Source organism: Salinimicrobium profundisediminis (genome assembly GCF_026241755.1).
Classification (GTDB): Bacteria; Bacteroidota; Bacteroidia; order Flavobacteriales; family Flavobacteriaceae; genus Salinimicrobium; species Salinimicrobium profundisediminis.
Genome location: NZ_JAPJDA010000004.1, coordinates 1 through 115,343 on the forward strand (window position 1 = coordinate 1; position 115,343 = coordinate 115,343).

Sequence of the window (115,343 nt, forward strand, 5' to 3'; positions counted from 1 at the left end):
CCAGGAACTCCATAAAATCTTCTCCTATTTCTTTGCTGTGAGCTTCGGCTGCTTCCTCTTTGGTCACATAAGTGGTAGACTTTGTGTATTCGGCCAGGGCAATGGTCTTGTTAAGCTGGGTGATCTCCACTTCCTTCGCGGTGTCTTTAAGGTAAATGGTCAAAGCGATCTGCTCCTTGAAATGATCGGCTATTTTTTTGGTGTTGAGTACTAAAAGCCCCAGTAACCCAAGTAAAAACAGGACCAGCGCGATACTGATCACGACCGAAAAATAAGAGGAAATAAGACGTCTTTTTTGATATTTTTCAAAAGATGAACTCATAGGGCGGCTGCGTAAATTTGTGTAAAAATAAGAAAGTAAATCAATCCCTTTCTTTAAAACGCCCAAACTTTTCACTTTCGTACATTAACCGTATTTTTGCCCTTCCCTGAAGGTTTCCGGGAATGTAATAACGTGACGCTGAATCTGTAAAATGAGGTACAACTTCAACCAAATTGAAAAAAAATGGCAGGAGTACTGGGCAAAGAACCAGACTTTCAAGGCTGAGAATAATTCTGAAAAACCTAAATATTACGTGCTCGATATGTTTCCGTATCCTTCGGGAGCAGGGCTGCACGTTGGGCACCCGCTGGGTTATATTGCCAGTGATATCTATGCCCGCTATAAGAGGCATAAGGGATTTAATGTGCTGCACCCACAGGGATACGACAGTTTTGGTTTGCCTGCAGAGCAGTATGCCATACAAACAGGACAACACCCTGCCCTTACTACAGAGGCTAATATAAATCGCTATCGCGAACAGCTTGACCAGATAGGTTTCTCCTTTGACTGGAGCCGGGAGGTACGCACCAGCGAGCCAGATTATTACAAATGGACACAGTGGATCTTTATCCAGTTATTTGATTCCTGGTATGATTTTGAATCTGAAAAAGCCCGCCCTATAAGTGAACTGGAAGAGATCTTTGCTGCGGAAGGGAATAGCGGAGTGAATGCGGCTTGTGATGATGATGTAGAGCAGTTTACTGTAACACAATGGAATAATTTCTCTTCGGAAGAAAAACAAAAGCAATTGCTGAAGTACAGGCTGACGTATCTTGCTGAAACCGAAGTGAACTGGTGCCCGCAATTGGGAACTGTGCTCGCAAATGACGAGATCGTGAATGGTGTTTCCGAAAGGGGAGGCTACCCGGTAATCAGGAAAAAAATGACCCAGTGGAGCATGCGTATTTCAGCTTTTGCCGAGCGACTGCTGCAGGGGCTAAACGAGCTAGACTGGACAGAAAGTTTAAAGGAGAGTCAGCGGAATTGGATTGGGAAGTCGGTAGGGGCTCTTGTGGAATTCAAAGTTCAAGGTTCAGAGTTCAAGGTTCCGGTATTTACCACAAGACCCGATACAATATTTGGAGTCACATTCATGACCCTTGCTCCCGAGCACGAACTGGTGGAGAAGATCACTACTCCCGAGCATAAATCCGAAGTTGAAGCTTATGTACAGGCAACGGCTAAGCGCAGTGAGCGGGAAAGAATGGCCGATGTAAAGACCATTAGCGGTGTTTTTACAGGGGCCTATGCCGAGCATCCTTTTACAAAGGAGCCGGTGCCAATCTGGATTGGAGATTATGTGTTGGCCGGTTATGGAACAGGAGCCGTTATGGCGGTGCCATGTGGCGATCAACGAGATTACGAGTTTGCCAAACATTTTGATCTGCCAATCAGGAATATTTTTGAGAATGTGGATATTTCTGAAGAAGCTTATTCCGGGAAGGAAGGCACTGTGATCGCAAATTCAGATTTCCTTGACGGGCTCGAATACAAAGCAGCCCTTCAAAAAGCCATTTTAGAGCTGGAAAAGATTGGGCAGGGAAAAGGAAAAACTAATTACCGACTCAGAGATGCGGTGTTTAGCCGACAAAGATACTGGGGTGAGCCATTTCCGGTTTATTATGTGGAAGGGCTTCCGCAAATGATCGAAAAAGAGCATTTGCCGCTGCGTCTTCCCGAAGTAGAGAAATATCTACCGACGGAAACCGGGGAGCCGCCTTTAGGAAACGCTACAGACTGGGCGTGGGACACAGAAAAGAATGAAGTGGTAGAGAATTCAAAGATCGATCACAAAACTGTTTTTCCTCTTGAATTGAACACCATGCCCGGCTGGGCAGGTAGTTCCTGGTATTTATTCAGGTATATGGATCCTCAAAATGAAGAGCGCTTTGCTTCAGAAGAAGCTCTAGAATACTGGGAAAATGTCGACCTGTACATTGGAGGAAGTGAACACGCCACAGGGCACTTGTTATACTCGAGGTTCTGGACAAAATTTTTGAAAGACAGAGGCTTTTTGCCGGTAGAAGAACCTTTTAAGAAATTGATCAACCAGGGGATGATCCTTGGAACCAGTGCTTTTGTTTACAGGTTGGAAGGAGAGAATAAGTTTGTCTCTAAAAAGCTTTCTGAAGCACATAATGTACAGCCAATTCATGCCGATGTTTCGCTGGTCAATGCTTCAGATGAACTCGATATTGAAGGTTTTAAAAAGTGGCGACCGGAATTCGCAGATGCCGAATTCGTCACTGAAGACGGGAAATATATTGTAGGCCGCGAAGTCGAAAAAATGTCGAAATCCAAGTACAATGTGGTCAATCCAGATGATATTTGTGAGAATTACGGCGCCGATACTTTGAGGATGTACGAGATGTTCCTTGGTCCGTTGGAACAGGCAAAACCGTGGAATACCGCGGGCATTACAGGGGTGCACAACTTTTTGAAGAAGCTTTGGAAGCTTTATCACGATGAAGACAATAAGATTATTGTAAGTGACGGGAAAGCTTCAGCCGATTCTCTAAAGACGCTTCATAAGACGATCAAAAAGGTGACAGAAGATATTGAGAGCTTCAGCTTTAATACTTCGGTGAGTACATTTATGATATGCGTCAATGAACTGTCGGCTCAAAAATGCCATTTTAGAGAGGTAGTGGAGCCGCTGGCTATTCTTATTGCGCCTTATGCGCCGCATATTTCCGAAGAACTATGGGAAAAACTGGGGCATGACACATCGGTCACTACGGCAGCTTATCCTGTTTACGAAGAGAAATTCCTGGTAGAAAGCACAAAAGAATATCCAATTTCTTTCAACGGGAAGATGCGCTTCACCCTTGAACTGCCCCTCGATATGAGTAAAGACGAAATTGAGAAGACGGTGCTGGCTCACGAAAAAACACAACAACAGCTGGATGGCAGGGTGCCAAAAAAGGTAATTGTAGTGCCCGGTAAAATTGTGAATATAGTAGGTTAGATTCTTTTTTAAGCCGCAGCAGCAGCGGGATGCGACAAAAGTTCACATTTTGCTTCCAAAAATAAATTGGCCGGCTTTTTGTTATAAAGCTTCAACAAAATAACCTTTAAAACTATGATGGGATATTATATCATCGCCGGACTCATCTTTGTAGTGAGTCTTTATGTGAGTAACAAGTTAAAAAGCAAATTTAAGCATTACTCCAAGGTACATCTTCAAAACGGCATGAGTGGCCGGGAGATTGCCGAAAAAATGCTTCGCGATAATGGAATAACCGATGTAAGAGTAATTTCTACACCGGGACAATTGACAGATCATTACAATCCGTCAAAAAAGACAGTTAACCTTAGTGAAGCGGTTTATACGCAGCGTAACGCAGCGGCGGCTGCAGTAGCGGCACATGAGTGCGGCCATGCAATACAGCACGCAAAATCTTATAGCTGGCTGCAAATGAGAAGTAAACTTGTACCTGTGGTACAGGTTGCCTCACAGTTCTCGCAGTGGGCCATCTTTGGTGGATTGATCTTAATGACCATGGTATCTGTCGGGATAGGCCAAACGGTGCTATTGGTGGGGATTATTCTCTATGCAATGGGAACGCTGTTCAGTTTTATCACGCTGCCGGTAGAATATGATGCAAGTAAGAGAGCGTTAGTGTGGCTGGAAACAGGAAACATGCTGAATTCACAGGAGCACAAAGCTGCTGAAGATTCTCTTAAATGGGCCGCACGTACTTATGTAGTAGCAGCAATTGGTTCTTTGGCAACCTTGCTGTACTTTGTGAGCATTTATTTGGGAAGAGATTAATCAGGAGAAATAATAAAACAAAAAAAAGGACGCCGCGGGCGTCCTTTTTTTTGTTTTGAGTAATGCTGGTATTACTTAATCGTGCTTAATTCGTTCATCGATAAACTTAAGTGCAATACCATCTGTGCCCATAAGATCGAACATTTCTAAAATTCTGCGGAACTGGTTTTCTTCTTCCATTTGTTCCTGAACAAACCATTGCAGGAAGTTCTCTGATCCATAATCCTGAACCTTACGGCATTTGCTGACTATGTTGTGTATAGATTTTGAAATTTCGATTTCCTGATCCAGTGCGGTTTCAAAGATTTCCTGGAGAGAGCTATATTCGTGATTGATGTTGCTTACTTCAGGAGAATAAGCCGTTCCACCGTTATCATTGATGAATTTGAAGATTTTGAGCATGTGCTCCCGTTCTTCGGCCGATTGTTTGTAAAAGAATTCGGCACTATTCGTTAGTCCGTTGTGATCACACCAGGAGGCCATGGCAAGATAAATTGCCGCTGAATGTGCCTCTTTGGAAATCTGCTCATTCAGCAGGTCCATCACATCTACATTAATTCCTATTTTTTGCCTTACTATATCTTTCATATCTATTCTTTTTTTTAAAAATACGAAAAGAAAAGGGCTTTTTGAGACAGAAGCCGAATTTATACTTGATCTAAATTCAAAGACAGCCTAGTGGCTCACCAGGGAATTTAATTCCAGGATGCCAAAAGTAGATCTTAGAAGCTCTTTTAGATCAATGACCTGTAAGGTGTCAAACACAAACAAATGTTCGCGGTTACACAGGGTAATAACTTCAATCCCGTTGTAGTTAAGATCCTTATCGAAGTGAGAAGAAATATCGATGCGCTGTACCTTTTGCCTCATCGCCAGGAGTTGGCAAAAACTAAACTTTACCTGTTTGTGGCCGAAGTCGATGTAAAAGCAACGACTGCGATCGCATTGGTAAGAGGTAAAGTAATATGATTTGTACAGCAGGTTCATTCGGTAGCAAATGTATATCTTATTCAGAATTGTTCCAAATAAACAAAGCTAAAACTCCAAAAACCTGATAAAGATCAATTACAAAGTATTTATCTTCAATTTCCTACCTCTCCGAAAGGGTTATATCCCAGGTATGAATGTTCTTCTTCCCTAAAGGTAATTCCGTTTTCGGCCAGTTCCTTTAGAATTGGGTCATACACTTCTTTAGTGATGGGTAGTTGCACGCCTGGAGTTGATATTGTTCCGTTGAGGATTTTTAAAGCGGCAATGGCTACAGGTAAACCAACGGTTCGTGCCATGGCAGTTCGGGTTTGATCTTGCCCAATATTTACCATGGTGGCATCAATTTGCCTTTGTTCACCATTAATCTCGTACCCAAATTTGTGGTACATAACGATCATGTCTTTATCCTCTGGTGAAAGAGACCATTTTTCGGTTAATATCTTCTGAAGGATCTCTGCCGGGGTAGCGTTTTTTAAACCAACTTTTTTGTCAGGGTTGAAGATATCGAGTTCCAGAAGCTTGTCCCACATAATGTCGTCCTGATCGATCTTCAGGTTATGCCTGAATTTTAATTCGACAGAATCTGTTGGTGAGTAGGGGAGAAAAGAATTCACAAAATCGCGGTAGCTCATTGCTTCGGAATTCTCCATAGTGTAACTGTCGTCTGTCATGCCCAGTTGTACAAACATATTCCAGGCCCGGCTGAAACCAACGCGACGAATGGTTCCGCGGTAAAGCGTAAGGATTTCATCCAGTCCATAGATGCTTTTGTATTTTAAGGAATTGCGGTTGGCATAGACTTCAAATTTTCCGTAGTCTTTTACCTCGAGAAATTCGGTTCTTCTAAAAAGGCGGTTATAAGGGATGTACTTGAACTTTCCCTCCTGCAGGAACTTTGCCACTCCGCCCTGTCCTGCCACTACAACATTGCGCGGATTCCAGGTGAACTTGTAGTTCCAAAGGTTCGTATCACTTTCGGGTGCTACGAGTCCGCCGGTAAAAGATTCAAAAAGCAGCATTTTCCCTCCCTGTTCTCTTATGCGATCTATAACCTGCATAGCACTCATATGGTCAATACCGGGGTCTACGCCAATTTCATTCATAAAGACGAGCCCCTTGTCTTTAACAGCATCATCCAGCTGCTGCATCTCTTCACTTATGTAAGAAGCCGTAACCATGTTCTTGCCATAAGCAAGGCAATCTTTAGCCACTTCAATATGAAAACGGGCCGGGAGCATGGAGATCACGATATCGGCATTTTGGACAGCTTTCTCTCTTTCCTCTCTCTTGAAAATGTCGAGTTGGGTGGCTTTTGCCCTGGGATGGTCTCCGGCTAACTTTTGAGCATTTTCAACTTCGAGGTCTCCTATGATAATTTGAAGATCTTCGGGTTCCGATTTTTTTAGTAAATATTCAATGAGGACAGAGGTAGATTTTCCTGCACCTATGATAAGAATCTTGCGCATAAGGCTAAACTTTGAGTATGTTTGTTAATTGTTTGGATAACGAATGTAATTAATTGAGAGCGTCTTTTAAAATTATACTATGAACAGGAGATTATTGATCACAGGAGCATTGTTTGGAGTTATAGCTATTATACTTGGGGCTTTTGCCGCTCATGGGTTAAAATCACTTCTTTCTCTGGAGAGTATTCAGACCTTTGAAGCCGGAGTTAAATATCAGATGTACAGCGCTTTATTTCTTCTTATCCTGGGAGGGTTACCAATAGCGCCAGAAAAAGTTAAAAGAATTTGCTTCTACTTAACACTTTTTGGGGTTTGCTTTTTTTCAGGTTCTATTTATCTTTTGGCTACTAACAGCCTCACTTCTTTTGATTTCAGGACTATTGCCCTCATAACTCCCATTGGTGGTTCTTTGATGATCATTGCATGGATTGTGTTGCTAATCAGCTTCTTTAAGTTAAAAAAGAAATAAAAGAATTTAGCCTCAGCTGATTCTTTACAAGTTTTTCTACTTTTGTTGACCTAAACAAACCACTCAACTAAACTTTTTATGTTGGCTAAAAAACGACTTACGAAAACGATTGCGCTAGAACAGTATGGTATTAATGATGCAGAAGTTCACTATCAACTTTCTCCAAAAGACCTACATGACATTACTATTGAAAAAGGTCAGGGGGTAGAAGCTTCGTCTGGAGCTTTGGCAGTAAACACTGGGGAATTTACAGGAAGATCGCCCAAAGACAGGTTTATTGTTGAAGATGACATTACCAAAGACAGGGTTTGGTGGGGAAATATAAATATTCCCTTTGATCCCGATAAATTTGATGCCCTTTACAATAAGGTAGCCGATTATCTTTCTGGAAAAGAAGTCTTTGCGAGAGACTCATACGCCTGTGCTGATGAAGATTACAGGCTGAATATTAGAGTAGTAAATGAATATCCGTGGTCAAACCTCTTTGCCTATAACATGTTCTTACGTCCTGAAGAAAGTGAACTGGATGATTTCAAGGAAGACTGGCTGGTATTAAATGCCCCCGGTTTTATGGCCGATCCTGAAGTGGATGGAACCCGGCAGCACAATTTTGCCATTTTGAACTTTACAAAAAAGATTGCCCTCATTGGAGGAACAGGGTATACGGGTGAAATTAAAAAGGGTATTTTTTCGGCCCTCAATTTCATACTGCCAATTGATAAAAACACTTTACCCATGCACTGTTCTGCGAATGTGGGAGAAGAAGGAGATACGGCAATTTTCTTCGGCCTTTCGGGAACCGGAAAAACCACGCTTTCTGCCGATCCTGAAAGAAGGCTTATTGGAGATGACGAGCATGGCTGGACCAAAGAGAACCGGGTCTTTAATTTTGAAGGCGGCTGCTATGCAAAAGTCATCAACCTCACCGAAGAGAATGAACCGGACATATTCAGGGCTATTAAAAAAGGAGCTATTCTCGAAAATGTCATTTTGGATGAAAATGGAGAGGTAGACTTTGAAAATACCGAAATTACCCAGAACACCAGGGTGAGTTACCCAATTGATCATATTGACAATATTCAGGAGCCTTCTATTGGTGAAAATCCAAAAAATATCTTCTTTCTCACAGCCGATGCTTTTGGGGTCTTGCCTCCAATAAGCAAGCTTACGCCGGGGCAGGCAGCCTATCACTTTATAAGTGGGTACACTGCAAAGGTAGCAGGTACCGAAGCAGGTGTAGATGAGCCTATTCCAAGCTTCTCTGCTTGTTTTGGCGCACCTTTTATGCCGTTACACCCCACGCGCTATGCCGAAATGCTGAGTGCAAAGATGAAAGAGAACAATACAAATGTGTGGCTGGTAAACACCGGCTGGACTGGCGGGCCTTATGGAGTGGGATCCAGGATGAAGTTGCGCTATACCAGGGAGATGATCTCTTCGTCACTTGAAGGAAAGCTTGAGAACGTAGATTATATTGAGCATCCGGTATTTGGGCTGCAGATGCCGGTGGAATGTGAGAACGTACCTTCTGAAGTACTCAATCCCCGAAATACCTGGAAAGATAAAGAAGCTTATGACCGAAAGGCCAATCAACTTGCCGAATCTTTTCAAAAGAATTTTGAGAAATTCCAGGCGCAGGCTAATGAAGAAATACTTTCAGGTGCTCCCAAAGTATCTTAAGAATTACATAGATAGACATAAAAAAACCGGCAACTGCCGGTTTTTTTTATGTCCAATTTTTCAGGATCTAATGAGCCTTTTTATTTTGTTCCTTGATGTATTTTTCAAGAGCCATGGTCATGGAAGGTGTTTCAGGCGTTGGCGCCTGAATATTCACAACCAGTCCGTGGTCTTTTGCAGCCTTTACCGTAGTGTTTCCAAAAACAGCAATTTTGGTGTCATTTTGTTTAAAATCGGGAAAATTCTCAAATAGGGATTTGATTCCGCTGGGGCTAAAGAACACCAGGATATCATAAAATACTTCCCTAAGGTGAGAAAGATCACTCACAACGGTTTTGTAGAAAACAGCTTTTTTCCAATCCACCCCAAGCTTATTCAGGGTTTTTGGCACATCTGGCTTCAGCATATCTGAAGATGGCAGGAGGAATTTTTCGTTTTTGTACTTCTTAATAAGGGGAGAAAGTTCAGCAAAAGTCCTTTTTCCGACGTAAATTTTCCGCTTGCGGTAAACTACGTACTTCTGCAGGTAATAAGCAACGGCCTCGCTCTGGCAAAAGTATTTTAAAGTATCGGGAACTTTAAATCGCATCTCTTCAGCAATTCTAAAGAAATGGTCAACAGAATTACGACTGGTAAGGATAATTGCTGTATAATTTGAAAGGTCTACCTTTTGCTGTCTTACATCCTTGGAAGAAACGCCCTCAACGTGGATAAACGGGATAAAATCTATTTTTACTTTTTGTTTTTCTTCAAGATCAAAATAAGGAGAATTTTCAACCTTCGGCTCTGGTTGAGATACCAGAATTGTTTTCACTTTCATATACATATTTTTTATTCACCCTGGAACTTGGTAACCAGCTTATATAAAATATAATAGGGTCCAATTTCAAGAGCGCAAAGATACAAAATAAAATAAAACCAATGGGTCGCAATGTACTGTCGGTTTTTGATAAAAATGCTGAGCAGGGTAATCAAATTCATAAGTAAAATAAGTCCCAGCAAAATGTAGAGCACCAGCCTTGTTGGTTCCCATGTATATATAAAAAATATAGAAACAGGGAGTAATATCAAGGCCATGAAATTGCGGTAACTAAGTTTGTAGAACAGGTAGTAGTTCATTTTATCATTGACTGAAACTACATCTGCCAGAATCTTTTCCAGGGAAAACTTGAGCAGCACAAAAGTCGTATATGCAGTAATTATCCTTAAGAAGGTTACCATTGGCCTCTCAGGGTAAGCATCGGTAAAAGTGAGGTAGTAAATAAAGATAAACAGGCCTGCCGAGACCACATTCACAACAAAAAGAAGTACGTTAAATGGATGAAAAAGATTGGGGTCTTTTCCCTTTAAAAGAAGGTACTTATCTGTAGCGAAAAGCATGCTAAAGTGGGCAAACCTTTGAGTGAACGCATACCTGGCCACCACCAGCAGTACCAATACCAGTAAGAGTAGGAGGGTGATCCAGTCTTGAGAAACCGCATGTCTTTCTATTACTTCCAAGCAGGAGAATTTTCTACAAAGGTAGGATTAATACGATTAAAAGAAGTTTTAAAAAACCATCCTAAACTTTAAAAATAGTTACATTTGTCCAAAAGAATTTTATGCCAGATGGGATTGTTATAATACCCACCTACAACGAAAAAGAAAATATTGAAAAGATCATTAAAAATGTCTTTTCTCTTCAGCGCGATTTTCACGTTTTGGTGGTGGATGATAATTCTCCCGATCAAACCTCCAGAATAGTCAGGTCTCTGCAATCGGTCTATGAGAATAGGTTATTCCTGATTGAAAGGGAAGGGAAATCTGGTTTGGGTACGGCGTATATCAAAGGTTTTGAATGGGTTTTGGAACGGGATTATAAGTACATCTTTCAAATGGATGCCGATTTTTCCCACAATCCCAACGATTTGATACGCCTCTATAATGCCTGTAAGCGGGGTGGAGCCCAGGTAGCGATTGGCTCCCGGTATAAAACCGGGGTTAATGTGGTAAACTGGCCCATGAGCAGGGTGCTTTTATCCTGGCTGGCCTCAAAATATGTACGCTTCATAACAGCAATGCCTGTAGAAGATACCACGGCAGGTTTTGTTTGCTATGATAGAGAAGTGCTTGAGAGGATTCACCTTGATAAAATTAAATTTGTTGGTTATGCTTTTCAAATTGAAATGAAATTCAAAGCTTACCTGGCAAAGTTCAACATCGTGGAAGTGCCGGTAGTTTTTACCGACAGAACCCGCGGAACATCAAAAATGAGTGGTTCAATTATATGGGAAGCTGTTTTTGGAGTGATAAAAATGAAAATAAACAGTCTGTTTAATAAGATGACAATATAATGAAGAAGGTATTAATTAAGAATGCAAAAATTGTCAATGAAGGTGCTATCGTTGAAGGAGATGTTTTTATTGAAGATGGAATTATTAAAGAGATCGCTTCAAGTATAAGTGCCAAATCTCCTAACCTTACTATCGTCGATGCCGAAGGCAATTACCTTATACCTGGGGTTATTGATGATCAGGTGCATTTCAGGGAGCCGGGGCTTACCCACAAAGAAACAATTGAAACAGGTTCAAAAGCAGCTGTGGCAGGTGGTATTACTTCTTTCATAGAAATGCCCAATACCCAGCCGCAAACCACCACTATAGAACTTCTTGAAGAAAAATATAAACTGGCAGAGGCTACCTCTTACGCCAATTATGCCTTTATGTTTGGAGGTACTAATGATAATCTTGAGGAGATCAAGAAAATAGACCCCAAAACAGTGCCGGCCCTCAAACTTTTTCTGGGCTCCTCTACGGGGAATATGTTGGTAGACGATGAAAAAGTGCTGGAGAAAATCTTCAAAGAATCTCCTGTGCTCATTGCAGCGCATTGTGAAGATGAAAAAACCATTCAGGAGAATCTACAGAAATATACAGCGGAGTATGGAGATGATATTCCGGTAGAGCTGCATCCTAAAATTCGCAGTGAAGAAGCCTGTTATATTTCTTCATCAAAAGCTGTTGCATTAGCTAAAAAAACCGGGGCGAGATTACACGTTTTCCATCTTTCTACGGCAAAAGAACTCAAGTTGTTCGACAGTAAAAAGCCGCTTAAAGATAAAATGATCACTGCCGAAGTTTGTGTGCACCACCTTTGGTTCAATGATGAAGATTACGGGAAAAAGGGAACTTTCATAAAATGGAACCCTGCTGTAAAGACACAAAAAGATCAGGAAGCTCTCTTAAAAGGGCTAATTGAAGACAAGATAGATGTTATCGCGACAGACCATGCGCCGCATACCCGTGAGGAAAAGAAAAACGTGTACACCAAGGCTCCAAGCGGCGGCCCGTTAGTGCAACACGCTCTCCCTGCAATGCTGCAGATGTATCACCAGGGCAAAATTTCACTGGAGAAAATTGTAGAGAAAATGTGCCATAACCCCGCTATTCTTTTTGATATTGAAAAAAGAGGGTTTATAAGAGAGGGCTACAAGGCCGATCTTGTACTTGTTGATCTCAATGCTCCATGGGCTGTACAGCCTGGAAATACGCTGTATAAATGTGGCTGGTCTCCCTTTGAAGGCACTACTTTCAAATCGCGGGTAACTCACACCTTTGTAAATGGAAATTTAGTTTACAAGAATTTCAATTTCACTCCTTTTGTACAAGCCGAAAGATTAAAATTTGACAGGTAGCATGAGAAAGGTCTTCACCATTTTAGGGGTCTTTTTAATGCTGGTTTCCTGCCAGGAAATCAACCGTACTCCAAAACCAGATAATCTAATTGCTGAAGATAAGATGGTTGAGGTGCTCACAGAACTTTCCCTGCTTCATGGTGCCAGGAGCTACAACAAAACTCTTATGGAAGAAAAAGGGGTGAATGCATACCCTTATCTTACCAAAAAATACGGCATAGACAGTACCCAGCTGGCGCAAAGCAATGAGTACTACGCGCAGAACTACAAGCAGTACGAAAAAATATATGAGAGGGTAAAGGAGAGGCTGGAGGCACTGATGGCCGAGTATGATTCCATTAGGGAAGTGGAGGAAAAAAGAAAAGATTCTCTTAGAGAAAATTCCGGAAATGGTACCCGGGATACTTTGATACGGCGCGAGTTTAGAAGGGATACTTCAGGATTGCTTGAGCCCGATCCCAGGCTTCCCATGCCTGTTTCAAAAAGCCGGGTTCAACGTTAAATTATTTCTGAAGGTCTTTTTTGTAGTAAGAAGCTGTTTTTTCTATTACTTCTGAAATAGGTTCAAATTCAAAATCTATTTGTTGCTTCAGTTTAGCTGAAGAATAAAACGTGTGTTCAAAAAGGCTTTTTTGAGACCTCTTTTCCAGTTGCTTTTCCCGGTTTGAAAATAAACCTCTTAGTTCCTGCCACAACCATCCGGTAAGTACCATCCATCTTTTTAGTGCTTTTGATGGTGCTGGTCTTCCAAGGGAACTAGCCGTCATAGAAAAAACTGTCTTGAACGAAAGGTTTTCAGAAACCACTATGAATTCGTCATTTTTGACAGGGGAAACCATCAGTTCCCGGGCAATTCTTACCACATCCCAAACGCCGACAAAGCCGGTGGTTTTTGGAACAAAGTAATCGAGGCCGCTGTGTATCTTTTCGAAGATTTTACCGCTGCCACTGCTCCAAAATCCGGGGCCAATAATGATCCCGGGCTTCACAATAACCACAGGAACACCTTCCTGGCTTGCACGCCACACTTCCATCTCTGCGCCATATTTGGTAATGGCATACATGCTGTGGCTAAGTTCTTTGTTCCAGAAAGAAACTTCAGTGATCTCCTTTTCGCCGGGTTTCTGGTCTAAAGTGGCAATAGAACTTACATAACAAAGTTTCTCCACTTCATTTGCGATACAAAGGTTTACAACATTAGCTGTGCCTTCAATGTTCACCTTCCGCAGTAAAGCATCTTTAGAAGTGTCAAAAGAGACCAGTGCCGCACAATGATAAACCTGATGAATATCTTTAAAGGCGTTATTTAAAGAGGGGATGTCTGTGATATCGGCTTGAACCCATTCAATCGAAGAAAAGAGGGTGTTTGCTTCAGGTTGGGAATTCGTGTAGGAAAAAACTTTTTTTACGGCTTCTAAGCTTGCTTCTGTACGATAGATCGCACGAACAGATTTTCCTGCTTTAACAAGATCAAGCAGCAAATGTGAACCTACCAAGCCTGTGCCTCCGGTGACTAGAATCATGAGGTAAATATAGCTAAAACCGCTTAGGAAAAATGAAGCTTTATGGTATCTTTACGGCTGTTTTTACTTCAAAATAATGATCATGAGCAAGAATTTTGTAGAAGAATTGACCTGGAGAGGGATGATTCACGATGTGATGCCCGGCACCGAAGAGCATCTTTTGGAAGGCCTTAGGTCTGCCTATGTTGGGATTGACCCCACAGCCGATTCTTTACATATAGGTCACCTGGTGGGTGTTATGATGCTGAAGCACTTCCAGGAAGCAGGACATCGTCCTGTGGCACTGGTAGGAGGAGCTACAGGAATGATAGGTGACCCTTCAGGAAAATCAAACGAGCGCAATCTTCTTACTGAAGCTACTTTGCTTCAGAATCAAAATGCCCTTAAAAACCAACTGTCTAAATTTCTCGACTTTGAAAGTGAAGCAGAGAATGCGGCAGTAATGGTGAATAACTATGACTGGATGAAAGACTTCAGTTTTTTGAGCTTTATAAGAGATGTAGGAAAACACATTACTGTGAACTACATGATGTCTAAAGACAGCGTGAAAAAGCGGTTGTCTTCAGATTCTTCCGAAGGAATGTCTTTTACCGAATTCACTTACCAGCTTGTGCAGGGATATGATTTTCTGCATTTGTACAGGGAGCTGGATTGTACGCTGCAAATGGGTGGTAGTGACCAGTGGGGGAATATCACAACCGGAACCGAACTCATTAGAAGAATTGGTGAGGGGAAAGGTTATGCCCTTACCTGCCCGTTAATTACCAAGGCCGACGGTACTAAATTCGGAAAAACCGAGTCGGGGAACATCTGGCTTGATCCGGCACGTACATCTCCTTACAGATTCTATCAATACTGGCTCAACACCAGCGATGAAGATGCCGAAAAATTTATAAAAATATTTACCTTCCTTTCAAAAGAAGAGATAGAAGGTCTTATAGCTCAGCATAAAGAGGCGCCTCATTTGAGAGAATTGCAGCGAAAACTGGCAGAAGAAATTACTGTAATGGTACACTCGGCAGAGGAGTATGAGAATGCTGTAAAGGCTTCGGAAGTACTTTTTGGAAAGAGTACCGCAGAGGATCTAAAAAAGCTGAATGAAGCTACTTTTTTAGATGTTTTTGAAGGGGTGCCACAGGCAAAAATTGACCGTGCCGATGTAGAGGCAGGTTTGGATATGATTGCAGCTCTTTCTGCCAAAACCGACTTTTTAAACTCTAACGGAGAAGCCAGGAGAGCTTTAAAAGAAAATTCTATTTCGGTAAATAAAGAAAAAGTCACCGAAGATTATACCATCACCACAAATGACCTTTTAAATGATAAATACGTCATTATCAATAAAGGAAAAAGGAACACCTATATTTTAAGGGTTGAGTAAATAAGATAGCCCCCTTGCCTTAGAGGGCGAAGGGGGCTTCTACTAACCAACCAATTATGAAAACATAATCTAACCGTACAGTAAGTCGGTAAAAACTACAATCCTTACAGTACAGGTAATTATTTTTTGTTAAAAAACCATCAGGTTACACCCTCTTATATCACTGTGGTCAAAACGGCCCAGTATTTCAGTCTTTCCCCCGCCTAAATTTTTTCCGAGGTCCTGCGTGGCAATGAAAGAGCAGGAATTAATATTGGCGAGGTCTATCACGTTGATTCCGCCAGACTTCCCTTCGGGGAGTAAGCTTAAGGCGTCTTCGGGTTCTCTTATAAGGATCTTCATCCAGGGTGGGCATTCAAAAATGCCATTTTTGAGGGCGTATGCCTGTGACAGTAGCTCGGTCATTCCATATTCGCTATGAATTTCCTGTACCCCCAATCCTTTTTTTAGCACTTCGTGAAGTTCGGTGCGTATCATTTCCTTGCGGCGGCCTTTCATTCCGCCGGTTTCCATCACAATAGTATGCTTCAGGTTTAAACGGTATTGCTCTGCCAGATCCAGTAATGCAAAAGAAACACCTATAAGCAGTGTCTTTTGCCCTTTCTCTTCCAGCTCTTGTAGTTTTTGAACGAGCGCATCGAGGTCGTGAAGATAAAAACCGCTTGCCGGATTATTACTTTTCTCAATAAGATCCTGCACCATGTAGATCAATGAAGATCCTTTTCTTTCAAGATATGAGGGAAGAAGTGCGAGCACTGCATAATCTTCTACATTATTGTAGAAATGTGTGAAACCCCTGCGGAAACTTTCCTCATAAACCTTCAGGTCTGTAACGTAATGTTTGCTGGTTTGAGTACCTGTGGTGCCGCTGCTGCTAAAAATAACTTCAGCAGAAGCTTCCGAAGAAAGTATTTTATGAGATTTAAAGAGGGAGATTGGCAAAAAAGGGATTTCTTCAACACAGGTTACCTGTGCCGGACTGCGGTGCAACAGCTGGGCAAATTTTTGGTATACAGGGTTGTTTTTGTATTGATAATCAAATACCTGCAGCGCTTTTTTATTGAACTCCTCGAGAGTGGAAATGGAAAATATGTCCTTCAAATTGTCATAAAAAATTGAGGGCACAAAGGTACTGAATAAAATAAAGGATATGGGCTATCTTACCACAAGCTTTCGGGTAGCAGAACTTCGACCTTCCTGGATCCTCATAATATATACCCCTGGTTCAAGATTGGAGATATTGAGCTCATTCCCTGTTAATTGTGCAGAAAGGATGCTCTTGCCCAAAACATTATAGATCTCTACTCTTTTAGCTTTTCCCGCTTTAGTGTTAATGTACACTTTTTGACCTGAAGCAGGATTGGGGAAAATAGAAAGCCCTTCAATAGGAACTTCTTTTACAGGAGGTTCCGGGGCTGATACCTGTGCAAAAGCCGGGCTCGATAAGAGCAAAAGGCCAATGATCATAAGAGGGTACAAGTAGAGTTGTTTCATTTTCAATACGGTATCAATTCAAAATTACAATAAAAAATTCAAAAACCGCACCAAATTTTAGTTGCAGAAAAGTTAAAGCTTAATTTCTACACAATAATTTTCAAAAAAAGGGGTTGCGACATCGCAACCCCTTAAAAACAAATCTATTAATAAACGGCTAATTCATTAAAATTTTTGAGCCGCAGCCAGGTTGCTCCAGCTTTCAAAGACGCTTAGATCTGCACCTGTTGCATTCTCATCAAGCTCTAGTAAGTTGCCCGCTACCTCGGTGTCGTTAACGTTGTTCACCACAAGATCTTTACTGTACTCAAAATGAGCATTGGTAAATTGTAGTTGGTCATTTTCTACTTCCTGTAGCTGGTCATTGAGAAATATGATGGTTTCGTAATTACTCCCCACAATATTTTCGAAAGTTCCGGCGGTTCCCTGTTTTAAATCGTATGCAGCTTTGCCGCTGCGGTTATGGCCCCAAATACTCACATTTTTAACTGTACCCATTGAACGTGGTTCTGCATTGTTCTCACCTTTTCTGTTAGCCAGTTCAAAAGCGAAATCTCCCACGCCGTCGTATTGAACAATAGCAACATTATTAAGAGTTCCGCGGTAACCTTCATCCCAGTCTATTGAATCATCTTCCATTCCTATAGCTACAAGGTTCCTGGCGTTTACAGTACCTCCATAGAATTCAAACCCGTCATCAGCGCCTTCAAAAGCCTCGAGGTTTTCAAGAGTGGTGCCGCTGCCTACCGCGAAGAAGGAGAAAGCATTGAATTCAAATTGGCCATCTGAAGATGCCTGCCCTGCATATTCGACTCTTACATACTTCAGGCTCCCCGAACTATCCTGATCATTGGTGCCTCCATACGGTAACTGCCCTGCTTCAGAGATTGAGGTTCCGCCGGGGGCGTTCATTTTGGCGCGGCCATGTATACCGATACCGCCCCAGTCACCGTCTCCACCTTCCGAATTTTTATTTTCAGAAGTAAAGACTATAGGTTTTGCTGCAGTACCCTCGGCTATTAATTTGCCGCCCTGTTCTACAAATAACAGGTTTACTCCTGCCGCCTGGTCTGCGGCGCTTATCGTGAAAGTTGTTCCTGGTTCTATGGTTAGTGTGGCTCCATCTTTTACTGAAACTGCGCCTTTCAGGTTATAATTACCTTCTTTCACAAGGAGGTCTTCTGTAATATCCCCTTCAAGAACAGTGCCCTCAAGTATTCCTGAGTCGCCTCCTGTGCCGGGATCGGGGTTTGGAACATCATCATCACTGCTGCATGAAAACAAGCTGAGTGAGAGCGCGATTGTAAATGCGGTTTTTAAGAATTGGTTTTTCATTTTTTCTAATTTTTAGTTGAATATTTATGTTTAAAATTTAAAGGTGATGGAGGCTCCATAGGTGGTGCCGGTATCAAATGATTCTATAGTGTTGCTAAACTTATCAGGGAACCTTATTTCGCGGGTGGGATCCTGGAAGAACATGGTCTTTTCGTTGAGAAGATTTCTCGCGGTTAATTTGAGTCCCCAGCTTTTGTTGAATTGGGTGGTCCACACCAGGTCAAGTTGATCAACAGGCTTTTCGTAGATTTCATCGGCTCCTTCTACACCTACGGCATATATTCTTTTTCCAAAAGTGTTGTAAATGAGGTTTAGGGAAGACTCTGTATTGCCGCGCTTAAAAATTTGGTAAAGTAGATCGGCATTGATCCCCCAGTTTGATGCTCCCTGCAACTTTCGGTCTTTATTGGTTACTGCCGCGAAACGGGGGTTGTTTTCTTCGGCAGTTGCACGAGAATCCATCAGAATTCCGTTAAAGCCTACAGATAACCTGTCAAAAATGGCATTTTTGAAGAGGCTTCCGGCATTGAACCTGGCTTCGGCTTCTATTCCGTAGAGAACAGCTTCCTCAAAATTATCGAAATAAGTTCTGTAGCCTACAGAGGTGGCGCGGGCCAAACGCTCTATGGGGTCCTGGAGATATTTAGCAAAGGCGGTTACCGCCAGTAATTCGCTGTTAGTTGGAAAGAACTCATATTTCAGGTCTAAATTGTAGTTGCGAGAATTTAAAAGATCGGGGTTCCCTATTACCTGGTTGCCATCCCCATCCTGGTAAATTGTAGGCAAGATCTCTCTCATCCTGGGGCGGGTAGTGGTGATAGATGTCGCCAGCCTCAGGTTAGAGGTTTCGGTAAGTTGGTACCTGATGTTGAGGGCAGGGCTAATATCGAAGGGTTCATAGGTGATCTTACTGAACTTAGTATCGAGAGCTTTTTTATAAGTGATTTCTCTAGGTGCATATTCAGCGCGTACGCCCACATCAAGTAGTATATTGTCCCATTCCTTTAAAAAGATGAAATACCCGGCGTGTATGTATTGCTCCACCTGAATGTCGGGTGGTGTAGGGGCAAAATTGCCTGCATATTCCAGAAATCCTTCAGATAAACCTTGTTGGAAGAAAGCTTCAGGATCATTGGTATTCAGGTTTGGCAAGTTAGCCGAACTGACCTGTGCTGTGATTGTGCGGGTGAAGAAATCGTAATTTATTCCGTCGAAATTATGCCCTATCTTAATTTTTGTGGAGAAGGTGTTGTCTTCTTTTTTCTGAATTCCCAACTCGTACTCAAGGCGGGAACTAAAGCTAACGTTCTCCAGCTCCTGATAGAACCTGAAGGGATTAATGCCATTTGTGGTAATGTATTCTGCATCTTCCCCTGTGCCGGCAGCGCGCAGCACCCTGCGATCGGGCACATTATTGTTGCCTATTCCTGTAGAGCCACCAAAATGCAGTTGATGTTTTTTGTTGTTCCATTCCAGGTCACCCAACAGCTGAAAGGTGAGCATGTCATTTTCTGTATACCGAATGTCACGGATAAAGAAATCTCTGTTGTTAAGCTGGGTAAATCCGTCATTCCTCCCATATGCTTCCCTTATAAAATTGGATGTATTCTGAAGGTAAATGGTATTGAAGTTCAGCTTCAGCATATCAAACCTGTCGTAATCAAGTGCCAGTAAAGCTGATTTTCGTGTGGAGAAATCATAGTTTGTGGTAGAGAAATCCTGCCCTGGGGTGCCTTCAGAATTTAATGTGCGTTCTACCCCGTTTTTCTTCTCGTAAGAATTGCGATAGTTCATACCAAAATATATACCCAGAGATTGTTTGTCTCCGTTTACCAGGCGTTGCCCGTGAGTTATTCCAAGAGTAGTAGCCAGTGGGGCAGTAATTTTTTCAGGAGTCCAGGAAGTGGAAAATGGGCTGGTAGATTGTGCGGGTGCGGCAGGCAGTTCCCGGCTGTTTCCGGTATATCCCAGATATTCCAAATCACTGCTGTTATCGATCTTGTAATCTTCAAAAGTGGAATTTGTGTTGTAATTAACCCCAACTGTTACCGTGGTAGCGGGCTTTGAAGGTGCGGTGATAGTGTTGACATTAAAAGTTGCGCCCGCAAAATCCTGATACAGCGAAGGACTAAAGGTTTTATAAACATCTACGTAGCTCACAATATTGGTGGCGATGTAACTAAGCGGAATAATTTTAAAATCGGGGTCTGAAGATGCTACGGGAAGTCCATTCATCGTTAGAAAATTATAACGGTCATCCAATCCCCTTACAAAAATACCCCTGTCTCCCACCATGCTAATGCCAGAGACCTTGGAGAGGCCCTGCTCTACGTTATTGATCCCTTTTCTTGACAGTTCTTCAGCGCCAATAGCCTGTTTTATTGTAATGGCATTTTTCTGCTCTAATAGCAGTGCCACTTCAGAATCGGCCCTTGATACCGTAGAAATAACAACTTCATCCAGGGAAGAAGCAGTGGTTCCAAGTTGAGTGTTTATTTCTGTTACTTTACCCGGTTCTACCCGCACATTGGGGATTTCGAGCTGTTCGTATCCTACAAAGCTAAAGGCAACAGTGTAGCTTCCGGGTTCAAGATTTTCTATTTCAAAAAGTCCGTTTACGTTAGTAGTTCCACCTGTACCTGTGCCTTTCACGAGTACATTTGCAAAGGGGAGGGGTTCGCCCTGCATTTCCTTGTCAGTTAATTTCCCGGCAATGCTACCGGTGTGTTGTGTCTCCTGTGCCAACAGGTTTGAAAAGGAAAGGAGTACTGCGGCACCAATCAAAAGAAGTCTCATTTTTGTCAATTTTCTATGCCGCAAAGAAAACTGTGCAATGTAACTATGGCGTTAGCTGAAAATTACCAATAGATCAACTAAAGGTTATGACTAATTAAATTTAAGGTTAACAGAAGGTTATCAATGAATGGGAGTGGGAGGCGGCATAATTATTATCTTTACTTTTACAGGGTAAATTAACCACACCCATGAAAACAAATGACATTTGCATCCTTTTGGTCGATGATGAGCCCGATATCATTGAGATTATAAGGTATAATTTAGCTGCTGAAGGTTACCGGGTAGTAACTGCAGAAAATGGTAAACAGGCTTTAAAAGTTGCCAAAGAAAACCATCCTCATCTTATTATTTTAGATGTAATGATGCCTGAAATGGATGGTATAGAAACCTGCATTCAAATGCGAAAAGAACCGGAGCTTACCAACAGCATGATTACTTTTCTTACCGCCAGGGGAGAAGATTACTCTCAAATGGCCGGATTTGACGCTGGTGCCGATGATTATATCACTAAACCCATAAAACCGAAAGTGCTTATAAGTAAAGTGAAGGCCTTGCTGCGCCGGTTTAACGGAGGGGAAGCCGGAGGGAAAGCAGAAATTATTACTGCCGGTAACCTCGAGATTAACAGGGAAGAATACAAAGTTGTAAAAGGCGGGGAAGAGGTGATGTTGCCCCGGAAGGAATTTGAGCTATTATTCTTATTGGCATCACAACCCGGACGGGTTTTTCAGAGAGATGAGATCCTTGAACGGGTTTGGGGCAATGAGGTGGTTGTAGGCGGTCGTACTATTGATGTGCATATTAGAAAACTCAGGGAAAAACTTGGAGGTGAGAGCATCCAGACCATTAAAGGTGTGGGGTATAAGTTTGTAGAGTAATGGCTAAAGGTTTTAGGCGCTCATATAGGTTTGCAATAAAGACATCAATTTATGTGTCACTCTTCCTTACTGGGATTTCGGCTGTTTTTCTCATTATTCACGATGCATATTCAGAGTGGGCACTTCTGCTCTATGGTTTTTCGTGTTTTATTTTTTCATTTCTCATCATTCAGTACCGGGTTGAGGCCTTTATTTATAAAAAGATAAAGAAGATATACGAGAATGTGAGTATGCTTAGTGCTACCCCACTTAACCCTGAGCAGGTGACTACAGATATGACCAGCCTATCGCAGGAAGTGCAGAAATTTGCTGAAGGGAAAAAACTCGAAATCGAAGCTTTAAAAGTGCGTGATTCCTACCGGAAAGAATTTATGGGCAATATCTCTCACGAACTCAAAACCCCTTTATTCACAGTTCAGGGATATATTGAGACCTTGCTTGATGGAGCTATGAAAGATAAAAATGTGCGAAAGCAGTATCTTTCAAGAGCAGCCAAAGGGGTGGAGCGACTGGTTTACATTGTTCAGGATCTGGATATGATCACTAAACTGGAAACCGGAGAGCTCAGTCTTAAACCTGAAGTATTTAACATTGTTGAGGTAGTTCAGAATGTCTTTGACCTCCTGGAGATGAAAGCCGCAAAGAAGAATATCACCCTCACATTTGAAACTCCTTATGCTCCTGTGTGGGTTAAAGCCGATAAAGAAAGAATTCAGCAGGTGATGACCAACCTCATCGTGAATTCTATCAAATACGGTAAGAACGACGGGACTACAGAAGTATCTATTGAAGATCACTCCAAGAAGAAGATCATAATAAGAGTAAGCGACAATGGAGAGGGGATCCAAAAAGAGCATATTCCGAGGTTATTTGAGCGTTTTTACCGGGTAGACAAAAGTGGATCGCGTAAAGAAGGAGGCTCGGGGCTTGGCCTGGCCATTGTAAAGCACCTGCTCGAAGCGCACAAAGAGAGAATTTTTGTAGAAAGCACCTACGGCATGGGAAGTGAATTTTCATTCACCCTTAAAAAGGCCAAAAAGCTTTGAGAAATCACAAACAAAGCCAGGATCCTTTAACCCCGAATAATCTTTTACTGTAACCAGCATTTCCAGATTAAATTCTTCCTGTTTACAGGTTGGGGCAAAGCCCAGTTTTTGCATCCTTCCGGCTAAATATTCCTGTTCAAACTGGCCGGGTGTAGGTATGAAAAAAGCCTTTTTTTCGAGCCGGGCAAGATCCATAAGGGTGGTATATCCCGATCTTGCTATTACCACTTCGCTACTGTTAAGTGCCTGTTCCAGTTCCCTGCCAAAGAGATAGTTTCTTACAGTGAGATTTGGTGTATTGAAATCAGCAGTGCTTTCATCTACAACCCCTCTTATAAAGAGGATACTTCCGGAAGATTTGCTGAACTCCTTTAGAAGAATTTCTTCGAGAATGCTTCTCTGGGGTTCGGGGCCTGACAATAATACCATGTAATCATACTTCCGAGGTAATTTTTCTTTTTTAAACCTGCTCATCACCCCTAAATAATTTACTTCTGAAAATGCCCTTTTTGGATGCCCAAGAATTCCGCTTAGGTTTGGCCTGCCGGGAGTATCGGGAATCCAGCATTGATCATATTGTTTTATATACTTCTGGTGAAGCCAACTGCTGAAGAAAGTGGTTGCCCCCGAGAGTACATTCAATTGATGGGTGATAAAAACGCCTGACACATGCGGGTGCCGCACCCCAAACCGGCTGTCCGAAATTATTCCGTGGAGTTTTAATTTTTGCACCAGGATCTTAGTGGCCTGTTTTTCCTTTTTGATGTTTTTCACGATATGTGGGCTGTCTAAAAGCAGCTTCCATTTTAAAAGGCTTCCCTTTCTGGTGTAGGTGATATTGTAAGAAGGTAATTCAAATGCCTGCAAATGCGGAAACTCTTTTTTAAGAAGGTTAAGTGCTGCTCCATCTGAAGCTATGATGGGAGTAAATCCCTGTTCTTCAAGTTTTTCAATGATTGGGATGCAACGTGTGGCATGACCTAACCCCCAGTTAATTGGCGCAACCAAAATTCGTCTACTTCGCATAAATCAGATATAATTGAAAGGCCTGTGGGGGATTTTCTTTAATTTTACCAAAATATTAAATTTTCAGGTGGGAAGTAAGAATAAATTAAAGCGGTTTAGAGAAAACGAATCCTTTTCTAATGTGGTACAGCCCACACGGGAAGAGGTGGTAGATGGAGAATTTATCCTGAAAGGGAAGTGGAGCAGCGACTTCTTTAAAAACGATAAGCCTATAGTGCTTGAACTGGGCTGCGGAAAAGGGGAATATAGCGTGGCTCTTGCTGAAGCCTATCCGGAGAAGAACTTTATTGGGATTGATATTAAAGGAGCCCGTTTTTGGCGGGGTGCGAAAACAGCCCTGGAAGAAGGACTTCAAAATGTGGCCTTTTTGAGAAGCCAGATAGAGCTGGTTGATTTGCTGTTTGCGGAAAATGAAGTAGATGAAATCTGGATTACTTTCCCCGATCCACAAATAAAATACAAGCGTACCAAGCATAGAATGACCAATTCCGAATTTCTTCAGAGATATAAGAAGATCCTGAAACCACAAGGCCTGGTCAACCTTAAAACAGATAGTGAATTTATGCACGGCTATACACTTGGTCTACTCCATGGCGAAGGTCATGAGGTGGTACAGGCCAACCACAACGTGTATAAAAACGAGTATTCTCCAAAAGAAGTTACCGGGATACAGACTTTTTATGAAAAACAGTATCTTGAGCAGGGAAAACCCATAACTTACGTACAGTTTAGGATAAAATAACCAGCATTGGAGGAAACTAAAATTTTCCTTATTACCTATTTTGCAGCGCTGCTGGGGGTAGTTCCCCCGGGACTTGTGAATATGAGTGTTGCCAAAACCTGTGTCAAAAGAGGTAAAAAGAACGGCATCTACATGGCTATTGGTGCATCTGTGATCGTTATGCTACAGGCGTTGATCGCGGTCATGCTGGCGCGCTATATCTTTGACAATGCCTATATTAACAATGTGCTCTTGCGGGCCGGGCTCGTGATCTTTTTGATCATGATGTTCTATTTTCTCGTAATGGCACAACGAAAAAAGAAAGAGGTAGAGGTTCATCCAACCTCCGGGCTAAGAAGTGTGCTAAAGGGAATGATGATAGGCGTACTAAATATTTTTCCCATTCCATTTTTTGTGGCACTTGCTGCTGCACTTAATGTAAATGGCGCTGTAGAATATCACCCGCTTAACAATACCGCATTTGTACTGGGAGCTTCTCTGGGTACGTTTACAACCCTTTACTTTTATGCGTTGTTTTTCACCAAGATAGAAGCTGAGGGGACTTTTTTTGTAAAATATTCCAACTACTTCATGGCAGCTCTTATGCTGGTCTTGCTGATCATTACCTTCATTAGGATCTATTTGCAGTAATGACAGAAACTTCCTTTTTTGAACGGGTGTATGAGGTGGTAAAACTTATTCCTGAAGGGCGGGTAACCAGCTATGGCGCTATCGCCGCTTTTTTAGGAGCAAAAGGCAGTGCGAGAATGGTGGGCTGGGCTATGAATAATGCTTCTAAAATGGAAGATATTCCGGCACATCGGGTGGTGAACAGAAATGGCCTGCTTACAGGGAAACATCATTTTCCCGGAACCCGGGTAATGCAGCAAATGCTCGAGGCTGAAGGAGTGCAGGTTATAAACGATAAAATCGTAAGATTTCAGGATTATTTCTGGGATCCTTCGGTAGAACTTCAGTAAAAATTTGAGCTATTTTTGTATTGATTTTATTGATCCTTAAAAATGGGTAATAACTTCGTTATCTTAGCTTTTCAGCTTATATTTGCATTTAGAATGAATCTACATAAGGTTCAGAAATTACAAGAAATACAGCATGAAACTTAATCGTAAGGATATATTAAATGCTCTTGAAACTATTTCTGTTTCAGGGGAAGGTAAAAATATGGTAGAGAGTGGTGCGGTTCAGAACATTATGACCTTTGGAGATGAGGTGGTGGTAGACCTGCTGCTTACTACTCCGGCGCTTCATATCAAAAAACGCGCAGAGGTTGATGTAATGAAAGCCATTCATGAACACGTTCATCAAAAAGCCAAGGTGAAGGTGAATATTAAGGTTCAGGCGCCCGAGAAGACAGAGATTAAAGGGAAGTCTATTCCCGGTATCAAAAATATTGTTGCGGTAGCTTCAGGGAAAGGTGGAGTAGGGAAGTCTACTGTCACTGCAAACCTTGCGGTGAGCCTGGCAAAAATGGGCTTTAAAGTAGGTCTTTTAGATGCCGATATTTATGGGCCGTCTATGCCTATGATGTTTGATGTGCAGACAGAAAAACCCCTTTCTGTGAATGTAGATGGGAAGTCAAAAATGAAACCTATTGAAAACCACGGGGTGAAAATGCTGTCTATTGGGTTCTTTACACAGCCAAATCAGGCGGTAATATGGAGAGGCCCTATGGCAGCGAAGGCGTTGAACCAGATGATCTTTGATGCAGCCTGGGGCGAACTCGACTTCCTGTTGGTAGACCTGCCTCCGGGCACAGGGGATATTCATCTTTCTATTATGCAATCACTTCCTTTAACCGGTGCCGTTGTTGTGAGTACGCCTCAAAACGTAGCACTTGCCGATGCAAGGAAAGGAGTGGCGATGTTTCAGCAGGAGACTATTAATGTTCCGGTTTTGGGGATCATTGAGAATATGGCCTATTTTACTCCTGAAGAATTACCCGATAATAAATATTACATTTTTGGAAAGGAAGGTGCCAAACTTTTAGCCGAAGATTTGCAAGTGCCATTTTTGGGGCAGTTGCCTTTAGTGCAAAGCATCAGGGAAGCAGGAGATATTGGGCATCCGGCAGCATTGCAGGAGAATACACCTTTATCTAAAGCTCTAGAGCTCCTTACACAAAACGTAGTGCAGGAAACGGTGAACCGCAATAGCAGTTTACCTCCTACCGAAGCAATAAAAATCACCACTATGGCGGGCTGTAGTGCAGTTAAAAAATAGTCATGACAAGCGAAGAAGTTAGATTGAACGTAGAGAGAGCCCTTGAAGAAATAAGGCCTTTCCTTAGAAATGACGGCGGAGATATCTCCCTTATCAGTATAGAAGATGACGACCGGCTGGTAAAGGTTCAGTTGCAGGGAGCCTGCGTGGGCTGTAGCGTAAACACGATGACTTTGAAATCGGGTGTTGAAATGACCATTAAGCGGTATGTACCTCAAATTGAAAAGGTGCTGAATATTGAAAAATAACATTTCCCCAATTCACAAAATAAGAAGTAATGATTAAAACTGATATGTTGATCATCGGTGCGGGGCCTACTGGTCTTTTCGCCGTATTTGAAGCAGGATTATTAAAATTAAAATGTCACCTCATAGACGCCCTGCCGCAACCGGGGGGGCAATGTTCAGAGATCTACCCTAAAAAGCCTATTTATGATATTCCGGCTTTTCCCGAAGTACTGGCGGGAGATCTTGTAGATAACCTTATGGAGCAGATTCGTCCGTTTGAACCAGGTTTTTCCCTGGGGGAAAGGGCAGAAACAATAGAGAAGCTGGATGACGGTTCTTTTATCGTCACCACCAGTGAAGGTACGCAGCATCAGGCCCCGGTAGTAGTTATTGCCGGTGGTCTGGGGAGTTTTGAGCCCCGCAAACCTCCTATTCCCAATATTGCAAAGTATGAGAACAACGGGGTTGCGTATATGATCAAAGAACCCGAAGATTACCGCGACAAGCGTGTGGTAATTGCAGGAGGGGGAGACTCAGCTTTAGACTGGGCTATTTATCTTTCTGAAGTTGCTTCGGAAGTTTCTCTGGTTCACAGAAGAAATGAATTCCGCGGAGCATTAGATTCTGTAGAGAAAGTTTCTGAACTCTCAAAAATAGGAAAAATCAACCTCATTACTGAAGCTGAAGTAGTTGGCTTGAAAGGGGAAGAAGCATTAGATTCAGTGGTAATCCGCCACAAAGGAGATGCTTCCGAAGAAGAGATCAAAGAAACTGATTATTTCATTCCGTTATTCGGACTTTCCCCAAAATTAGGACCAATTGCCAATTGGGGGCTCGAAATTGAAAAGAATGCAATCAAGGTTGATAACAGCTACGATTATCAAACCAATATTCCGGGAATTTATGCTATTGGAGATGTAAATACCTATCCGGGTAAGCTAAAGCTCATTTTGTGTGGTTTCCATGAAGCGGCCATTATGTGCCAGAGTGCTTATCAAAAAATATTTCCCGATAAGAAATACGTGATGAAGTACACCACAGTGAGTGGGGTGAATGGATTTGACGGCAGTAAGAAAGAGGCCAAACGGGAAGTTGTAAAGAGTATTAATTAATTTTACCGAAATTTAAAACCAAACCTCACAGGTTTTGGAAACCTGTGAGGTTTTATAATTGACAAATGTCAGATATTAAAATTACAATCATTGATCGCGAAGGAGAAGCGCACCTTGTTGATGCGCCTATAGATATGAACATGAACCTCATGGAGGTGATTCGTTCATACGAGCTCGCACCCGAAGGTACTGTAGGTATTTGTGGGGGAATGGCCATGTGTGCTTCCTGCCAGTGCTATATGCTGAACAAAGATCACCTGCTTCCCGAAAAGTCTTATGAAGAAGAGGAGATGCTGGACCAGGCTTTTTTTGTGCAGGAAAACAGCCGCTTAAGCTGTCAAATTCCCATGGAGAAAGAGCTCGATGGGCTGGAAGTAAAGATCGCGCCTTTTAACGCCGACTAGTTTGAAAAAAGGGTTCGGTTTTTGCCCTTTTTGAGCAGTAATACAATCGCAGGTATCATGATTTTAAATGTCATTGTTTTCTATTCACAAAAATCCAAAGATTATCTAAAGCTGGATGGGGTGATTGCAAAAAAGCCTGTGGAGTTGAAGAGCGAATGCTGTGAAAAATACAAAAAGGGCAGGCGTTGTAAACGCTGCCCCTGTTTTGATTTAGATATTTAAATTTGGAGTAGACCTCACAGGTTTTTAAAACCTGTGAGGTCTTTTTTTTTACTGAAAAGCAGGAATTCCTGTAATATCTGCCCCTGTTATTAAGAGGTGAATGTCGTGCGTGCCTTCGTAGGTTATCACACTTTCCAGGTTCATGGAGTGTCGCATAATGCTGTATTCCCCGGTAATTCCCATTCCTCCTAAAACCTGCCTGGCTTCCCTGGCGATATTGATCGCCATTTCCACGTTATTCCTTTTTGCCATAGAGATCTGTGCTGAGGTGGCGGTACCTTCGTTTCTCATAACTCCAAGTCTCCATGCAAGTAGTTGGGCTTTTGTGATCTCTGTGATCATTTCGGCCAGTTTCTTCTGTTGTAGCTGGAAACTCGCAATAGGCTTCCCAAACTGTTCACGTTCCTTTGCGTAACGCAAAGCTGTATCATAACAATCCATCGCAGCCCCAATTGCGCCCCAGGCAATTCCGTAGCGGGCAGAGTCAAGGCAGCCAAGAGGAGCACCCAGTCCGCTTTTTTCGGGCATCAGGTTTTCTTTAGGCACTTTTACATTGTTAAAGACAAGTTCCCCTGTGGCACTGGCGCGAAGCGACCACTTATTATGAGTTTCGGGCGTTGTGAAACCTTCCATTCCGCGTTCTACAATGAGTCCGTAGATGCGGCCTTCCTCATTTTTTGCCCATACAACAGCGATATCAGCAAAAGGAGCGTTAGAGATCCACATTTTCGCACCATTAAGCAGGTAGTGATCTCCATTGTCTTTAAAGGTGGTGGTCATGCCGCTGGGGTTAGAACCGTGGTCGGGTTCGGTAAGCCCAAAACATCCCATCATTTCTCCCGAAGCTAGCTTTGGAAGATATTTCTTTTTTTGTTCTTCGGTCCCGTATTTAAAGATAGGATACATCACCAAAGAAGACTGTACAGAAGCTGTCGATCTTACGCCACTATCGCCTCTTTCTATCTCCTGCATGATTAATCCGTAGGAGATCTGGTCGAGACCTGCGCCGCCGTATTCTTCAGGAATATAAGGGCCAAAGGCTCCAATTTCGGCAAGGCCGTTAATTATTTGCTTCGGAAATTCGGCTTTTTGGGCAGCTTCTTCTATAATGGGAGAAACCTCGCGCTTTACCCATTCCCGGGCAGCGTCACGTACCATTTTATGTTCATCACTAAGAAGGTCGTCAAGATTATAGTAATCGGGCGCCTGGAATTGGTCTGCTTTCATTGTTGGTAGTTTAAGTTTTTGTCTGGAATAGTAAATTTACATAGAAAGACCATAAAGACCTAACAGGTTTCAAAAACCTGTTAGGTCTGAAGCTTTAGATTCATGGAAAAAGATTGATTTCTATTTCCTTGACCCTGAAAGGGGCATGTCCTCATAGCTATTAATCACGAGACCGTTCGACCCCTACGGGGTTGCATATTTCCTGTTTTTATTTGTTCTATAAAGATTTGATTCCTTCGGGATTCTTACCTGGGTTACCCACAGATTCAAGTAAACTACATCTTCAAATAAAAATCTTTTACCAGTTCGGTGAATTCCGGAGTTCTTGTTGGCTAAATATTCAGGAGCTTTTTTAATGTTTCAGGATCCATTCTATTATTGAAAAAAGTGATTAGCACAACACTATTTTTAATCTCATTTATTTTATAAAAGAGAGTCACGTTTGGATGAATGAGGATTTTGCGAATGTGGGATTGGGGAAATATAACAGGGTGAAGAATCTTACCCGAAGTTATTTGAAAAAGATTTTCTTTTGTTAGGCTGTTAAAGTTTTGGATCTCCTTTGCTGTCCAGTATTTTTCAAGGCCCTCTAGTATTTCCAGATAGGTTATTCTGGCCATACGGGTCCAGAAAATCTCCATATTAAATGTTATATTTTTCCTTAATCTCCCTCATAATATCTTCATGAGAATAGATTTTTCCTTCTTCAATATCTTTTAAACCCGCCTCAATAAAAAGTCGTTCAGTATCTGAAATTTCATAAGAATCACCGGGATCTGATGTCTCATTTCTTATTTCCTGAAGTCGCCTGACGATATCTTCATCCTCAAGAGAAAGAAGCCATTCAATAAGTTTATATTTTTCAGCAGGTAAATCCATCGATCTTGTTTAGAGAAATATAGTGATAAGATAAAGAAATTTGGTTAATTCTCGTTATGTATTATTTTACGTCTTTTGCCAGGATTAATTTTTTAAGATCAGTAATATCTATATCTATTTTCATGACCCTGAAAGGATCATACCTTTATAGCTATAGTTCACGCGACCGTTCGACCCCTACGGGGTCGCATATGTCATGTTTTATTTTTTCTATAAAGATTTGATTCCTTCGGAATCGAAACCGGGGTTATCCAAGGATTTAAAGTAACTACATCTTCAAATAAAAATCTTTTACCAGATCTATATATTCGGGAGTGTATTGGTGCCGGGCGGTTTCGATAATAAGCTCATCAACTTCTGGCTTACCTTCCAAAAATGACATTTCCAGCAGACTTCTTTTTACGGGAGAATCGGGAGTTCCTTTTACATGGGTTATGCGCTGCGGAAAAAGTCCGTGGTCAGCTGCCAGGTAGCGGAATTTTTCTTCTTCAGCATAAGGGATAATGACGCTGAATTTTCCCCTTTTTGAGAGGAGTAAAGACACACCTTCCAGAAGTTCTTCGAAAGGGAGTGCTTCTGCAAACCTTGCCTGGTCACGCTTTGCATCTCCTGAAGAATAATCGGCCGAATAAAATGGCGGATTTGAAATTATGAGCTCATACTTTTCCTCTTCTTCCATACCTTCTTCCTGCATCTCTTCTACAAACTCATCAAAGGCGGCGTGATAGCAAAAGAGTCGGTCGCCCCAGTCGCTGTTCTCAAAATTGTCAACTGCCTGCTCGTAGGCATCTTCATCTATTTCGAGGGCATCAATGAGTTCAGCATTACTGCGCTGTGCTAACATTAAAGCTATGACTCCGGTGCCGGTGCCAATATCCAGAATAGAAAACGGATTATGCTCTAAAGAAGCCCAGGCTCCCAGCAGCACCCCATCGGTACCGATTTTCATCGCGCACTTATCCTGCTGAATTGTAAATTGTTTAAAACGGAAGCTTTTCATTGCTGATTATTAATTGGTGAGGCAAGATAAGCACCAAATTCCAATTGGTAAATGAAGCACCAAACATTAAATTCCAAAGAGAGGTATGTGGCAAATTTTAAACACCAAATTCTAAAAAAAAAGGTCGCGTCAAAGCACCGAATTCCAACGGTGAAATAAATTTAATTATGATTTCTTAATAATGGCAGATAATATTTTTCGCAGTTCCTCTGCTTCCCTGAAAATTTCCTCTATCTCTGAATCTATGGACGGGTTTGAGGCTTTTAAAAGTTTTAATCAATAAGCAGATTCTTTAGCTTCTTTTCTAGCAATTTTAAGTCGAAAAGAAAAATCTTTGTCCCCCAGTTTCTCATTAGCCTCAATGTAATTCGCACCTACAGATCCCGACGATCTTATAAGTTGCTTTCCGTCTTCAATATTTGAAATTGTTTTTGGAAGCTTTGAAACCAATAATCTGCATTGTCTTGCAAATTCGAAAGTTCTTTCTTCCAGGTTATAAGGTTTCATATTTAAAGTTAGCAAAAAATGTCTTTTTTAGAACCTTATTTTTTGCTCCAGATTGAATTTAAATTTTATTTTCTTTTGGATTTGATGCCTGGTATTCGAAATTTAAAAATTTTCAAAAGTTGAAATTTGGTGCTTCAAATTTCCCAGAAATTGGAATTTGGAATTTGGTGCTTGGGTATTGATTATAGATATAAATCAATAAGCCCCTCGGGCGTCTTAACATAGATGGTTTTGTTTTTCTTATCCACCTTAACCAGGAATTGGTCGTTCATGGGGATGAGGATCTGTTTGCCGTCTTTTTCTATTTCAAAAAGGGCCTGGGTGGTGGTGTCATTGACTCCGGTGAGGGTGCCAACTGTGCCGTAAATCTCATCTTCTACGGTAAAACCGATTATTTCATGAAAATAGAATTGATCATCATCTAATTCGGGCAGAAGGTTTAGTGGCAGATAGAGGTCGCATTTCATAAGATCTTCTGCGTCCTCTTCAGAATCTACTTCTTCAAATTTTACACGTAAGAGGTTGCTTTTTTGCAGCGAACTTCTTTCAATAAAAAATGGAACCAGATTGTTGTCATATTCGACAAAAACTGATTCCATTTCTAAATAACTTTCGGGTTCATCGGTATCGAGTTTGATCAATACCTCTCCCTTAAAACTGAATTTACTAACGATCCTGCCAAGATAGAAACACTCTTCTTTTGTCATAACTCGTTAGAGAAAAAATTAAGAACCTGCCTGGTCCTGTTTTTCTTCAGCATTCGCTTCAGCAGCAGTAGCATCGTCTACTTCATTTGCAGCAGCAGCTTCCTGGTCTTCGGTGTTCTCCTCAACTTCAGGTTGTGCAGCGGCAGCAGCTTCGGCTTCGCGCTTGGCGTTAACTTCTTTTTCAGCCTCAAGAGCTTTAGCTTTAGCAGCTTCCTGCTCTTTGCTCAGGTTCTCTTTTTTAGCTTCAACTTTTCCTTCTTTTTCCGATACCCATGCGTTGAATTTCTCCTCTGCTTGTTCTTCGGTCAAAGCACCTTTTCTTACACCACCGGCAAGGTGATTCTTAAGAAGGATTCCTTTGTAAGAAAGGATAGCCCTTGCAGTATCTGTTGGCTGTGCACCATTCTGTAACCATTTTACAGAACTGTCAACATCAATGTCAATAGTTGCAGGGTTGGTAGTTGGATTGTAGATTCCCAATTTTTCAAGGAATTTACCATCTCTTTTTGCGCGTGAATCCGCAGCAACGATCCAGAAAAAAGGTTTACCTTTTTTACCGTGTCTTTGTAATCTAATCTTTACAGGCATAAAAATTAATTTGTGGGGTTCCCGACCCCGGTTATTAATGAGGGGGCAAAGATACTATTATTTTTTCTTGTATATTAAGTGGTTAGTAAAAAATATATTTCCTGCTTCAAAGCGGCCACCTTTATTTATTTTCTACAAAGTTAAGGAGTGCTAAACCCTGTTAAACATTGGGTTACGTCAATAATTGTATCTTATATTAGGAGAGAAAGAAAAGTTGCTAACCCAAAAAATGAAGAAGAAAATGAACACGACAAAAGACCTGGCGTCAAAACTCAATGAGCTGCTGGAAAAGAACTATGATTCTGAAAAAGGATTTCAAAAAGCAGCAGAAGATGTAAAGAGCCAAAGGCTGAAAGATTTTTTTGAAGCCAAAGCAAAAGAGCGATATGATTTTGGACATGAGTTAAAAACCGAAATCAAGAACCTGGGAGAGTCTCCTGATAAAGGAACCAGTGTTAGCGGTAAAGCCCACCACGCCTGGATGGATTTAAAAGCAGCCTTTTCTTCAGACAATGAAGAGGCGATACTTGAAGAAACCGTGCGGGGAGAAAAAGTGGCTGTAGAAGATTACAATAAGATCATTAAAGAAGACGGTTTTGCACCTTCTACGGCAAACCTGCTTATTAAACAGCGCAATGCTATAGAGCGCACTTTCAAACAGGTGAAAGACCTGGAGGAAACTTTTGATTAGTAAATTTTAGAATGTGAATATAAAGCCCGGGCCAGTCCCGGGCTTTTTTACGTGTCAAAAATGCCATTTTTGGCACACCTCTTTCGTTAATAAATCCTGAAAACTTATCCTGAGAATACGTTCATTTATATTTACTTTTACCAATTCGAAATTTGCTTCAAACGCTTTGGTTGGTGCTAATAATCAGCCTAAAAGCCTCTAAAATATTATTTTATGTACCTTATTTTTGATACTGAAACCACGGGTCTTCCCAAGCGTTGGGACGCTCCTCTTACCGATAGTGATAACTGGCCGCGCTGTATACAAATCGCGTGGCAGTTGCACGATGATATGGGGCGGGTAGTTGAGCATCAGGATTATTTGGTGCAGCCCGAAGGATTTAATATTCCCTATGATGCCGAAAAGGTACACGGGATCTCTACCGAGTTAGCTTTAGAACAGGGAGTGAGCCTACAGGAGGTGTTGGAGAAGTTCAACATAGCCCTTTCCCGCTCAAAATTTGTAGTGGGGCAAAATGTAGGTTTTGATGTGAATATTATGGGAGCCGAATTTCATCGGCTTCAAATGGAAAATACCTTGCAGCACCTGCCTGTGCTGGATACCTGTACCGAAGTAACTGCACAGTTGTGTTGTATTCCCGGTGGTAGGGGAGGGAAGTTTAAGCTTCCTACGTTGACCGAGCTGCACGAATTCCTTTTTCATGAGCCTTTTGCTGAAGCCCACAACGCAACTGCCGATGTGGAAGCTACAACCCGCTGTTTCCTGGAACTCATAAGGAAAAGGATCTTTACTTCGGAAGAACTGGATGTAAAACCCGATTATTTCGAGAATTTTTCAGAAGAAAATCCGCAGCCAATTGAGCTAATCGGTTTAAAGCACATCAACCTGAAGAAGGCTTCCGAAGAGATTAGGAAAAGGCTTCGGAAGAAAGAAGGAACTGAAATTTCTTCCGCAGAAATAGAGGAAAACCTTGAAAAGCTTGATGAAGTTGCGTTTTCTCACCTTCATAACCACAGCCAGTTCTCCATTTTACAGTCTACCATTAGCATTAAAGATCTTGTGAACGCCGCGGCAAAGCAAAATATGCCGGCCGTAGCACTTACAGATCACGCTAACATGATGGGGGCTTTTCACTTTGTAAAAGAAGTTGGTATTTATAACAAGGGCGTAAAGGCTAAAAATGCAGCCGCCGCCGAAAATAATGAGCCTGCCACAGCCCGCGAACTTAAAGCGATTGTGGGTTGTGAATTCTTTGTGTGTGAAAATCGCAAAGACAAGAGCAGAAAAGATAATGGTTACCAGGTAGTGTTGCTGGCAAAAAATAAGAAGGGTTACCACAACCTCGCGAAGATGTCTTCTATGGCTTATACCGAAGGTTTTTACTACGTGCCGCGGATTGACAGGGAGGTGATACAGCAGTATAAGGAGGATATTATTGTTCTTACCGGAAACCTCTACGGGGAAGTTCCCGGAAAGATCCTGAATGTTGGTGAAAATCAGGCAGAAGAAGCGCTGCTTTGGTGGAAGGAACAATTTGGAGATGACCTGTATGTAGAATTAATGCGCCATAACCAGGAAGATGAGAACAGGGTGAATCCTGTTTTAGTTGAGCTGGCTAAGAAACATGAGGTGAAGCTGGTGGCAACCAATAACACTTATTACTGTGAACAGGAGGATGCCAATGCGCATGATATTTTGTTGTGTGTGAAGGATGGTGAAAAACAGGCTACGCCAATTGGCCGTGGCCGCGGTTACCGCTACGGGCTTCCCAATAACGAATACTACTTTAAGAGCGGTGATGAAATGAAGTCGCTGTTTAAAGACCTGCCGGAAGCAATTTCTAATGTTCAGGAAGTTGTAGATAAGATTGAACCTTATGAGTTGGCACGGGATGTTTTATTGCCTGCGTTTACTATTCCCGAAGAATTTGTGGTGGCTGAAGATGCCGTTGATGGAGGGAAGAGAGGTGAGAACGCTTACTTAAAGCACATCACCTTTGTTGGGGCAGAGAAGCGCTATGGCGAAATTACGCCTTCAATTAAAGACCGGCTGGATTTTGAGCTTTCGGTAATCGAGAATACAGGATACCCGGGGTACTTCCTTATTGTGGAAGACTTTATTCGGGAAGCACGCAATATGGATGTTTCGGTGGGGCCGGGACGGGGATCGGCGGCAGGTAGTGCGGTGGCCTATTGCCTGGGTATTACCAATATCGATCCTATCAAGTACGATCTGCTTTTTGAGAGATTCTTAAATCCCGATCGTGTGAGTATGCCCGATATTGATATTGATTTTGATGATGAGGGTCGAAGCAGGGTTATGGATTATGTGATCAAGAAATATGGCGCCAACCAGGTGGCGCAGATCATTACTTATGGTACCATGGCTGCGAAATCTTCTATTCGGGATACCGCGCGGGTACTAGACCTTCCTTTAAATGAAGCCGACAGGATTGCCAAGCTGATTCCCAACACCAAGCTCGCCAAGATCTTCGGAATGGACGAAAAGACCATTAGAAGTAGCTTTAGGAGTGAAGAGGTAGATAAGGTAAATGAGCTTCTTAATATTGCTGAAGGAGATGACCTTGAGGCTCAAACAGTGAACCAGGCGAGGATTCTGGAAGGATCTGTTAGAAATACCGGGATCCATGCCTGCGGGGTGATCATTACACCAAGTGATATTACCAACTTTGTGCCGGTTGCGGTTGCTAAAGATTCAGATCTTTATGTTACTCAATTTGACAACTCGGTTGTGGAAAGCGCCGGCCTTCTTAAAATGGATTTTTTGGGTCTCAAGACCCTTACCCTTATTAAGGATACCGTGAAGATCGTGAAGGGCAGACATGACATTGATCTTGACCCTGATAGTTTTCCGCTGGATGATGAGAAGACTTATGAGTTATTCCAACGAGGGGAAACGGTAGGGATTTTTCAGTATGAATCTCCCGGGATGCAAAAGCACATGAAAGACCTTAAGCCAACGGTCTTTGATGACCTTATTGCGATGAACGCTCTTTACCGGCCGGGACCAATGGAATATATTCCCAGCTTTATCGCCCGGAAGCACGGGGATGAGGAAATCGTTTATGATTTGCCGGCGATGGAGGAATACCTTAAAGAAACCTACGGAATTACGGTATACCAGGAGCAGGTGATGTTGCTGTCGCAAAAGCTCGCCAGCTTTACCAAAGGTGAAGCCGATGTTTTGCGGAAGGCGATGGGTAAAAAGATATTTTCGCTGCTGGAAGAATTGAAGCCAAAATTCCTTGATGGGGGAGAAAAGAACGGGCATCCGCGGGAAGTGCTTGAGAAAGTCTGGAAAGACTGGGAGGCTTTTGCGTCTTATGCCTTCAATAAATCCCACTCTACCTGTTATGCCTGGATTGCCTATCAAACCGCTTATCTAAAAGCTCATTATCCTGCGGAATACATGGCGGCGGTACTTTCCAATAATATGAATGACATTAAGCAGGTGACGTTCTTCATGGAAGAATGTAAGCGAATGAAGTTGAAGGTGCTTGGGCCTGATGTTAATGAGTCCTACTACAAGTTCTCGGTTAACAGGGAAAACGCTGTCCGCTTTGGAATGGGAGCGATTAAAGGAGTAGGTGCAGGAGCTGTGGCTACCATAGTTGAAAACAGGAAAGATAAAGGTCCTTACAAATCCATTTTTGACATGGCCAAGAGGATAGACTTAAGGGCAGCCAATAAAAAAGCTTTTGAAAATCTCGCATTGGCTGGCGGTTTTGACAGCTTTGGCGATACGCACAGGGCACAGTACTTCCATGATGAAGGCGACGGCATTACGTTTTTGGAAAAGGTAGTGAAGTATGCAGCCAAATATCAGGAGAATGAAAATTCGGCCCAGGTGAGCCTTTTTGGTGACACTAGTGAAGTGCAAATCCCAGAGCCGGTGGTGCCTCCCTGTGAAGAATGGGGGACTATGGGAAAACTGAAGCGGGAGCGAGAAGTAGTGGGGATCTATATATCCGGGCATCCGCTAGATGATTTTAAAACCGAATTAAAATACTTCTGTAACGCCGTTTTAGCCGATTTCCAAAATCTGGAAGAAGCCGTAAATAAAGAACTCACTTTTGGAGGGGTAATTAGTGATGTACAGCATAGAGTGAATAAACAGGGGCAGGGTTGGGCCAGTTTTATCGTAGAAGATTATTCAGATTCGTACGAGTTTAGAATGTTCAAGGAAGAGTACCTCAAGTACCGCCATTTCCTGGTGCCCAACTCTTTTATTCACGCGAAGATCTTTATTAGAGAGGGTTATCCTAACAGGGAAACAGGTAGAAAAGGAGAGCCAAGGTTGCAGTTCAACAACATTCAGTTGCTGCACGATGTAATGGAGAATTACGCTAAGAAACTCACTATTCAGCTGAATATAGATGAACTTCAGGAGGATAAGATCGATGCTCTTTTTGATATTTTCAGAAATCACAGCGGAGAGAACCGGCTTAATTTTGTGGTGTATGAAATGAAGGAAAGAATAAAGTTGCACATGCCCAGCCGAAAACAGAAAGTTAGGATTTCCCAGGAACTACTAAACGCGCTGGAAGAACAACAGGTATTGTATAAACTGAATTAAAAAAACACTCTCCAAAAATGGCATTTTTGGAGAGTGTTTTTTTATTATTTCATTCCCGACAAATTTTCTTCATCGGGTAAAACTTCAGTCGTGCTTCAGGCTATTTCTGTAGTTCCAGATATACCAGGTAAAGTGCAAAAACAGCTGTAACAAGAATGAAAGTGAGTATAGTACCGATGATAATTTTCTGAACAAATGAAAAACCTTCAGTTTGTTCTTTCCAGAGGTGAGAGAGTGCAGACATGGCAATGTTTTTTAGGGTAAAGTTATACGAATAAGTACTGATTTTTAATTACTTATACATTAAAGATAACGAAATCTTAAATGCTAATTATTGATATTTCAGATAAAACGTTTAAGATCTAAATTACCAGATGAAGGGTTGAACTGGTGAAAATAATGAAAGGGTTTTCTTACATTTTTGAGGAGTGAAAAGGCCTTTTATAGGAGGTGACAATGAGCAGATAGGTAAATCTGATTTTCTTAAGGTATTGAGTCCTTATAATTTTACCTATTTTTGTCTGTAGTAGAACAATGAACTAAAACGAGAAATATGGCTTTAGAAATAACTGACGCTACTTTTGAAGAGAAAGTACTAAAAAGCGACAAACCTGTAATGGTAGATTTTTGGGCAGCATGGTGCGGCCCTTGTAGAATGGTAGGTCCTATCATTGATGATATTAGTAAGGAATATGAAGGGAAAGCAGTAGTTGGGAAGCTTGACGTAGATGCAAACCAGGAATTTGCTGCAAAATACGGTGTGAGAAACATTCCTACTGTATTGATCTTTAAAGATGGTGAAGTAGTGGGAAGACAGGTAGGAGTTGCTCCTAAGAATACTTATGCCGAAGCGCTGGATCAACTACTGTAGTTGATCACAAGTTTAGATATAAAGAGATCCGGGTTTTTCCCGGATTTTTTTATGCCTTATAATTTGTACCTTGGATAGAAATTTTCAGAAAATGCAGTTAGAGCAGGAGATTCACCATTCCGGAAAATTTGTTAACCTGGAGTTACTGGCCAGGCAGGTTGTGGAAGGATTTATTTCCGGACTCCATAAAAGCCCTTTTCACGGGTATTCTTCAGAATTTGCAGAACATAAGGTTTATAATCCCGGCGAGAGTACCAGGCATATAGACTGGAAGCTTTTTGCAAAGACCGATAAGCTCTTTACCAGGCGATATGAGGAAGAAACCAATCTACGGTGTCATTTGATACTGGATAACTCTGCTTCCATGCATTTTCCAGAGAAAAGGGATCAAAGCCTTTCTAACCTCAATAAAATAGGTTTTTCTGTTTTAGCATCGGCATGTCTAATGCAAATACTCAAAAAGCAGCGGGATTCTGTAGGCCTTAGTATATACAGCGATGCATACGAATACTACGCACCCGAAAAAGGAGGCGACAGGCACCGCCGTATGCTGCTACATGTGCTTGAAGAGACCCTAAGCCGCCCCGTGGGCAATAAGACTACAGGTACGTACACCTATTTGCATCAAATAGCTGAAAAAATGAAGCGACGGTCGCTCATCTTTTTCTTTTCTGATATGTTCCAGGAAGAAGTGGAGGAGGAGAAGCTCTTTGAAGCGCTAAGACATTTAAAATACAACAAGCATGAACTGGTTTTGTTTCATGTTTTGGACAGGGAAAAGGAATTCAATTTTAATTTTGGAGAAGAGCCTCATCGCTTCACAGATGTTGAATCGGGCGAGAAAATAGATCTTTATGCTGATAATGTGAGAGATAGCTATTTGCAGGAGGTGAACACCTATTTTAGCAGGCTTAAGCTGAAGTGTGCGCAGTACGGAATTAAGTACGTACAGGCCGATACCAATGAAAATTTTGAAAAAATTTTACTTACGTATTTAGTTGAACGTCAGAAGTTTGTTTAGGGGAGTAAAAAATACTTTCAAAATATTTTAAAAAACGTTTGTGAAACTGAAAATGTGCTGTATATTTGCACTCGCAATAAAGCAACGGTCTGGTAGTTCAGTTGGTTAGAATACCTGCCTGTCACGCAGGGGGTCGCGAGTTCGAGTCTCGTCCAGACCGCAAATTGCAAAGAAGCTCCTCAATTTGGGGAGCTTTTTTTGGCAATAAAGAGTAGTTGTGTTGTTTGTGGTAAGTCTTTGACTTACCTGGGTTTAGAAGTAAACCAATGAGAAGCTTTTCCCTTCAAGGGAAGGGCTTTTTTGTTTTATGGCACTTTCCCAATTTTGTAGTGAATACCCAATTCATGTTAAAGGAATTATAAGGTTGGTATTTTAGCTTTTAATATTGTTCCTAAGACTTATCTTTAATTTCTATTACAGAATTTTCTTAAAAAGAGAGTTTTAATTCAAAACGCCTTTTTTGGCGCCCTATAAACACGACAAAAGATGCAAAGCAATGATGAGCCCGCAATAGGTGGTTCGGGAGGAATGGGTGTGGAGTTCAGGCACCTGCTTGACGGTTCTCCTGTTGCTAATTACATATGTGATGCAGAAGGAAGGCTTACCTATTTCAATAAAGCTGCCATAGAACTGTGGGGTAGAACGCCTATATTGGGCAAAGAGTACTGGTGTGGTTCATGGAAAATACTCTATGAAGATGGTACTCCTATGCCCCTGGAAGATACCCCAATTTCAAGGGTGCTAAAAAAAGGAGTTGAAGAGGAAAAAAGTGAAATAAGGATTGAATGTCCTAACGGAGCTTATAAATATTTACTCGTTTTTCCCAAGCCTTTATTTGACAGGAATGGTAAGCTGGAAGGGGTGCACTGTACCCTTGTAGATATTACAGAGCAAAAGCGGGATCATATAAAAAAGGAAACGCTTTCGGCCATAGTGCAATCTTCAGATGATGCTATTATAAGTAAAAACCTGCAGGGCGTTATAGCGAGTTGGAATAGGGGGGCGCAGGAGATCTTTGGATATTCAGAAGATGAAACTGTAGGCCGCTCTATTACAATGTTAATTCCTGAAGAACGTCTTAATGAAGAGGATGTCATTCTCGATAAGATCAAGAGAGGGATAAAGATCGACCACTTTGAAACTATCCGGAAACACAAATCCGGGAGGGATATTCCTGTATCCATAACCGTTTCCCCGGTAAAAGATTCGGGAGGAAATATAGTTGGAGCCTCAAAAGTTGCCCGTGATATTACTGCCCGCATTGAATCACAGGCGGCCATGAAAAAATATATCCGGAATCTGGAGACCCTAAATACAGTCGGGAAAAGTATTTCTGAAAATCTTAATGTTGAAGGAATTCTTCAGCGGGTAACCGATGCCACCACCAGTCTTACCGGGGCTGCATTTGGTGCCTTTTTCTATAATAACAGTGACGATAAGGGAAGCACATTCCAATTATTTACCCTTTCGGGTGCGCCAAGAGAGATCTTTGACCATATGGCTATGCCACGTCATACAGATTTGTTCCTGCCCACCTTTAGAGACCGGAAAGTGGTGCGGATAGATGATGTAACCAAACACGGCGATTTTGGCAAGAATGCGCCTTATAAAGGGATGCCAAAAGGGCATTTTTCGGTAGTAAGTTATTTGGCCATTCCGGTGATCTCTAAAAACGGTGCTGTTATTGGCGGATTGTTATATGGACATCCGGAGGCCGGAAAATTCACCGCCGAGCATGAATTGCTTGTGATCAATATCGCTGCCCAGGCAGCCGTCTCTCTTGATAACTCAAAGCTCTTTGAACAGGTGAAATCATTAAGTGAGAAAAAAGATGAATTTATAGCCCTGGCGAGTCATGAGCTAAAGACTCCGCTTACTACCATTAAAGGGTATTTACAGGTGCTATCAAAAAAGAAAGCCGATAAGGTTTCTCAGTTATTTCTCGATAAATCCCTGTGCCAGGTTGATAAACTAAATACGCTTGTAGAAGACCTTTTAAATATGTCAAGAATAGAATCTGGGCAGCTCAATTTTAATCTCGAGGTATTTGATATTAGGGAAATGCTGAAGGAAATTGTGGAGACCTTCTCTTATTCTTCGCAGTCTCACCGGGTCACCGGAACATTGTGGAATGATTCAGTCATTATTGAAGGGGACAAACAAAGAATAGAACAGGCAATCCTTAACCTGATGACCAATGCCATTAAATACTCCCCGAAAGCTGACGAGATCTTTGTAGATCTCGAGGTAGTTGGAGAAAATATGGTGGTGAAGGTGAGAGATATGGGCATAGGCTTAACCGAGGAGCAGCGAAGGCAGTTGTTTACCAGGTTTTATCGGGCCGAAGACACTCAAGGTATAAGTGGGCTGGGGCTTGGCTTGTACCTTACCAAACAGATCATAGACAGGCATGGAGGTAGTATTGAAGTGGCTAGTGAATATGGGATGGGATCTGAATTCTCTCTAATTCTGCCACTGGCAGTTCAAAAGTTGAAAAAAGTAAAAGCTATATAAGGAGTTTTAATTATTCCTGATTAAAAAAATGTTGTGATGAAAGAGATATTTATTGTAGAAGATGACGACGGAATTAGGGAATTATTAGAATTTCTTCTGGAAAGTCAGCAGTATGTAGTGAAGACATTTCCTACTGCCCGGGCTTTTCATAAAACCGTTCCCGAAAAAGTACCCGATCTATTCCTCCTTGATATTATGTTGCCCGATGGCAACGGTGTAGATCTTTGCCGGGAGTTGAAAAAAGGTGATGAGACTAAAAGAATTCCTGTAGTTCTCATGTCTGCCCATGCAGATATTAGCAGGACCGAAGGTGCAGATGATTTTATTGCCAAACCTTTTGATGTGGATGAACTACTCCAAAGGATCGAGAAACAATTTGCATAGCAGTAAATTCAGTGGCTTGTGGTCCTTTTTCTTGGTCTTAAAAGGGGATGGGGATAAGTAGGCAATTTGCTCCACTTGTTTATTAAGCGATTCCTGCTGTTTTTTCTGAAACATTAAGGATTGTAAATATTCCAATTATATCTGGTAGAAGAAATGAAGTTTTCTAAAATGTCTTATAAATAAAAAGGCTGCCTTATTCAGGCAGCCTTTTTATGTTTCTATACTGATATTCTATTTGTTATTTCAACTTTTTCTTCACAGCTACTTCCTGGAAGGATTCTACTACATCACCTTCGTGAATGTCGTTGTAATTCTTGATCTGTAAACCACAGTCGTAACCTTTAGAAACTTCCTTCACGTCATCTTTAAAACGCTTAAGAGAGGCAAGTTCTCCGGTGTAAACAACTACTCCGTCACGTATAAGTCTAATTCGGGAGTTTCTGTAGATTTTTCCGTCTGTTACCATACAACCGGCAATGGTTCCAATCTTAGATACTTTGAATATTTCTCTTATCTCTGCATTACCTGTAATCTCTTCTTTCATCACAGGAGAAAGCATCCCTTCCATAGCATCCTTCAGGTCGTTGATAGCGTCATAGATGATCGAATATGTTCTGATATCTATTTCTTCTTTTTCAGCGACTGTGCGGGCATTTCCGGCAGGCCTCACGTTAAATCCGATGATGATCGCATCTGATGCAGAAGCAAGCAATACATCACTTTCGGTAATAGCACCTACTCCTTTATGGATGATGTTCACCTGAATCTCTTCAGTAGAAAGTTTCTGGAATGAATCGGTAAGTGCTTCTACCGAACCATCCACGTCACCTTTAAGGATGATGTTAAGTTCTTTAAAGTCACCAAGGGCAATTCGACGTCCAATCTCATCAAGTGTAATGTGACGCTGAGTTCTTACAGACTGTTCACGTTGCAGCTGAGTACGCTTGGCAGCAATATCTTTAGCTTCGCGCTCATCGGCCATTACCTTAAACTTGTCTCCTGCCTGTGGGGCACCGTCAAGACCAAGAATAGATACGGGTGTAGAAGGACCTGCTTCTTTCACGTCTTTTCCACGCTCATCCTGCATTGCCTTAACTTTACCACTGTGTCTTCCGGCAAGTACATAATCTCCAATTTTAAGCGTACCAGATTGTACGAGAATTGTTGATACGTATCCTCTACCTTTATCGAGGTAGGCTTCTACTACTGTACCGTTAGCAAGCTTATCTGGGTTGGCTTCCAATTCAAGGATTTCGGCTTCAAGGAGTACTTTTTCCAGTAACTCTTTCACTCCAAGTCCTGTTTTGGCAGATATGTCATGTGACTGTATCTTACCACCCCAATCTTCAACCAACAGGTTCATACCCGCTAGTTTTTCTTTTATCTTTTCTGGATTTGCTGTTGGTAAATCCACCTTGTTAATTGCAAATACTATAGGAACTCCTGCAGCCTGGGCGTGTGAGATCGCTTCTTTTGTTTGAGGCATCACATCATCATCGGCCGCTACAACAATAATAGCAAGGTCGGTTACCTGTGCACCCCTGGCACGCATAGCTGTAAAGGCTTCGTGACCCGGAGTATCCAAAAATGTGATTTTTTGACCATTCTCCAGTTTTACTCCGTAGGCACCAATATGCTGTGTGATTCCTCCACTTTCCCCGGCAATTACATTCTCTTTACGAATGTAATCCAGCAGGGAAGTCTTACCGTGGTCAACGTGTCCCATTACGGTCACAATTGGAGCTCGTGGAATAAGATCTTCAGGATTTTCAGGAACCTCTTCTTTAGGCTCATCAATATCGGCTGTAACAAATTCTACTTCATGATCAAATTCCTCGGCTACTATAGAAAGGGTTTCGGCATCGAGACGCTGGTTCATGGTCACCATCATTCCCAGTGACATACACGCTGAGATAATTTGAGTTACCGGTACATCCATCATCGTGGCGACTTCGCTTACGGTAACAAACTCGGTAACCTTTAATACCTTGTTCTCTTCTTCTAGCTGGGCATCTTCAGTCCTTTGACGGTGAGTATCCCTTTTATTTCTACGGTATTTGGCACCACGACCTTTTCCAGATTTACCCTGAAGTTTCTCAAGAGTTTCCCGTACTTGTTTTTGTACTTCTTCCTCGCTAGGCTCTTCTTTGGTTACCGGGCGGGTACGTTTACCAGCACCTGGTTTTGATTTCGCTCCGGCTCCACCTTGTCCAGGTGCACCTTTTACGTCTTTGCTAATACGACGGCGACGCTTTTTGCGTTTATCCTTGTCGTCTTCAGCTTTTTTATCTTTTTCTTCTTTCTTTTTTACAGGCTTCTTAAACTGAGAAAGGTCAATTTTCTCACCTGTAAAATTAGGGCCACTAAGCTTTTGATATTTTGTGGCAAGAGTTGAAGATTCTTCTGTTTTTTCTTCTGAAGCTTCTGGTTTTGTCTCCTTTTTAGGAGCCTCATCCTCTTTTTGCTTTCCGGCCTCTTCCTGCTGTTTTGGAGCTGCTGCTTCTTTCTCTGCAGGTTTTGAAGGTTCGGGTTGAGCTTCAGGTTTTGGAGTTTCTGCTTTAGGAGCTTCGACTTCAGGGGTTTTTTCTTTAGGAGCTTCGGCTTTTGGAGCTTCAGGCTTTGGAGCTTCCGGTTCCTTGGCTTCGGGAGCTTTGGCCTGTGGCTGTTCAGGCGCTTTTGGCTCTTCTGCCTTAGGTTCGGTTTTTTCCGAAGCAGTTGTCTTTGGTTTATCGAGATCGATCTTGCCTACCTGTTTTGGGCCTTCCAGGGTTGACTTGGCTCGTATAACCTCCTGCTTCTCTTCCTGTCTGCGCTTTTCTTCCTGTTCCTTCTCTCTTTCAAGACGAAGGCTTTCTTTTTCCTTGCGCTTTTCTTCTCCAACTTCTTTCGCCTCTACCTTCTTACTCTTATCGGTCTGGAACTCATCAGAAAGCACCTGATAAATCTCTCCCGAAATCTTTGTAGTGGGACGCGCCTCTATTTCGTGGCCCTGGGAATTCAGAAATTCCACGGCACGATCCAACGAAATATTGAACTCGCGTAACACCTTATTTAATCGCATTGTCTTCGCTTCAGCCATAAATTGCCCTCTAAATTATCCTCTTTTATTCTTAACTTTTATTCTCTTCTTCAAATTCTTCTCTTAGAACCTTCATCACCTCACGAATAGTCTCTTCTTCAAGGTCGGTTCTTTTGACAAGATCATCTACATCCTGTTCTAATATACTTTTTGCTGTATCAAGTCCAATTTTAGCAAATTCTTCGATGACCCATGAGTCAATCTCATCTGCAAATTCTCTTAATTCAACATCTTCTTCAACACCTTCTCTAAATACGTCTATTTCATAACCTGTCAATTGTCCTGCCAATCTTATGTTATGCCCGCCACGTCCAATCGCTTTTGAAACTTCTTCGGGTTTTAACATTACTTCGGCCCGCTTGTTCTCTTCGTCTATCTTAAGAGAAGTGATTTTCGCCGGACTCAAAGCACGGGTGATTAACAATTGATTATTTGTAGTGAAATTGATCACGTCAATATTTTCATTGCCCAATTCGCGAACAATACTGTGTATTCTTGACCCTTTCATCCCCACACAGGCTCCAACAGGATCAATACGGTCATCATAGGAGTCTACAGCTACTTTTGCTTTTTCTCCAGGAATTCTAACCACCTTCTTAACATTGATCAGGCCATCGAATACTTCAGGGATTTCCTGCTCAAAAAGTTTCTCCAAAAATAGGGGAGAAGTTCTTGACATAATAATGGCAGGCTTATTTCCTTTTAATTCCACGCTTTCAATAATTCCTCTCACATTTTCCCCTTTTCTGAAGAAATCTGAAGGTATCTGGCGATCTTTAGGAAGTATGATCTCGTTACCTTCATCGTCCAGTAAAATTATCGCGCGGTGGCGAATGTGGTGAACTTCAGCAGTATAGATCTCTCCTTCAAGCTCTTTAAAGTGCTTGTAAATATTGGTGTTATCGTGTTCGTGAACCTTTGAAATTAGATTTTGACGCAAAGACAGAATGGAACGGCGCCCAAGGTCTATCAACTTCACTTCTTCAGAAACATCTTCCCCAACTTCAAAATCGGGTTCAATTTTACGGGCTTCAGTAAGGGAAATTTCCTGGTTAGGGTCTTCTACTTCTCCATCGGCCACAACAACCCGGTTTCTCCAAATCTCAAGATCCCCTTTATCGGGGTTTACAATAATATCAAAGTTATCGTCTTCTCCGTACTTCTTTTTAAGCGCACTACGCAATACCTCTTCAAGTATTGCCATTAATGTTGGCTTATCTATAGACTTATCATCCTTAAATTCTGAAAACGAATCTATCAACGCGATATTTTCCATATCCTATGTCTGTTAAAATGTTATTACCACCTTTGCCTCTTTTACATCCTCTAAAGGCAAGACGGCTTCTTTATTTACGGTCACTTTTCCTTTACCAACAGGTTTAGGCTCTCTGGCCTTCCACCTGAGGGTAATCTTTTCATCCTCAAAAGAGGTCAATGTGCCCTCGATCTTATCTCCTTCAGTTGTGGTTACCGCAAGAATTCTTCCAATATTTTTCTGGTACTGCCGTGGCATTTCCAGGGGGCTGGAAGCGCCAGCCGACGATACGTCCAGTGAAAAATCCTGTTCTTCGCGATCAAGGTTATGTTCAATCTTACGGCTTACCGCAATACAATCATTTACAGACACTCCTTTATCACCATCAATTATGACTGTAATATGGTTTGAGTCGTTAACGTTGAGCTCAATTAAAAATAATGAATTATTTTCTTCGAAAGCTTCTTGCAGTAATTTTTCTACTTTCTCTCGTAACATTCGCGGGTTTGGCTATAAAAAGAGGGGACTTTTTGTCCCCTCGTTGTTCTTTTTTCCCTTCAACGGTGCAAATATAGTAATATTTTTGTAGAACGAAAACAAGAATTAGAATGAAAAAATATTTGTAGTTTTATAACTAAATCAACCTTACCTATTTACAATTTGCTATGAAAAATATCCTAGTGCCTACCGACTTTTCGGAACAGGCTGAAAATGCCTTAAAAGTTGCCGCTCAACTCGCTCAAAAATTCAATGCCAAAATTTATCTTTTGCATTTAATCGAGTTGCCTGTAGATATGGTAAACCCAGTAGGAGAGACCCGTTCCAACGATTTGCCCGAAGCTATATATTTTATGAAACTGGCCAAAAAGAGGTTTGATGAACTTCTTTCCCGCCCTTATCTTAAAAATATAAAAGTGCATGATATAGTGGAAGTAAATAAAGCATTTGACGGCATTTTGGAAGCCAGCGAGAAGCACAATTGCGACTTTGTTGTCATGGGTTCACAGGGTGCATCTGGTTTAAAAGAAATGTTTATTGGTTCAAATACCGAGAAAGTGGTGCGAACTTCTAAGGTTCCTGTACTGGTAGTCAAGAATGATCATGCTGCATTTGAGGTCAATGATTTTGTTTTTGCAACCAACCTCGAAACTACTGGGAGGGAAGTGCTTAAAAAAGTGATTGAGCTGGCAGATCTATTTAAAGCTCGCCTTCATTTTGTGTATGTAAACACTGCAAACGAATTTGTGACTTCCAATGAATGTGATACAAAACTGAAGCAATATATGGAAGGTGTAGATTTCGATAATTACGAATTCCATGTCTTTAATGATGATTCTGTAGAACAGGGAATCTTAAATTTTGCTAAAAAAATTAATGCTAACCTTATGGGAATTGCTACTCATGGGCGCAAAGGCCTGTCGCATTTTTTTAATGGAAGCATCAGTGAAGATCTCGTAAATCATGCAAACAGCCCGGTGATCACATTTAGGCTCGAAAAATAGCATTTCAAAATGCCTTTTTTGAGAGGTGGGTTTCTATGTCTTTGCTTTTGATCTTCAGGATTTCTGCGGAAGATTTTTTCTTCTGAATCACTTTTTTGGCAGCTTTTTAGCTAATGCTGAAGTGTATAAATTAACAGGAAAACCTGAAGTCGAAACAGCAGTACGGGTTATGGCTTCAGTAGGGTTTAATTTTATTGCTTAAGCCAACTCACTCGTTTGAGTTAAGCAATTGAAAGCCATACGTTAAATTTGCGTCAAACCTTGAAAACAGGCCTAAAAAAATTTGCTACAAACGTATCTTTACCCCATATTCTTTTTATATGATATTAAAGGCAAGTTTACAATTAGCTTTTTTGGCTATAGAGATTATTCTCACTTTTTACAGCAGTGTGCTGGAGGATAATCTTATGGTGAAATTCCTGCTTTTTGTAATCACCGCCGTGCTTATAGCTATGGGTGTTACCAAACTTGCAAGCCGCCTTTTGCCGGCAGATAAAGACTATGTCTCTCCCGAAGAGGAGCACGCAGCATAGTTGTGGTTTTACAGGTGCCCGATTGAATGTATGATGTTGTTGATAGTAGAACTGCAACAAAGGATCCGGTGAGGAATATTTTTCTCCCCGGATCCTTTATTAATAGACCCTTCAAAAATGGCATTTTTGGTTTCTGTTTGCCTTTAAGGCCTGAGTTATTCTAAATTGTTTAAATTTGACCTTCATCTAAAAAAAATCTGGTATTGAGCACTGCCGCAGATAATCACCTGGAAACATTTGAAACAGACCAGACCGTATTTAATGTACTTTTTGAAGCTGCTTCAGAAGGTATTATAGTTGTTAACACCCATCAGGTAATAGTGAGCAGTAACCTGGCTGCAGACAATATGTTTGGGTACAATAAAGGAGAACTAAAAGGGAAACCTTTAAACCTCCTGATACCGCCAAAATACCGTTCTGCTCATCCCACTCATTTTAAAGGTTTTTTAAAAGACAGTGAAAAAAGGCAAATGGGCCATGGGCGAGATTTGTATGGTGTTAAAAAGAACGGCGATGAATTCCCTGTAGAAGCCGGCCTTAATCCGTTTCAAATTGGAGAGGAGAGGTACGTGATGTCTCTTATAATAGATATCTCTGTTAGGAAGGAGGCGCAAAGGCAAATTACGGAACTCAATAATGAGTTGGAAGGGAAAATCAAAGTAAGGACAAAAGAATTGGAAGAGAGTATTCAAAAGCTCCAAAATGCCAATAAAAGTCTTGAACTGGAAATTAAACGCCGTAAAGAGGCTGAGAACCGCATTAAAACTGCCCTTCAAAAGGAAAAGGAACTCAGTGATCTAAAAACTAAATTTCTTTCCCTGGTGTCTCATGAATTTAAGACGCCCCTTAGCGGGATCTTAACTTCGGTGGTTCTTGCCGGAAAGTATAAGCTCGAAGAACAACAGGAAAAACGCGAGAAGCATCTCAATACCATAAAAAGCAAGGTGCACTACCTCGACAATATTCTAAATGACTTTTTGTCTATTGAAAGGTTAGAGAGTGGTAAGGTGAACTATAAATTTACCAGTTTTAGCCTTAGTAAGGTGGTGAATGAGGTTGTTTACAATGCCAACGTCACCTTAAAGAGCGGTCAAAATATTGAATATACACGAGACATTGATAATATAGTGTTGCACCAGGATGAAAAAATACTGGAGCTCGTGTTGTCAAATTTATTGAGCAACGCCATAAAATATTCTCCCGAGGATACTCTTATTAAGTTTGAAATAGAAGTTGAAGCAAAGAAGATAAGGTTTTTAGTGACCGATGAGGGAATGGGGATTCCTGCTAAAGATCAAAAACATATCTTTGAAAGATATTTTAGGGCCGAAAATGCCCTATTAAATCAGGGTACGGGAATTGGTCTTAACATTGCCAAAGTACATCTTGAGAATTTGGGAGGAACCATTTCTTTTAGTAGTGAAGAAAACCGCGGAACACAATTTATTGTAGAATTACCTATAGTGAAAGAATGAAAAAAGTATTGTTTATAGAAGATGATACCGTAGTACGGGAAAATACAGCTGAACTTTTGGAGCTGGCAGAATATGATGTGATCACAGCAGCAAACGGGCGCTCTGGTCTTGAAGTGGCAAGGCAGGAACTGCCCGATATCATTGTTTGTGACATTATGATGCCCGAAATGGATGGGTATGGTGTTCTTGAGGCTCTTTCTCAGGATCCGCAAACCCGGCATATTCCGTTTATCTTTCTTTCAGCAAAAACCGAGCATAAGGATATTCGCCGCGGAATGGATCTTGGGGCAGATGACTACCTCACGAAGCCTTTTGAAGAAGAAGAGCTTATGAGTGCTATAGAAAGCCGGTTGGCAAAAGTGGCAATTTTGAGCAAGCTTCAGGAGAACGGCCAGCCTGATGCTTCAGAAGAAACCCAGCAAAAAATTAATTCTCTCCAGGAGCTTAGGGAAGAAGTTAAAAAGTACGAGCAGCAAACTTTCAAGGCGGGTGCAACCATCTATGAAGAAGGGAAGCTGGGTAACCACTTTTTCTTTGTTGATAAAGGCGTGGTAAAAAGCCACCGTATGGACGAGTACGGGAAGGAGCTTATTACCTCTATATATAAAGAAGGAGATTTTTTTGGAAATACTTCCTTTAAAAAGAGTGATGCCTATAGTGAATATGCCACCGCTATGGAAGAAACCCGGGTCTATGCGGTTTCAAAAGAGGAGTTGAAGCAAATACTCATGAAAAACAGCAATATTACGCTGGAACTTATCGATGTAATGGGTGATAATATTGCAGGTATTAAAGAGCAACTGCTTGAAATGGCTTATGGATCTGTAAGAAAAAAAGCAGCACGAACCATCCTCTTGTTCTCCCAAAAAATAAGAAGGCATCCAACCCAGAGCATCAGGATCTCCAGGAGTGATCTTGCCAGTGTGGCAGGTATGGCTTCAGAAACCCTTATCCGTACACTTTCTGATTTTAAAAAAGAAGGATTGCTCGAGATTGAAGGCCGTAATATAAAGTTGCTCAACGTAGAGGCCCTCAAGAAAATCAGTTGATTCTGCTTATTTTTTAGAATACTTCAATAACTGATGTTTATCATTTTTTCAGCCTGTCTTCCTGCATATTTTTGCCGGGTAAATAGATGTGACTGATGATGAATATCCTTTTGCCTACCGATTTTTCTGAAAATAGCAGGAATGCTGCAGCATATGCGCTGCAGTTCTTTAAGGATACTCCCTGCAATTTTCATTTGCTGAACGTATTCCCGGTTCCGGTAGATAAAATGACGACTGGCTATATGTCTATGTCTTCTGAAGTCAAAGACAATTTTGACAAGCTCATCAATTGGTTGGAAAGTATTCGTACAAACCCCGAGCACACCTACAATGTATGTTTTAAAGCCGATTATCTTATCAATGCCGTAAGAGCCAAAGTGCAGGAGAAGCAGATAGATCTCATTCTTATGGGAACTAAAGGAAAAACAAACAAGGAAGGTGTGGTAATCGGAAAAAATACTTCCGATGTGATGATGAAGGTGAAATGTCCCGTGCTGGCCATTTCTGAATATGCTTCCTTTAAGGAGCACAAGAAAATCCTTTTTCCTACAGATTATAAAATACACTACGGCAGTAAGGTGTTGCGTACCCTTTTAAATCTTGCTTCACTTTCAAAAGCCAATGTGAAAATCCTTGAGATCTTTAGTAGTGAAACAGAACCCTCGGTAGAGCAAATAGAGAACAGGGAATTTCTTCAGGATTCGTTTTCTCCAAGGATTCCCGTGTTGCAAACCTATTACACCTCGAGAGATCAAAACCCTAAAAAAATCCTTATTGCCAATCGCGATGTAGACATGATCGTGTTAGCGGCAAAAAATCTCAACCTCTGCCAAAAGTTTCTGCGCAATGAGGAAAATGAGAATATTCCTTTTATAAACCAGTTGCCATTACTGGTTTTACATGGTTAATAGTTTGTTTTAGATTAGTATTATTTAGTTTGTTTTTTGATTGGCATCTTCAACTATAGGAGGTGCCAATTTTTTTTAACACAAATTAATAGGACAAAATTGTCCTATATGACTCACCTCATAAACAAGCCTCTTTGCTTGCGCCATCTTTGTAACTCAAATTTAAACTCCTGTTAATCTAAAATAATACGATCATGGAAAATTTACAGAGTAAAACAGTTGCAGAAATGGTGACCGAGAACATTAAAACTGCACACATTTTTAAAAAGCACGGAATAGATTTTTGCTGTGGTGGCGGAATAAGCCTCGATAAAGCCTGTGAAAAATATAATGTTGATTACAACCTGCTAACCCAGGAACTTCTCAATGTAGATCAATCAAATTCAAGAGCCACAAACTATAACAGATGGGAGCTTGATTTTCTTACAGATCATATTATAAACGTTCACCACGCTTATGTAGAAGAGAATATTCCACTATTGCTTCAGTATTCTGCAAGAGTGGCGCAGGTTCATGGATCACATTATACCGAACTTTTGGAAATAAAAGAACTGGTAAAAGAAGTTGCAGGAGAGCTTAGTGCTCATTTGAAAAAGGAAGAATTGATCCTTTTCCCGTTCATTAAGCAAATGGTAAGAGCTAAAAAAGAGAATACCCAACTACCTGTTGCTCATTTTGGAAGTGTAGATAATCCTATTAAAATGATGGAGACCGAACATGAAGATGCCGGGGAACTGCTTAGAAGGATTGCCAAATTGAGCAATAATTACACACCTCCACAAGGTGCCTGTAATACTTATAAGGCTTATTATGCCAAACTTGAAGAATTTGAACAAGACCTTCACCAGCACGTGCATCTTGAAAATAACATCCTTTTTCCAAAATCTCTTTTACTTGAAAAAGAGTTGCGTTCTAATCAATAGTGAAATAATAAGATAAATCCCTAATTCCGCCGAAAAGAAAACCTGCTTATTCGTGTTTCCTTTTCGGCTTTTAATGACTTAAATATGAGTAAAGAAAAAAAATTATGGATCGCTTTCTTGCTGGTCATAACGGTGTCCTTTGCTGTTCTGGGTTACTACGGCTTTGAAATTTATCAAAAAGCACCACCAATGCCCGAGAAGATAGTTACTACCGAGGGTGAAATTATCTTTGAAGGTCAGGATATCAAAGATGGGCAAAATGTGTGGCAAAGTATGGGTGGCCAGGAAGTTGGCTCCATTTGGGGTCATGGGGCTTATCAGGCTCCCGACTGGACTGCAGACTGGCTTCACCGCGAAGCGCTGTTTATTCTGAATGAGTGGTCTCAGGATGATTACAACCTGCCCTATGATGAACTTGAAAGTGAAAAGCAGGCGCTTTTGGAAAGAAGGTTGCAGCTGGAGTTAAGAGAGAATACTTATAACGAAGCTGAAAATGTTATCACAATTTCTTCTATGCGGGCAAGGGCGGTAGTACATCTCAGCGATTACTATAAGGGGCTTTTTATGAACAATCCTGAGCTTGATGAACTGAGGAATTTTTATGCTATCCCTGAAAATTCTATTAAGGATGAGGACAGGATGCATCAAATGGCAGGATTTTTCTTCTGGGCCACCTGGGCAACAGTTACCGAAAGACCCGGAAGTGAAGTTTCTTATACCCATAACTGGCCTCCAGATGACCTTGTTGGCAATAAAGCTACGGGTGATCTATTAATATGGACAGGGTTCAGTATTATCCTTCTTCTTGTAGGAATAGGAATAATGGTGTTCTATCACGCCAGGATGAAAGAGGAAGAAGAGCTGGAAAGACCGGTAAGAGATCCGCTAATGGATCAAACCCTTACTCCTTCTATGCTCGCCGTGAAAAAGTATATGTGGATAGTTTGTGTGCTTATCCTCATACAAGTGACCTTTGGTGTGGTGACTGCGCATTATGGTGTGGAGGGCGACGGTTTTTATGGTCTCAACCTCGCCGATATTCTTCCTTACTCCATTTCCAGGACCTGGCACGTGCAGCTTGGTATTTTATGGATTGCCACTGCATGGTTAGGAACAGGGCTCTACATTGCGCCTGCCGTTTCGGGAAAAGATCCGAGGTTTCAAAAATTTGGAGTGAACTTCCTCTTTGTTTGCCTGCTGGTTATTGTATTTGGTTCTATGGCCGGGCAATGGATGGGAATTATGCAAAAACTTGGATTAGCCGAGAACTTCTGGTTCGGGCACCAGGGTTATGAATATGTTGATTTAGGTAGGTTCTGGCAAATATTTCTCTTTGTGGGATTGTTCGTGTGGCTGGCACTTATGGTAAGACCGCTCATTCCTGTGATTAGACAAAGAACTTCAGAAAGGAACCTGCTTATTATGTTCCTGGTTTCTTCTGCTGCAATTGCCTTATTCTATGGCGCTGGTCTTATGTGGGGGCGTCAAACCAATCTTGCAATCGCCGAATACTGGCGTTGGTGGGTGGTTCACCTTTGGGTAGAAGGCTTCTTTGAGGTGTTTGCTACCGTGGTATCTGCTTTCCTTTTCGTGAGGTTAGGTTTGTTGAGAACAAAAACCGCTACGCTAAGTGTGCTTTTGGCTACCATTATCTTCCTTTCAGGAGGTATTTTAGGAACTTTTCACCACCTGTACTTTAGTGGTACTCCAACTGCGGTTATGGCTTTGGGGGCTACCTTTAGTGCCCTTGAAGTTGTACCTCTTGTTTTGATTGGGTACGAAGTTTATGAGAATTACAAACTTTCCAGGGCAACCGCATGGCTTAAAGATTATAAGTGGCCTATCTATTGCCTTATAGCTGTAGCCTTCTGGAACTTCCTGGGAGCAGGGATCTTCGGTTTTATCATAAATCCTCCAATTGCGCTTTATTACATGCAGGGCCTTAACACCACAGCCGTTCACGCACACACTGCACTTTTCGGGGTGTATGGGTTCCTTGGAATCGGTCTCATGTTATTTGTGTTAAGAAGCCTTTTTAGAGTGCAGGTTTGGAATGACAAGCTGCTGAGTTTCTCTTTCTGGTCTATTAATATCGGGCTTATTCTTATGGTGCTGTTAAGTATACTTCCTATAGGTTTACTTCAAACGGTTGCCAGTGTGAATGAAGGAATGTGGTACGCTCGTTCAGCCGATTTTATGCAACAACCGGGAATGGATACCCTGCGCTGGTTGAGGGCTATTGGGGATACTATATTTGCTGTCGGTCTCTTTGCTTTCGTCTGGTTCGTCTTTAGTCTGGACAGCCGTAAAAAGCTACCGGCCAATAAGAAGAAAGTACTTAAAAAAGAATATCAGGAAGCTTAAAATAAAGGAGGAGGCAAAGAGCTGGCATCGCTCCCATGAAGGGGGTGTCAAAAATGCAGTTTTTTGCCTCCTCTCTTTTTCCTACTTTTAAAAAATGATCAGTTTAAAGAAGCACGCCAATATCGCCCTGGGATATTTTTTTCTCGTGGGGCTGCTGGGAACATTCCTGCGATTCTTTTTTGTAATCCCTATTCCTGCAAATTTCAGGTACGTGGTGCACTCGCATTCTCATATCGCCCTTTTGGGCTGGGTCTTTATTGCCCTCACCACAATGATCTATAAAATGTATTTTGCTGAAGCTGGCTTCGGAAAAATCTATAAAAGAATATTCTGGTTTACGCAGATTACTTTAATAGGAATGATGCTCACCTTTCCGTTTACCGGGTACGCTCTTTTTTCAATCACTTTTTCTACACTTTTTCTCTTTGCCTCTTATTTTATGGCCTGGTTTATCCTGAAGAAGACTCCTTCACATTATAAATCCACTTATTCTTTCAGGCTTATTAAAGCTGCACTTTGGTATATGGTTTTCTCCAGCATTGGCCCATGGGCGCTGGGCGGAATTATGGCCACTATGGGTAGTGCGAGCATTTGGTATAAAATGGCGATCTATTACTACCTGCATTTTCAATACAATGCCTGGTTCATCCTCGCTTTGCTGGGGATTTTCTTTTATTTTATGGAGCAACAAGACCTGAGGCCTCAAAAAGGGCATTTTAGAAGCTTCTTCTGGCAGATTAATGTAGCGGTGATCTTGAGTTTTTTCCTCTCTGTGCTTTGGGTAGAACCACACTGGATCTTTTATGTGCTGGGTGGTGCCGGAGCGATATTTCAGATTATGGCGTTCGTTAATTTCTGGAAGATCATTTCGCCCTTTTGGAAACAACTTCATTTTTCCGCATTTTTAAAACTTTTACTAAAGATAGCAGGCGCTGCACTGGCCTTTAAGCTTGTTTTACAACTGTTTTCAGCTTTGCCGTGGTTCGCAAATCTCGCCTTCAGTTTCCCCGATTTTGTCATAGGTTACCTGCATTGGGTGTTCCTGGGAGTAGTGACGGTTTGTCTCTTTGCATTCCTCGCTCATCACCGGTTGCTAAGCCTTCCGAAGTGGGTATTCTGGCTGTACATTGCGGCTTTTCTCACTACTGAAGCGCTTATCTTCTACAAAGGCTTTATTACCTGGCAGGAAATGGCACTTTTTGAGAACTATTTTCGCTGGCTTGCCTATTGCAGCCTGTTTTTGCCATTAACGGCAGGTATTCTTCTTATTAATAACATCTTAACTAAACGCCAAACTTCTGCTAAAAATCCCTGATTTAGTAATCTCTTAACTGCATGTCCTTTAGCTCTTCACTAAATTGAAGATATGAAGTTGTCAGCACATTTTTACGTAGTTATAGCTACTATCTTTTTGATCTTAGTGGCCGCACTTGTATTTTACAATGCTCCCTATAACATTGTATTTTATACCGTTTTGGTGGGGCAGGCCTGGTGGCTTTTAACTGTTTATAAGGTGCTTGTAGATGATTATTCTACAAAAAAGACTTTTAATGACTGGTATGAAGACCATCCTAAGATTGAAGAATAAGAGGATTTTTTAATACCCGACAAAAAAACTTCCTTTTGATTCAATAAATGCTTATTAAATTTCCGGCAGTTATAGAAATGCCCGCTCCGGTCTTGCATTATTCCAGGTAAAGACGCTCCAAAAATGCCATTTTTGGCACCTTATTTTTGAATAATTCGATTTTTACGATGGAAAATTAAGTGTGTAAAGTAGCTTCGGATGGTGAATAGCTACTCTCAATGGCTTCTGAAATTCTTCCGAAGAAATTTTTTTTACTGAAGTTTATTATCTCTTTTCCGGTCTAAACCTGAAGGCTGCCGGGAAAGATTTTTTTATTTGCAGCAAAGCCCTGTCGGCTTCCAGGCTATTCCTGAAGTTTCCTATCCATACTTTGTAGTTTGGCGTCTCAAATACTATGGTAGATGACCACTCGGGGAAGAGGGAGCGATATTCTTTGATCACTTTGCTGGCCTGGTTATTATCTCCCGAAAATAGTTGTATTCTGTAGCGTTCTCCAATAATCCCATCCTGAACCATTTCGGTTTTTTTCTCTAAAAGTGCGGGTATGGTTTCATCCTGGTTAATGCGTACCTGTCCTTCCTGAGCCGTTGTGGCTGCTACTGCTCCGATAATTAGTGCGGTAGTGAGTATTATTTTATTTTTTCTGAACATTTCTTACTACTTTTCTGAAATACAAAAGTATAACTTTACTGTTCAATTCTGCTGTTAACACTTATTTAGAATAGTTATAAATTATTTGGCTATCCTTTCAAATCGAACTTAAGTATTACTTTTGTCGGTAAATTTTTAGTGACTAAAACATGACAATAATCACGTTTTAATTATACTAAAAATCATACCAAATAAGACGTTAATTCAACTTATAATATGAAAAAGGTGAAATACCGCCATTCAGCAGCTCGAATAGTATTCTTTAGTGTATCCCTGTTTTTCTCTTTTAATGCACTTCTTTTAGCTCAGGAAGCACCTCAGGATTCGCCGCTCTCTACAGATGAAGCCGATAGGCAGGAAACTGTTCAGGGGCCTCAGGAATCTAATGTGGAGGCGCCAACCTCGGGTGGGGATGAAGCTGCCGGGAAAGAGCTTTTTAACACGCTTTGTGCTGCCTGTCACAAACTTGATGGTAACTCTATTGGTCCGGCACTTAGAGGTGTGGGGGATAGAAGGGATACCGAGTGGCTGCACAGCTGGATTAAAAACTCTCAGGCTTTGATTGCATCTGGAGATGAGCATGCAGTTGAGATCTTTAATGAGTTCAACCAGGTGGCGATGCCTCCTTTTCCACAATTAAGTGATAGTGATATTGATAATATCCTGGCTTATGTAAATGCGCCAAAGGCAGTGCCGCAGGAACAACAGGCGGGGACAGCTGCTTCTGGTGATGCCGCACAAGGAGGTGGAGGGGTTTCTACAGATATTCTTCTTGGAATCCTTGCTTTCGTTCTCTTAATGTTGCTGGTGATCCTTTACCTCGTGAATAAGACGTTGAGGAGGTTTGCTGTTGCCAGTGGGGTTGAATTGCCCGTAAAGGAAAAAAGAGCAAAACCAATCTGGAAATCTTTTGTTGAAAACCAGTTCCTGGTTATAGTGACTGCTGTTATACTTGTTCTTGTTGGGTCTTACTTCGCGTATGGCTGGATGATGCAGGTTGGTGTTGACAAAGGTTATCAGCCAATTCAGCCAATTCACTTTTCACACAGAATTCATGCCGGTGATAACCAGATTGAGTGTAAGTTCTGTCACAGTTCGGCCAGGGTGTCTAAAACTTCAGGAATACCTTCATTGAATGTTTGTATGAACTGTCATAAATCTATTAGCGAAGTGGCTGAGGCTACCGCTACTGAAGAGTACTCTAAAGAATTCTATGATGGTGAAATTGCCAAGCTATACGATGCCGTAGGCTGGGATGTTTCACAGCAAGCTTATACGGGAGAAACCGAGCCGGTAAAATGGATCAGGATTCACAACCTTCCCGATTTTGCATACTTTAATCACTCACAGCACGTGGAAGTTGGTGGGATAGCCTGTCAAACCTGTCACGGTCCTGTTGAGGAAATGGAGATTATGTACCAAAACGCACCTCTTACTATGGGATGGTGTGTGAATTGTCACCGTGAGACAAACGTACGTACTGCGGGGAATGAATATTATGAGAAAGTTCATGAAGAGCTTTCTAAAAAATATGGGGTAGAGGAATTAACTGTTGCCCAAATGGGTGGAATTGAATGTGCCAAGTGCCATTATTAATTTAAAAAGTAGAAAGTAAGCATATGTCATCAAACAAGAAATACTGGAAAAGTGTTGAAGAGCTGAAGGAATCCAGCTCAATTGTTGAGACGCACAGCCAAAAAGAGTTTGTAGAAGAAATACCTACAGATGAATTTTTGGGTAACAAAGAGACTCTCGAAAGTTCAACTACTTCCAGGAGAGACTTTTTGAAGTACGTTGGTTTTAGTACTGCAGCGGCTTCTCTTGCTGCCTGTGAAGGGCCGGTAATGAAGTCTATTCCTTATGTAGTGCAGCCAGAAAGGATTGTGCCGGGGGTAGCAAATTACTATGCTACTACTATGGCTGATGGATTTGATTTTTCAAGTGTTCTTGTAAAGACACGTGAAGGTCGTCCTATAAAAATTGAGCAGAATACTATGGGGACAACGGGTGCCAATGCCAGGGTGCATGCATCTGTTCTTTCTTTATATGATAATAAAAGGCTTCAAAGGCCATTGGCCAATGGAGAAGTTGTTTCCTGGGAGCAATTTGACCGGGAAGTAAAAGAGAAGCTGAACAACGTAAATGGGGAGATTGTTTTATTGACCCAAACTTTCGCCAGCCCTTCTACTTCTAAGCTCATCAGTGAGTTTTCGCAGAAGTATGGGAATGTACGTCACGTTGTTTATGATACGGTTTCTGAAGATGCTGCACTTGAAGCTTTCCAGGCACGTTATGGTCGTAGAGCTCTTCCGAGCTATGATTTCGCTAAAGCTGAAGTCATTGTTTCTATTGGGGCTGACTTCCTGGGTGACTGGGCAGGTGGTGGCTATGATGCTGCTTATGCAAAAGGACGTATTCCGAAGAATGGAAAAATGTCCAGACACGTTCAGTTTGAATCAAACTTCACGCTTAGTGGTGCCAATGCCGACAGGAGGGTAACCTTAACGCTTTCTCAGCAAAAGGCTGCACTCGCTGCTCTTCACGGGTATGTGACAGGTGGTGCTTCTACCAGTAATTTGCCTGCGCATATTGATGATGCACTTGTTAAAGCTGCAAGACAGCTGCGTAAAGCAGGAAGCGGTGCCGTAGTGGTTACAGGAATTCCTGATGTAGATGCACAGGCACTTGCGCTTTCAATAAACGAAGCTCTTGGTAGTGGAGTGATGAATACCGCAAGCCCGAGAATGCTGCGCCAGGGTAATGCTGCTGCTGTTAAGCAATTAGTAGCCGATATGCAGGCCGGACAGGTGGGAGCTATTCTTATTGCCGGAGTTAATCCTGCTTACAGCTTACCGTTTGCAGATGAATTTGCTAAAGGAATGGCTAATGTTGACCTTAAGGTTAGCTTCTCAATGAAAAATGATGAGACGGCGCTCCTTTCAGATTATGTTGCTGCCACACCTCACTATCTTGAAAGTTGGGGGGATGTAGAATTTACAACTCAAAAATTTGGGTTGATGCAGCCAACTATCAGACCTCTTTTTGACACAAGTCAGTTCCAGGATGTGCTCCTAAGATGGACTGATAATAATATTTCATACGCAGATTATTTAAAACAGACCTGGGAAGGGGCTATGGGCGCCGGTTCCTGGATTGATGCGCTTCACGACGGAGTTTTTGAAGGGACTTCTCCTTTTACTACTGAAGTGGGAGCCGATCAAACTGCAACTTCCGTTTCTTTTGACGAGAATGCAGCTGTTAGAAATCTTTCTGCCGCGCAGGGTGAAGGTCTTGAACTTGAACTTTACACATCTGTGGCTTTAGGATCTGGAAACCAGGCTAACAACCCATGGTTGCAGGAATTGCCAGATCCAATTACAAGAGCTTCCTGGGATAACTATCTTAAAATTTCGAAAGCCGATGCCGAAGAGCTTGGTCTTGAAAATGAACATGTATCTAATGGGGCGCTTAATGGAAGTTATGTAAACCTTAAGGTTGGAGATGCTGTGCTTGAGAGAGTGCCTGTTTTCATTCAGCCGGGTCAGGCTAAGGGAGTTGTTTCTTTAGCGTTGGGTTATGGTAAAAAAGAAGGTGTTCAGAAGGAAATGCAGGTTGGGGTGAATGCTTATCCTCTTTACCAGGATTTTAACGCTCACCAAAAAGTTGTTATAGAAAAAGCTGCAGGAGTGCATGAATTTGCGTGTTTGCAGTTGCATACTACTCTTATGGGTAGGAATGATATTATAAAGGAAACTACGCTCGAGATCTTTAATACTAAAGATTCTCACGTGTGGAATAATATGCCCGAAGTTTCTCTTAACCACGTAGAGACACCTGTTACATCACCAGATGTTGACCTTTGGGATGGTTTTGACCGCTCTGTAGGTCACCACTTTAAAATGTCTATAGATCTTAATGCCTGTACAGGTTGTGGGGCATGTGTGATTGCATGTCACGCCGAGAATAACGTTCCTGTAGTTGGTAAAGAAGAGGTGAGAAAGTATCGTGATATGCACTGGTTGCGTATTGACCGTTACTATTCTTCTGAAGAGACTTTTGAGCAGGATATTGAGAAGAAGGAGAATATGAGCGGTTTGGGGGATTCCCTTTCTCAGTTTGGAGAAATGGAAATTGCTTCAGATAATCCACAGGTGGTTTTCCAGCCAATGTTATGTCAGCATTGTAACCATGCTCCCTGTGAAACTGTTTGTCCTGTTGCTGCTACTATGCACGGGCGCCAGGGGCAAAACCAGATGATCTATAATAGATGTGTGGGTACACGTTACTGTGCAAACAACTGTCCTTATAAAGTGAGAAGGTTCAACTGGTTCCTTTACAACAAGAATGACGAGTTTGATTACAACATGAACAACGACCTTGGTCGTATGGTGTTGAACCCAGACGTTACAGTACGTTCCAGAGGTGTTATGGAGAAATGTTCTTTCTGTATTCAGCGTACTCAAAAGACTATTCTTGATGCCAAGCGTGAAGGTAGGGCAATAGAGGATGGAGAATTCCAGACAGCCTGTTCTTCAGCTTGTGATAAAGGAGCTATTGTTTTTGGAGATGTGAATGACGAATCCAGCAAGATAGCAGCATTGAGTGAAGATGACCGTATGTATCACGCGCTGGAATATGTAGGGACCAAACCTAATGTAATGTACCAGACAAAGGTTCGCAATACATCTGAAGCATAAATAAACAGTTAAAGAATTAATTATAAAAAGCATATGTCTCATTACGAAGCACCTATTCGAAAGCCTTTAGTACTTGGCGATAAGACCTATCATGATGTAACGGTCGATGTTGCTGCGCCTGTTGAAGGACGAGCTAACAAATCATGGTGGATAGTTTTCTCTATTGCACTTGTCGCTTTTCTATGGGGATTAGGTTGTATTATCTATACCGTTTCAACAGGAATTGGAACCTGGGGATTAAACAGGACCGTTGGTTGGGCCTGGGATATCACTAACTTTGTATGGTGGGTAGGTATTGGTCACGCCGGTACACTTATTTCGGCGGTTCTATTACTTTTCCGTCAAAAATGGAGAATGGCAATTAACCGTTCTGCCGAAGCTATGACCATCTTCTCGGTAGTACAGGCAGGGTTGTTCCCTATCATTCACATGGGGCGCCCATGGCTTGCATATTGGGTACTTCCTATTCCAAACCAGTTTGGTTCTCTATGGGTAAACTTTAACTCACCGCTACTTTGGGACGTTTTTGCAATCTCTACCTATCTTTCTGTATCGCTTGTTTTCTGGTGGACAGGATTGCTTCCAGATTTTGCAATGATTAGAGACAGGGCTGTAAAACCATTTCAGAAACATATCTACGGAATTTTAAGTTTTGGATGGAGTGGGCGTGCTAAAGACTGGCAGCGTTTTGAAGAAGTGTCGCTTGTTTTGGCAGGTTTGGCTACCCCTCTTGTACTTTCGGTGCATACCATCGTATCTTTTGACTTTGCTACATCGGTAATTCCGGGATGGCATACTACTATTTTCCCGCCTTACTTTGTTGCGGGTGCGATCTTCTCAGGTTTTGCAATGGTGAACACCTTGCTTATTATCATGAGAAAGGTTTCAAATCTTGAAGACTATATTACCATTCAGCACATAGAGCTTATGAACATCGTGATCATGATCACAGGTTCTATTGTTGGTGTTGCTTATATCACGGAATTATTTATGGCCTGGTACTCGGGTGTGGAATACGAACAGTATGCTTTCCTTAACAGGGCTACAGGACCTTACTGGTGGGCTTACTGGTCTATGATGACCTGTAATGTGTTCTCGCCACAGTTCATGTGGTTCAAAAAATTACGTACCAGCATCATGTTCTCTTTCTTTATCTCTATTGTTGTAAACATCGGGATGTGGTTTGAACGTTTCGTAATTATTGTGACTTCACTGCACAGAGATTACCTGCCTTCTTCCTGGACCATGTTCTCCCCAACTTTTGTAGATATTGGGATCTTTATTGGAACTATTGGATTCTTCTTCGTGTTGTTCCTGCTTTATGCCAGAACATTCCCTGTAATTGCACAGGCAGAGGTGAAGACAATTCTTAAAGCTTCGGGTGACCGTTATAAGAAATTAAGAGCCGAACATGGAGATCATGTTGATCACGTAAACCCAAACCCTGTAGGAAAAGAGCCTGCTGTTAATAAAGCTGAAGGTTGGATAAAGAGAGGGGAATTTGAGGCAAAGCGGGAGCATGAACCAACTACCCATACTGAAGGACTAACAAATTCTGAAATCGATCGGGATAAAATTGACGAAATGTTACACAGAATTGGCATTTTTGACCCCGGAACAGAATCTGCCGATGACCTTCAAAAGCTAAACGGTGTAGGCCCGGTTATGGAACAGCGCTTACATCAGGTAGGGATATATACTTATGCACAGGTTAGTAATCTTTCCTTTGAAGATTATACCTTACTTGACAGGGTAATAGAGAACTTCCCTACTGCCGATAACAGAGGGGACTGGAACCAACAGGCAAACGAACTAAAAAGTAAATAAGAATGGCATCTAAAGTTATACACGCTCTTTATACAGATGACGACTTGCTTTTACAGGCTGTAAGGCAAGTAAGGGAGGCTCGCTACAGCATTGGGCAAATCTATACGCCTTTTCCGGTTCACGGGCTAGATAAAGCGATGGGGTTGGCGCCAACCAGACTGGCAATTACTGCCTTTCTTTATGGGATCATTGGATTGTCTGTAGCAGCAGCTATGATGAATTTCATCATGATTGAAGACTGGCCAATGGATATTGGAGGAAAGCCGAGTTTCAGCTTTATTCAAAATATGCCTTCTTTTGTTCCTATTATGTTTGAATTAACAGTGTTTTTTGCTGCCCACCTTATGGTGTTTACCTTCTTTATGAGAAGTAAACTGTGGCCATTCAAGAAAGCAGAGAACCCTGATAGTAGAACCACCGATGATCATTTCCTTATGGAAGTTGTAGTTGGGAGCCATGATGCAGAGGAGCTAACCGGATTTTTGTTCAACACCGGTGCTTCTGAAATTAAACTAATAGATAAGAAATAAACCCAATGAAAAGTTTATTTAAAAGATCCATATTTTTCATTTTAGCGGTAACGGTGGTTTCCTGTGTAGAGAACTCTAAACCCAATTACCAGTATATGCCAAATATGTACGAGACTGTAAGCTATGAACCATATGGAGCTTACGAAGTTTTTGTTAATGAACAGGAGGCGAAACTTCCCGTAGAGGGGACGGTATCAAGAGGGTGGAAACCTTACGAATATGAGAATTCTCCCGAAGGTTATGCTACTGCCAAAACCGAATTGGAAAATCCGCTGCCATACACCGAAGATAATCTTGCTGCAGGAAAAGCCCTATATACTATTTATTGTGCAGTTTGTCATGGTGATAAGGGAGATGGAAAAGGTATACTTGTACAGCGTGAGAAATTCCTTGGTATCCCTAATTATTCCGATGTGGGGAGAGCCATTACAGAAGGTAGTGTATACCACGTGCAATATTACGGGCTTAACGCCATGGGGTCGTATGCCTCACAAACTTCTATTGAAGAGCGCTGGTTGATCACTCATTATGTTATGAAGCTTAAGAATGATCTTGAAGGAGGGCCTGAAAGAGCGTTTGAAGCTGCACCCGGAACTGAGCCTGAGGAGAATCTTATGCCGCCTGTAAATGCCGAGCAGACTATGGAGGTTAAGCAGAACGAAGCCGAAGGAGAACCAATTGACGAAAACTAAGAATAACAGCATTAGATATTATACAATATGTACACGCTATCCAGTAAATTAAAATTATTTTCCATTATCCTCATGGTTGTTGGTCTCTTAGGCCTTGTCTACGGATTCTTTGCCGTTCCTTCTACTATTGAAGATGTGAGGGAGCTTGTAGCACATGATGGTCATGGAGAAGTGGTTGAAATGCCTTTAACCGGGCAAACTGAAGATGAGTTGGAAGATGATGCCAGAGGGTTTGACTATGTGCCTTCTGAACATAAAGTAGAAACCGATCGTACAGATGAAGAGGTACACAAAATGGCCGAAGATGCCGAGTTAGTGCACCTGGAGCATATTCTACATCAGCTTCAGAACAAGCCCTGGGCAGCGTTATACGTGGCTGCTTTCTTCTTCTTTATGATAGCACTTGGGGTACTCGCGTTTTACGCAGTACAATTTGCAGCCCAGGCAGGATGGTCTCCTGTACTTTTCAGAGTAATGGAAGGGATCACTGCATATTTGCTACCTGGTGGGGTTATTATGTTCATTTTACTGGCGCTTTCATCTTTTCATTTTAACCATTTGTTTATATGGATGGATCCGGAAGTTGTTGCACACGATGAGATTATTCAGAATAAACAATCCTATCTTAATGTTCCGTTTTTCCTGATAAGAGCTTTAATTTATATTGGAGGGTGGGTATTGTTTAGACATCTTCTAACCAGAAATTCAAGAAAACAGGACGAGGCTACAGGTATTACCTGGTATAAAAAGAACTTTAAATTGGCTGCCGGATTCCTTGTATTCTTTATTGTTACAGAATCAATGATGTCATGGGACTGGATTATGAGTTTAGATCCACACTGGTTTAGTACCCTTTTTGGATGGTATGTTTTCTCCAGTATGTTTGTTTCGGGAATTACCGTGATCGCTTTGGTTACTATTTACCTTAAATCACGCAACTATTTGCCATTCGTTAATGACAGCCACATTCATGACCTGGCCAAATTCATGTTCGGGATCAGTATTTTCTGGACTTACCTTTGGTTCTCACAGTTCTTGCTTATCTGGTATTCTAACATTCCGGAAGAGGTTACCTATTACGTGGCGCGTATAGAAGATTACGGATTGGTGTTTTTTGGTATGGTAGTATTAAACTTCCTGTTTCCTTTGCTCTTGCTTATGAACAGCGATTTCAAAAGAGTGAACTGGTTTGTGGTAATGACAGGAATAATTATCTTACTGGGTCATTACCTGGATATCTTTGTGATGGTAATGCCTGCAACCGTGGGAGAATCATGGTTCATTGGTATTCCTGAGCTTAGTTCCCTGGCATTTTTTGGAGGATTATTTATTTTTGTGGTATTTAGCGCTCTAACAAAAGCACCACTGCTTGCAAAGGGCAATCCTTTCATCAAGGAGAGTGAGCATTATCATTATTAAAAGATTGTTAAAAGAGAAACTATAAAATGACAGTATTTTTAATCATAATAGTAGTAGCATTATTTGCGATAACTATCTGGCAACTTTCCAGGATCTTCCAATTGTCGAGGAATACTAATTCTATCGATTCATCAGAGATCGCAAGTGATAAGGATAACAGAACACAGGGTAACCTTATGCTTGCCTTTGGTATCGCATTTTATCTTTTTATGCTTTATAACTTCTGGAACTTTAGCGACAGGGCTTTACCTGCAGCTTCTTCAGAACATGGAGCAGATTATGATAACCTGTTGTTGATCACCATGGCTGTGATCATGTTCGTACAGGTTATCACCCAGGGTCTTCTTCACTATTTTGCCTTTAAATACAAAGGTAAGAAAGGACAGAAGGCACTTTTCTTTGCCGATAACGATAAACTGGAATTTGTATGGACTATTATCCCGGTAATCGTATTGGCCGGTTTGATTATCTACGGATTATTTACCTGGAGTGATATTATGGATGTGGATGAAGAAGATGATCCTATCGTAATTGAACTTTACGCCAAGCAGTTTAGCTGGCAGGCACGTTACGCCGGGCAGGATAATGTACTTGGTAAAGCAAATGTTCGCTTTATTGAAGGGGCTAACACTATGGGGGTTGACGAAAGTGATCCATATGCTATGGATGATGTTATCACTGCAGAGATCCACCTTCCGGTAAACAGGCCTGTGCTTTTTAAAATGAGATCTCAGGATGTATTGCACTCTGCTTACTTCCCTCACTTTAGAGCCCAAATGAACGTAGTGCCGGGTATGATCACTCAGTTTTCGTTTACACCAACTGTAACGACCGATGAGATCAATGAAACCGAATATATGAGAGACAAGGTCGCTTATATTAACGAGATCAGGAGGGAGAAAAGCGCCGAGCTGGCTGCATTGGGTGAAGAGCCTTTAAGCGATTATGATCAATTTGAATATTACCTCTTGTGTAATAAGATTTGTGGTGTGGCACACTACAACATGCAAATGAAAGTAGTTGTAGAAACTGAAGAAGAATTCAATACCTGGATGGCAGAACAAAAGAAATATTCTGAAACCATGGAAGCTGCAACTGCAGGCAGGCAGGTTGAAAAGAATAGTGGGAGCGAACTTGCACAGGTAGAAAATTAATTAAGTTAAGAATAAAGAAATATGTCAGCAGTAGGACAAGTACCGGTTAATGAACACGCTCATGATGATCATCACCATGAGGGTAATTTCTTTACGAAATATATATTCAGCATGGATCATAAGGTTATTGCAAAGCAATACCTTTTCACTGCGCTTTTTATGGGGATTATTGGAATTGCAATGTCCATCTTCTTCCGTATGCAGCTTGCATGGCCGGCTGAATCATTTAAAATATTTGAGATCTTTCTGGGCAAATGGGCTCCAGATGGTGTTATGAGTCAGGAGATCTATCTTGCACTTGTAACTATCCACGGTACCATCATGGTATTCTTTGTACTTACACAGGGGCTTAGTGGAACTTTTAGTAACCTGTTGATCCCGCTTCAAATTGGAGCCCGTGATATGGCTTCAGGATTTATGAACATGCTGTCTTACTGGCTGTTCTTTCTTTCCTGTATTATCATGCTTAGCTCTTTGTTTATTGAATCGGGCCCTGCTTCAGCCGGGTGGACAATTTATCCGCCGCTAAGTGCATTGCCGCAAGCTATTGGTGGTTCTGGTCTTGGTATGACGCTGTGGTTAATATCTATGGCAATTTTCATCGCTTCATCTCTTTTAGGTTCACTAAATTATATTGTTACAGTCATTAACCTTAGAACTAAGGGAATGTCTATGACACGTTTGCCTTTAACTATTTGGGCGCTTTTTGTTACTGCTATTATTGGAGTAGTTTCTTTCCCGGTGCTGTTATCGGCAGCTTTGATGCTTATTATGGATAGGAGCTTCGGAACTTCTTTCTTCCTTAGTGATATTTACATTGGAGGAGAAGTGCTGCACTACCAGGGTGGTTCGCCTATTCTTTTTGAACACCTTTTCTGGTTCCTTGGGCACCCTGAAGTATATATTGTTATTCTTCCTGCCATGGGTATCGCTTCAGAGATCCTGGCAACCAACTCCAGAAAACCCATTTTTGGATACCGTGCAATGATCGCGTCTATTTTGGGTATTGCCTTTCTTTCAACAATCGTTTGGGGGCACCACATGTTCGTATCGGGTATGAACCCGTTCCTTGGTTCGGTGTTTACCTTTACAACTTTATTGATCGCAATTCCTTCCGCAGTAAAAGCCTTTAACTGGATCACCACGATCTGGAAAGGGAACCTGCAAATGAACCCTTCAATGCTGTTCTCTATTGGTTTCGTTTCTACCTTCATTACAGGAGGTCTAACCGGGATCGTTCTTGGAGATAGTACTCTTGATATTAACGTGCACGATACTTACTTCGTTGTGGCTCACTTCCACCTGGTGATGGGTATTTCTGCCCTCTACGGAATGTTCGCAGGTATCTACCACTGGTTCCCAAAAATGTTTGGGCGTATGATGAACAAGAACCTCGGGTACATCCATTTCTGGATCACTATTATAGGGGCTTATGGGGTATTCTTCCCAATGCACTTTGTAGGTATGGCAGGTCTACCACGTAGATATTATGACAACACTGCTTTCCCATACTTTGATGACCTTTTAGAGGTGAATGTATTGATCACTGTGTTCGCTATAGTAACTGCACTGGTACAGTTGGTATTCCTTTACAACTTTATCCATTCTATAGTTGCCGGGAAAAAAGCTACTGCCAACCCATGGAATTCCAATTCACTTGAGTGGACTACTCCTGTTGAACCTATCCACGGAAACTGGCCTGGTGAGATTCCACACGTTTACCGTTGGGCTTACGATTACAGTAAAACAAATGAAAATGGTGAGTATGTGATTGCAGGGCAGGACTTTGCCCCACAAAACGTACCGCTTCAAAAAGGGGAAGAAGAGCTTAATCATTAAGCTTTCCCTTCTTTAATACTACAAAGCCTTTTCATCTAATGAAAAGGCTTTTTCTTTTATCTTTGTTCCAAACCTGATGAGCATGAACGAAAACCTTGATCCCACCGGTGAAAATTTTTCTTCGGAAGAACTTGACATCGAAAGAGCTTTACGGCCTCTCGAATTTGATGATTTTGCAGGCCAGGATCAGGTATTGGATAATCTGAAGGTTTTTGTTGAAGCTGCCAATCAACGTGGGGAAGCTCTTGATCACACCTTGTTTCATGGTCCTCCGGGGCTTGGTAAAACTACTTTAGCACACATTCTGGCCAATGAGCTTGGCGTGGGTATAAAAGTAACTTCAGGCCCTGTGCTCGATAAGCCCGGTGATCTTGCAGGTTTGCTTACCAATCTCGATGAAAGGGATGTATTATTCATAGATGAGATCCATCGCCTTAGTGCCGTAGTGGAAGAATATCTCTATTCGGCTATGGAAGACTACCGTATCGATATCATGATCGAAACAGGTCCAAACGCCCGTTCTGTACAAATCAATTTAAATCCCTTTACGCTAATAGGTGCAACCACCCGTAGCGGATTACTTACCGCACCAATGCGGGCACGCTTTGGGATCTCCAGCCGACTCGAATACTACACCACCGAATTGCTTTCAGATATTGTGCAGCGAAGTGCGCATATTCTAAAAGTGCCAATTTCTATGGAAGCTGCTATCGAAATTGCCGGCCGTAGCCGTGGGACACCGCGTATCGCAAATGCCCTTTTACGAAGGGTACGCGATTTTGCGCAGATAAAAGGCAATGGGAAAATAGATATTGAAATTGCTAAGTACAGCCTTAAAGCCCTAAATGTAGATGCTCACGGGCTGGACGAAATGGATAATAAGATCCTCACCACTATTATCGACAAATTTAAAGGTGGCCCCGTGGGCATCACCACCCTTGCAACCGCAGTGAGCGAAAGCGCAGAGACTATTGAAGAAGTTTACGAGCCTTTCCTTATTCAACAGGGGTTCATTCAACGGACACCCCGGGGGAGGGAAGTCACCGAAGCAGCCTATAAACACCTCGGAAGAGTAAGAGGCGGTATCCAGGGCGGATTATTTTAAGATTGGCATTTTAGACCTCACAGGCTTCTAAAACCTGTGAGGTCTGCCAGAGATCCAAAAACATGAAAGACACCAGGGGTATACCAACAGTTTCCAGACTTGAATTCTATAAAAGTGCAGCCGGTATATTGAAAAATCCGTTGCCCTTTCATAACCGGAATTTTCAGAAATATGGAGATACCTTCAGGTTGAACATTGGTTTTGGTCGCAAGATCATTTTTTCCCGCGACTCAGGTTTTGCCGAATACGTGCTTCAGAAGAATCAACGGAATTACAAGAAGTCCGAGATCCAGACTCAGGATATGGCAAAATATCTCGGTCAGGGTCTGCTTACTGCCGAAGGAGAACTTTGGAAAAAACAGCGTAAGCTCATTCAGCCTGCTTTTCACAAAAAGCAATTAGCGGGGCTGTTAGATAAAGTTCAGGCTGCAATCACTGTGGAGCTAAACAAGATAAGAACAAATGCCCCTATGGACATTTTTCCGGTGTTCAACGATCTGGCTTTTCAAACGGTGGTTAAATCCCTTTTTAGCAGTGCGGTGGGGCAGCAGGAGATCAACAGGTTGCAGTATATTACAGAGGCGGCTCAAAAAATGCTTGTACGGGAGTTGAGGCAGCCGTACCTGAGCTGGTACTTCAGGTTTAGCGGCAAAATACAGCGGCACCTCGACCTTACCGACGAAGCAAGGCAGATCCTCACCCGTCTTATTGAAGAGCGAAAGCAAAGTGGAAAACGGGAAGACGACCTGCTCGATATGCTGCTCGATGCCCGCTACGAAGATGGAAATGCCATGACGCATGATCAGCTTGTTGATGAGATCCTCATCCTGTTTACTGCGGGCCACGAAACAACTTCAAACGCGCTCACTTTCATCACTCAGCTGCTGGGAAGAAATCCCGAAATGCAGGAAAAAGTGCTGGCTGAAGTTAAATCTGCCAAAAATAACTCCGAAGATCTCATGGAATTCCTAAGGCATTGCCGCTATACGCAGGCAGTGGTGGAAGAGGGCATGAGGCTGTATCCGCCAGTATATTTTATTGATAGGGTGAACCTGGAGGACGATGAATTCGAAGGGAAATTCTATCCCAAAGGTTCCAGCCTGTTGTTTTCCATTTATGAGATACACAGGCACCCAAAACATTGGAAGGATCCTGAGCAGTTTTTACCTGAAAGATTTCTTGAAGGAAAATACGCCAACTATTTTCCTTTTGGTGCAGGCCCGCGCAAATGTATCGGGAATAATTTTGCCATGTATGAGATGGTGATGACGGTAGCCGAACTGGTTTCCAGGTATAAAATTGAGGCCGGCACGGGAGAAATCGAAATTCAGCCCCTTATTACTCTTAAACCAAAAAACGCCGTACTTCAGTTTAAGCTTCGGAAATAATCCCTTCCAAAAATGCTATTTTTGGCACCTCATAATTTTTTATGTTGGGCACAGAAGTTGCAAAGTTTCAGAAAGTGAATAATTCAGCAAGATCAAAAAACAGCGCTTTAATTAAAGCCGAAGCTCAGCGCCTTGGCTTTTTGTCCTGCGGAATTTCGAAAGCTGAATTCCTTGAAGAAGAGGCACCACGCCTGGAAGAATATCTGCAAAAAGAAAGACACGGAAAAATGTCATTTTTGGAGAACTACTTCGACAAGCGCCTCGATCCCACAAAACTTGTTGAAGGTTCCAAAAGTGTGATTTCCCTCCTGCTCAATTATTATCCCGAAGAAAAACAGCGGGAAGATTCCTACAAGATCAGTAAATATGCTTACGGCACCGATTATCACTTTGTCATAAAAGATAAACTGAAAAGTTTGCTGCAGTTCATTCAGCAGGAAATAGGCGAGGTTGAAGGCCGTGCTTTTGTAGATTCGGCGCCGGTAATGGATAAAGCCTGGGCCGCCAAAGCAGGGTTGGGCTGGGTTGGGAAGCATACGCTACTGCTGTCGAAGCAAAAAGGCTCGTTCTTTTTTGTGGCCGAGCTTATTGTAGACCTGGAACTGGAGTATGACGCGCCGGTAACCGATCACTGCGGAAGCTGTACCGCCTGTATCGACGCCTGCCCCACAAATGCCATTGTAGAGCCTTATAAAGTTGACGGCAGCAAGTGCATTTCTTATTTCACTATTGAACTGAAGGATCAGCTTCCACAGGAAATGAAGGGGAAATTTGATGACTGGGCCTTTGGATGTGATACTTGCCAGGATGTGTGCCCGTGGAATAGATTTTCAAAGCCTCACAATGAACCACTCTTCAACCCGCATCCCGAGTTGCTTAGCATGAGCAAAAAGGACTGGGAAGAGATCACAGAAGAGACTTTCCGGAAGGTGTTTAAAAAGTCGGCTGTGAAACGCACCAAGTATAGCGGACTCACAAGGAATATCAGGTTTTTAAAAGATTAGACTCCCGGCAAATTCAGTTTTGACAGGATTTCCCTGCTCATCTTTGGCGGGGCTTTCAAATTTCAAATTTTCAAGGGCATCTTTAACTATTTGGGTCATCCGTTTTCCGGAAGCAATTGCGATTACATTCAGAGTTTTTCCTTGTTTGTTTACTTCAAAGAAATATTTTATTTCTGTGCCCGATTTTATCTTTGGTATTTCTTTTTGAAGATGTGCTCTCAATTTTTCGTTTGTCATTTTCCGAAAGCATTCTTTGTTATCGGGCATAGAGACACATTCCTGATATTCCGGAGGAAATTTTAGTTCTTCAAACTTAATAACTCCCAGTCGTTCTGTTTCCTGCCTGCCCAGGCTCTTTTCGATGTTTTTTTGGAAATCTTCAGAACTCAGATATTCTTCCATGCTGTTATGATTTACGGTTCTAAAAGTGATTGGCAAAGAATGCAGCACAGCCACCTTTTCACCATTTAGGGTTGCAGGTTCTTTGATCTTAAGCATCTTAATTACCCTTTTTGCCTCTTTCCTATGCTTACTATCCTCTGCGCGCACCTTTACATCCTGCACCTGCCCATCTGCCGAGACTTTGAATTGAACATAAGCCTTCCCTGTAGCATGTAAGGTTTTCCTAATGTCTAGATTGGCTTGAATGTGATCGTTTAGCTTAGCATTAAAGCAATCTTTAGTATCTTTAGAATCGTCGCACGTCCCAATAACCGGTGCGGTATCAACAGCAGGCAAAAGGTAAGCATCCTGTGAAAATGAATTATTACTGAAAAAGAATAGAAATAGGAATAAGTAAAGATATTTCATGAAGTTATTTTTTTTAAAAATAAAAATTTTTAAGCAGTTTCTCCTGATCCTGTGTTTCTTCGGAATTTCCCATCAGCTTTTTGCGCAGACTGAAACCTTTAAACTTAAGGTTGATTCGGCCTTCGAGAGGCTGATTGCTGTGGCCGATACCGATGGCGACAAAAAGATCACTGTAGAAGATGATCCAAAAATGCCATTTTTGATACCTCATTCCCAGGGAGATTCGGTAGCAATCAGGGAAATCTATTATTTATCAAATTTACTTCAGGAGCTGGCAGTAGCTAGGGCTCAAAATAAAGATTCAGTAGAAATTTCGATTGACAGGATCAAGGAGCCGCCTACGCAGCGCATTTCCAGGAGGATTGAAACGCAGTTTTGGGATGATCTCACCCGCACGATTGACCGTAAGGGGATTCAAAAGATCCTTAGAGACACAAAAGCTTCAGATGGCGTACAGCGCTTGTATGTGCCGGCTACCGATACTTCAGGGATTAGGTATTACAAAGATCTTCAGCAGGAGCTAAGCGGGTTTGAGGTGGTGGTGCTTCCGGAGAAAATAACTCCGCAGTATGTCAAATCCATTAACGATAAACCCGGCCTGCTTGCCCTGAAAATAGAAAATGACCGCGGGGTTCCTTTTGTGGTGCCTGGCGGCAGGTTCAACGAAATGTATGGGTGGGACAGCTATTTTGAAGGCGTAGGATTGCTAATTGACGGGAGAATTGATCTCGCAAAGGCGATGGTCGACAATTTTGTTTACCAGATCAACCACTACGGAAAGATCCTGAATGCCAACCGCTCCTATTACCTCACAAGGACTCAGCCGCCGTTCATGTCTTCATTTGTGCGCGAGGTTTATGAAGCTATGGAAGTTAAGGATGAAGCCTGGCTGCGCGAGGCGCTGAATGCTGCCATAAAGGAGTATGAGCAGGTTTGGATGGAGGAAGGAGAGCGACTAACCGGGAACGGACTTAACCGATACTATGCGCAGGGAATAGGCATCCCGCCAGAGACCGAAAAAGGGCATTTTAACGAGGTGCTTCAGGAATTTGCGGAGAAATATGGTTTGAAAGTTTCAGAATTTGTAGAGCAATATCAGTCGGGAACAATAGATGCCCCTGAAGTAGATGAGTATTTCCTGCACGATCGCAGTTTGCGTGAGAGCGGGCACGACACTTCCTGGCGACTCGAAAACCGGGCGGCGCATCTAAATACCGTCGATCTCAATTCGTTACTTTACAAATATGAAAAAGATTTTGAATTTCTCATTGATGAATATTTTGATGAGCACTTTACCACTTCAGCAGGAAAAAAATATACCGATGATTACTGGGAAGAAAAAGCCGAAACTCGCAAAGCCCTAGTCAATGAATATTTGTGGAATGAACAAGACGGAAGTTTTTACGATTATAACTTTAAAACAGGAGAACAGACAAAATACATTTCGGCCACCAACTTTTATCCCTTGTGGAGCGGGTTAGCTTCCGAAGCACAGGCAGAAAGAATGGTTCCGCAGTTAATGCAGGATCTTAAGGCGCAGGGCGGCATACTTTCAAGCGCAAAATCTTCCGTAGAAAAAACCGCCACAAACGATGTGCAAAGGCAGTGGGATTATCCTTATGGTTGGGCGCCGCATCAAATGTTGCTTTGGCAGGGGTTGCTTGATTATGGCTATGAGGAGGAAGCCTATGAACTCATTTATCGCTGGCTCTGGATGATCACCAAAAACGCGGTAGATTATAACGGAACCATTCCCGAGAAATACAACGTGGTTGATGCCACGCACAAGGTTTATGCCGAATACGGGAACGTGGGGACAGAGTTTGATTATATCACCACTTCAGGATTTGGCTGGATGAACGCTTCTTATCAGCTGGGTCTGGAATTACTTCCGAAGCAATACCGCGAAAGGCTGAACGAGCTGGTAACACCCAAAAATGCCGGGTTTTAATTACTGAAAATGGCTGCATCGATACTTCCGAATTATTCATTGTGGTGGCAGTTAACATCAAAAAATAGGCTATAGCACCAAGCTATAAATGCGAAACTATTACCTTTGTGCTTGCCCCATAAACCGGGAAATTATGAAGAACGAACGCAAAAGACGTGAAGCTCTGGTATATCACGCAAAACCCACACCGGGAAAGATTCAGGTTGTGCCCACCAAAAAGTACTCTACTCAAAGAGATTTGTCACTGGCATATTCCCCGGGAGTAGCAGAGCCCTGCCTTGAAATTCATAAAAATAAGGAGAACGTATATAAATATACTACCAAAGGGAACCTTGTGGCCGTTATTTCTAATGGTACCGCAGTTCTTGGGCTTGGGGATATAGGCCCTGAAGCCTCAAAACCGGTGATGGAAGGAAAAGGCCTGCTTTTTAAGATCTTTGCCGATATTGATGTTTTTGACATTGAGGTAGATACCAAAGATGTTGATGCTTTTGTAGAAACCGTTAAAAATATCGCGCCTACTTTTGGAGGTATTAACCTGGAAGATATTGCAGCGCCTGAAGCTTTTGAGATTGAAAAAAGGCTTAAAGCAGAACTGGATATTCCCGTGATGCACGATGACCAGCACGGTACTGCCATAATTTCGGCAGCAGCTTTGCTCAATGCGCTTGAGCTTGCCGGGAAAAAGATAGATGAAGTAAGAATTGTTATAAGTGGAGCAGGAGCTGCCGCAGTTTCCTGTACTAAATTATATAAGGCATTCGGTGCAAAGGCTGAGAACATCGTGATGCTTGACAGTAAAGGAGTCATTAGAAAAGACAGGGAAGGTCTTTCTGAAGAAAAATCAGAATTTGCTACAGCCCGAAAAATCGATACGCTCGATGAGGCCATGGTAGATGCCGATGTATTTGTTGGCCTTTCTATTGCCGATATTGTTTCGCCCGATATGCTTAATCAAATGGCTAAAAACCCTATCGTTTTTGCCATGGCGAATCCAAACCCCGAAATTGATTACGATCTTGCCTGCGCTACCCGTAAAGATATAATTATGGCTACCGGGCGTAGCGACCATCCTAACCAGGTGAACAATGTGCTTGGTTTTCCATTCATTTTTCGTGGGGCGCTTGATGTTCGTGCTACCAAGATCAATGAAGAAATGAAGATGGCGGCTGTAAAAGCCCTGGCCCGTCTTACCAAAGAGCCTGTGCCCGAGCAGGTGAATATTGCCTATGGAGAAACCCGGCTAAATTTTGGCAGGGAATATATTATCCCCAAACCATTTGATCCGCGTCTTATTTCAGAAGTGCCGCCGGCTGTAGCGAAAGCTGCAATGGAGTCGGGAGTTGCACGTAGCCCAATTCAGGATTGGGATCGCTATGAAGATGAGCTGCTCGAAAGAATGGGTAACGATAGCAAGATCACCAGGCTATTGATGAACAGGGCGAAAATGGATCCGAAGCGGGTAATTTTTGCTGAAGCAGATCACCTCGATGTGCTTAAAGCTGCGCAGATTGCTTACGATGAAGGTATCGCCAAACCCATCTTGCTTGGTAGAAAGGATGTGATCACTGAACTGATGGCTGAAATTGATTTTAATGCCGAAGACGTGGAGATCATCGATTCAAAATCTGACGAGGAGGAAGCCAGGCGTAACCGCTATGCTGAAGTTTACTGGAAGTCCCGCCAGAGGAAAGGAGTTACCAAATATGATGCGGAGCTGTTAATGCGCGCCCGCAACTATTTTGCGGCAATGATGGTAAATGCCGGAGACGCCGATGCTTTGCTTTCGGGTTACTCAAGATCGTACCCTACCGTATTGAAACCTATGCTCGAACTTATTGGAAAGGCAAAAGGAGTTTCTAAGGTGGCAGCCACTAACCTGATGAATTCGGCCCGCGGCCCTATTTTCATCAGCGATACTTCAGTAAATATTGATCCTACTGCAAAAGAACTGGCCAAAATTGCACAAATGACCGCCAGGACTGTACGCCTTTTTGGAATGGATCCTGTAATTGCCATGATCTCTTATTCTAACTTTGGATCTTCAACTAATGAGAAGGCCGAAAAAGTAAAAGAAGCAGTAGATTATCTGCATAGGTTCTATCCAGATCTTGTGGTAGATGGTGAAATGCAATCAGACTTTGCGCTAAACAAAGAGATGCTTCGCAAGAAATTCCCATTCTCAAAACTTGCGGGGAAAAAAGTTAATACGCTCATTTTTCCAAATCTTGATTCTGGGAACAGTACCTATAAACTCATCAAGGAGCTTAACAAAACAGAATCTGTAGGGCCAATCCTGATGGGTATGAACAAGCCGGTGCACGTATTGCAGTTGGGGGCAAGTGTTGAAGAGATTGTGAATATGACAGCAGTAGCCGTGGTTGACGCCCAGGAAAAAGAGAAAAGAGCCAAACGGCAACAATAACATAATAACCGTGCAGGTGCTAAAAAGGCTACGTTTGTCTTGGAGTATTTTGGAAAATAAGTGAGACAGGAAAATGCCTTTTTTGAGGGGTTTTCCTGTTTTGCTATCCTGCAAATTTCATTACATTTGACGCCATAACCGTCTACTTTTCATGATCTATAGTATTAAAGGCCGCCTGGTTGAAAAAAATCCGACGAATGTAGTGATCGATTGCAACGGGGTTGGGTATTTTATTCATATTTCCCTTAACACCTATTCCCAAATTCCTTCAGAAGAATCCCTGCAGTTGTACACCCACCTTCAGGTAAAAGAAGATTCGCATACCCTGTATGGTTTCTGGGGAAAAACCGAAAGGGAAATTTTCAGGCTTTTGATCTCAGTTTCAGGAGTGGGCGCAAGTACTGCCCGCAGCATGTTATCTTCCCTTGAACCGGGGCAAATTATGGAAGCAATAGCTGCAGGTGATGTGGCTACCATTCAGGGGATTAAAGGCATTGGGGCTAAAACGGCGCAGCGGGTGATCATTGATCTTAAAGACAAAATTGTAAAAGTATTTGGTATTGATGAAGTTTCAGCAACTCAAAGCAATACAAACCGTGAAGAAGCGTTATCAGCTTTAGAGACCCTTGGGTATACACGAAAGCAATCAGAAAAAGTTGTGGAGAAAATTGTGAAGGCAGAACCCGATGCTTCAGTGGAATCTCTTATTAAGCAGGCACTTAAAAAACTATGACTCCTTTGGAGCAAAATTATAATTCCAGGTTTTGGCTTTCAATTTCCCTTGCATTCCTTGGTGTGCTGGTATTTTCTTCGCCTGCCCTGGCACAGGATACACTCGTTCAACAGGACAGCACAAAAACAGGATATTCCCTGGGGAAACTCAGGTTGCCTAATCCTAACAGCATAGTTGCTTCCTATACCTATGATCCTGTGCTTGACCGGTATGTTTATACCGAAACCCTGGGAAGGCTCAATATCACCGCGCCACTCATTCTCACTCCGCAAGAATACCAGGAGCTGGTGATCCAGGAAGAAATGCAGCAGTATTTTAAGGAAAAATCTGATGCACTTTCAGGAAGAAAAGAAGGTACAGAGGAAGGGCAGAGAGATTTGCTTCCCGGTTTTTATGTGAATTCAGATTTCTTTCAAAATATTTTTGGCGGCGGCGAAATAGAATTTATTCCGCAGGGATCGGTCGCGCTTGATCTGGGAGTGCTGTATTCCAAAAGAGATAATCCTGCGTTCTCACCGCGAAACAGAAGTTCGTTTACTTTTGACTTTGATCAGCGCATTCAGTTAAGCCTTTTGGGGAATGTTGGAGAACGTCTTAAGGTAACTGCCAACTACGATACCGAATCTACTTTCGATTTTCAAAACCAGTTAAAGCTGGAATATACGCCTACCGAAGACGATATCATTCAGAAGATCGAGGTGGGGAATATTACTATGCCGCTCAACTCGGCTTTGATACAGGGCGCGCAGAGTTTATTTGGGATCAAGACCCAGCTTCAGTTTGGTAAAACCACAATAACCGGAGTTTTTTCTGAACAAAAGAGCGAACGGCGCACCGTGAATGTAGAAGGTGGTGCAACCGTGCAGGAGTTCGATAAATTCGCTATTGAATATGACGAGAATAAGCACTTTTTCCTCGCTCATTACTTTCGCGATCAATATGATGAAGCTCTTGAAAACTACCCTTTTATAAACTCTAATGTTCAAATTACCAGGGTGCAGGTTTGGGTTACCAACAGGACAAATAATGTTCAAAATCTTACCAATACCAGGAATATTGTCGCTATACAGGATCTGGGGGAAGCCCCGGTACCTGGAAATATTGGTTTGGAAAATGCGCCGGCTGGTTTCTTTAACCGCCCCGAAGGTTCCTTTGCCGATAACCGAAATAACGACCTTAACCCATTTGGAATAACAGGCCCTCATGAATCTGTGCTTACCCCGGCAATAAGAGATGTGGCCAGGGTAGAATCTGGTTTCGGCGGTTTGCAGGTTTCGGAAGGAAGAGATTACGTGAAACTGGAAAATGCCAGGCAGTTAAAACCTACAGAATACAGGCTGGATACCAGGCTCGGGTATATCTCCCTAAATCAAAGGCTGGCGAGCGATGAGATTCTTGCAGTGGCTTTTCAATACACCGTGGGGGGAGAAGTTTACCAGGTGGGAGAATTTGCCAGTGATGGGATTGACGCCTCTGGAGGCACGGGGATAGAATCTTCTGTCTCTCAAAACCTGGTGGTGAAAATGCTGAAGAGCTCTGTTACCAATGTAGATGAGCCGGTGTGGGATCTTATGATGAAAAACATCTACAACCTTGCAGCATTCAATTTGGAGCGGGAAGATTTTAGGATGAACATTGTCTATACCGATCCTCAACCCCTCAATTACATCACAGGAGTTGACGGTGTTCCTCTGCCTGAAGATGTAGAGCAAACCACACTTTTAAGGGTATTTAACCTTGATAATCTAAATGTTGCGGGAGACCCAATTTCGGGTGGCGACGGTTTTTTCGACTTTGTGCCGGGAATCACTATTAACGCTGAAACGGGAAATATTATTTTCACTTCGGTAGAACCCTTCGGAAGTTATCTCTTTAAAAAACTTGATCTCAACCCAAACACGGGTTCTGAGAGGTACGAACTTCCCGAAACCTGGAATGCCAATCAGCAGAAGTATGTTTTTAGGACGCTCTACGAAACTACCAAGACCCAGGCAGAACAGGAGCAGGCCGAAAAGAATAAATTTCAGCTTCGCGGGCGTTACAAATCTTCAAATGTTGAAGGAATTTCGATAGGAGCCTTTAATGTTCCGCAGGGATCGGTTACTGTAACAGCGGGAGGTCGTGTGCTGCAGGAAGGGGTAGATTATGTGGTGAACTACCAGTTTGGAAGGGTTCAGATCCTGGATGAAGCTTTACTGGCCTCAAATATTCCTATTCAAATATCAACAGAGAATAATGCCCTTTTTGGGCAGCAAACAAAACGTTTTACCGGGATTAACGTGGAGCATCTCTTCAATGAGAACTTCCTGATGGGGGCAACTTATTTAAACCTGAATGAACGCCCACTAACTCAAAAATCCAACTACAGTTATGAGCCCATCAATAACACCATCCTGGGGCTCAACCTGAATTACTCTACCGAATTGCCCTTTTTGACACGCTGGGTGAATAAACTTCCCAATATTGACACCGATGTGGCATCTAATTTATCGCTGCGCGGGGAAGTTGCATATTTAATTCCGGGAGCACCAAAAGGAAGTGAATTTGATGGGCGTGCTACCACTTACGTTGATGATTTTGAAGCCGCACAAACCTCTATAGCTATAGATAATCCGTTGGGTTGGGAACTTTCAAGTGTGCCGCTTGGTTTTGGAGGCGAACTGGCTAACGGAAACCTGGCAACCAATTACAAAAGAGCCAAACTGGCCTGGTACAATATTGACCCTGTTTTCTACGGAAGCAACAGGCCTTCGGGTGTTTCAGATTCAGATCTTTCCAGCTATGCTACCCGCAGGGTGTTTCTAAACGAGATCTTCCCTAATGTAGATGTGGTGCAGGGGCAGTCTCAGGTGCTTTATACGCTAGATCTTGCCTATTATCCAAATATTAGGGGGCCATACAATTATAATCCGCAGGCTGCCGGCGGAAATACCCTGCCAAATCCTGCAGAGAATTTTGGGGGCATCAGCCGGGCTATCAATTCTACCAACTTTGAGCAAAGCAATGTTGAATACATCGAATTCTGGATGATGGATCCCTTCCTGTATTCAGAAAATGCGGGTAATAACGGGGGGACACTTGTCTTTAACCTCGGAAATATTTCCGAAGATGTTTTAAAAGATGGTAGAAAACAATACGAAAATGGTCTCCCTGTAAATGGAGGTGTAGAAAATACTACTTCTACCGAATTTGGTAAGGTGCCATCAAACCAGTCCCTTATTTATGCTTTTAATACTGAAGGGCAGGAAAGGCTGAATCAGGATGTAGGTTACGACGGACTTTCAGATGTCGAAGAAGCTGTGCAATATCCCGGTTTTGGTAACCTTCCCGATCCTGCAGCCGATAATTATGATTATTTTCTGAATGCTTCCGGAGGAATTTTAGAGCGCTATTACGATTACAACGGCATTGATGGTAACTCCCCGCCCGATGTTACCAACACAAATCGCGGTAACAGCACGCTTCCTACTGTTGAAGATCTTAACCGCGACAATACCATGAACACGGTTGACAGCTACTACGAATATGAGGTACCTGTTTTCCCGAACATGAATATTGATAACAGCCGGTATGTGACCGATGTGAAGAACTTCAGCATAAGTTTGCCTAACGGGCAGGAAATGCCGGTGAGATGGCTGCAATTCAAAATCCCGATTTATGAGCCTACTGCGGCCAAAGGCGGGATTGGTGACTTCAGGTCAATCAGGTTTATGCGAATGTTTGTGACCGACTTTGAACAGCCTACCGTGCTTAGGTTTGGAACTATGGATTTGGTGCGTGGAGATTATCGCAGGTATACCCAAACCCTAGATCCAGATAAATCTGACCCGGTTAATGAGAATACTACCTTCACGGTTTCTTCGGTAAGTATTGAAGAGAACGAGAACAGGCAGCCAATTCCGTATGTGCTGCCTCCGGGAGTAGATCGCGAAGAATTGATGAATAATAATACCCAGGTGAGACAGAATGAACAGTCGCTTGCTGTGAATGTTTGTGATCTTGAACCGCAGGATTCCCGTGGCGTTTATAAGAATTTCCAGTTAGACATGCGGCAGTATAAAAACCTGGAAATGTTCATTCACGCTGAACCCGTAGTGAACCGCCTAAAATGGCAGGAAGGGGAATTTGTTGCCTTTGTGAGGATTGGTACAGATTTTACCGATAACTTCTACCAGATTGAAATTCCGCTGAAACCAACAGAATTTGGAGCAGTTTCAGCTTCTGAAATCTGGCCTGTAGAAAACCGGATGAATTTGCCGCTTGAGCTGCTGCAGGAAGTGAAAGCTACTGTTATTGGAAACCCTGAATTAGTCTCTACCGAGCTTAATTTCTTTAGTGAGGCAGGAGACAGGGTCACTGCTGATACACCTTACGAGGTTGGCCAGTTGAGAATTGGGATCAAAGGGAATCCAAGTTTCGGTAATGTTAGGATGCTCATGCTGGGTGTCAAAAATGGCCTTTCTGAAGCCTCTTCCAGGAATTTGTGTGGGGAAGTCTGGTTCAATGAACTTCGGCTTTCTGAGCTTAACAACCAGGGAGGGTGGGCAGCAATCGTGAATATGGATGCCAATGTAGCCGATTTCGCAAACCTTTCGGCTACCGGAAGAAAAAGCACGGTAGGTTTTGGTTCTCTCGAACAGGGGCCTAACCAAAGAAGCAGGGAGGACTTTTTGCAATATGATGTGGTGAGTAACCTAAATATGGGGCAGCTGCTGCCTAGAAACTGGGGATTGAGAATTCCGGTGAGTTACAGCTACGGTGAAGAATTGATCACTCCAAAATATGATCCCGAATTTCTTGACCTGGAACTGGAGACAGTACTTGATAATGCGGCGACAGATGAGATAAGGGATGATCTACAGGAAAGAGCAGAAGATTATACCCGTCGTCAAAGCATCAATGTGATTGGGCTGCGCAAAGAACGTGTAGATGAGGATAAGCCAATGCCGTATGATATTGAAAACTTAAGTGTTTCGGGAAGTTACAATCAGGTAGATCACAGGGATTTTGAGATAGAAGATGCTTTTGACCAAACTGTGCGGGTGGGGGCAACCTATGACTACACATTTGCACCAGTGAATATTGAGCCGTTGCGGAATGTGAAAGCCCTTGACAGCAGTGCATATTTTGCACTTTTAAGGGATTTCAACTTCAATGTTTTCCCGTCGAACATTACGGCGACTTCCACGATTTTCAGGCAGTACAATGAGCAGAAGTTCAGGGAGATCAACCTGCCTCCGGGTTTTCTTAATGGTATTCCCACCCTTTATCAAAGGAATTTCCTGTTTGACTGGCAGTACACCATCAATTACAACTTTACAAAAAGCCTGAGGCTTAATTTTGATTCTTCAACCAACAGAGTGGTGAGGAATTATTTTGATGATGAAAATAATCCCGATACCACCACCAGAGTCTGGGACGGATTCTTTAATACGGGTATTCCAAATCAACATTTCCAGTCGCTGCAAATCAATTATGATCTACCGTTGTCGAAGATCCCTGCGCTTGGTTTTCTTAAAACTACTTATTCGTATACCGGTAACTTCCAGTGGGAACGTGGTTCTGAGATCTTTGAAACCCTTGAAAATGTTCCCGATCTTGGAAACAGTATTCAAAACTCGAATGTTCACCAGATAAGTGCAAACCTGGAGATGCAGACGCTTTATGATTATATAGGGCTCAAGAAAAGAACCCGACCCGGTGGAGGGCCCAATACCATTGAAGAGCGTAGTAAGGCGGTGCCAACATTGGGCAATAAACCCACAGCGCCATCGCAGGCAGATGTTGCCAGGCTTGGTACAGGTGATAGAACTTACAATACCCTGGTTGGCCTTCTCACTTCAATAAGAAGAATTCAGGTGAACTACCAGGAGAACAACGGGATCTTTTTGCCGGGATATACCAATGATATTGGCTTTTTGGGCACCTGGAATCCTACTCTCGGCTTTACTTTAGGGAGTCAGGAAGACGTTAGGTACATGGCTGCGCGTAAGGGCTGGCTTACTTTATATGAAGATTTTAACCAGCAGTACACCGAGGTAGAGAATGAGCAGCTGGGCATTAATGCTGAAGTTTCTCTCCTGCCCGATCTTACCATCCAGTTAACCGCCAACAGGTTGTATTCTGAAACCTTTCAGGAGAATTTCAGGGTAACGGGAGAACAGTATAATCCGCTTACACCGCTTACTTTTGGTAACTTCAGTATTTCCACGATTCTGCTTAAGACCGCTTTTAATCAAACTTCGGCTGAATCTTCGGCTACTTTTCAGGAGTTCAGGGAGAACAGGCTGGCTGTGGCGAGAAGGCTGGCCGTAGCCAATGGATTTGACCCCAATGACACCGATGCAGAAGGTTATCCGGTAGGTTTTGGCAGGAACAGCCAGAACGTGCTACTACCGGCGTTTTTGGCGGCTTATTCGGGAGCCGATCCCGATGATGTTAGCCTGGGGGCTTTTAAAGATTTTCCTCTTCCCAACTGGAACCTTAAGTACACTGGCTTTATGCGCCTGCCCTGGTTCAGAAAGAATTTCAAGAGATTTTCGGTGAATCATGGTTATACTGCCGGGTACACGGTTAACCAGTTCCAAAGCAATTTAGATTATAAGCCTGCCAATCCCCGGGAGGTTGATCAGGCCGGGAATTACAAGAGCGAGCTGTTGTTTTCAAACATTAATCTTACCGAACAGTTTAGTCCGCTTGTGCGGGTGGATCTGGAAATGGCAAATTCGATTAAGATTTTAGCCGATATTCAGAAAGACAGGGCATTGTCATTAAGCTTTGACAACAACCTGCTTACCGAAATCAACGGGAACCAATATACCCTTGGGCTGGGATATCGCATAAAAGATTTAAAAATAGACACGAAGTTTGGAGGGCGTCAAAGGATATTGAGCAGCGACCTTAACTTTAAAGCAGATGTTTCTTACCGGCACAATGAGACGGTAATAAGATATCTCGATATTGATAACAGCCAGGTGACGGCGGGGCAGGATATATGGGCTATTTATTTTAAGGCAGATTATGCCCTTTCCAAGAACCTCACCGCCGAAATATATTACGATCACAGTTTCTCTGAATATGCCATTTCTACCGCATATCCGCAAACTACCATACGTTCGGGCGTAACTTTGAGATATAACTTCGGAAATTAAAAGGGGACGCTTGACTAAAAGGATTAAAAAATTACCTTTGTTATAATAAATTTCTAACCATGAAAATTCCAAAAGATTTAAAGTACACCAATGATCACGAATGGGTGAGAATTGAAGGAGATGTTGCAATAGTAGGTATTACCGATTTTGCCCAGGGTGAGCTGGGAGATATTGTTTATGTTGAAGTAGAGACTGTAGATGAAACTCTGGATAGAGAAGAGGTTTTTGGTACTGTTGAAGCTGTAAAAACAGTATCTGATCTATTTGCACCACTTTCTGGAGAGATCATCGAATTCAATGAGAGCCTTGAAGACGAGCCGGAAAAAGTAAATTCTGATCCTTACGGCGAAGGCTGGATGGTGAAGATCCGTTTTAGCGACCCATCTCAATTAGACGATCTTTTGAGTGCCGAAGAATATACAGAAATTGTTGAGGGTTAAACTCCTTTTCTTTTTTCCGGCCTTAATTTACACGGGGCTTATACTTTACCTGTCTCTCATTAACCTGGCCGATACTCCGGTAAAAGACCTGGGGATGAGCGATAAAACCATGCACTGTGGTGCCTATTTTGGTCTTGGCCTGCTGTGGATGCTATTTGGGCTTTTTACTTTTGAAGAAAAAGGCCTTTTTAAGAGGATAATGTTTATTTCCCTGGCTTCAGTTGCTTTTGGCATTTTTATTGAGGTTCTTCAGGGTGTAATAACCAGTTATCGTCAACCGGATCTTTTTGATATTCTTGCTAATACTATCGGAGTGGTAGTGGCCGCAATTGTCGTTTGGATCCTCAGGAAAAATCTAACGAGGTTAAAAGCTAAGATAAATTTAGTTTTAATGAAAAATTAATTATTTTAGCCAACCTATAATTAAAACGGAATTATGAAACCCAAAAAGAACCCAAAAGCTGATTTGTCCAGGAGAAGCGTTCTGTTCTTCCAGATTGGAATGATCGTGATGCTTTTTGTCACCTGGCAGGCGATTGAGTGGAAAACCTACGACAAGGAAGCTATTGATACCGGAATGGTTGATATGGATGCCTTTGAGGAGGAAGATGTGCCAATCACCGAATTGAATACGCCACCACCACCACCACCGCCACCACCGCCACCAGCACCCGAGGTTATCGAGATTGTAGAAGATGAAGAAGAGGTTGAAGAGACCGTAATCGAATCTACTGAGACTAACCAGGAAGAAATCGTGGAAGTTGAAGAAGTAGAGGTTGTTGAAGAAGAGGAAGAAATTGGGGACGTTCCGTTTGCAGTTATTGAAGATGTACCGGTTTTTCCTGGATGTGAGAATGAAAAGAACAACGAGGCTCGTAAAAACTGTATGAGTGAAAAGATCAATGATTTCGTAAACCGTAGATTTGATACAGGTTTGGGAAGTGATCTTGGTCTTTCAGGAATTAACAGGATTTACGTTCAGTTCAGGATTGAGAAGAACGGTGCTGTAACTGTGTTAGGGGCACGTGCTCCACACCCACGCCTACAGCAGGAAGCTGAAAGAGTAGTGAATATGCTACCTAAGATGCAACCTGGTAAACAACGTGGTCAACCGGTTGGGGTATTATACTCTCTGCCTATTACCTTTAGAGTACAGGACTAATTTAGTCTCACAATATTTAAAAATCCCGCAGCTACTGCGGGATTTTTTTTGCTTAAGACTTTTGTTGTAAGGATGAAAGAAGGCTGATTTTCAACGGGCTGCTGCTCTTCGGTCTAATTATTGATGTTGTGTTATAGAGGTTGTTAAAAAGATGTTTTTAATGTCTGCTTTTAATCTGGAAATTCACTAATCTATAAATATATCATTATGAAAAACAAGAAAAGTGCAAAAGCAGATCTTTCAAAAAGAAGCATCTTATTTTTTCAGCTCGGCCTGGTTCTGGCCCTGTTCCTGGCGTGGCAACTCATAGAATGGCAGGTCTCTTCGGCACCGGTATCGCAGCCAGATCTCGTTATGGCTTACGCGTTTGAAGAAGAGCCTGTTCCGGTAACGCAGGTAGAAGACGTAAAACCACCCGAACTTCCGAAGGAAATAACTGAAGAGGTGGAGATCATCAAAGATGATGTTGAAAAGGAGGAAACCCTGATAGCACCTACAGAAATTCCCGAAAAGATCCTGAAAGTGGCCGAAGTGGAGTATGTTGATGAAGAAGAAAAAATAGAAGAGTATAATATTCACGCAGTAGAGGAGGTGCCCTTATTCCCCGGATGTGAAAACCTTAAAAATAACGATGCCCGTAAACAATGCTTTGGTGAGCAGGTGAACCGGCTGGTGGGTCGCACCTTTGATAAAGCTTTGGGGGAGAAACTGGGGCTTAGTGGGCTGCACCGCATCTATGTGAGCTTTAAAGTGCAAAAAGACGGCACGGTGAAAGCTATTGGGGCACGTGGGCCTCACCCAAAACTGGAAGAAGAAGCTATACGGGTTATAAATGCTTTCCCTGAGTTAATTCCGGGGAAGCAGGGTGGTCAACCGGTGGGTGTAATTTACTCATTGCCTATTGTGTTTAGGATTCAGGAATAAAAGAGTGTCAAAAATGGCATTTTTGATCCCGCAGGTAGCTGCGGGATTTTTTTTGCGTGCAGGAAAAATCATCAGATACTTAAAAAAATGTATCTTTCCCCTGTAATCCATTCAGCTTTGTGCAGGATATGACTAGATTTTACCCGCTCCTCATCTTTTTCCTTCCGCTTTTTGTTTTTCCCCAGTCCTTTAAAGGGGATCCGGAGAGATTTCCGCAGTTTTCAGAATGCAGGGAGGTAGGTTTTGATAAACAGGAACTGTGTTTTAATACTGCCCTAAAAAGGAAGATTAAAGAGGAATTTTTATTGCCCGCTGTTGTTGCTGAAGATAACTACCGGGGTGAAATGGTAGTGCTTTTTGAAGTTACCAGCGACGGAAATTTTCAGGTGAACTACATCAATGCTGCCTACCCCGAACTAAAGGCGGAGTTAAACCGCATTTTTGAGACCCTTCCGAAGATCTCTCCTGCCACATATAACAGCCGGCCCATTGATATGCAGTTTCGTATGCCAATAAATATTCCTTTAGAAGCCGGAGTACCTTCCGCAGTTATGGAGGAAAAGAATGTAAGCATTGTGAAAGCAGAAGTGCCGGAACCGCAGGAAGAACTTGAAATTACCAAAGAATACGAGCAGATAAAGCCGCTGGATTTTAATCATCCAAGATTAGATAGTGATATTAATATTCCGCTCTCTCACGAGTTTTACAGTCGGTTTGAAGATGAGGTGAACATGGTGGGAACTAATTTTCATTCGGCTTCCAAACCTTTTTTGTTTTCCGAAGTAAAAGATTACTACAACTTTGAAGAAGAACTGCTGGGGCTTCAAAAACCTGTCACCTCCTGGATAGGGAGAAAGGTGTGGAATGAGCATTTATTTAAATTTCAGGGTGAAGGGTATTGGTTTACGGTAGATTTTGGGCTTGATGTGCAGGTAGGGAAAGATCTTGATAGTGAGTTGGACGTAACTTACAACAACACACGGGCAGCCATTTTTCAGGGGGGATTGGGTAAGAACCTAAATTTTTACTCGGTGGTATACGAGAACCAGGGAAGGTTTGCCGATTATTTTAACCGTTACGCTGAATCAATAAGACCGGGGAACGAAGGTGCTGCTATTATTCCCGGCCGTGGTATTGCCAAACCTTTTATGGGGCAGGGATATGACTATCCTGTCGCCGAAGGCTATCTTTCTTTTAGCCCCGGGAAATTTTTCAATTTACAATTTGGTCATGGAAAGAATTTTATTGGTGATGGTTACAGGTCGCTATTATTAAGTGATAATGCTTCGCCTTATCCATACTTTAAGCTCAACACCACCTTCTGGAAAATAAAATACACCAACACCTGGATGTCTTTACGCGATGTGCGGCCAGAGGTAACGGGTGAAGATTCCTACCGTACAAAGTTCATGGCAAATCATTACCTGAGCTATAATGTGACCAAAAAATTGAACATTGGCTTTTTTGAGTCGGTGATGTGGGAGAATGACAATAACCGCGGCTTTGACCTTAATTATCTCAACCCCGTGATCTTTTACAGGGCGATCGAATTTTCTACCGGGGCGCAGGCGGGTAATGCTATAATTGGCCTAACCGGAAAATATAAGTGGAGCAACAGTTTTCTTACCTACGGGCAGTGGCTTATTGATGAATTTTCTTCTACTGATGTTTTTGGAGGCGAGGGCAGTTGGAAAAATAAACACGGCTTCCAGATTGGGACAAAATATTTTAATGCATTTAATATTCAGGATCTTCACTTGCAGCTTGAATACAACCAGGTGCGACCTTATACTTATTCACACAATACCATCACGCTTAATTATGGGCATGCGAATCAATCTATGGCGCATTTGTGGGGGGCAAATTTCAGGGAACTGGTTGCTATAGCCCGCTATAAAACCGGCAGGTACTATGGGCACGTGAAAGCCATCTATGGAGAACGCGGATTCGATTTTCTTGATAATGGCGCTTATTACGGCGGAAATATCTATAGAACCGAGGAAGACCGGCCTTTTGAAACAGGTGTGGAAATTGGACAGGGCAATACCACCCAGTCATTTTTTTCGCAAGCTGAAGTAGGATATATTGTTAACCCGGTGACTAACCTGAAGTTCTTCGGAAGTTTTATTTACCGGAATTTTAATCCTGAAGTAAACACCGTAAATCATTTTAAGAATACCGCCTACTGGTTCAATATTGGGTTGCGCACCGATATTTTCAACTGGTATTACGATATGTAGCCCCTATAAGATATTGATTATCAATCTTTGATTTTTTCTTCAGTTTTAAATTTAACGCTGTCGTGTTCTTGGTAAAAACCAATTAAGAAGTATCTTTGCGCCAAAATTGCCATTTTTGGAAAACACCCAAGTACATAGTCCGTCTGTCTCCCTGGTAAGCGATCTTAAGGAAATTACCAAAATGAGGCTGGCTATAAGCGTAGTATTTTCTTCGGTTGCCGGATATTTCTTAGGAGCAGAATCTATTGATTTTCTTACAGTGATCATGCTGGCTATTGGAGGATACTGCCTGGTTGGAGCGTCAAACGCTTATAACCAAATCCTTGAAAAGGATCTTGATCTTTTAATGAAGAGAACTCGCAACAGGCCTGTTCCTTCGGGGAGGATGTCAATAAACACTGCGTTTGTTATTGCCAGTACCCTTACGGTGCTGGGCTTGGTTATACTTTATCTTATCAATCCGCGCACCGCGATGTTTGGCGCGATAAGTATTTTGCTCTATGTTAGTGTATATACTCCTTTAAAAACCAAGACCCCACTTTCTGTCTTTATAGGAGCTTTTCCTGGTGCTATCCCTTTTATGTTGGGATGGGTGGCAGCTACGGGAGATTTTGGTATTGAGCCGGGAACCTTGTTCATGATTCAGTTCTTCTGGCAATTTCCGCATTTTTGGGCCCTGGGCTGGTGGTTGTATGACGATTATGCAAAAGGCGGGTTCTTTATGTTGCCTACCGGAAAAAGAGATAAAGGAACTGCAGTGCAAATTGTGCTTTATACGCTGTGGACTTTGATCGTTTCCCTGATTCCGGCCACAGGAATGACAGGGGCCCTCTATATCACGCCGCTTTCTGCTGCTCTTGTGTTTCTTCTTGGTTTGGGGATGTTATATTATGCAGTGCAGCTCTACAGGAAAAGAGATGAAAAATCGGCAAAGAAACTTATGCTTGCAAGTGTGTCTTACATTACCTTGCTGCAAATAATATATGTATTAGATAAATTAGTTCGAGTATGGATTTAACACAGGGAACCAGTCAGCACAAGCAGGGTAGGGCAAAAAAGATGATGCTTTGGTTCGGGATTATAAGTATGGCCATGATGTTTGCAGGCCTTACCAGTGCCTATGTTGTAAGTAAAAACCGGCCCGACTGGCTTGCTGATCTTCAGTTGCCGGCTACTTTTATCTGGAGCACGCTGGTTATATTTTTGAGCAGCGTCACTTTTCACATTGCTGAAAAAGCGGTAAAACAGAACAAACACAGTCTTGCAACCATGGGGCTTCTTGGTACACTGGTACTTAGCTTAATTTTTATCGGCCTTCAATTCCAGAGCTTTAACGAGTTGCTGGAATCTGGATATTTCTTTACAGGAAGTGCCAGTAGTGTTACCACTTCTTTCCTTTATTTGATCGTTGGGTCTCATTTAGTGCACCTTTTTGGAGGAATAATTGTACTTTTAGTAATAATTTATAACCATTTTAAACAGAAGTACCATGCAGGGCAAACACTTGGCTTAGAACTTGGTGCTACCTTTTGGCACTTTGTTGATGCCCTTTGGATTTACCTGTTTTTATTTTTATATTTCTTTAGATAAATAAAAAACCTATTTTTGCCCATACTTTAAAAATCAAACTCTTTCTATGGAAGCGACTGTTACCAGAACAGGTACCGAAGGAAAAACATGGGGCGGTGGGAATCAACCTTTGAAAGTGAGCTATGGTAAAATGATGATGTGGTTCTTCATCTTATCAGATGCGCTTACTTTTTCCGGGTTTCTTGCCTCTTACGGTTTTGCGAGATACAAATTTTCTAACAGCTGGCCGATTGCCGATGAGGTTTTTAACCACTTTCCGTTTTTGCATGGCGTAGATGCGCCCATGTATTACGTGGCCTTAATGACCTTTATCCTTATTTTTTCTTCTGTAACTATGGTTTTGGCGGTAGATGCCGGCCATAACATGAAAAGAGGTAAGGTGGCTATATACATGTTGTTGACCATTATTGGAGGTATCATCTTCCTTGGGTCACAGGCATGGGAGTGGAAGAACTTTATTCAGGGTACCTATGGTGCTATTGAAACCAGGGGTGGTAATGTGCTGCAGGTTATAGATAATGATGGGCATCGCGTTGCACTGGATGAGTTTGTGGTTGCTGCACCAAAAGAAAGGATTCAGCATGAGCGAACAAATGGCCTTTGGTTTACAGATGAGCCAACTTTGGCACGTTTCACAATGGATGATGTGCTTGCAGGGTTTGAAGCTAATCCAAACCTTCTTATAAGAACACAGGAGTTGACTGAGACAGGAGAGAAAGTGATTTTGACAAGACAGGCATCACTGGCAAAACTTGAGAGCGAAGGTATAGGAGTTATTGAGGGGGCAAACCTTCAAAAAAATGAATATGGAAATCCCCTTTTTGGAGACTTCTTCTTTTTCATCACCGGGTTCCACGGGTTTCACGTATTGACCGGGGTTTTGATTAATATCATCATCTTCTTCAATGTGCTTATTGGTACTTATGAGCGAAGAGGGCATTATGAAATGGTAGAAAAAGTTGGACTGTACTGGCACTTTGTAGACCTTGTATGGGTATTTGTATTTACTTTCTTCTATTTGGTATAATCTGGAATAAGAATTAAAATGGCACACGATACTACACACGCACACGAATCGAACTCTAAAAGGATCTGGACGGTATTTATAATCCTTTCGATCATTACTCTTGTAGAAGTTATTTTGGGGATCATCAAACCAGATTTTCTGGTGCATACCTATTTTGTTAGCTTAAAGCTAATCAACTGGATATTCATTGTTCTTACAATTTGGAAGGCTTATTATATTACCTGGGCCTTTATGCATATGGAAGGCGAGACCAAAGGCCTAAGACGCTCTGTGGTATGGACTGCAGGTTTTCTCATCGTTTACCTTGTTTTTATTCTTCTTACTGAAGGAGATTATGTTCACGAGGTACTGCAGCGGGGGCAGGTGGCCTGGGATTTCTAAAAGTTAAAACATAAAGGAAAGGCGGTTTTAAAACCGCCTTTTTTTATTTTTGTGCACATCTTCCGGAAAGATAATATGAAAAAATTCTTTGTCATTTTTGTGCTTTTTGCACTTCCCCTTGGGGCTTACCTGTTCTTCGCTTCAGGAGTCAATAACTTTGCCCGTCTGCCCGTCCTTACCCAGGAAATTTATCAGCTCGAATCCTTTAGAAGCCTTGAAGGTGATGAAGAGGAAGTGAGCTTTGATAACAAGATCACTATTCTTGGTTTTCCCGGGGTTGAGCCCATAGATTATATGAACAACGCCTATCACCTGGCCGAAAAGATCTATGATCCTTATGCCGAATTTAATGACTTTCAGTTTGTTTCGGTAGTTCCTGAAGGAAGTGAGGCGCAGGTAGAAGAGCTCAAACAAAAAATCTCAAAAGTTATAGATCTCAAAAAGTGGAAATTTGTGACTGCTTCTTCCGAAGAGATCAACGCCCTGTTTGATAGTTTAAATACCAACCTTGAACTAAATGGCGACCTCTCTACACCAAATGTCTTTATTATTGATAAAGAAGGAAAATTACGTGGCAGGGATAAAGATGATGATGGTAGTGAGCTTTTTGGCTACGATACCGGCTCCATCTATGTTCTCAACAATAAAATGACCGACGATGTAAAGGTTATTTTGGCTGAATATCGCCTAGAGCTTAAAAAGTACAATAAAGAGAATACTGAAGATTAATGAAAAATTACTCATACATAGGGCTATTCCTGGTAATCGTTATTTTTGGGATCATTGTGGTTCCCGAAATAATTGACAGGGTGAACGAAGAGGAAACAGTTTCTTCAAACAGGTCTGACGGTCGGGAAGAACGGGCTGCTGCCAACGTTGATCTTGATTATATTATGGTGAATGAAGAAAGGAAGAGAGTTCCGCCTTTCGAATTCATAGATCAACATGGAGATACCATCACCAATAAAGATTATGAAGGTAAGGTTTATATCGCTGAATTTTTCTTTTCTACCTGCCCCACTATTTGTCCTATTATGAAAGACAATCTGGTAGAGGTGCAGGATGTGTTTGCTTCTAATGAAGATTTTGGGATTGCTTCTTTTAGTATAGACACCCGCCATGATACGCCCCAGGTTCTCAAAGAATATGCGGCAAATAACAATATCACCCATCCAAACTGGCATTTAATGACAGGAGAGCAGGAAGATATTTATGGTCTTGCTAATTCCGGATTTAATATTTATGCCGGTGAAGATGAAAATGCAGCAGGTGGTTTTGCGCATTCAGGTTATTTTGCCCTGGTAGATCGTGAGGGTTATATAAGGTCCCGAAAAGACTCTTTTGGAAACCCAATTATTTATTACAGGGGTTCTGTGCCCCGCAATGCAGTTGTGGAGCCGGGAGAAGAAGAGCCTCAAATTGATATACTTATTGCTGACGCTAAAAGACTTATTGATGGTAAATAGAAGTACAGATAAAGTAATGGTGCCTACCATAGTGGTGGTTTCCATCTTAGTGCCGGTTGCGGTACTCATCTTGATGTATTTGCCAGAGCGGTATGATGTTTTGGGCGGAAGCTTTAAGAACTTCCCACTCTTTCACGCCGTGCTTAATTTCTTCACTGCTTTGTTTCTTATAACAGGTTATTACGCCATGAAAAAGAAGGAACTGATATGGCACAGAAATCTTATGATCTCTGCCTTTTTTCTTTCGGCTGTGTTTTTAGTGAGTTACGTGATTTCGAAAATAAGTAATGAACCCGTGCCTTATGGAGGGGAAGGAATACTTAAATATATTTATTTCTTTATTCTTATCACGCACATCCTGCTTTCGGCAATTATTGTCCCTCTTGTTCTGTTCACAATGTACCGTGGCCTTACAGGAGAGGTAGAAAAACATCGTAAGATTGCCCGTTACACCTATCCAATATGGCTTTATGTTGCGGTGACAGGGGTACTGGTGTATTTATTCATGGCTCCTTATTACTAAAGTTATGAAAGTTAGAATTTTTATTACTGCTGTTTTTATTCTTTTCCTTTCGGTTGACGTTGAGGCGCAGTGTGCTATGTGCCGTGCAGTACTTGAAACCGAACAGGGCCAATCTACTGCTGAAGGGATTAACGACGGGATTGTATATCTCATGATCTTTCCTTATTTGTTAATGGCTGGAGTGGCCTACTTCATTTGGAAGTCCAGGAGAAAAAAGCATGTAGAAGAATAATTTCTTCCCTCTTAAAAATGGCATTTTCTTAAATCTTTTTTCAGAAAATGTAACATTTACTGTTTTTACCAGTCTAATGGGTGCGCCTTCATAGTAATTTGAATTACACCCGGTATGATTGAAATCAAAGATTTGCACAAATCCTATAAAACAGGAAGCAATTCCCTGCACGTACTTAAGGGGATAAATTTTAATGTTGCTGAAGGAGAGCTGGTGTCTATTATGGGCTCTTCTGGCTCGGGCAAATCTACCCTGCTCAACATTCTTGGAATGCTTGATGAGGCCGATAGCGGTACTTACAAGCTTGATGGGGTTCCAATTAAAAATCTTAATGAAAAAATTGCAGCCCGGTACCGTAATAAATTTCTCGGCTTTATTTTTCAGTCTTTTAACCTTATCAATTATAAAACTGCATTAGATAATGTGGCCCTGCCTCTATATTACCAGGGCATGAAACGCAAAGAGCGAATAGAGAAGGCAATGGCTTATCTCGATAAAGTAGGGCTTACCCCCTGGGCACAACATCTTCCGAATGAATTATCGGGAGGACAAAAACAACGAGTCGCAATAGCCAGGGCACTGGCAAGTGATCCAAAAGTGTTACTGGCCGATGAGCCTACCGGTGCGCTTGATACCAAAACCTCTTATGAGGTGATGGATCTTATTCAGAAGATCAATGAAGAGGGGCGTACTATTCTCATTGTTACCCACGAACATGATATCGCCGAAATGACAAAACGAATCGTCAACCTTAAAGACGGTTTGATCATAGATGATAAAAAAATAGATCAGGTAAAAGCACTGCAGCATGTTTGATCTTGAACGTTGGGAAGAAATATTTGATACAATTCGCAAGAACAAACTGCGAACTTTTCTCACAGGCCTCTCGGTAGCCTCGGGTATTTTTATCCTCGTTATATTATTAGGTTTGGGAGAGGGAATGAAAAATGGTATTTCTTCTGAATTTGAACGGGATGCCTCCAATATCCTGTATATATGGACGGGTACTACTTCTGTGGAGTATAAAGGGCTTAATCCCGGGCGCAATATTCGGCTGAAGAATACAGATTTTCAAACCACGGCCCAGAAGTATGAGAATGAACTGGAATTCAAATCTTCTGTGTACAGGATTTGGAATGGTGTGGTGACCTACAAGAAAGAATCGGGTTCTTATAGAGTTGAAGGAGTGCTGCCCGACTACCAGTTTCTTGAGAAGAGCAGTATGACCAAAGGGCGTTACATCAATTATTCCGATCATGACAATTATGAAAAGGTGGTGGTGATTGGAAACAGGGTGAGTAATGACCTTTTTAAAGAGGTAGATCCTATTGGCAGATACCTCGAGATTTCAGGCATAAATTTTAAAGTAATAGGAGTGTTCACAGATCCAGGGGGAGAGCGTGAAGAGAGTCGGGTATATGTGCCTTTGTCTACGGGCCAACGTGTCTTCAACGGGCAAAATTACATTAACAACATGGCCTTTACCCTCGAACAAGAGGATAATTTTGAAGCAGCTCTTGCCGCCTCCAACAAATTTACTTCAGAATTAGAACAATTCCTGAAAGAGCAGCACAGCATCGCGCCCGAAGATGACAGGGCTGTGAGCATCAATAATTCTCTCGAGAACATGAAGCGCTTCTACGACCTCATCAATATGATTAAATTTTTCTTTTGGGGTGTGGGTATTTGTACCATTATCGCAGGAATTGTGGGGGTAAGTAATATCATGCTCATTATTGTAAAGGAACGCACCCGCGAAATAGGTGTAAGAAAGGCTTTGGGAGCAGAACCGCTTTCTATAGTCGGAATGATCTTGCATGAATCTATTTTTGTAACTGCCATTGCAGGGCTGGTAGGGCTTATTGGAAGTTTAGCATTGCTCGAACTGGTTGGGCCGCTTATAGAGACAAACTTTATATCGAACCCGTCGGTAGATTTTGGAATTGCACTTACTACAGTGGTTATTCTTATAGTTGCCGGAGCATTGGCCGGCTTTTTCCCTGCTTACAGGGCAGCGAAAATTAAACCTATTGTAGCATTAAGAGATGAGTAAGCATGTTTAGTAGAGATAATTGGGATGAGATACTGGAAGCTTTAAGTGCTAACTGGTTTAGAACCGTACTTACCGCTTTTGGGGTATTGTGGGGAATTTTTATTCTCGTTATACTGCTTGCTGCCGGTAAAGGTTTGGAGAATGGCGTGAAGCAGGGGTTTGGAGGAATGGCAACCAATTCTATGTTCATGTGGACCCAGGTAACTTCAAAGCCTTATAAAGGCCTGCCTAAAGGAAGAAGATATAACTTCAAGATAGATGATGTAGCTGCCATTAAACGGGAAGTGCCAAATATGAGATTTGTTTCTCCCCGTAACCAGCTCGGTGGCTTTGGTGGGGGAAACAACGTGACCAGGGGATTAAACACCGGAGCATTTAATGTTTACGGAGATTATCCTGAAATTATTCAGCAGGAACCTATGGATATTACTTCAGGCAGGTTCATTAATTATTCCGATATCAATGATAAGCGGAAAGTGGCGGTGATAGGAGAGGGAGTGCGCACTACCCTGTATGAACCGGGAGAAGAGGTACTCGGATCATACATCAAGGTTAGTGGGGTGAACTTTATGGTGATTGGCACCTATAAGAAGAAAGGCAATAATGGTAATGCCGAAGAGAATCAAAAACAGATCTACGTTCCTTTTACTGCTTTTTCTCAGGCCTTCAACATGGGGAACAATGTGGGGTGGATGGCAATTACCGCACAAGACGGATCATCTATTACAAATCTTAAAGGTGATGTGATAGAGGTGATCAAGACCAGGCACTCTATACATCCAGAAGATGACAGGGCAGTAGGGAATTTTGACCTTTTTGAAGAGTTTAATAAGATCAACGGATTGTTTGTCGCTTTAAAAGGGGTTGCGTATTTCGTCGGAATTCTGGTACTGCTTTCGGGGATTATCGGGATAAGCAATATCATGCTTATTGTAGTTAAAGAACGAACAAACGAAATTGGTGTAAGGCGGGCACTGGGTGCAACACCCTGGGCAATAAGAGGGCAAATTCTCATGGAGTCCATTTTTCTAACCATTATCTCAGGTATGGCAGGAATTGTATTGGCAACAGGAGTAATAGCACTTGTGAACAAGGCTTTAAGTGGTATGGATACTTCAGAAATGATGTTCCTCAATCCCAGTGTAAACCTTGGCGTAGTGATAACAGCTCTCGCTATATTAATAATATCAGGTCTACTGGCCGGTTTGATCCCTGCGCAAAACGCTATCAAGATCAAACCCGTAGATGCTTTAAGAACAGAATAGATTAAAAATAAATAGAAACAGAATGAAAAGAATTGTAACGATCCTGGTCCTGGTGGTAATCGCAGTAGCATTTACCGGAGCGCTATATTACCTGTATGCCAAAAATCAGGAAGACCCAACTGTTTATGAGACCGAACAGGCTTCAGAAAAAACTATTGTGAAAAAGACAGTGGCTACAGGGAATATTGTACCCAAAGAAGAGGTTTTGATTAAACCCAATATTTCAGGGATTATTGAAGAGATCTTTATTGAAGCCGGTGATCGTATACAGGCCGGTGATCAAATTGCGAAAATACGTGTAATCCCTAATGTTTCATCTCTGCAGAATGCTAAAGATGCAGTGCAAACGGCAAAGATCAACTTTGATAATGAAAAAAGGAATTTTGAACGTCAGGAATCACTTTTTGAAAAGGGAGTAATTTCGGCTAATGAATTTGATGATGCCCAGGTAGCGTTTAGAAGGGCAGAACAGAATTATAAATCTGCACAACAAAACTATGAGATTGTGCGTACGGGAACAACAAGCGGTTTGGGTACTGCTGCAAATACCCTGATTCGTTCTACAGTAGAAGGAATGGTGTTAGACGTTCCTGTGAAAGTGGGGAACCAGGTGATTGAAAGTAATAATTTCAATGACGGTACTACTATAGCTGTTCTTGCCGATGTGAATAAAATGATCTTTGAAGGAAAGGTTGATGAGAGTGAAGTTGGGAAAATAAAAGAAGATCTTCCGCTTGAAGTAACGGTTGGTGCCATTGAAGATAAAACCTTCAAAGCAGTGCTCGACTATATTGCACCAAAAGGAGTGGAAGAAAACGGGGCTATTCAGTTTGATATCGAAGGAACCCTTGATAAAGCCGATACTACTTTTATTAGAGCTGGCTTAAGTGCAAATGCTTCCATTATCCTGGCGAAAGCTGAAAATGTGCTGGCTTTAAGGGAGGCGTTGATACAATTTGATCCTAAAACACAAGAGCCTTTTGTTGAAGTAGCTACCGGAGACCAGCAATTTGAACGCAGGGATGTGGAGTTGGGAGTGAGTGACGGCATCTTTGTAGAAATTAAAGACGGCATTACCGAAAACGACAAAATTAAAGTTTGGAACCAGCTAAAACCGGTTAATCCTACTGCACAAGTGCAATAGATTGTTTGCTGCTGTAACAAAAACGGTTCTTACAAGACTTACATTTTACAACTACAATTATGAAAAGATTTTTATTGACTGCAGTTTTCCTTTCTTCTTCCTTTTTTGGTTTTTCACAACAAAAGGAATGGACACTTCAGGAATGTATAGAGTACGCACTTGAGAATAATATAAGCGTTAAACAGTCTCAGCTTGATGTCGATCTGGCCGATATTCAGATTTCTGATGCCTTCGGAAATTTTCTGCCTTCAGTTAATGGGTCGGCTTCCAATTCCTGGAATACAGGTCTTACCCAAAATGTAACAACCGGAATTCTTCAGACGCAAACTACCCGAAACTTTTCCGCAGGAGTAACAGCGGGATTGACCTTGTTTGACGGTCTTAGGAATTTTAAGCAGTACCAGTACGCTAAAATGGCAAAACTGGCCAGTGAATATTCCCTGGAGCAAATGAAAGATGATATTGCTTTGTTTGTGGCCAATGCTTACTTACAGGTGCTTTTCAACAAAGAAAATCTAAAAGTGATCCAGTCTCAGCACCAAATTACCCTTGAGCAGCTTGAGAGAGCTGAAGCACTGGTAGAGGCAGGTTCTTTACCACGGGGGGACTTACTTGAGATTAAAGCAACTTCTGCCAGTGAGGTACAGCGAATGATTGTTGCAGAAAACCAAATAGAAATCTCCTTGATCGCTCTCGCCCAAACCCTGCTTATAAAAGATTACGAGAACTTTGATATCGCCGAAAGGGATTATGATGTCTTTGGAAATGAGATACTGGATGTTCCGGTGTCTGAAGTCATTGAAGCTGCCGAAGAAGAGCGTTATGAAGTAAAAGTGGCCGAGATGAACACCGAACTCGCAAAAAAAGAGGTTGAAATAGCTCGTGGGGCCTACTGGCCTACGCTAAATGCTTTTTTTAACTATAATACCCGTGAGTCGGGTGCCGGGAGGTTTGTTTCTGCAGGTCTCGATCCCGATGAGCCCTATCGTCAAATAGGTTTTGTAGAGAGTACTGAAGAAATTGTTGTGGCGCCAAACATGGTGAGTGAATTAGGAAACCCGCTCCCATTTTTTGAACAGCTACAGTTGAATGATGGAATCTCTTATGGGGTACAGCTCAATGTGCCGTTATTTAACGGGTTTTCTACCCGTAACCAGGTCAAAAGAAGTGAAGTGAACGTGCTGAGGGCTGAATACCAGATGGAGCAGACTAAACTCGACCTGGAAGCAAACGTTTACCAGGCCTATACCGATGCCCGTGGTGCTTTAAAAGCTTACGAAGCTGCACTGGTGGCCCGGGAGGCACAGCAGCTGGCTTACGAGTATGCTACAGAACGCTACAATGTTGGGATGACCAACGCTTTTGACTTTAGTCAGGCAAAATTCAATCTTGAAAATGCCGAAAGCGAAGTAGTAAGGACCAAATACGATTATATTTTTAAATTAAAAGTGCTGGAACTATATTTTGGAGTGCCCATCACAGACCTTAAATTCTAAATAATGAAGAAGAAGACTATTTATATTATTGTTGGAATTGCCGTAGTTGTAATTGTTCTGCTCGTAGTAGGTAAAAAAGCAGGTTGGTTTGGCAAGTCGGGAAATTTCAAAGAAGTTGAGGTTACCGAGGTGCAGAGGTTTGATGTTATTGAAAAAGTTTCGGCCACAGGTAAGATCCAGCCCGAGGTTGAGGTCAAACTTTCTTCGGAAGTTTCAGGAGAGATCATTGAACTTCCGGTAGTAGAAGGGCAGCAGGTAGAAAAAGGAGATTTGCTGGTGCGGGTAAATCCTGAAATATACCAGTCTAACCTTGAACGGGTGCGCGCCGGACTTCAAAATGTAAGATCAAGCCTGTCACAGGCAGAAGCTTCTTTAAAAGAAGCGGAATCTAATTACCAGCGAAATCAAAGTCTGTTTGAGAAAGGAATAATCTCCAAAGCAGAATGGGACAGGATTGTTTCGGCTTATGAAGTAGCCCAGGCCAACAGGCAGGCTGCTTTTTACAGTGTGCGTAGTGCTGAAGCCAGCGTGAACGAGGCTGTTGAAAACCTGGGGCGAACCAATATTTATGCTCCTATGAGCGGAACTATTTCATCTCTTGATGCCGAGCTGGGGGAAAGAGTTGTAGGTACCCAGCAAATGGCAGGGACCGAAATATTGAGAGTGGCCGATCTTAGCGACATGGAAGTGGAAGTAGATGTGAATGAGAACGATATTGTAAAAGTTTCTATTGGTGACTCTACTATAGTTGAGGTAGACGCATATCTCAAACAGGAATTCAAAGGTGTGGTGACTGAAATTTCAAATTCGGCCAATGCTACAGCAACTGCCGACCAGGTGACCAACTTTAAGGTAAAGGTGCGGATTGTAAAAGAATCTTATGACCATTTGCTTGAAGGAAAACCCGAGAATTTTTCCCCTTTTAGACCCGGAATGACCGCCACGGTAGATATTATTACCAATAGACGCGATGATGTTATTGCTGTGCCCATAAGTGCAGTAGTTGTAAAAGCCGATACCAGTGCAGGCAGCCGCAACAACAGTGAAGAAAAGGTTTTAGAAGAGCTTTTTGAAACAGTGTACGTTAAAGAAGGTGATGAGGCGAAGGTGCGCGTTGTAGAAACAGGAATACAGGATGATTCCAGGATTGAGATCAAAGAAGGTCTTGAAACCGGGGAAATGGTTATTACAGGACCTTATAACACCGTGACCAAAATTCTTAAACCCGGAGATAAGGTAGAAGTGAAGGGGGAAAAAGAATAATTTCTTACCTTTCGGCCGTGATTCTATGTATTGAAACAGCTACCACAAATTGTTCGGTAGCGCTGGAAAATAAAGGGAAGTTGCTGGCTTTGAAAGAAGATTACAGCAATAATTATTCGCATGCCGAAAGGTTACACCTTTTTATCGAAGAGATTCTTCGGGAAAATGAGGTAGGCGCGCGCGATCTGGATGCCATTGCCGTAAGTAAAGGTCCGGGTTCCTATACGGGCCTTAGAATTGGAGTTTCGGCCGCTAAAGGGCTCTGCTTTGCCCTGGAGCTGCCGTTGATCTCTATTCCTACCCTAAGGTCCTTGGCTTTGCAGGTAAAACAGGAAAAAGACGGCTTCATTATTCCCCTTTTAGACGCCCGAAGAATGGAAGTCTATACCGCCGGGTTTACCGCCGATTACCGAAAAGTTTTTGACACCCGCGCACAGATCCTTGCTCCCGATTCTTTTTCGAAGTACCTGGAGAATGCTGCTGTTACTTTTATAGGAAGTGGAGTCGAAAAATTCAGCAAGATTTGTGAACATCCCAATGCTACTTTTATTAAAGGTAAATTACCATCAGCTTCAAAGATGGTATCACTTGCTTCAGAAAAATTTCAGAAACAAAAGTTTGAAGATGTAGCTTACTTTGAGCCGTACTATCTCAAAGACTTCATGGCAGGATAGGTTCAAAATTTACTGTTGAAGGTTTATGGTTTGTAGTTTAAAGAAAAAAAATTCTAAACTACAAACCATAAACTTAAGGACCGCAAGTCTCTCCTATAAACTACTCTGCTCTTCCTTACTGTGGTTGAAAAAATGCACATCGCGCTGTGGGAATGGTATGGAGATTCCTGCCGCTTCAAGTCGTGTTTTTGCCTCTTCAATAGTATACCAGTGACGGTCCCAAAAAACGTCATTTTTGGCCCAGAACCTCACCGAAAGATTTACAGCACTGTCGGCTAGCTCGGTCACTACTACTGCCGGGGCAGGATCTTCAAGAATGTCTTCCTGTTCTTTAAGTAAGTCCATGAGAACATCTTTGGCCAGTTTTATGTTGCTGTCGTAGGAGATGCCTATAGTAATAGTGTCCCTTCTTTTATCTTCGGCCGAATAGTTAATGATATTCTCATTAGAAAGTTCCCCATTGGGAATAATAGCCAGTTGATTGCCAAAGGTGTTGAGCTTTGTGTAGAACATGGAAATATCCTTTACACTTCCAGAAATGCCGTTGACTTCAATCCAGTCGCCCAACCTGAAGGGCTTTAACAATAGTATCAAAACTCCACCTGCGAAATTTGAAAGTGATCCCTGCAGTGCAAGACCTATAGCCAAACCTGCGGCCCCTAAAATGGCAATAAATGAGGTGGTTTCTATGCCTAGCATTCCTACCACACTTATTAATAAAAGAACCAGTAGTATACCATTGGCAAGGTTGAGCAGGAATTTTACAAGTGCAGGATCGTGATTGCTTTTCTGAAAAATTCTTTTTAGGTAGCGAATAACTATTTTTATAAGCCACCACCCAATAACGAGCCAGAGTAAGGCACCGAGTAAATCGGGTAAAAAAGCAATAAATTTTTCAAGGTATTCTTTAGATATGCTCTTAAGATTGGTAATTTCTTCCATTTAAAAAACTATTTGCTGCAAAGGTGAAAGAATCAGCCATTTTATTGCGTATAGGGAATGTTAAAATACTGCAAAGAAAATCGCTCCAGGTCATCTTAAACAAAGAAGCTGTCTTAAAATCCTTTTTTTGTCTACCTATTCATTTAGGTTCTATGACTTCTGAAAAAAATCAGAGGTATAAGATTCTGAAATAACTTCAGAATGACATTTTTACTTTTAAGACAGCTTCAGTTAACTAATTAAACCAGACCTTTCTTAGGCCTCTACTTCAAAAGTGATCTTCACTATCACCCGGTAGTCTGTAATACTATCACCTTTAACATTGGCGTTTTGTTCTTTTACGTAAACAGATTTTATATTCTTTACAGATTTTGATGCAGTTTTAACTGCATTTTTTACAGCTTCTTCCCAACTCTTTTCAGAGTTTGCCATAATTTCAATTACTTTCATTACCGCCATAATTTTTTCTTTTTATTGGTTAATAATTTATTTTAAACTGTTGATTATTAATATACAAAAACTTCAGGGAGCTTTTAGTAAGGAATTGTTAAACCTTGTGACGTTTGGGATTAAGCAGAAGCGAATAAGATCTTTATTTAAATTATCCCTATTTTGCAGTAGCTAAACCTGCTTTTCTTAGAATGGAAGATATTTATATCGTAATGCTGGTCGCCTTATTTGCCCTTGCAGTGACCGACCTGGTTGTTGGAGTGAGTAACGATGCAATTAACTTCTTAAGTTCGGCTATTGGATCACGGGCATTTCCCATGAAAACCATTCTTATCGTGGCAAGTGTGGGCGTTGGAGTGGGGGCTATTTTTTCAAGCGGGATAATGGAGGTAGCGCGTAAGGGTATCTTCATGCCCGGGCAGTTCTATTTCGAAGAGATCATGATCATTTTTATGGCAGTAATGATCACCGATGTGCTACTGCTCGATTTTTTCAATTCCCTTGGGTTACCTACCTCCACTACAGTATCTATAGTGTTCGAACTTTTGGGTGCTGCAGTAAGTGTGGCAGTGATCAAGATCTATAACGGTTCCGGAAATTACGGTGAGATTTTCAGCTACATAAATACCTCTAAAGCGACCGAGATTATCATGGGCATTCTTATGGCGGTGGTCATTGCTTTTCTCATAGGGGCTATAGTGCAATATCTTTCGCGCTTAATTTTTTCTTTTCAATTCGAAAAAAAAATTAAGTACGCAGGTGCCATTTTTGGAGGGGTATCGCTTACTGCCATCCTCTACTTCATTTTACTGAAGGGTTTAAAATCTGTGACGTTTATTTCACAGGATTTTCTGAGCTATCTTGACAATAATACGCTGGTTATTCTGGGAGCAGGGCTGGTGATATTCACTTTGATATCACAGCTTTTAATGAGTTTGTTCAAAACTCATATTTTAAAGTTCATCATCCTTATTGGAACCTTTTCTCTTGCCCTGGCTTTTGCCGGGAATGATCTGGTGAATTTTATAGGGGTGCCCATCGCGGCCTGGCAGTCTTTTGAATTGTGGCAGGCCGCGTATGCTGCCTCAGGCACTTTGCCGTCGCAGTTTTTAATGAGTGATTTACAGGGGGAGGTCTCAACCCCTGCTTTTCTCTTGCTCGGGGCGGGAGGGGTGATGGTTATTACTCTATGGTTTTCCCGCAAAGCCCGTAATGTTGTTGAAACAGGAGTTAACCTCTCCCGACAGGGTGAAGTGACCGAAAGATTTGATCCTAATTTTCTTTCCCGCGCAATTGTTCGGTATTCAGTATTACTCGGCAATGCGATTGGAGCTATTACCCCGAAAGCCGTAAGTCAAAAAATTGATGAAAAATTTCAGAAACCCGGTGCCTTTACACGTGATTCTGAAGAAACACCGGCATTTGACCTGGTACGTGCCTCGGTAAATCTTGTGGTGGCGAGTATTTTGATCTCCATAGGAACGAGTCTTAAACTGCCACTTTCCACTACCTATGTGACCTTCATGGTAGCTATGGGGACTTCGCTGGCCGACCGGGCCTGGGATAGGGAAAGTGCTGTATATCGCGTAGCCGGCGTAGTGAATGTTGTTGGTGGCTGGTTTGTAACCGCACTAGTGGCTTTTTCGGCTGCCGCTATTTTTGCCGCTATTATTTACTTCGGAGGGATTATAGCCATTACCATTCTTATTATTCTGGCCATCTTCAGTATTGCCCGCAGCTTTGTGCTTCACGCCCGAAAGGAGAAGGAGAAAAAGCGGAAAAAGCCTTTCAGAAGAAATGATATCAGCACCATTAATGATATTGTGGTAGAGAGCTCTAAAAACATTTCCAGTATTGTATGTGGTGTAAATCAAATGTTCTCAAAGACGGTCAAGAACCTTGGTTACTACGATAAGAGCAAGCTTAAAAAGAATAAAAAGTCTATTAAGAAACTGGAATCCGAAATTGACGAACTCAAACGGAATGTTTTCTATTTCATCAAAAGTATTGAGGAAACTTCTCTTGATTCAAACCGCTTTTATATCCTTATTCTCGATTATCTGCAGGATATCGTGCAGTCTATTGGCTACATCACCAGGAACAGTTACAACCATGTGAATAACAACCACAAGAATCTCAAGTTTAATCAAATTCGGGATCTCAAAAGGGTAGACGATAAGATGCAGGCTTTATTTGACGAGATTGAAGACATTTTTGCACATCGTGATTTTGCTCGTATTGATGTGGTGCTGGCAGGTAAACAGGCTTTGCTTAGCGATGTTGGAGAACTTATCGAGAAACAGATCAAAAGGATAAGGACTACTGAAAGCAGCCCGAGAAATTCTGAACTTTACTTCGGATTATTGCTTGAAACACGTGACCTCATTACTTCAACAATGAACTTGCTGGAGCTTTACCGCGAATTCAATATTGCTGTGGAAGCGACCATGTTCTCCACCGGTCTGCCACAAAAAGAACAGGACTAAAAAACACCATTTTTGAGTGTCCTTTAGTCCTGTTAATATAATGCAGGAAGTTTGCGCTTCCTGATATTTTCTAATTATCCATTAATGGCTTCCACACGATCTACCCTGCCCTGTAGAATGTCTTTTAGCATTGTCTCAATACCGTTCTTAAGAGTCATTGTAGAAGAGGGGCAACCGCTACAGGCTCCCTGAAGGATCACTTTTACAAGTTTCTGCTGTTCGTCGTAACTATCAAATAGAATATTACCACCGTCACTGGCTACAGCCGGCTTGATGTACTCATCCAGAATAGCAACAATTTCTTTTGAAGTATCATCGAGTTCAACCTTTTTTATAGGGGCTTTTCCTTCAGATTTAACTGCAGAAGGTTGTTCGCTGTCCTCAATCAATACTTCTTTTCCCTGTTCCAGGTACTCTCTCATGTATTCCCTGAGTTCCTGTGTGATCTCTTCCCATTCAGCAATATCATATTTCATGATGGAGAGGTAGTTCTCATCAATAAAAACTTCTTTAACGAAAGGAAAGTGGAATAAAGCCTTTGCTAAAGGAGCATTTTTGGCCTCGTCTATGTTTTTGAACTCCACACTCTGAAGCACCAGTTTCTTATTTGAAACAAACTTCATAACCGTAGGGTTAGGCGTGCTTTCGGCGTATATAGTGACGGGTACTTTTTTAATTTCCTCTTGTGGAGGGGTTACTGCAGTCCCGCCATTGTTGAGGTAGGTTTCAATTTGTTCAGAGATTTCCTGTTGCACATCTTTCCAGTGTACAATGTTGTACTTTTCAATAGCTACAAAATTTTGAGCTATGTATACCTTTTTTACGAAAGGAAGATGGAATAGCTGCTGGGCTAAAGGAGAGCGCCCGGCCTCTTCAATATTATTGAATTCGAAGTTCTCATGTTTGGTCAAAAATACATTTGCCTCAAACTTGACTATTGTTGGCCTGGTGGTAGGCTGAATATCTATGGTGATGTTTTTCATGTCGAAATTTTTGCAAAATTACAATTTTCTGCCCGTTTTACATCGCTTATTTAGAACGATTCAATGTGCTTTTAAAAATCGAGGTAATTGACTTTGAAAGAATTTAAAGGCGCGGGAATAATTTCAGCTAGAATTTCTGGGTCTCCATTGGTGAAAAATTCCGGAATTTGCTGTTGTTCGCTAGTGAGCAGATCAAGGCTTTGAAGAACAACCCGGGTTTGTTTGGCAACGGCCATCCCCGAATCTATGATCTGCACGTGCGGAGGGAGTATTTTTTTGAGGGTGGGAATTAAATAAGGGTAATGGCTACAGCCCAGCACCAAATAATCTATGCCGGCTTGTATCATGGGTTCGAGGAGCTCTGTAAGCATATCATGAACCACACGGGCATCTTTTTGTCCCTGTTCTATTTTTTCTACCAGGCCTTTTCCCACCACTTCAACAATCTTGTTGTCTTTTGAATAAAGATCTGATGCCCTGGCAAAAAGGTTGCTGGAGAGGGTGCCTTTTGTGGCGAGAATACCAATGCATTTGGCGCGGGTTTGCAAGGCAGCTGGCTTTATTGCGGGTTCAATCCCAATGAACGGAATGTTATATGATGTTCTTAAATGGGTGATGGCATTTGTGGTAGCCGTGTTACAGGCCACTACAATTATTTTCGCTCCCATTTCGAGCAGCTTTTCGGTATTCTTAATGCTTAGCCTTACAATTTCTTCAGAAGATTTTTCTCCGTAAGGAGCATTAAAACTGTCGGCTAAATAAATGGTGTGTTCCAGGGGGAGCAGGTGATGGATCTCTTTCCAGATGGAGGTGCCGCCCACACCCGAATCAAATATACCTACTGGTTTGTCTTTGCTCATTCCTGTAAAAATAAAAACTGCGCATCAATGATGCGCAGTTTTTAGAAAATATTTTGGCGGAAATTAAATCCCAAGTTCTTTCTTAACATCAGGCATTAGATCATAACCATCAGCCATAAGAAGACCTGTTCCGGTAGTAGAGTCTAATACATAATCATATCCTTTAGCGCGGGCTACTTTTTGAATTGTAGTACGTGCTTTTTCAAATACAGGCTTAAGAAGCTCTACTTCTTTTTGACGAAGATCCTGCTCGGCAGTTTGACGGTACTCACCAATAGATCTTTGTGTTTGTTGAAGTTCTAAAGCTCTTTTTTGGTTTTCTTCATCTGTCTTTGTTTGAGCTTCAGATTCATATCTTTTCATTGTGCCTTGGGCTTCAGTAACCATCTCTTTAATTTGAGTATCGTAAGTTTTCTGAAGTTTTTCCAATTGGTTCATTGCAGCTTTATAACCTGGCATCTGTTCAATCAATTCTTGTGAAGCGATATGCGCCACTTTTGATTGTGCGTTTGCAAAAGAAGTTGCTCCAAAGATTAAAGCTACAGCTATTAGAAGGGTCTTGAATTGTTTCATGTTTAAAATTGATTATTTAATTGTTGAATTATTTGTTGTACTATTATTGGCTTACTAGTTGTTCCTGATTTCTTCTCTCGCTTTTGCTATAGAATCTTTTTTCCTTTGACGTTCTTTGAGAATGGCCTCCCTGCGTCTTTCGGCTTCTTCCTTTTTGGCATTGCGAATAGAATCTCTTTCTTGTCGTCTCTTTTCAAGAAGTGCTTCTCTTTCCTGCTTTCTCTCCTGTTGCAATTGCTCTCTTTCTGAAAGCACTGCGTCTTCTTCAACAGTCTTTGCCTCCTGTCTTATTAGTTCTCTTTTCTCCTGTCGTGTTTCCAGTTCTTTTCTGTTAGAGGCCCTGGTAATACTTCTTAATACCTGGTCACTCACATCAAGCCGGTCTGCAGCAAAAAGAGTAACTACATCTGCCGATTTATCAAAGATAAGATCATAATTCCGGTTCTTGGCAATTTCCTGTACTGCTACAAAAACCTGGTCCTGTACCGGCTTTACCAGTTGGAGTTTTTGAGTAATAAAATCTCCATTGGGGCCAAATCTCTTTTGTTGATAATCCAGAATTTTTTTCTCTTCAAACTTTATCTCGTCTTCACGGTCTTTGATCAACTCATTGGTCAAAAGTGGCCTTTCATTAGCGAGATCCTGTTTCATCTTGTCAACCCTTTGCAACTCGGTCTCGATCTCGGTCTTCCACTGCTGTACTTTCTTTTCAAGTTGGGCAGAGGCTTCCTGGTATTCGGGAACGTTTTGAAGGATGTATTCCATATCTACATAACCAATTCTCACTGTTTGCTGTGCCTGCACAACAAAACCCGAAACGAGTAAAAAAGTTAGTGTTATAAGAATGGATTTTTTCATAATCAAGGGGTATATAGAAAATACCGTGCCAAATTAAAACTGCTGTCCAATTATAAAGTGGGTCTCCCAACCGTTAGCCTGGGTCTCTCCCGGAAGTGGGTCAAAGCCATATCCAAAGTCTATTCCTAACAATCCGAAGGCCGGCATGAATATCCTGATCCCTGCACCTGCCGAACGATTGATCTGGAAAGGGTTGTAATCTTTGAAATCATCAAAAGATGCTCCGGCTTCCAGGAAGGTAAGCCCATAAATGGACGCTGTTGGTTTTAATGTAATTGGGTATCTTAATTCAAGGGAATATTTGTTGTAAATAGTTGCCCCGTCATTATCTGTAGCGCTGCTCATTACGCCGCGGTCAACCGGGATGAGAGACTGGTTAGGATATCCTCTAAGTGCAATGGCTTCACGGCCATCCATACTATAGGTGCCCATTCCATCTCCACCAAGGTAGAACCTTTCAAAAGGTGGAATACCACGGTCATTATTGTAAGCTCCAAGGAAACCGTATTCGGCGTGGGTTCTTAAAACTAATTTTTCATAGATGTTGGTATACCATGTACCGTTGAATTTGATCTTGTAAAATTCTAACCATTTATATTTCTCCTGGTCTATTTTTCCCTGATCTGGTACAGGATCTTCTCCGTCTCTTAATGGTCTTCCCTGCCTGTTTATAAGGACTCCGTTTTCATTTTGAAGCTGATATTCTTTTTGATCTCCAAGATTTGCATAATCAATGTCGTTAAACAAAGAATAAGGAGGAGTAAGCTTGGCTATAATTTCAAATTTTGAGCCTCCCATAGGGAAAATAGGGTTGCTGAAGGTGTTGTCTCTTGTAAGGCCAAGGGTGAGGGAGAAGTTATTGGAATAACCATCTCCAAAAGTAAAGAGCCCTGTGTTGTAGTTGCTCAGGTTGTAGTGTTGAAAAGCAACTGCAGTAGAAAGTACAAAAAAGTCATCGGGTACAGTTAGCCTTCTTGCAAGACCTAAAGTGATCCCTGAAATAGAGAACTTTCTGTCTTTATCGGCTTCACGGTTTCTGTAGTCGTAAAAATACTGTTCAGTGTGCTGCAGGGAAGTAGAAAGCCTTACGGGTTTCTTTCCGCCCCACCATGGTTCAGAGAAAGAAAGGCTGTAGGTTTGATAATATGTACTGGCCTGTGCACGTAGAGAAAGTGTTTGTCCATCTCCCATAGGTAATGGTTTGTAGGCATCTTTATCAAAAAGTCCGCTTAGGGAAAAGTTGTTGAAAGAGAGCCCAAGGGTTCCTACAAAGCCTCCGCCACCATATCCTCCCTGTAGTTCTATCTGGCTGGCTCCTGCTTCCACAACAGAATACTCAAGGTCTACAGTTCCGCTGTTCTGGTCTACCTCTTTAAAATCGGGGGTAAGATTTTCAGCATCAAAGAATCCTAGCTGTCCAAGTTCCCGCACTGTTCTTACAACAGCTTCTTTGCTGTACTTGTGGCCGGGTTTGGTTCGCATCTCTCTATAGATTACGTGATCTTTTGTCTTATCATTTCCAATTACGGTAATTTCATCAAAGTAGGCGACTTTACCTTCTCTAATTCTTATCTCAAAATCTATAGTGTCGTTGTAAACTCTAACTTCTACCGGGTTAATATTTGAGAACAGGTACCCGTTATTTTGATACAGGTTGGTAAGGTCGTTTGCGTCAGGTTTTGTGTTATCGGCAATCTGCTTTTCAAGAAGAACACCGTTGTATACATCTCCCTTGCTTATTCCAAGCCTTCTTCGCAATTCCTGATCACTGTAAACTGAATTCCCAACAAATTCAATATCACCAAAGTAGTAACGGTTTCCTTCTTCAAGGTTAATGTTTAGTGTAACGTCGTTCTCATCTACGTGAATTAAACTATCAGAAACAATTCGCGCATCGCGGTAACCTCTTTCTTTATAGATGCTCAATATTTTCTGCTTGTCGGCTTCATATTCTTCCGGAATAAATTTTGAGCGTTTCCAGAACCTAAGGAATTTTTGCTCCTTGGTTTTCTTCATAGCGCGTTTAAGGCGGGCATCAGAAAAAGCTTCATTTCCGGAAATTTCTATGTCTTCAATTTTTACTCTTTCTCCCTTGTCAACATTAACAACCAGGTTTACGGTATTGCGGTTAAGTGTGTCTTCTACGGGAACTGTGTTCATAACTACTTTTGTATTGAGGAATCCTTCCTCTTTAAAAGTGTTTTGAATGTAGTTCTTGGTGGTGGTCAAAAGGTTTTCTGTAACCTTGGTGCCTTTATTAAGCTTATTTTCTTTTATAAACTCTTCCTGTTTCTTTTTCTTAATACCCTGAATCCTCACATTGGCAAGGGCAGGTACTTCCTGGATTTCCAGTTCAAGGTCGGCAACGTTGCCGTCAATATTGGTCACATAGATATTAACATCGCTGAAGGATCCAACATCCCATAATTTTTTAAGGACTTTACTAATACGGTCTCCGGGAATAAATATCTTTTCACCTTTTTTGAGTCCGGTATA

At 42.0% G+C, this 115,343-nt stretch carries 100 protein-coding genes and 1 tRNA gene (1 of these 101 running past the window's edge); 69 read left to right on the forward strand and 32 right to left on the reverse strand.

What is annotated here, in order from left to right; genetic code table 11:
* On the reverse strand, positions 1-322 hold a 322-nt coding region (locus tag OQ279_RS03095; RefSeq protein WP_266068328.1), incomplete at its 3' end, for a permease-like cell division protein FtsX.
* Between the two features lie 151 nt (positions 323-473).
* On the opposite strand from OQ279_RS03095, the gene leuS reads away from it, so the two are divergent.
* Together leuS and OQ279_RS03105 are read left to right on the forward strand one after the other, a co-directional pair.
* Positions 474-3,290, forward strand: a complete 2,817-nt coding sequence (leuS, locus tag OQ279_RS03100) for a leucine--tRNA ligase (protein WP_266068329.1) — start codon at positions 474-476, stop codon at positions 3,288-3,290.
* A 114-nt stretch (positions 3,291-3,404) separates the two neighbouring features.
* Positions 3,405-4,097: a zinc metallopeptidase gene (locus OQ279_RS03105; protein ID WP_266068330.1), complete on the forward strand. Its 693-nt coding sequence runs from the start codon at positions 3,405-3,407 to the stop codon at positions 4,095-4,097.
* A gap of 75 nt (positions 4,098-4,172) precedes the next feature.
* Here OQ279_RS03105 and OQ279_RS03110 read toward each other — a convergent pair whose 3' ends face one another.
* The 3 genes from OQ279_RS03110 to OQ279_RS03120 all read right to left on the reverse strand — a co-directional run bounded on the left by OQ279_RS03110 (position 4,173) and on the right by OQ279_RS03120 (position 6,553).
* Positions 4,173-4,685, reverse strand: coding sequence for a ferritin (locus OQ279_RS03110; RefSeq protein ID WP_266068331.1), 513 nt, complete (start codon positions 4,683-4,685; stop codon positions 4,173-4,175).
* Positions 4,686-4,772: 87 nt separating this feature from the next.
* A complete protein-coding gene (locus OQ279_RS03115; protein WP_266068332.1) occupies positions 4,773-4,967 on the reverse strand; it encodes a hypothetical protein in 195 nt (64 codons plus the stop codon).
* 212 nt (positions 4,968-5,179) lie between these two features.
* The gene (locus tag OQ279_RS03120) at positions 5,180-6,553 is read right to left on the reverse strand and encodes a saccharopine dehydrogenase family protein (RefSeq protein WP_266068333.1); all 1,374 of its coding nucleotides are present in this window, start codon (positions 6,551-6,553) and stop codon (positions 5,180-5,182) included.
* A gap of 79 nt (positions 6,554-6,632) precedes the next feature.
* On the opposite strand from OQ279_RS03120, the gene OQ279_RS03125 reads away from it, so the two are divergent.
* Together OQ279_RS03125 and pckA are read left to right on the forward strand one after the other, a co-directional pair.
* Positions 6,633-7,022, forward strand: a complete 390-nt coding sequence (locus OQ279_RS03125; RefSeq protein WP_266068334.1) for a DUF423 domain-containing protein — start codon at positions 6,633-6,635, stop codon at positions 7,020-7,022.
* 78 nt (positions 7,023-7,100) lie between these two features.
* A complete protein-coding gene (gene pckA / locus OQ279_RS03130) occupies positions 7,101-8,702 on the forward strand; it encodes a phosphoenolpyruvate carboxykinase (ATP) (RefSeq protein WP_266068335.1) in 1,602 nt (533 codons plus the stop codon).
* A gap of 67 nt (positions 8,703-8,769) precedes the next feature.
* On the opposite strand, the gene OQ279_RS03135 is transcribed toward pckA, so the two are convergent.
* Positions 8,770-9,522, reverse strand: a complete 753-nt coding sequence (locus tag OQ279_RS03135; RefSeq protein WP_266068336.1) for a uroporphyrinogen-III synthase — start codon at positions 9,520-9,522, stop codon at positions 8,770-8,772.
* An 11-nt stretch (positions 9,523-9,533) separates the two neighbouring features.
* Complete coding sequence (locus OQ279_RS03140) at positions 9,534-10,202, reverse strand: DUF4271 domain-containing protein (protein WP_266068337.1); 669 nt, start codon at positions 10,200-10,202, stop codon at positions 9,534-9,536.
* 101 nt (positions 10,203-10,303) lie between these two features.
* Between OQ279_RS03140 and OQ279_RS03145 the strand changes: the two genes are divergently transcribed.
* From OQ279_RS03145 to OQ279_RS03155, 3 genes are read left to right on the forward strand one after another with little or no spacing between them, the layout of a single operon-like run.
* Positions 10,304-11,035 carry a polyprenol monophosphomannose synthase gene (locus OQ279_RS03145; RefSeq protein WP_266068339.1) on the forward strand — a complete coding sequence of 244 codons (732 nt, stop codon included), beginning with the start codon at positions 10,304-10,306 and terminating at the stop codon, positions 11,033-11,035.
* The gene (locus OQ279_RS03150) at positions 11,035-12,375 is read left to right on the forward strand and encodes a dihydroorotase (RefSeq protein WP_266068340.1); all 1,341 of its coding nucleotides are present in this window, start codon (positions 11,035-11,037) and stop codon (positions 12,373-12,375) included. Before OQ279_RS03145 ends, OQ279_RS03150 begins: the two co-directional genes overlap by 1 nt.
* Before the next feature lies 1 nt (position 12,376).
* Positions 12,377-12,877, forward strand: a complete 501-nt coding sequence (locus tag OQ279_RS03155) for a DUF4296 domain-containing protein (protein WP_266068341.1) — start codon at positions 12,377-12,379, stop codon at positions 12,875-12,877.
* Between the two features lies 1 nt (position 12,878).
* On the opposite strand, the gene OQ279_RS03160 is transcribed toward OQ279_RS03155, so the two are convergent.
* Positions 12,879-13,898, reverse strand: coding sequence for an SDR family oxidoreductase (locus tag OQ279_RS03160; protein WP_266068342.1), 1,020 nt, complete (start codon positions 13,896-13,898; stop codon positions 12,879-12,881).
* An 82-nt stretch (positions 13,899-13,980) separates the two neighbouring features.
* Between OQ279_RS03160 and tyrS the strand changes: the two genes are divergently transcribed.
* Positions 13,981-15,276 carry a tyrosine--tRNA ligase gene (tyrS, locus tag OQ279_RS03165; RefSeq protein WP_266068343.1) on the forward strand — a complete coding sequence of 432 codons (1,296 nt, stop codon included), beginning with the start codon at positions 13,981-13,983 and terminating at the stop codon, positions 15,274-15,276.
* A gap of 129 nt (positions 15,277-15,405) precedes the next feature.
* Here tyrS and OQ279_RS03170 read toward each other — a convergent pair whose 3' ends face one another.
* From OQ279_RS03170 to OQ279_RS03185, 4 genes are all read right to left on the reverse strand, one after another.
* Positions 15,406-16,377 carry a LuxE/PaaK family acyltransferase gene (locus OQ279_RS03170; RefSeq protein ID WP_266068344.1) on the reverse strand — a complete coding sequence of 324 codons (972 nt, stop codon included), beginning with the start codon at positions 16,375-16,377 and terminating at the stop codon, positions 15,406-15,408.
* Positions 16,378-16,431: 54 nt separating this feature from the next.
* Positions 16,432-16,770: a T9SS type A sorting domain-containing protein gene (locus tag OQ279_RS03175; protein WP_266068346.1), complete on the reverse strand. Its 339-nt coding sequence runs from the start codon at positions 16,768-16,770 to the stop codon at positions 16,432-16,434.
* A 165-nt stretch (positions 16,771-16,935) separates the two neighbouring features.
* Entirely contained in the window at positions 16,936-18,105 is a 1,170-nt protein-coding gene (locus OQ279_RS03180; RefSeq protein ID WP_266068348.1) for a beta-helix domain-containing protein, read from the reverse strand.
* Between the two features lie 30 nt (positions 18,106-18,135).
* Positions 18,136-20,901, reverse strand: coding sequence for a TonB-dependent receptor (locus OQ279_RS03185; RefSeq protein WP_266068349.1), 2,766 nt, complete (start codon positions 20,899-20,901; stop codon positions 18,136-18,138).
* A 188-nt stretch (positions 20,902-21,089) separates the two neighbouring features.
* On the opposite strand from OQ279_RS03185, the gene OQ279_RS03190 reads away from it, so the two are divergent.
* Together OQ279_RS03190 and OQ279_RS03195 are read left to right on the forward strand one after the other, a co-directional pair.
* Positions 21,090-21,779 (forward strand): response regulator transcription factor, encoded by a 690-nt coding sequence (locus OQ279_RS03190; protein ID WP_266068350.1) that lies wholly within the window; start codon positions 21,090-21,092, stop codon positions 21,777-21,779.
* The gene (locus OQ279_RS03195) at positions 21,779-22,825 is read left to right on the forward strand and encodes a sensor histidine kinase (RefSeq protein ID WP_266068351.1); all 1,047 of its coding nucleotides are present in this window, start codon (positions 21,779-21,781) and stop codon (positions 22,823-22,825) included. Before OQ279_RS03190 ends, OQ279_RS03195 begins: the two co-directional genes overlap by 1 nt.
* Here the strand turns inward: OQ279_RS03195 and OQ279_RS03200 are convergent.
* Positions 22,793-23,851 carry a glycosyltransferase family protein gene (locus tag OQ279_RS03200; RefSeq protein ID WP_266068353.1) on the reverse strand — a complete coding sequence of 353 codons (1,059 nt, stop codon included), beginning with the start codon at positions 23,849-23,851 and terminating at the stop codon, positions 22,793-22,795. The two genes, OQ279_RS03195 and OQ279_RS03200, sit on opposite strands and share 33 nt — an antisense overlap.
* Before the next feature lie 67 nt (positions 23,852-23,918).
* Between OQ279_RS03200 and trmB the strand changes: the two genes are divergently transcribed.
* From trmB to OQ279_RS03235, 7 genes are all read left to right on the forward strand, one after another.
* Positions 23,919-24,593 (forward strand): tRNA (guanosine(46)-N7)-methyltransferase TrmB, encoded by a 675-nt coding sequence (gene trmB, locus OQ279_RS03205; protein ID WP_266068354.1) that lies wholly within the window; start codon positions 23,919-23,921, stop codon positions 24,591-24,593.
* A 6-nt stretch (positions 24,594-24,599) separates the two neighbouring features.
* Positions 24,600-25,223: a LysE family translocator gene (locus tag OQ279_RS03210; protein WP_266068355.1), complete on the forward strand. Its 624-nt coding sequence runs from the start codon at positions 24,600-24,602 to the stop codon at positions 25,221-25,223.
* Complete coding sequence (locus OQ279_RS03215) at positions 25,223-25,552, forward strand: MGMT family protein (protein ID WP_266068356.1); 330 nt, start codon at positions 25,223-25,225, stop codon at positions 25,550-25,552. The genes OQ279_RS03210 and OQ279_RS03215 overlap by 1 nt, the downstream gene beginning before the upstream one ends.
* Before the next feature lie 133 nt (positions 25,553-25,685).
* Positions 25,686-26,813: an Mrp/NBP35 family ATP-binding protein gene (locus OQ279_RS03220; RefSeq protein ID WP_266068357.1), complete on the forward strand. Its 1,128-nt coding sequence runs from the start codon at positions 25,686-25,688 to the stop codon at positions 26,811-26,813.
* Between the two features lie 2 nt (positions 26,814-26,815).
* On the forward strand, positions 26,816-27,061 hold the full coding sequence (locus OQ279_RS03225) for a NifU family protein (protein WP_228916004.1): 246 nt from the start codon (positions 26,816-26,818) through the stop codon (positions 27,059-27,061).
* 29 nt (positions 27,062-27,090) lie between these two features.
* Positions 27,091-28,152, forward strand: a complete 1,062-nt coding sequence (locus OQ279_RS03230) for an NAD(P)/FAD-dependent oxidoreductase (protein ID WP_266068358.1) — start codon at positions 27,091-27,093, stop codon at positions 28,150-28,152.
* Between the two features lie 65 nt (positions 28,153-28,217).
* Positions 28,218-28,556: a 2Fe-2S iron-sulfur cluster-binding protein gene (locus OQ279_RS03235; RefSeq protein ID WP_266068359.1), complete on the forward strand. Its 339-nt coding sequence runs from the start codon at positions 28,218-28,220 to the stop codon at positions 28,554-28,556.
* Positions 28,557-28,826: 270 nt separating this feature from the next.
* On the opposite strand, the gene OQ279_RS03240 is transcribed toward OQ279_RS03235, so the two are convergent.
* The 7 genes from OQ279_RS03240 to OQ279_RS03270 all read right to left on the reverse strand — a co-directional run bounded on the left by OQ279_RS03240 (position 28,827) and on the right by OQ279_RS03270 (position 33,686).
* Complete coding sequence (locus OQ279_RS03240) at positions 28,827-30,005, reverse strand: acyl-CoA dehydrogenase family protein (protein WP_266068360.1); 1,179 nt, start codon at positions 30,003-30,005, stop codon at positions 28,827-28,829.
* 332 nt (positions 30,006-30,337) lie between these two features.
* Positions 30,338-30,646, reverse strand: a complete 309-nt coding sequence (locus OQ279_RS03245; RefSeq protein WP_266068361.1) for a hypothetical protein — start codon at positions 30,644-30,646, stop codon at positions 30,338-30,340.
* A 1-nt stretch (position 30,647) separates the two neighbouring features.
* On the reverse strand, positions 30,648-30,884 hold the full coding sequence (locus tag OQ279_RS03250) for a hypothetical protein (protein WP_266068362.1): 237 nt from the start codon (positions 30,882-30,884) through the stop codon (positions 30,648-30,650).
* A 268-nt stretch (positions 30,885-31,152) separates the two neighbouring features.
* Positions 31,153-31,884 carry a tRNA1(Val) (adenine(37)-N6)-methyltransferase gene (locus tag OQ279_RS03255; protein WP_266068363.1) on the reverse strand — a complete coding sequence of 244 codons (732 nt, stop codon included), beginning with the start codon at positions 31,882-31,884 and terminating at the stop codon, positions 31,153-31,155.
* Between the two features lie 276 nt (positions 31,885-32,160).
* Positions 32,161-32,391, reverse strand: coding sequence for a four helix bundle protein (locus OQ279_RS03260; protein WP_266068364.1), 231 nt, complete (start codon positions 32,389-32,391; stop codon positions 32,161-32,163).
* Between the two features lie 182 nt (positions 32,392-32,573).
* Entirely contained in the window at positions 32,574-33,098 is a 525-nt protein-coding gene (gene rimM, locus OQ279_RS03265; protein WP_266068365.1) for a ribosome maturation factor RimM, read from the reverse strand.
* An 18-nt stretch (positions 33,099-33,116) separates the two neighbouring features.
* On the reverse strand, positions 33,117-33,686 hold the full coding sequence (locus OQ279_RS03270) for a 30S ribosomal protein S16 (RefSeq protein WP_266068366.1): 570 nt from the start codon (positions 33,684-33,686) through the stop codon (positions 33,117-33,119).
* Positions 33,687-33,915: 229 nt separating this feature from the next.
* Between OQ279_RS03270 and OQ279_RS03275 the strand changes: the two genes are divergently transcribed.
* Positions 33,916-34,377, forward strand: coding sequence for a ferritin-like domain-containing protein (locus OQ279_RS03275; protein ID WP_306419735.1), 462 nt, complete (start codon positions 33,916-33,918; stop codon positions 34,375-34,377).
* A gap of 213 nt (positions 34,378-34,590) precedes the next feature.
* Positions 34,591-38,973: a DNA polymerase III subunit alpha gene (dnaE, locus tag OQ279_RS03280; protein WP_266068367.1), complete on the forward strand. Its 4,383-nt coding sequence runs from the start codon at positions 34,591-34,593 to the stop codon at positions 38,971-38,973.
* 100 nt (positions 38,974-39,073) lie between these two features.
* On the opposite strand, the gene OQ279_RS03285 is transcribed toward dnaE, so the two are convergent.
* Positions 39,074-39,217 (reverse strand): hypothetical protein, encoded by a 144-nt coding sequence (locus tag OQ279_RS03285; RefSeq protein WP_266068368.1) that lies wholly within the window; start codon positions 39,215-39,217, stop codon positions 39,074-39,076.
* A gap of 309 nt (positions 39,218-39,526) precedes the next feature.
* Between OQ279_RS03285 and trxA the strand changes: the two genes are divergently transcribed.
* From trxA to OQ279_RS03310, 5 genes are all read left to right on the forward strand, one after another.
* Positions 39,527-39,844 carry a thioredoxin gene (gene trxA, locus OQ279_RS03290; RefSeq protein ID WP_266068369.1) on the forward strand — a complete coding sequence of 106 codons (318 nt, stop codon included), beginning with the start codon at positions 39,527-39,529 and terminating at the stop codon, positions 39,842-39,844.
* A gap of 91 nt (positions 39,845-39,935) precedes the next feature.
* Entirely contained in the window at positions 39,936-40,865 is a 930-nt protein-coding gene (locus tag OQ279_RS03295; RefSeq protein WP_266068370.1) for a DUF58 domain-containing protein, read from the forward strand.
* Between the two features lie 86 nt (positions 40,866-40,951).
* Positions 40,952-41,025 (forward strand) — tRNA-Asp (locus OQ279_RS03300).
* 326 nt (positions 41,026-41,351) lie between these two features.
* On the forward strand, positions 41,352-43,379 hold the full coding sequence (locus OQ279_RS03305) for a PAS domain-containing sensor histidine kinase (RefSeq protein ID WP_266068371.1): 2,028 nt from the start codon (positions 41,352-41,354) through the stop codon (positions 43,377-43,379).
* A 36-nt stretch (positions 43,380-43,415) separates the two neighbouring features.
* Complete coding sequence (locus tag OQ279_RS03310; protein WP_266068372.1) at positions 43,416-43,763, forward strand: response regulator transcription factor; 348 nt, start codon at positions 43,416-43,418, stop codon at positions 43,761-43,763.
* Positions 43,764-44,001: 238 nt separating this feature from the next.
* On the opposite strand, the gene infB is transcribed toward OQ279_RS03310, so the two are convergent.
* The 3 genes from infB to rimP are packed head-to-tail and all read right to left on the reverse strand — an operon-like array spanning position 44,002 to position 48,595.
* Positions 44,002-46,842 (reverse strand): translation initiation factor IF-2, encoded by a 2,841-nt coding sequence (infB, locus tag OQ279_RS03315; RefSeq protein ID WP_266068373.1) that lies wholly within the window; start codon positions 46,840-46,842, stop codon positions 44,002-44,004.
* Between the two features lie 31 nt (positions 46,843-46,873).
* Entirely contained in the window at positions 46,874-48,118 is a 1,245-nt protein-coding gene (gene nusA, locus OQ279_RS03320) for a transcription termination factor NusA (RefSeq protein ID WP_266068374.1), read from the reverse strand.
* Positions 48,119-48,130: 12 nt separating this feature from the next.
* Entirely contained in the window at positions 48,131-48,595 is a 465-nt protein-coding gene (gene rimP, locus OQ279_RS03325; RefSeq protein WP_266068375.1) for a ribosome assembly cofactor RimP, read from the reverse strand.
* 167 nt (positions 48,596-48,762) lie between these two features.
* Between rimP and OQ279_RS03330 the strand changes: the two genes are divergently transcribed.
* The 9 genes from OQ279_RS03330 to OQ279_RS03370 all read left to right on the forward strand — a co-directional run bounded on the left by OQ279_RS03330 (position 48,763) and on the right by OQ279_RS03370 (position 58,439).
* Positions 48,763-49,599 (forward strand): universal stress protein, encoded by an 837-nt coding sequence (locus tag OQ279_RS03330; RefSeq protein WP_266068376.1) that lies wholly within the window; start codon positions 48,763-48,765, stop codon positions 49,597-49,599.
* A gap of 320 nt (positions 49,600-49,919) precedes the next feature.
* Positions 49,920-50,132 (forward strand): hypothetical protein, encoded by a 213-nt coding sequence (locus OQ279_RS03335; RefSeq protein ID WP_266068378.1) that lies wholly within the window; start codon positions 49,920-49,922, stop codon positions 50,130-50,132.
* A gap of 203 nt (positions 50,133-50,335) precedes the next feature.
* On the forward strand, positions 50,336-51,607 hold the full coding sequence (locus tag OQ279_RS03340; protein WP_266068379.1) for a PAS domain-containing sensor histidine kinase: 1,272 nt from the start codon (positions 50,336-50,338) through the stop codon (positions 51,605-51,607).
* Positions 51,604-52,656, forward strand: a complete 1,053-nt coding sequence (locus OQ279_RS03345) for a response regulator (protein WP_266068380.1) — start codon at positions 51,604-51,606, stop codon at positions 52,654-52,656. The genes OQ279_RS03340 and OQ279_RS03345 overlap by 4 nt, the downstream gene beginning before the upstream one ends.
* 95 nt (positions 52,657-52,751) lie before the next feature.
* The gene (locus tag OQ279_RS03350; RefSeq protein WP_266068381.1) at positions 52,752-53,564 is read left to right on the forward strand and encodes a universal stress protein; all 813 of its coding nucleotides are present in this window, start codon (positions 52,752-52,754) and stop codon (positions 53,562-53,564) included.
* Between the two features lie 194 nt (positions 53,565-53,758).
* Entirely contained in the window at positions 53,759-54,487 is a 729-nt protein-coding gene (gene ric, locus OQ279_RS03355; RefSeq protein WP_266068382.1) for an iron-sulfur cluster repair di-iron protein, read from the forward strand.
* 84 nt (positions 54,488-54,571) lie between these two features.
* Positions 54,572-56,851, forward strand: a complete 2,280-nt coding sequence (locus OQ279_RS03360; protein ID WP_266068383.1) for a nitric-oxide reductase large subunit — start codon at positions 54,572-54,574, stop codon at positions 56,849-56,851.
* A gap of 94 nt (positions 56,852-56,945) precedes the next feature.
* Positions 56,946-58,166, forward strand: coding sequence for a hypothetical protein (locus tag OQ279_RS03365; RefSeq protein WP_266068384.1), 1,221 nt, complete (start codon positions 56,946-56,948; stop codon positions 58,164-58,166).
* 51 nt (positions 58,167-58,217) lie between these two features.
* Entirely contained in the window at positions 58,218-58,439 is a 222-nt protein-coding gene (locus OQ279_RS03370; protein WP_266068385.1) for a hypothetical protein, read from the forward strand.
* A 264-nt stretch (positions 58,440-58,703) separates the two neighbouring features.
* Here OQ279_RS03370 and OQ279_RS03375 read toward each other — a convergent pair whose 3' ends face one another.
* Complete coding sequence (locus OQ279_RS03375) at positions 58,704-59,090, reverse strand: SPOR domain-containing protein (protein WP_266068386.1); 387 nt, start codon at positions 59,088-59,090, stop codon at positions 58,704-58,706.
* Between the two features lie 216 nt (positions 59,091-59,306).
* Here OQ279_RS03375 and OQ279_RS03380 point away from each other — a divergent pair, with 216 nt between their 5' ends.
* The 11 genes from OQ279_RS03380 (at position 59,307) to queG (ending at position 74,745) form a co-directional block, all read left to right on the forward strand.
* Positions 59,307-60,686 carry a c-type cytochrome gene (locus OQ279_RS03380; protein ID WP_266068387.1) on the forward strand — a complete coding sequence of 460 codons (1,380 nt, stop codon included), beginning with the start codon at positions 59,307-59,309 and terminating at the stop codon, positions 60,684-60,686.
* A gap of 23 nt (positions 60,687-60,709) precedes the next feature.
* The gene (locus tag OQ279_RS03385) at positions 60,710-63,787 is read left to right on the forward strand and encodes a TAT-variant-translocated molybdopterin oxidoreductase (protein WP_266068388.1); all 3,078 of its coding nucleotides are present in this window, start codon (positions 60,710-60,712) and stop codon (positions 63,785-63,787) included.
* Between the two features lie 33 nt (positions 63,788-63,820).
* Positions 63,821-65,614: an NrfD/PsrC family molybdoenzyme membrane anchor subunit gene (gene nrfD / locus OQ279_RS03390; protein WP_266068389.1), complete on the forward strand. Its 1,794-nt coding sequence runs from the start codon at positions 63,821-63,823 to the stop codon at positions 65,612-65,614.
* 2 nt (positions 65,615-65,616) lie between these two features.
* Positions 65,617-66,144 (forward strand): DUF3341 domain-containing protein, encoded by a 528-nt coding sequence (locus OQ279_RS03395; RefSeq protein ID WP_266068390.1) that lies wholly within the window; start codon positions 65,617-65,619, stop codon positions 66,142-66,144.
* Between the two features lie 5 nt (positions 66,145-66,149).
* The gene (locus OQ279_RS03400; RefSeq protein ID WP_266068392.1) at positions 66,150-66,836 is read left to right on the forward strand and encodes a c-type cytochrome; all 687 of its coding nucleotides are present in this window, start codon (positions 66,150-66,152) and stop codon (positions 66,834-66,836) included.
* A gap of 27 nt (positions 66,837-66,863) precedes the next feature.
* Positions 66,864-68,255, forward strand: coding sequence for a quinol:cytochrome C oxidoreductase (locus OQ279_RS03405; protein ID WP_266068393.1), 1,392 nt, complete (start codon positions 66,864-66,866; stop codon positions 68,253-68,255).
* A 26-nt stretch (positions 68,256-68,281) separates the two neighbouring features.
* Positions 68,282-69,409 (forward strand): cytochrome c oxidase subunit II, encoded by a 1,128-nt coding sequence (locus tag OQ279_RS03410; RefSeq protein WP_266068395.1) that lies wholly within the window; start codon positions 68,282-68,284, stop codon positions 69,407-69,409.
* A gap of 21 nt (positions 69,410-69,430) precedes the next feature.
* On the forward strand, positions 69,431-71,248 hold the full coding sequence (locus OQ279_RS03415; RefSeq protein ID WP_266068396.1) for a cytochrome c oxidase subunit I: 1,818 nt from the start codon (positions 69,431-69,433) through the stop codon (positions 71,246-71,248).
* 82 nt (positions 71,249-71,330) lie between these two features.
* Complete coding sequence (ruvB, locus tag OQ279_RS03420; RefSeq protein WP_266068397.1) at positions 71,331-72,353, forward strand: Holliday junction branch migration DNA helicase RuvB; 1,023 nt, start codon at positions 71,331-71,333, stop codon at positions 72,351-72,353.
* Positions 72,354-72,415: 62 nt separating this feature from the next.
* Positions 72,416-73,741 carry a cytochrome P450 gene (locus tag OQ279_RS03425; protein ID WP_266068398.1) on the forward strand — a complete coding sequence of 442 codons (1,326 nt, stop codon included), beginning with the start codon at positions 72,416-72,418 and terminating at the stop codon, positions 73,739-73,741.
* 41 nt (positions 73,742-73,782) lie between these two features.
* The gene (gene queG / locus OQ279_RS03430) at positions 73,783-74,745 is read left to right on the forward strand and encodes a tRNA epoxyqueuosine(34) reductase QueG (protein ID WP_266068399.1); all 963 of its coding nucleotides are present in this window, start codon (positions 73,783-73,785) and stop codon (positions 74,743-74,745) included.
* Here the strand turns inward: queG and OQ279_RS03435 are convergent.
* On the reverse strand, positions 74,734-75,555 hold the full coding sequence (locus OQ279_RS03435; RefSeq protein WP_266068400.1) for an energy transducer TonB: 822 nt from the start codon (positions 75,553-75,555) through the stop codon (positions 74,734-74,736). The genes queG and OQ279_RS03435 overlap by 12 nt on opposite strands.
* Between OQ279_RS03435 and OQ279_RS03440 the strand changes: the two genes are divergently transcribed.
* The 24 genes from OQ279_RS03440 (at position 75,554) to tsaB (ending at position 105,695) form a co-directional block, all read left to right on the forward strand.
* Positions 75,554-77,506, forward strand: coding sequence for a trehalase family glycosidase (locus tag OQ279_RS03440; RefSeq protein ID WP_266068401.1), 1,953 nt, complete (start codon positions 75,554-75,556; stop codon positions 77,504-77,506). The two genes, OQ279_RS03435 and OQ279_RS03440, sit on opposite strands and share 2 nt — an antisense overlap.
* Before the next feature lie 133 nt (positions 77,507-77,639).
* Positions 77,640-79,931 (forward strand): NADP-dependent malic enzyme, encoded by a 2,292-nt coding sequence (locus tag OQ279_RS03445; RefSeq protein WP_266068402.1) that lies wholly within the window; start codon positions 77,640-77,642, stop codon positions 79,929-79,931.
* A 151-nt stretch (positions 79,932-80,082) separates the two neighbouring features.
* Positions 80,083-80,664 (forward strand): Holliday junction branch migration protein RuvA, encoded by a 582-nt coding sequence (ruvA, locus tag OQ279_RS03450; RefSeq protein WP_266068403.1) that lies wholly within the window; start codon positions 80,083-80,085, stop codon positions 80,662-80,664.
* Positions 80,661-87,815, forward strand: a complete 7,155-nt coding sequence (gene sov, locus OQ279_RS03455) for a T9SS outer membrane translocon Sov/SprA (protein WP_266068404.1) — start codon at positions 80,661-80,663, stop codon at positions 87,813-87,815. Before ruvA ends, sov begins: the two co-directional genes overlap by 4 nt.
* A 59-nt stretch (positions 87,816-87,874) precedes the next feature.
* Positions 87,875-88,255, forward strand: coding sequence for a glycine cleavage system protein GcvH (gcvH, locus tag OQ279_RS03460; RefSeq protein WP_266068405.1), 381 nt, complete (start codon positions 87,875-87,877; stop codon positions 88,253-88,255).
* Positions 88,221-88,658, forward strand: coding sequence for a VanZ family protein (locus OQ279_RS03465; RefSeq protein WP_266068406.1), 438 nt, complete (start codon positions 88,221-88,223; stop codon positions 88,656-88,658). The genes gcvH and OQ279_RS03465 overlap by 35 nt, the downstream gene beginning before the upstream one ends.
* 33 nt (positions 88,659-88,691) lie before the next feature.
* Positions 88,692-89,417: an energy transducer TonB gene (locus tag OQ279_RS03470; RefSeq protein ID WP_266068407.1), complete on the forward strand. Its 726-nt coding sequence runs from the start codon at positions 88,692-88,694 to the stop codon at positions 89,415-89,417.
* 207 nt (positions 89,418-89,624) lie between these two features.
* On the forward strand, positions 89,625-90,341 hold the full coding sequence (locus OQ279_RS03475) for an energy transducer TonB (protein WP_266068409.1): 717 nt from the start codon (positions 89,625-89,627) through the stop codon (positions 90,339-90,341).
* A gap of 128 nt (positions 90,342-90,469) precedes the next feature.
* Positions 90,470-92,581, forward strand: a complete 2,112-nt coding sequence (gene remB, locus OQ279_RS03480; RefSeq protein ID WP_266068410.1) for a gliding motility outer membrane protein RemB — start codon at positions 90,470-90,472, stop codon at positions 92,579-92,581.
* A gap of 115 nt (positions 92,582-92,696) precedes the next feature.
* Positions 92,697-93,599, forward strand: a complete 903-nt coding sequence (gene cyoE / locus OQ279_RS03485; RefSeq protein WP_266068413.1) for a heme o synthase — start codon at positions 92,697-92,699, stop codon at positions 93,597-93,599.
* Positions 93,590-94,171 carry a cytochrome c oxidase subunit 3 gene (locus OQ279_RS03490; protein ID WP_266068414.1) on the forward strand — a complete coding sequence of 194 codons (582 nt, stop codon included), beginning with the start codon at positions 93,590-93,592 and terminating at the stop codon, positions 94,169-94,171. The genes cyoE and OQ279_RS03490 overlap by 10 nt, the downstream gene beginning before the upstream one ends.
* A gap of 46 nt (positions 94,172-94,217) precedes the next feature.
* Positions 94,218-95,198, forward strand: coding sequence for a cytochrome c oxidase subunit 3 (locus OQ279_RS03495; protein ID WP_266068415.1), 981 nt, complete (start codon positions 94,218-94,220; stop codon positions 95,196-95,198).
* 18 nt (positions 95,199-95,216) lie between these two features.
* On the forward strand, positions 95,217-95,579 hold the full coding sequence (locus tag OQ279_RS03500) for a cytochrome C oxidase subunit IV family protein (RefSeq protein ID WP_266068416.1): 363 nt from the start codon (positions 95,217-95,219) through the stop codon (positions 95,577-95,579).
* Positions 95,580-95,654: 75 nt separating this feature from the next.
* Entirely contained in the window at positions 95,655-96,308 is a 654-nt protein-coding gene (locus tag OQ279_RS03505) for a hypothetical protein (protein ID WP_266068417.1), read from the forward strand.
* Positions 96,308-97,045 carry an SCO family protein gene (locus tag OQ279_RS03510; protein WP_266068418.1) on the forward strand — a complete coding sequence of 246 codons (738 nt, stop codon included), beginning with the start codon at positions 96,308-96,310 and terminating at the stop codon, positions 97,043-97,045. Before OQ279_RS03505 ends, OQ279_RS03510 begins: the two co-directional genes overlap by 1 nt.
* Positions 97,035-97,568 (forward strand): DUF420 domain-containing protein, encoded by a 534-nt coding sequence (locus OQ279_RS03515; protein ID WP_266068419.1) that lies wholly within the window; start codon positions 97,035-97,037, stop codon positions 97,566-97,568. Before OQ279_RS03510 ends, OQ279_RS03515 begins: the two co-directional genes overlap by 11 nt.
* Positions 97,569-97,572: 4 nt before the next feature.
* Complete coding sequence (locus OQ279_RS03520; protein ID WP_266068420.1) at positions 97,573-97,800, forward strand: CAMCR motif-containing small membrane protein; 228 nt, start codon at positions 97,573-97,575, stop codon at positions 97,798-97,800.
* 114 nt (positions 97,801-97,914) lie between these two features.
* Positions 97,915-98,616, forward strand: a complete 702-nt coding sequence (locus tag OQ279_RS03525) for an ABC transporter ATP-binding protein (protein ID WP_266068421.1) — start codon at positions 97,915-97,917, stop codon at positions 98,614-98,616.
* Positions 98,609-99,853 (forward strand): ABC transporter permease, encoded by a 1,245-nt coding sequence (locus tag OQ279_RS03530; RefSeq protein WP_266068422.1) that lies wholly within the window; start codon positions 98,609-98,611, stop codon positions 99,851-99,853. The genes OQ279_RS03525 and OQ279_RS03530 overlap by 8 nt, the downstream gene beginning before the upstream one ends.
* Positions 99,854-99,855: 2 nt before the next feature.
* Positions 99,856-101,118, forward strand: a complete 1,263-nt coding sequence (locus tag OQ279_RS03535; RefSeq protein WP_266068424.1) for an ABC transporter permease — start codon at positions 99,856-99,858, stop codon at positions 101,116-101,118.
* Positions 101,119-101,140: 22 nt separating this feature from the next.
* Complete coding sequence (locus OQ279_RS03540; RefSeq protein WP_266068426.1) at positions 101,141-102,262, forward strand: efflux RND transporter periplasmic adaptor subunit; 1,122 nt, start codon at positions 101,141-101,143, stop codon at positions 102,260-102,262.
* A gap of 59 nt (positions 102,263-102,321) precedes the next feature.
* Positions 102,322-103,758, forward strand: coding sequence for a TolC family protein (locus tag OQ279_RS03545; protein WP_266068427.1), 1,437 nt, complete (start codon positions 102,322-102,324; stop codon positions 103,756-103,758).
* Between the two features lie 3 nt (positions 103,759-103,761).
* Positions 103,762-105,021 carry an efflux RND transporter periplasmic adaptor subunit gene (locus OQ279_RS03550; RefSeq protein WP_266068428.1) on the forward strand — a complete coding sequence of 420 codons (1,260 nt, stop codon included), beginning with the start codon at positions 103,762-103,764 and terminating at the stop codon, positions 105,019-105,021.
* Between the two features lie 17 nt (positions 105,022-105,038).
* Entirely contained in the window at positions 105,039-105,695 is a 657-nt protein-coding gene (gene tsaB / locus OQ279_RS03555; protein WP_266068429.1) for a tRNA (adenosine(37)-N6)-threonylcarbamoyltransferase complex dimerization subunit type 1 TsaB, read from the forward strand.
* A gap of 93 nt (positions 105,696-105,788) precedes the next feature.
* Here the strand turns inward: tsaB and OQ279_RS03560 are convergent, their stop codons facing one another.
* Both OQ279_RS03560 and OQ279_RS03565 read right to left on the reverse strand, forming a co-directional pair.
* Positions 105,789-106,637 (reverse strand): mechanosensitive ion channel family protein, encoded by an 849-nt coding sequence (locus OQ279_RS03560; protein WP_266068430.1) that lies wholly within the window; start codon positions 106,635-106,637, stop codon positions 105,789-105,791.
* 255 nt (positions 106,638-106,892) lie between these two features.
* The gene (locus tag OQ279_RS03565; RefSeq protein ID WP_266068431.1) at positions 106,893-107,096 is read right to left on the reverse strand and encodes a dodecin family protein; all 204 of its coding nucleotides are present in this window, start codon (positions 107,094-107,096) and stop codon (positions 106,893-106,895) included.
* A gap of 182 nt (positions 107,097-107,278) precedes the next feature.
* On the opposite strand from OQ279_RS03565, the gene OQ279_RS03570 reads away from it, so the two are divergent.
* Positions 107,279-109,573, forward strand: a complete 2,295-nt coding sequence (locus tag OQ279_RS03570) for an inorganic phosphate transporter (protein WP_266068432.1) — start codon at positions 107,279-107,281, stop codon at positions 109,571-109,573.
* A 74-nt stretch (positions 109,574-109,647) separates the two neighbouring features.
* Here OQ279_RS03570 and OQ279_RS03575 read toward each other — a convergent pair whose 3' ends face one another.
* From OQ279_RS03575 to bamA, 5 genes are all read right to left on the reverse strand, one after another.
* Positions 109,648-110,556 (reverse strand): NifU family protein, encoded by a 909-nt coding sequence (locus tag OQ279_RS03575; RefSeq protein ID WP_266068433.1) that lies wholly within the window; start codon positions 110,554-110,556, stop codon positions 109,648-109,650.
* Between the two features lie 71 nt (positions 110,557-110,627).
* Entirely contained in the window at positions 110,628-111,416 is a 789-nt protein-coding gene (gene murI, locus OQ279_RS03580; RefSeq protein ID WP_266068434.1) for a glutamate racemase, read from the reverse strand.
* Between the two features lie 63 nt (positions 111,417-111,479).
* Positions 111,480-111,989 carry an OmpH/Skp family outer membrane protein gene (locus OQ279_RS03585; protein WP_265164746.1) on the reverse strand — a complete coding sequence of 170 codons (510 nt, stop codon included), beginning with the start codon at positions 111,987-111,989 and terminating at the stop codon, positions 111,480-111,482.
* Between the two features lie 54 nt (positions 111,990-112,043).
* A complete protein-coding gene (locus OQ279_RS03590; RefSeq protein WP_266068435.1) occupies positions 112,044-112,847 on the reverse strand; it encodes an OmpH/Skp family outer membrane protein in 804 nt (267 codons plus the stop codon).
* A 33-nt stretch (positions 112,848-112,880) separates the two neighbouring features.
* Positions 112,881-115,343 carry the 3' portion of an outer membrane protein assembly factor BamA gene (gene bamA / locus OQ279_RS03595; RefSeq protein WP_266068492.1) on the reverse strand. The gene runs 240 nt beyond the window's last position, so the window shows 2,463 of its 2,703 coding nt (coding positions 241-2,703); its start codon lies off the right edge, out of view — the gene reads right to left on this strand; its stop codon occupies positions 112,881-112,883.

Excerpts from the sequence above, each read along its gene's own strand:
- ric (WP_266068382.1), top strand. The coding sequence starts at position 53,759 with ATGGAAAATTTACAGAGTAAAACAGTTGCAGAAATGGTGACCGAGAAC.
- OQ279_RS03345 (WP_266068380.1), top strand. The coding sequence starts at position 51,604 with ATGAAAAAAGTATTGTTTATAGAAGATGATACCGTAGTACGGGAAAAT.
- queG (WP_266068399.1), top strand. The coding sequence starts at position 73,783 with ATGTTGGGCACAGAAGTTGCAAAGTTTCAGAAAGTGAATAATTCAGCA.
- OQ279_RS03250 (WP_266068362.1), bottom strand. The coding sequence starts at position 30,884 with ATGGATTTACCTGCTGAAAAATATAAACTTATTGAATGGCTTCTTTCT.
- OQ279_RS03410 (WP_266068395.1), top strand. The coding sequence starts at position 68,282 with ATGACAGTATTTTTAATCATAATAGTAGTAGCATTATTTGCGATAACT.
- ruvB (WP_266068397.1), top strand. The coding sequence starts at position 71,331 with ATGAACGAAAACCTTGATCCCACCGGTGAAAATTTTTCTTCGGAAGAA.
- OQ279_RS03370 (WP_266068385.1), top strand. The coding sequence starts at position 58,218 with ATGAAGTTGTCAGCACATTTTTACGTAGTTATAGCTACTATCTTTTTG.
- OQ279_RS03115 (WP_266068332.1), bottom strand. The coding sequence starts at position 4,967 with ATGAGGCAAAAGGTACAGCGCATCGATATTTCTTCTCACTTCGATAAG.
- OQ279_RS03160 (WP_266068342.1), bottom strand. The coding sequence starts at position 13,898 with ATGATTCTAGTCACCGGAGGCACAGGCTTGGTAGGTTCACATTTGCTG.
- nrfD (WP_266068389.1), top strand. The coding sequence starts at position 63,821 with ATGTCTCATTACGAAGCACCTATTCGAAAGCCTTTAGTACTTGGCGAT.
- infB (WP_266068373.1), bottom strand. The coding sequence starts at position 46,842 with ATGGCTGAAGCGAAGACAATGCGATTAAATAAGGTGTTACGCGAGTTC.
- OQ279_RS03135 (WP_266068336.1), bottom strand. The coding sequence starts at position 9,522 with ATGAAAGTGAAAACAATTCTGGTATCTCAACCAGAGCCGAAGGTTGAA.
- nusA (WP_266068374.1), bottom strand. The coding sequence starts at position 48,118 with ATGGAAAATATCGCGTTGATAGATTCGTTTTCAGAATTTAAGGATGAT.
- OQ279_RS03285 (WP_266068368.1), bottom strand. The coding sequence starts at position 39,217 with ATGTCTGCACTCTCTCACCTCTGGAAAGAACAAACTGAAGGTTTTTCA.
- OQ279_RS03395 (WP_266068390.1), top strand. The coding sequence starts at position 65,617 with ATGGCATCTAAAGTTATACACGCTCTTTATACAGATGACGACTTGCTT.
- OQ279_RS03110 (WP_266068331.1), bottom strand. The coding sequence starts at position 4,685 with ATGAAAGATATAGTAAGGCAAAAAATAGGAATTAATGTAGATGTGATG.
- OQ279_RS03185 (WP_266068349.1), bottom strand. The coding sequence starts at position 20,901 with ATGAGACTTCTTTTGATTGGTGCCGCAGTACTCCTTTCCTTTTCAAAC.
- OQ279_RS03425 (WP_266068398.1), top strand. The coding sequence starts at position 72,416 with ATGAAAGACACCAGGGGTATACCAACAGTTTCCAGACTTGAATTCTAT.
- OQ279_RS03175 (WP_266068346.1), bottom strand. The coding sequence starts at position 16,770 with ATGAAACAACTCTACTTGTACCCTCTTATGATCATTGGCCTTTTGCTC.
- OQ279_RS03295 (WP_266068370.1), top strand. The coding sequence starts at position 39,936 with ATGCAGTTAGAGCAGGAGATTCACCATTCCGGAAAATTTGTTAACCTG.
- OQ279_RS03180 (WP_266068348.1), bottom strand. The coding sequence starts at position 18,105 with ATGAAAAACCAATTCTTAAAAACCGCATTTACAATCGCGCTCTCACTC.
- trxA (WP_266068369.1), top strand. The coding sequence starts at position 39,527 with ATGGCTTTAGAAATAACTGACGCTACTTTTGAAGAGAAAGTACTAAAA.
- OQ279_RS03550 (WP_266068428.1), top strand. The coding sequence starts at position 103,762 with ATGAAGAAGAAGACTATTTATATTATTGTTGGAATTGCCGTAGTTGTA.
- OQ279_RS03495 (WP_266068415.1), top strand. The coding sequence starts at position 94,218 with ATGGAAGCGACTGTTACCAGAACAGGTACCGAAGGAAAAACATGGGGC.
- OQ279_RS03335 (WP_266068378.1), top strand. The coding sequence starts at position 49,920 with ATGATATTAAAGGCAAGTTTACAATTAGCTTTTTTGGCTATAGAGATT.
- OQ279_RS03260 (WP_266068364.1), bottom strand. The coding sequence starts at position 32,391 with ATGAAACCTTATAACCTGGAAGAAAGAACTTTCGAATTTGCAAGACAA.
- tyrS (WP_266068343.1), top strand. The coding sequence starts at position 13,981 with ATGAGCAAGAATTTTGTAGAAGAATTGACCTGGAGAGGGATGATTCAC.
- OQ279_RS03525 (WP_266068421.1), top strand. The coding sequence starts at position 97,915 with ATGATTGAAATCAAAGATTTGCACAAATCCTATAAAACAGGAAGCAAT.
- OQ279_RS03535 (WP_266068424.1), top strand. The coding sequence starts at position 99,856 with ATGTTTAGTAGAGATAATTGGGATGAGATACTGGAAGCTTTAAGTGCT.
- OQ279_RS03235 (WP_266068359.1), top strand. The coding sequence starts at position 28,218 with ATGTCAGATATTAAAATTACAATCATTGATCGCGAAGGAGAAGCGCAC.
- OQ279_RS03575 (WP_266068433.1), bottom strand. The coding sequence starts at position 110,556 with ATGAAAAACATCACCATAGATATTCAGCCTACCACCAGGCCAACAATA.
- OQ279_RS03240 (WP_266068360.1), bottom strand. The coding sequence starts at position 30,005 with ATGAAAGCAGACCAATTCCAGGCGCCCGATTACTATAATCTTGACGAC.
- OQ279_RS03105 (WP_266068330.1), top strand. The coding sequence starts at position 3,405 with ATGATGGGATATTATATCATCGCCGGACTCATCTTTGTAGTGAGTCTT.
- OQ279_RS03570 (WP_266068432.1), top strand. The coding sequence starts at position 107,279 with ATGGAAGATATTTATATCGTAATGCTGGTCGCCTTATTTGCCCTTGCA.
- OQ279_RS03475 (WP_266068409.1), top strand. The coding sequence starts at position 89,625 with ATGAAAAACAAGAAAAGTGCAAAAGCAGATCTTTCAAAAAGAAGCATC.
- OQ279_RS03125 (WP_266068334.1), top strand. The coding sequence starts at position 6,633 with ATGAACAGGAGATTATTGATCACAGGAGCATTGTTTGGAGTTATAGCT.
- ruvA (WP_266068403.1), top strand. The coding sequence starts at position 80,083 with ATGATCTATAGTATTAAAGGCCGCCTGGTTGAAAAAAATCCGACGAAT.
- OQ279_RS03490 (WP_266068414.1), top strand. The coding sequence starts at position 93,590 with ATGGATTTAACACAGGGAACCAGTCAGCACAAGCAGGGTAGGGCAAAA.
- OQ279_RS03500 (WP_266068416.1), top strand. The coding sequence starts at position 95,217 with ATGGCACACGATACTACACACGCACACGAATCGAACTCTAAAAGGATC.
- OQ279_RS03190 (WP_266068350.1), top strand. The coding sequence starts at position 21,090 with ATGAAAACAAATGACATTTGCATCCTTTTGGTCGATGATGAGCCCGAT.
- murI (WP_266068434.1), bottom strand. The coding sequence starts at position 111,416 with ATGAGCAAAGACAAACCAGTAGGTATATTTGATTCGGGTGTGGGCGGC.
- OQ279_RS03195 (WP_266068351.1), top strand. The coding sequence starts at position 21,779 with ATGGCTAAAGGTTTTAGGCGCTCATATAGGTTTGCAATAAAGACATCA.
- OQ279_RS03380 (WP_266068387.1), top strand. The coding sequence starts at position 59,307 with ATGAAAAAGGTGAAATACCGCCATTCAGCAGCTCGAATAGTATTCTTT.
- OQ279_RS03560 (WP_266068430.1), bottom strand. The coding sequence starts at position 106,637 with ATGGAAGAAATTACCAATCTTAAGAGCATATCTAAAGAATACCTTGAA.
- leuS (WP_266068329.1), top strand. The coding sequence starts at position 474 with ATGAGGTACAACTTCAACCAAATTGAAAAAAAATGGCAGGAGTACTGG.
- OQ279_RS03150 (WP_266068340.1), top strand. The coding sequence starts at position 11,035 with ATGAAGAAGGTATTAATTAAGAATGCAAAAATTGTCAATGAAGGTGCT.
- OQ279_RS03155 (WP_266068341.1), top strand. The coding sequence starts at position 12,377 with ATGAGAAAGGTCTTCACCATTTTAGGGGTCTTTTTAATGCTGGTTTCC.
- OQ279_RS03330 (WP_266068376.1), top strand. The coding sequence starts at position 48,763 with ATGAAAAATATCCTAGTGCCTACCGACTTTTCGGAACAGGCTGAAAAT.
- OQ279_RS03120 (WP_266068333.1), bottom strand. The coding sequence starts at position 6,553 with ATGCGCAAGATTCTTATCATAGGTGCAGGAAAATCTACCTCTGTCCTC.
- OQ279_RS03365 (WP_266068384.1), top strand. The coding sequence starts at position 56,946 with ATGATCAGTTTAAAGAAGCACGCCAATATCGCCCTGGGATATTTTTTT.
- OQ279_RS03440 (WP_266068401.1), top strand. The coding sequence starts at position 75,554 with ATGAAGTTATTTTTTTTAAAAATAAAAATTTTTAAGCAGTTTCTCCTG.
- OQ279_RS03200 (WP_266068353.1), bottom strand. The coding sequence starts at position 23,851 with ATGCGAAGTAGACGAATTTTGGTTGCGCCAATTAACTGGGGGTTAGGT.
- OQ279_RS03305 (WP_266068371.1), top strand. The coding sequence starts at position 41,352 with ATGCAAAGCAATGATGAGCCCGCAATAGGTGGTTCGGGAGGAATGGGT.
- rimM (WP_266068365.1), bottom strand. The coding sequence starts at position 33,098 with ATGACAAAAGAAGAGTGTTTCTATCTTGGCAGGATCGTTAGTAAATTC.
- OQ279_RS03220 (WP_266068357.1), top strand. The coding sequence starts at position 25,686 with ATGAAACTTAATCGTAAGGATATATTAAATGCTCTTGAAACTATTTCT.
- OQ279_RS03270 (WP_266068366.1), bottom strand. The coding sequence starts at position 33,686 with ATGCCTGTAAAGATTAGATTACAAAGACACGGTAAAAAAGGTAAACCT.
- OQ279_RS03510 (WP_266068418.1), top strand. The coding sequence starts at position 96,308 with ATGAAAAATTACTCATACATAGGGCTATTCCTGGTAATCGTTATTTTT.
- OQ279_RS03405 (WP_266068393.1), top strand. The coding sequence starts at position 66,864 with ATGTACACGCTATCCAGTAAATTAAAATTATTTTCCATTATCCTCATG.
- OQ279_RS03245 (WP_266068361.1), bottom strand. The coding sequence starts at position 30,646 with ATGGAGATTTTCTGGACCCGTATGGCCAGAATAACCTATCTGGAAATA.
- pckA (WP_266068335.1), top strand. The coding sequence starts at position 7,101 with ATGTTGGCTAAAAAACGACTTACGAAAACGATTGCGCTAGAACAGTAT.
- OQ279_RS03445 (WP_266068402.1), top strand. The coding sequence starts at position 77,640 with ATGAAGAACGAACGCAAAAGACGTGAAGCTCTGGTATATCACGCAAAA.
- OQ279_RS03435 (WP_266068400.1), bottom strand. The coding sequence starts at position 75,555 with ATGAAATATCTTTACTTATTCCTATTTCTATTCTTTTTCAGTAATAAT.
- OQ279_RS03310 (WP_266068372.1), top strand. The coding sequence starts at position 43,416 with ATGAAAGAGATATTTATTGTAGAAGATGACGACGGAATTAGGGAATTA.
- OQ279_RS03505 (WP_266068417.1), top strand. The coding sequence starts at position 95,655 with ATGAAAAAATTCTTTGTCATTTTTGTGCTTTTTGCACTTCCCCTTGGG.
- OQ279_RS03225 (WP_228916004.1), top strand. The coding sequence starts at position 26,816 with ATGACAAGCGAAGAAGTTAGATTGAACGTAGAGAGAGCCCTTGAAGAA.
- OQ279_RS03415 (WP_266068396.1), top strand. The coding sequence starts at position 69,431 with ATGTCAGCAGTAGGACAAGTACCGGTTAATGAACACGCTCATGATGAT.
- OQ279_RS03545 (WP_266068427.1), top strand. The coding sequence starts at position 102,322 with ATGAAAAGATTTTTATTGACTGCAGTTTTCCTTTCTTCTTCCTTTTTT.
- OQ279_RS03145 (WP_266068339.1), top strand. The coding sequence starts at position 10,304 with ATGCCAGATGGGATTGTTATAATACCCACCTACAACGAAAAAGAAAAT.
- sov (WP_266068404.1), top strand. The coding sequence starts at position 80,661 with ATGACTCCTTTGGAGCAAAATTATAATTCCAGGTTTTGGCTTTCAATT.
- OQ279_RS03590 (WP_266068435.1), bottom strand. The coding sequence starts at position 112,847 with ATGAAAAAATCCATTCTTATAACACTAACTTTTTTACTCGTTTCGGGT.
- rimP (WP_266068375.1), bottom strand. The coding sequence starts at position 48,595 with ATGTTACGAGAGAAAGTAGAAAAATTACTGCAAGAAGCTTTCGAAGAA.
- dnaE (WP_266068367.1), top strand. The coding sequence starts at position 34,591 with ATGTACCTTATTTTTGATACTGAAACCACGGGTCTTCCCAAGCGTTGG.
- OQ279_RS03565 (WP_266068431.1), bottom strand. The coding sequence starts at position 107,096 with ATGGCGGTAATGAAAGTAATTGAAATTATGGCAAACTCTGAAAAGAGT.
- OQ279_RS03540 (WP_266068426.1), top strand. The coding sequence starts at position 101,141 with ATGAAAAGAATTGTAACGATCCTGGTCCTGGTGGTAATCGCAGTAGCA.
- OQ279_RS03350 (WP_266068381.1), top strand. The coding sequence starts at position 52,752 with ATGATGAATATCCTTTTGCCTACCGATTTTTCTGAAAATAGCAGGAAT.
- OQ279_RS03515 (WP_266068419.1), top strand. The coding sequence starts at position 97,035 with ATGGTAAATAGAAGTACAGATAAAGTAATGGTGCCTACCATAGTGGTG.
- OQ279_RS03520 (WP_266068420.1), top strand. The coding sequence starts at position 97,573 with ATGAAAGTTAGAATTTTTATTACTGCTGTTTTTATTCTTTTCCTTTCG.
- OQ279_RS03585 (WP_265164746.1), bottom strand. The coding sequence starts at position 111,989 with ATGAAACAATTCAAGACCCTTCTAATAGCTGTAGCTTTAATCTTTGGA.
- remB (WP_266068410.1), top strand. The coding sequence starts at position 90,470 with ATGACTAGATTTTACCCGCTCCTCATCTTTTTCCTTCCGCTTTTTGTT.
- OQ279_RS03530 (WP_266068422.1), top strand. The coding sequence starts at position 98,609 with ATGTTTGATCTTGAACGTTGGGAAGAAATATTTGATACAATTCGCAAG.
- OQ279_RS03275 (WP_306419735.1), top strand. The coding sequence starts at position 33,916 with ATGAAGAAGAAAATGAACACGACAAAAGACCTGGCGTCAAAACTCAAT.
- OQ279_RS03470 (WP_266068407.1), top strand. The coding sequence starts at position 88,692 with ATGAAACCCAAAAAGAACCCAAAAGCTGATTTGTCCAGGAGAAGCGTT.
- OQ279_RS03255 (WP_266068363.1), bottom strand. The coding sequence starts at position 31,884 with ATGAAAAGCTTCCGTTTTAAACAATTTACAATTCAGCAGGATAAGTGC.
- OQ279_RS03230 (WP_266068358.1), top strand. The coding sequence starts at position 27,091 with ATGATTAAAACTGATATGTTGATCATCGGTGCGGGGCCTACTGGTCTT.
- OQ279_RS03375 (WP_266068386.1), bottom strand. The coding sequence starts at position 59,090 with ATGTTCAGAAAAAATAAAATAATACTCACTACCGCACTAATTATCGGA.
- OQ279_RS03400 (WP_266068392.1), top strand. The coding sequence starts at position 66,150 with ATGAAAAGTTTATTTAAAAGATCCATATTTTTCATTTTAGCGGTAACG.
- gcvH (WP_266068405.1), top strand. The coding sequence starts at position 87,875 with ATGAAAATTCCAAAAGATTTAAAGTACACCAATGATCACGAATGGGTG.
- OQ279_RS03360 (WP_266068383.1), top strand. The coding sequence starts at position 54,572 with ATGAGTAAAGAAAAAAAATTATGGATCGCTTTCTTGCTGGTCATAACG.
- OQ279_RS03215 (WP_266068356.1), top strand. The coding sequence starts at position 25,223 with ATGACAGAAACTTCCTTTTTTGAACGGGTGTATGAGGTGGTAAAACTT.
- OQ279_RS03385 (WP_266068388.1), top strand. The coding sequence starts at position 60,710 with ATGTCATCAAACAAGAAATACTGGAAAAGTGTTGAAGAGCTGAAGGAA.